Genomic DNA, 111,143 nt, shown 5'->3' with positions numbered 1-111,143 from the left:
AATTCCTTTCGCAAGTTCGCAAGGTTCATATTCAGACCGCTACCAGCACGATGGCGCCGATGACCAGCACGGAGCCGGCTGCCATCGATGCCGCGTACCAACGCAGTTGACCGGTTTCGGTACGACTCAGGGCGGTGTGACCGCCTTTGGCCATACGCGGGATCAGACCGATGGTCTGGTCGAGCGGGTCTCTGCGCAGTGCGTGGCTGAGCGCAAGGTATGGCTTGACGAACAGTTTGTCGTAGATCCAGTCGAAGCCCCAGGCAGCGAACCACCAGGCCGAAAGGAAGCGGCCGATGCCGCTGTTGGCGATAGCAGTGACGAAACGACGCTTGCCGAGGAACAGCAAGGCGGCCAGCAGGATACCGGCCAGGGCGATAGCGCCCGAGGCGATTTCCAGGCTGTGCTTGGCGTCGCCGCCGGCATGGCCGACGCTTTCTGGCAGCACACCGTGCAGCGGCGGAACGATCATCGCGCCAATGGCGGTCGACAATACGATCAGCACCGACAGCGGCAGCCAGTGAGCGATGCCGTGACCGGCGTGCGCTTCGGTCTTCAATTCACCGTGGAACGCGATGAAGATCAGGCGGAAGGTGTACAGCGAGGTCATGAACGCGCCGACCAGACCTGCATAGAGCAGACCGTTGTTGCCGCTGGCGAACGCTTCCCAGAGGATTTCGTCCTTGGAGTAGAAGCCCGCGGTCACCAGTGGCAACGCCGCCAGAGCCGCGCCGCCGACGATGAAGCTGGCGTAGGCCAGTGGCAGTTTCTTCCACAGGCCGCCCATCTTGAAGATGTTCTGCTCGTGGTGGCAGGCAACGATCACCGCACCGGACGCAAGGAACAGCAGCGCCTTGAAGAAGGCGTGGGTCATCAGGTGGAAGATCGCGCCATCCCAGGCACCAACGCCCAATGCCAGGAACATGTAGCCGATCTGGCTCATGGTCGAGTAGGCGAGGATACGTTTGATATCGGTCTGGACCAGTGCGGCAAAACCGGCGAGTACCAGGGTCACACCGCCGACAACGCCAACCAGGTGCAGGATCTCCGGCGCCAGGGTGAACAGGCCGTGAGTACGGGCGATCAGGTAGACACCGGCAGTTACCATGGTCGCGGCGTGGATCAGTGCCGAAACCGGAGTAGGACCGGCCATCGCATCCGCCAGCCAGGTTTGCAGCGGCAGTTGCGCCGATTTACCGACAGCGCCGCCCAGCAGCATCAGGGTCGCCATGACCATCCAGAAGTCGCCGGCCTGGAATTTCTGCGGTGCCAGCACCAGCAGTTCCTGGATGTTCAGGGTGCCCAGTTGCGCGAACAGGATGAACAGGCCGATGGCCATGAACACGTCGCCGATCCGGGTCACGATGAAGGCTTTGAGTGCCGCGTTACCGTTGTTGCGGTTGCTGTAGTAGAAACCGATCAACAGGTACGAGCACAGGCCCACACCTTCCCAGCCGAAGTACAGGAACAACAGGTTATCGCCCAGGACCAGGAACAGCATGCTGGCGATAAACAGGTTGGTGTAGGCGAAGAAGCGCGAGTAACCGGCTTCACCGCGCATGTACCAGGACGCGAACAGGTGGATCAGGAAGCCGACGCCGACCACCACACCCAGCATGGTCAGGGACAGACCATCCAGGTACAGCGCGAAGTTAGGCGTAAAGCCTTCCACCGCCATCCACTGCCACAACACCATGGTGTAGTGACCGCCTTCAGGTGGCGCGACGTTGAATTGCCAGATCACATAAGCCGTGACGATGGCCGACAAGCCGATGGAACCGACGCCGATCAGCGCCGACAGGTTTTCCGAAAAACGGCCGCGTGAGAACGCCAGCAGCAGGAAACCTATGAGAGGGAATACGAAAGTCAGATAGAGAAGATTCATCCGCGCATCTCGCTGGCAGCGTCGATATCGAGAGTGTGGAAGCGGCGATACAGCTGCAACAGAATCGCCAGGCCAATACTGGCCTCGGCGGCTGCCAGGCTGATCACCAGGATGAACATGATCTGTCCATCCGGCTGCGCCCAGCGGCTACCGGCAACGATGAAGGCCAGTGCGGAGGCATTCATCATGACCTCCAGGCTCATCAGCACGAAAAGAATGTTGCGCCGGACCATCAGGCCGACCAGACCGAGGCAGAACAGGATGCCGGCGACCGCCAGACCATGCTCCATAGGGATAGCAGGCATCGTCATTGCTCCTTGGCTTCGTTGCGGCCCAAGTGGAACGCCGTGACGGCTGCGGCGAGCAGCAGCATCGAGGCGAGTTCGACCACCAGCAGATAAGGACCGAACAGGCTGATGCCCACGGCCTTGGCGTCTACGGTGGTGTGGCCGATGGCCTGGCCGCTGGCGTCGCTGAACAGCACGTACAGCAGTTCAACCAGCAGCAGGGTGCCGAGCGCGACCGGGCCGAGCCAGATGCCGGGCTTGAGCCAGACGCGCTCTTGCTGAACCGAGGCCGGGCCCAGGTTCAGCATCATCACCACGAACACGAACAGCACCATGATGGCGCCAGCGTAGGCGATCACTTCGAGCACACCGGCAAACGGTGCGCCGAGGGCGAAAAACGTCATCGCCACGGCAATCAGCGAAATGATCAGGTAGAGCAGGGCGTGCACGGGGTTGGTGTTGGTGATCACGCGAAGCGTGGACACAACAGCGATACCCGATGCGAAATAGAAAGCGAATTCCATCTTTCTTCCTTAAGGCAGCAAGCTCTTCACGTTGATCGGTTCGGCTTCATTTTGCGCGGAGCCTTTTGGCTTACCGGCAATCGCCATACCTGCAACACGATAGAAGTTGTAATCAGGGTTTTTGCCGGGGCCGGAGATCAGCAGATCTTCTTTCTCGTACACCAGGTCCTGACGTTTGAACTCGGCCATCTCGAAATCCGGTGTCAGCTGGATCGCGGTGGTCGGGCAGGCTTCCTCGCAGAGGCCGCAGAAAATGCAGCGCGAGAAGTTGATACGGAAAAACTCCGGGTACCAGCGACCGTCATCGGTTTCAGCTTTCTGCAGCGAGATGCAGCCAACCGGGCACGCCACGGCGCACAGGTTGCAGGCTACACAGCGCTCTTCGCCGTCGGGGTCGCGGGTCAGCACGATGCGGCCACGGAAGCGCGGCGGCAGGTAAACCGCCTCTTCCGGGTATTGCAGCGTGTCGCGCTTGCGGAAGGCGTGGCCGAAGATCATCACCAGGCTGCGAAGCTGGGTGAAGAAGCCATGCACGATGTCAAATATGTACTTCATGATTCTCTATCCTCACTGAGCCGCGACAGCGGGCGTGTTGAGCAACACGATCGCAGCGGTCACCAGCATGTTGACGAGGGTCAGCGGCAGGCAGAACTTCCAGCTGAAATCCATCACTTGGTCATACCGTGGGCGCGGAATCGAAGCGCGCAGCAGGATGAAGAACATGATGAAGAACGCGGTTTTCAGTGCGAACCAGATGAACGGGATCTGCGGCAGAATGCCGAACGGACCGTGCCAGCCACCGAAGAACAGGGTCACCAGCAGCGCCGAAATCAGCACGATGCCGATGTACTCACCGACGAAGAACATGCCCCATTTCATGCCGGCGTATTCAATGTGGTAACCGTCGGCCAGTTCCTGCTCCGCTTCCGGCTGGTCGAACGGGTGACGGTGAGTCACGGCGACGCCGGCAATGAAGAAGGTCAGGAAACCGAAGATCTGCGGAATGATGAACCACATGTTCTGCGCCTGGTATTCAACGATGTCGCGCATGTTGAACGAGCCGACCTGGATCACGATGCCCATCAGCGACAGGCCCATGAACACTTCGTACGACACGGTTTGTGCCGAGGCCCGCAAGCTGCCCAACAGGGCGAACTTGTTGTTGCTCGACCAGCCGGCGAACAGCACCGCGTAGACCGACAGACCAGCCATGGCGAAGAAGAACAGGATGCCGATGTTGATGTCCGCCACACCCCAGGTCGGGGTGATCGGGATGATCGCGAAGGCAATCAGCAAGGCGCTCATGGCCACGACCGGCGCCAAGGTGAAGATCACCTTGTCGGCGAACGGCGGGGTCCAGTCTTCCTTGAAGAACATCTTGATCATGTCGGCCGCAATCTGGAACGCGCCGAACGGGCCGACGCGGTTCGGACCGTAACGGTCCTGCCAGAGGGCGAGCAGACGACGCTCGACCCAGCTCAGCAGCGCGCCGCACACCACCACGGCGAGCAGAATCACGATGGCCTTGAGGACCGCGATGATCACGTCAATCACTTCAGGCGTGAACCAGGTCATTGAGCTGCCTCCTGCAGACCGTCAACGGATTTGCCAAAGATCGCTGGCGGAATGCCGGCGATACCGGCCGGCAATGCGACCAGGCCGGCACCCAGCTCTTCGTTGATGCGCAGTGGCAGACGCAGGGTCTGGCCAGCAACGCTCAAGCTCAGCAAGGCACCGTCATTGACACCCAGGCGGTCGGCTTCGGATTTGGCCAGCGACACGTAAGCGGCCGGGATGCGTTCCTGAACCGGCGCGGCTTTGGAAGAGTTCTCTTCGCTGCCGAACAGGTGGAAGAACGGCACGACCTGCCAGGTGCCCGGCGCCGGGTTGAACGCGCGAGGAACACTGGCGAACCAGTTCAGCGAATCACCGGTGCTTTCGATCAGGCGGGTGCCCGGGTCGCCAGCGCGGATATGACCACCGACTTCGTCCTGGAACTTGTTCCAGGCTTGCGGCGAGTTCCAGCCCGGAGACCAGGCGAATGGCACTTGCTGACGCGGTTCGGCCGAGCCCGAGTAACCTTCCATGGAGAACGAGAACGCGGTGTCGTTATCTTGGGAAGTGCGCGGTTCGTGCACGCTGATATCGGCGCGCATGGCAGTACGACCGGAGTAACGCAGCGGTTCGCGAGCCAGTTTCAGGCCTTTGATACGGAACGCGGCGGACGGTGCGGCGCTGACGATGCCGGCCAGTTGCGGAGTGCTTGCGGCACAGGCAGCGGTGACGTGGTCCAGTTGGGTCCAGTCGATCGGCTGGCTCAACAGGGTAGCGCGCAGGGCATGCAGCCAGCGCCAGCCTTCGTGAACCATGATGCTTGCGTCGAGGTAAGTCGGGTCGAAGACCTGGAAGAAGCGCTGGGCGCGGCCTTCCTGGCTGACCAGCGTACCGTCGCCTTCAGCGAAGCTGGCCGCTGGCAGAACCAGGTGCGCACGATCGCTGGTAGCGGTCTTCTGATGGTCCGCCACGATTACCACTTTCGCGGCGTTCAGGGCAGCATCGACACGGGCTTTGTCGGTACGGGTGTACAGATCGTTTTCCAGCACGACGATGGCGTCGGCCTTGCCGTCGATCACTGCTTGCAGCGCGGCATCGACCGAGTCGCCACCGAGCATGGCCAGGCCGAGGCTGTTGGCCTCCGGCACGATCAGGCTGATGGAACCGTTCTTCTCACGCAGCTTCAGGGCCTTGGCGATGTTCGCCGCGGCTTCGATCAGCGCCTTGGAACCCAACGAGGTGCCGGCAATGATCAGCGGACGCTTGGCGGCGAGCAGGGCGTCGGCAATGCGCTTGGCCAACTCGAGAGCTTCAGCGTCCAGGCCTTCTACGGCAGGCGCGCTGGCATCGAGGGCGTGAGCCACGGCGAAACCGATGCGGGCCAGGTCGTCTGGCGCAGCGTGAACGCATTCTTCAGCGATGTCGTCGAGCTTGGTTTCAGCCAGGCTGGCGATGAACAGCGGGTTCAGCGCGTTCTGACCGATGTTCTTCACGGCAGCGTCGAGCCAAGGCTGAACGCGCATGGCGTCGGCCATGTCTTCGGCTTTGCCTTTGACCGATTGACGCAGGGACAGGGCCATGCGCGCAGCGGTCTGGGTCAGGTCTTCGCCGAGGACGAAGATCGCGTCGTGGTCTTCGATGTCGCGCATGTTCGGGATCGGCAGCGGGCTGTCTTTGAGCACCTGCATGACCAGACGAATGCGTTCCAGCTCGCCGGCTTCGATACCGGAGTAGAAGTGCTCGGCGCCGACCAGTTCGCGCAACGCGTAGTTGCTTTCGAGGCTGGCACGCGGCGAACCGATACCGACGATGTTGCGACCGCGCAGCAGATCGGCGGCTTTATCCAGCGCTTCATCGAGGGTCAGCTTGGCGCCGTTGGCCAGCTTTGGCTGACGCGGGCGGTCTTCGCGGTTGACGTAGCCGTAGCCGAAACGGCCACGGTCGCACAGGAAGTACTGGTTTACCGAACCGTTGAAACGGTTTTCGATACGACGCAGTTCACCGTAGCGCTCGCCCGGGGAAATGTTGCAACCGCTGGAGCAGCCATGACAGATGCTCGGCGAGAACTGCATGTCCCACTTGCGGTTGTAGCGTTCGGAGTGAGTCTTGTCGGTGAACACACCGGTCGGGCAGACCTCGGTGAGGTTGCCGGAGAACTCGCTTTCGAGGGTGCCGTCTTCAACGCGACCGAAGTACACGTTGTCGTGGGCGCCGAATACGCCGAGGTCGGTGCCGCCAGCGTAGTCTTTATAGAAGCGCACGCAGCGGTAGCAAGCGATGCAGCGGTTCATTTCGTGGGAAATGAACGGGCCCAGTTGCTGGTTCTGGTGAGTACGCTTGGTGAAGCGATAACGGCGTTCGTTGTGGCCGGTCATCACTGTCATGTCTTGCAGATGGCAGTGACCGCCTTCCTCACAGACCGGGCAGTCGTGAGGGTGGTTGGTCATCAGCCATTCAACGACGCTGGCGCGAAACACTTTCGCTTCTTCGTCATCGATGGAGATCCAGCTGCCGTCGGTGGCGGGGGTCATGCACGACATGACGATCCGACCACGCTTGTCGTTTTCGTCGGTGTACTGCTTGACCGCGCACTGGCGGCAAGCGCCAACGCTGCCAAGGGCTGGGTGCCAGCAGAAATAAGGGATATCGAGGCCTAGCGACAGACATGCCTGTAACAGGTTGTCTGCCCCATCGACTTCGAGCTCTTTGCCGTCTACGTGGATAGTGGCCATGGTTCAAAGTTCTTCGTTGGCCCGGTGTCAGCGGGCGTGGCTAATGGAATCTTGTTGTTCGCGTGAATCAACACAGCCGTTCAAGGCGTCATCACACGACAAAGCGAAGGGCACGGACCCTTCGCTTCTTTAAGCGTTTACGCGCCGACTACGATCGGCCTTGCCAGAGGCGGGACGACGGCGCTGGTAGGCGCGATGCCGGCTTCGAACTCATGGCGGAAGTATTTGATTGCGCTGCCCAACGGCTCCACGGCGCCCGGTGCGTGAGCACAGAAGGTCTTGCCTGGGCCGAGGAAACCGACCAGACCCAGCAGGGTCTCGATATCGCCGGCTTGCCCTTCACCGTTCTCGATCGCGCGCAGCAGCTTGACGCTCCACGGCAAACCGTCACGGCATGGGGTGCAGAAACCGCAGGATTCGCGGGAGAAGAACTCTTCCATGTTGCGCAGCAGGGAAACCATGTTGACGCTGTCGTCCACCGCCATGGCCAGGCCGGTACCCATACGGGTGCCCACTTTGGCGATGCCGCCGGCGTACATTTGCGCGTCCAGGTGTTCCGGCAACAGGAAACCGGTACCGGCGCCACCAGGCTGCCAGCACTTGAGCTTGTAACCGTCGCGCATGCCGCCGGCGTAGTCTTCGAACAACTCGCGACCGGTGACGCCGAACGGCAATTCCCACAGGCCCGGGTTCTTGACCTTGCCGGAGAAGCCCATGAGCTTGGTGCCCATGTCTTCACTGCCTTCGCGGGCCAACGATTTGTACCAGTCCACGCCGTCGGCAATGATCGCCGGCACGTTGCACAGGGTTTCAACGTTGTTCACGCAAGTCGGCTTGCCCCACACGCCCACGGCGGCAGGGAAGGGCGGCTTGGAGCGCGGGTTGGCGCGGCGGCCTTCGAGGGAGTTGATCAGTGCGGTTTCTTCACCGCAGATGTAACGCCCGGCGCCGGTGTGGACGAACAGCTCGAAATCGAAGCCGCTGCCCAGGATGTTCTTGCCCAGCAGGCCCGCTGCCTTGGCTTCTTCGACGGCACGGTTCAGGTGCTTGGCGGCGGTGGTGTATTCGCCACGCAGGAAGATGTAGCCACGGTAGGTTTTCAGCGCGCGAGCACTGATCAGCATGCCTTCGATCAGCAGATGGGGCAGTTGCTCCATCAGCATGCGGTCTTTCCAGGTGTTCGGTTCCATCTCGTCCGCGTTGCACAGCAGGTAGCGGATGTTGATGGATTCGTCCTTGGGCATCAGGCCCCACTTCACGCCTGTGGGGAAGCCTGCACCGCCGCGACCTTTAAGACCGGAGTCCTTCACGGTCTGGACGATGTCGTCCTGAGCCATGTCGGCGAAGGCCTTGCGCGCAGCCGCGTAACCGTTCTTGGCCTGGTACTCGTCGAGCCAAACGGCTTCGCCGTCGTCACGCAGACGCCAGGTGAGCGGGTGAGTCTCGGCCGACCGCTTGATGCGGTTGGCTGGACCGAAGGAAGTCAGGGTCATACGTAGCCCTCGAGCAATTTGGCAACGCCGGCAGGCTGCACATCACCGAATGTGTCGTCGTCGATCATCAACGCCGGCGCCTTGTCGCAGTTGCCGAGGCAGCAGACCGGCAGCAGGGTGAAACGACCGTCGGCGGTGGTCTGACCCAAGCCGATGCCCAGATTGCTCTGGATTTCGCTGACTACCGATTCATGGCCGCCGATGTAGCAGACCATGCTGTCGCAGACGCGAATGATGTGACGGCCGACCGGCTGACGGAAGATCTGGCTATAGAACGTCGCCACGCCTTCAACGTCGCTGGCCGGGATGCCGAGGATCTCGCCGATGGCGTAGAGCGCGCCATCAGGCACCCAGCCACGTTCCTTCTGGACGATCTTCAAGGCTTCGATCGACGCCGCGCGCGGGTCTTCGTAGTGATGCAGCTCGTGCTCGATGGCCGAGCGCTCGGTTTCGCTCAGGGCGAAACGGTCTGTCTGGATAAGCGTGCTGTTCATGCTTAGCGGTCCACGTCGGCCATAACGAAATCGATACTACCCAGGTACGCAATCAAGTCCGCGACCATGCTGCCTTTGATCACCGAAGGGATCTGCTGCAGGTGCGGGAAGCTTGGGGTGCGAATCCGGGTGCGGTAGCTCATGGTGCCGCCATCGCTCGTCAGGTAATAACTGTTGATGCCCTTGGTCGCTTCAATCATCTGGAAGGATTCGTTGGCCGGCATGACCGGGCCCCACGAAACTTGCAGGAAGTGCGTGATCAGGGTCTCGATGTGCTGCAGGGTGCGCTCTTTCGGTGGCGGCGTGGTCAGCGGGTGATCCGCCTTGTACGGGCCTTCCGGCATGTTGCGCATGCACTGCTCGATGATCTTCAGGCTCTGGCGCATTTCTTCGACACGCACGATGCAGCGGTCGTAGGCATCGCCATTGGCCGCCAGCGGCACTTCGAATTCGAAGTTCTCGTAACCGGAGTACGGGCGAGCCTTGCGCAGGTCGAAATCGCAACCGGTCGAACGCAGGCCGGAACCGGTGACGCCCCATTCCAGGGCTTCTTTGGTGTTGTAGGCGGCGACGCCGATGGTCCGGCCACGCAGGATGCTGTTGTCCAGTGCGGCTTTCTGGTATTCGTCCAGACGCTTTGGCATCCAGTCGATGAAGTCTTTCACCAGTTTTTCCCAGCCACGCGGCAGGTCGTGAGCGACGCCACCGATGCGGTACCAGGCCGGGTGCAGACGGAAACCGGTAATGGCTTCGATCACCGTGTACGCCTTCTGACGGTCGGTGAACGTGAAGAACACCGGGGTCATGGCGCCGACGTCCTGGATGTAAGTCCCCAGGAACAGCAGGTGGCTGGTGATCCGGAAGAACTCGGCCATCATGATGCGGATGACGTCGACCTTCTCGGGCACCTTGATGCCGGCCAGCTTCTCGACCGAGAGCACGTACGGCAGGTTGTTCATCACGCCGCCGAGGTAGTCGATACGGTCGGTGTACGGAATGAAGCTGTGCCAGGACTGACGCTCGGCCATCTTCTCGGCACCACGGTGGTGGTAACCGACGTCCGGCACGCAGTCGACGATCTCTTCACCGTCCAGCTGCAGAATGATGCGGAACGCACCGTGCGCGGAAGGGTGGTTAGGACCGAGGTTGAGGAACATGTAGTCCTCGTTCGCACCGGAACGCTTCATGCCCCAGTCTTCAGGCTTGAAGCGCGCAGCTTCTTCCTCAAGCTGTTGCTTGGCCAGGGTCAGGCTGAACGGGTCGAACTCGGTGGCGCGGGCCGGGAAGTCCTTGCGCAACGGGTGACCTTCCCAGGTCGGCGGCATCATGATGCGGGTCAGGTGCGGGTGACCGGCAAAGTTGATGCCGTACATGTCCCACACTTCACGCTCGTACCAGTTTGCGTTCGGCCAGATGCCGGTCACGGTCGGCACGCTGAGGTCGCTCTCGGACAAGGCGACCTTGATCATTACGTCACTATTACGTTCGATCGACATCAAGTGATAGAACACAGTGAAGTCGGCGCCGCTTGGCAGCCCTTGACGCTTGGTGCGCAGACGCTCGTCCACGCCGTGCAGGTCATAAAGCATGACGTACGGCTTGGGCAGGTTGCGCAGGAAGGTCAGGACTTCGACGAGTTTGGCGCGGGCAACCCAAAGCACCGGCATGCCGGTGCGAGTAGGCTGGGCGGTGAACGCCTCGGGGCCAAAACGGTTGTTCAGTTCGACGACCACATCCTGGTCGTCTGCCTTATAAGGCGGGATGTACAGAGCACTGCCTGTAGTCATGGTTATTTATCGCTTTCGGTCAACGTAAAGAATGAAGCCAGGTTCTCGTTCTATAAAAGAAGCAGGTCTGGATCAGACTTCGTCGGGGCTGCGCAGGTTGGTGACTGCGATTCGCTGTTCGCGGCGCTGTTCCTTTTGCGAAGGCATCTCGGCGCGGTACACGCCTTGATCGCCGACGACCCAGGAAAGCGGACGACGCTCCTGTCCAATCGACTCCTGCAAGAGCATCAAGCCTTGCAAAAAAGCTTCTGGGCGGGGCGGGCAGCCAGGCACGTAGACGTCCACGGGCAGGAACTTGTCCACCCCTTGAACGACGGAGTAGATGTCGTACATGCCACCGGAGTTGGCGCACGAACCCATGGAGATAACCCATTTAGGTTCGAGCATTTGCTCGTAGAGACGCTGGATGATCGGCGCCATCTTGATGAAGCAGGTACCGGCGATAACCATGAAATCCGCCTGACGCGGCGATGCCCGGATAACCTCGGCGCCAAAGCGCGCGATGTCGTGGGGCGCCGTGAAGGCGGTGGTCATTTCCACGTAGCAGCACGAAAGACCGAAGTTGTACGGCCACAGGGAGTTCTTGCGCCCCCAGTTGATCGTGCCGTTAAGCACGTCTTCGAGCTTGCCCATGAAAATGTTTTTGTGGACTTGATCTTCTAACGGATCGGAAACGGTTTCCCGTTCGCCAATCGGATACTGCTCGTTAGGAGCATCGGGGTCGATCCTGGTGAGATTGTATTGCATTGCCAAAGCCTCATTGTTTCAGCTTCGCTTGCCGCTTAAGACGAGCTGCCGGAGCCCAGTCAAGGGCGCCCACTCGAAATAGGTAGACAAGACCTGCCAACAGAATTGCTATGAAAACGAGAGCTTCGACGAATCCGGTCCAGCCGCTTTCGCGGACGGACACAGACCAGGCAAAGAGAAAAAGGGCTTCGATATCGAAGATCACGAAGAGCATCGCGACCAGATAGAATTTTGCAGAGAGCCGCAGACGGGCGCCACCTGTAGGCAGCATGCCGGATTCGAACGGTTCGTTTTTGCTGCGGCCCCAGGCTTTTGACCCGAGGAGGCTGGAAACGCCGAGCATGAAGGCACAAAGGCCGACAACGCCCAGAAGGAAAATGGCAAAGCCCCAGTTGTGGGCCATGAGTCCTGTCGCTTCGGGCATGCTGGTAATCCTTAACAGAGAGCAAAGGTCTCTGAGCTTGAAAAGAAATAAAGCAGTGACGATATGTCGCAGCAATCAATCCCGCTGATTTTATGGCACAACACCGTGCAAGTAAAATTCAGATAGCGAAATTATTTACAGGAATAAGGACATAGCGTACCTCCAAAGCTCCGCAGCCCATGCGGTTCGGGCATTAGCCGGAATTTCATCAATATTGTTTTGTTGGGAATGTAACGAATATAGCGACAGCTAAATGATAATCAATACTGTTTGTGCCGGTTTTCAAACTGTCTAATGGGGTGAGGGTCGGAAAGTTGTCTTATATGCGCGTTACTACAAGTAGTGGCCGGGGTCGTTTTACCTTCTTTTCCTGATCGAGAAAATGCTCCGGATCAAGGTTTTCCGCACCGTTTGCGGCTTCTCGCATTCCCTGTGGCAGCCGGCGGTGCGGCGATCAGCGTGCCCCGCGACTTTCCGGGTTCTTTATGTGCAGCTGTGTCCCCCATCGATTACCAGATCCGCACCGGTCATCCAAGATGACTCATCAGATGCCAGCAGGATGGCAGCGCCTGCCATATCTGCAGGCATTCCAGCACGCTGCATGGGAATCTCCTTTTTCCTGTTTTGCCAAATCTCTGGGGAGTCCCGCCACTGATTGGCGTTACCACTGGTCGCGGTCAGCCCCGGTGAAATCGTGTTGACTCTGATGCCATAGGGTGCCAGTTCTACCGCGCAGCTTCGAGTAAGCATCGACAGTGCTGCTTTGCTTGCCTGATAAGCTGACATTCGACTGACCGCCTTGAAGGCACTGACCGATGAAATGTTAATGATGCTGCCGCCCTGTTTGCGAGCGATGCAGTCTTTTGCAAAGCGTTGAGCCATAAAAAATGGAAAGCGGAGGTTGACCGCAAGGGTGCGTTCGTACTCGTCTTCGCTCAGCTCAAGAAACGGAGTACGGGTTATGAATGCCGGATTGTTGACGAGTATATCCAAGGGACCAACGGCTGCTTGCGCTTCTTCAAAGAGTGCATCAATGCTGGTGCTTGCGGCATCCATAAGGGTGAAGCCGGCCCGCTGGCCAACTTGTTCAGCTAATGCAATTACTGCACGAGCCCCAGCCTCGTCAGTGCGGGCGGTAATGAAAACATCGGCGCCCTGGGCAATGTAGGTTTCGGCTATAGCTCTTCCAATGCCTGCCGATGCACCTGTTATAAGCGCTCGCTTGCCTCTTAGTCTTCCATTCATGATGAGTTAATACTCCGCAGAGAGTTTGCTGGTCGTGTGCATAACGTATGAATATGGCGTGATACTTGAATGTAGACGGTGCGTCGCTTTTTGCTAGCGTGAATTCTAATAGTAGTGTCTTCGTTTGTTGCCTCGTGTTGCGGTTCTGGGTTGGGGTTTTTATTCCAAGTTTGTGGGGGTCGGACGCGGTTATCTGTTGTGTTTTGAATATGAGCGGAAATTCTCAGAAAATTCCTACGGATCATTCACTTTTCAATGAGCGAACTTTCCTAAGCATTGGTGGAATTTGATTTTATGAGATTGATAGTACGCTGCCATTAGGTAAATTAGATGGCTAGATAGATGGCATTGAAATCAGTATTAGTCTGACTCTTAAGTCCATAGAGAGAGGTCATGTATGTCTGAGCAAATAAATAAGTTTATAAACACCGCCAGGTCGGTAGAGATCGGTAATCCCTCTTGGGCGCTTGCGCAAAATTCGGGGCTGACCGATTTGAGTATCAAGCATGCTCAGCAGGGACGTATGCAGGACCAGAATGGTCATTTATTCATGAATATGTGCTCGTGTTCATATTTGGGTCTTGAAGTCGATGAGCGTCTGGCTCGACGTGCCGCAGATTATGTGTTGAGTTGCGGTACTGTGAATTTGCCCACCTCACGTATCAGAATAAGGCTGAAAGAACTCGATGAACTTGAAGAAGCCTTATCGGCACATTTTGCTTGTCGAGCGTTCACCGCGACTTCCTGCAGCGCGGGCATTGTCGCGTCTTTACCCTTACTGGCAGCCGGGATGTTTACTGATGGCCAGCGCCCTGTTTTGATTTTTGATAAGCATGCCCACTTTGCTCTGAATCAGGTAAAGGCCATCTGTGGTGATGAAACGCAAGTTGTCACTTGCAATCATAATGATGTCGACTTTATTGAGGATATGTGTAAGCGCCATCCTTTGGTCGCGTATGTTGCTGACGGTGCTTACAGTATGGGGGGAAGTGCGCCTGTTGAGCGACTGTTGGCTTTGCAGGACAAATATGGGCTATTTCTATACTTCGATGATTCTCATTCATTAAGTGCCTATGGCGAGAAGGGAGAGGGCTATATTCGTACTTTCATGCCTGAGCTTAATCCGCGAACCATACTGGTTTATTCATTGGCCAAGGCGTTTGGTGCCAATGGTGGCGGTATATATATGTCGGAAAAGTCCAATTATCACGAGGTTTTCCGCCGTTTTGGCGGGCCGATGTCCTATTCGCAATATGTAAACCCCGCCACTGTTGGCGCGGCCATGGCTTCCCTGGATATTCACAAGACCAGTGAACTGGCCGTTTTGCAGGAGAAACTCAATTCCAATATCCGCCTGTTCGACAGCTTGTTTGTGACGGAACACGCGGGATCGGGTTTGCCTATTCGGGTTATTCCCTTGGACAGTCCGGATATGGCGATTGGCGTTTCCGAGGGGGTATTCAAGCGTGGGTATTACACCTCGGCAGTCTTCTTCCCGATTGTGGCCAGGAATAAATCCGGTTTGCGCGTGATGATGCGTGCAGACATGTCCCAAGGCGATGTTCTGGGGTTCTGCTCCGCAGTTAAGGCGGAGATCGAAAGGGTTCGTCTGAGCTTGAAACCAGCCCAGTATTGAGAGGACATGATGATCAATCCCACACCAAGAAGCTTACTGTACTGCTCTGCTTTGTACCCCGGGCAATACGCTAAGAATAATCTGACTGATGTAATGGTGATTGACCTGGAGGATGGCGTGCCACTCCCACAGAAGGTTCAAGCACGGTTGTGTGTCGAGCAGTTCTACCGTGGCCATGTCTCGCAGCGCACGGCGCTGCGAATTAACCCTCTGCGCGATAATCAGGGATTGCTTGATCTGCTGCTGGTGCAATCGCTTGATCAGCGACCCGAGTTCATCGTCATGGCGATGACCGAGGCGGCTGCTGAAATAGATATTGTACGAGCCAATTTGAGCCGCGACGGAGAGAGTCCAAAGATTCTGGTTACGGTTGAGACGCCAGCCTGTCTACGTGATATTCACACCATCGCGTCCAGTGCTGATGGACTGATCTTCGGCTCCGCCGACTATGCGGCCAGCCTGGGTGTCACTATCGGAGGTTGGGCCAATATGCTGCATGCTCGCGCGAGCATCGTCTCGGCTGGCAGTGCGGCGAGGATCCCTGTGTTCGACACCGCCTACTTCAAACTCGATGATGAGATGGGACTTCTGCAAGAGTGCCGTGACGTCCGGGAGTTGGGTTTCAGTGGCAAGACGGCCATTCATCCAAAGCAAATATCCACTATCAATGAAGTCTTCACTCCGTCCGTTGCTGAATATGAGCATGCATTGGCAATTGTGCAGGCTTCGGAAAACAGCGGCGAAAAAATTACGAAATTGAAGAACCTGATGGTGGGCCCTCCGTTTGTAAAACAAGCAAGAAAATTGATCCAGCGCGCTCAAGAGTTGGGTCGGTGAGGAAAAGGCAATGGAACCGATGATTCTGGCCCACGAGCGGATCGGTGAAAATCGATATCGCGAGTCCTATGGCCTGCATTACGAACAGTTTGTGGTGGGTGATATTTTCGAGCACCGGCCCGGCCGTACCGTAACGGAGTTGGATAATATCTGGCAGTCATTAATCAATATGAATAACCATCCTGCGCATATCGATCTTGCGTATGCACAGCAAACCGAATTCAAGAAGTTGTTGGTCAACAGTTCGGTGACACTGTCCATTGTCAGCGGAATGACAGTGGCAACCATGAGTGCGCGTGCGATCGCAAATCTGGGCTGGGACGAGATTCGATTGCCGAACCCGGTCTATGTTGGTGACACCTTGTACGCTGAGAGTGAGGTGGTTTCCAAGCGCGAATCCCGGTCGCGTCCAGGGCAAGGCATCGTCACCATCAAGGTCATTGGACGCAAGCAGGGTGGAACACCGGTGATCACTTACTTGCGTACATTTCTAGTTCCCCGGAACGGTATGTCGCAGGACTACCCCGTCGGATAAGGCAGCGCCATTCCGAGATTCTGGTCGCAGACCTGGCTGGCGGTGATCAACCGCAGCTCCAGGAATGACAGGCCCTTTCGAACAGCATCAATGGAACAAGGAATTGCCATGCTGCTTCTGAACAGTGAAGACATTGAGCGCTGTATCAATTTTCCAAGGCTTGTCCAGGCACTGGAGGAGGCTCATAGAGGGTTTGCGTTGGCGTCCCCGGTGGTCCCACAACGTTTGATCATTACACATGAGCGACAAAGAGCTTTCTCACTGTTCATGCCGGCATTTATACCCCAGAGCCAGACACTGGGGATTAAGGTGTCGTCATTTCATCCAGGCAACGCAGAGCGGGGGTTATCGTCAGTCAATGGCGCGGTTTTGTTGATGGATATCGAAACCGGGCAGTTACTGGCGATACTCGACGGGGCGACCCTTACTGCCCTCCGTACCAGTGCCATGAGTGCCTTGGCGACGGACAAGCTTTGCCCGCATGAGCGGCTTAATTTGGCCGTCATCGGTGCCGGTACCCAAGCTGCGGCGCATATAAGAGCGATGACCACCATCCGGGAGTTGGGGTGGATCAAGGTGTTTTCGCGTCGATTTAATCAAAGTGTCGCTTTGGCCGAACGTCTTTCCAATGAACTGTCGCTGCCGATCACTGCGGTGCGAAGTATGGATGAGGCGCTGGCCGATGCTGACATCGTCTGCACGACAACGTCCCATGATCGTGCGCAACCGCTGATTATGGCGCACCAACTGAAACCATCCGCCCATGTAAACGCCATTGGCGGCAGTTCGCTGCTGGCGTGTGAGATCGACCCTGCAATGTTGGCTGATGCTCAGGTTCATGTTGACCATCTGGGTTGCGCTCGATGTGAGTCGGGAGAAATTTCTCAGGCTTTAGCGTTATCGATAATCGGCGAAAAGGACATCCGTGAGATGAGTGCATTGGTTGCCGATCATTCTCCGCCGGCAATGCTGAAGCGTGGTCTGAGTTACTTCCGCAGCGTCGGGCATGCCAGTCAAGATATGGTGACTGCTACCTGTATCTATGCCTTGGCCAAGGAAAAGCACATCGGCATGAACTGCAACTATCTAAGTACTTGAGGGTAGTTAACCGGGACGTTTGAAACAGCAATCAATGTTGCCGACAGGGAAAGAGGAGCATTCATGAATATTCTGATGATCGATTCGTTGCGAGTGAATTATGTCGAGCCGGGGGAGTACTGCTGTGGGCCAGAGCAGCAGCCGTATGCAGTTGAGGTGACGTCCAATCCATCGGATGAGCAACTCGCCCGGGCCGACGGCATTATTGCCTTTCATTCGGTCGTCATCGATGAGCCGTTAGTTGCCAAAATGCATCGTTGCCGGGCGTTGGTGAAGGCGACCATCGGTCTTGATGATGTCGATGTCGAGGCCTTGAGCACGAAGGGCATTCTGCTCTCCAATATTGGTTCGGTGGGGGTAGAGGAAGTCGCGGAGCACGCCATGGCGCTCATATTGTCCGCCCAGCGAAAGCTTCTCGATTACGCCGCGCATACCAGGCGAGGCGGTTGGAGTTGGAGAGCGCATTCCGGTGAAGTTAAAGCGTGCCGCGACACGGTTCTGGGGCTGATCGGCTATGGGGCAACGGGGCAGGCATTGGCGCGCAGGGCGGCTGCCATGGGTTATCAGATCTGCTATTACGATCCTTGCGTTGAGAAATGTGTTGAAGGCATTGCAGAGGGCGGGTCACTGGAGTCTTTGTTCGCTAGGGCAGATGTCATATCGCTGCATCTGCCCCTCACCCCCGATACGCGACACCTGCTGAACGACCGGTGTTTTTCACGCATGAAGCGGGGTGCAACTCTGGTCAATACTGCGCGGGGCGCAATTGTCGATACCGACGCGTTGCAGCGGGCCTTGCAGTCCGGGCTTGTGTCCATGGCATTCCTGGACGTGCTGCAGGAAGAACCGGCCCCCCCACAGGCGTTAATCGATCATGAACGTGTATTGCTGACACCCCATGCCGCGTTTTACAGCGAGCGATCGCTGGGTCAGTTGAAGGCCCGTGCTTTGGGAGCGATGCTGAGTTTGCTGCGAGGGGAAAGGGTGGACACCGTCATCAATCCTGATTGCGCACGGATGGAGGCGAAGGGATATGCCTGAGTTGAAACTTGCAGGTCCTGAGGCTTCGAAGCCTGGATTGCCGACCTGGTTCGACCTGGCGATCGGCAACAGTATTCTTCAATACGGTCAGCGGTTGGCGGCGCGGCAATTACTGGTCAATACCTTGGGTAATATTGCGATACGCAACCATTGCCCGTACTGGCGGCGAGAAGTGATCTACACCAAGCACCGAGGCGTGTCGCTGGAAGAGTGCGGTCTTGAGCATCTGGCGGTGCTGGATATGCAATCCAATGAGCTGCTGCATGGTCGTTTTCGCCCTAGTGCAGGACATCAAATGCACCGGGAAATCATGCGGTGTCGCTCTGACGTTAATGCCACCGTGCATCTTCATCCCAATGAAGTCATTTCTTTTTTTGCTGTCATGCAGTGGCGTGAGATGGCGTATGTGTCCAATGACACCGCGCTGGTGATGGGCAAGCCACCGTGCATTCTTCGCGAAGGTGTGAACATCGAACTGGACGTCAGCGCCATTGGACAATGCGCGCATGACACCAACTGTATTGTCATGCCCGGTCATGGCATCACCAGTTTCGGCCGTGACCTGTCTGAGGCGTTTCATCGTGCTGTGGCATTCACTGCGGAAATCAGTCGGCTGATCACCAGCCAGTGTTTGTCGGCAGCCACTGGCAAGTCGGTCGTGTACGCGAGCGATGAACAGGTGCAGCACATGTACGAATCGGGTGAGCAGGTGATCTACGGGGGTATGCACAGATGAAGGTTCATGAGCATATCAAGCGTTCCGGGTTATGGAAGGTACCTGAACGCGACCTCTCGTCGGTGTTGCTGGATTTGAACGAAAATCAGTTTTTAAACGATTTTCTGCTGAGATTCATTGCCACCGAGTTACAGGCCCGGGATCTGTTTACCTACCCTAACTATCAGCCGCTGCTGGCCGAGCTGGCAAACTACTGCAAGGTTTCGACCGACAGCCTGCTGCTGACCAATGGTGCGGATCAGGCAATCGACTTGGTAGTGCGCTTGCTGTTTTCACCAGGGGATCGGGTGGTCATTCCGTCTCCGGTATTTTCTTTCTATTACCAGATGCTCAGTGTGAATGGTGTAGAACCGGTGATTGTGGGATTCGAGAAGCAAACACAGCATTTCATTCTCCCGACCAAAGCCATCCTCGAAGCCTTGCAGGCGAGCCACGGGCTGATTCTGTGCAATCCCAATAATCCGTTGGGCGCGCGAATCGACGCTGAACAATTGAAGGTTCTGGTCGAGGCTTGTGTGAGACTGAACAAGCCAGTAATTGTTGATGAGAGCTACTTTGAATATTTGCAGCAGACCTGCCTGGACGCGTTCAGCTCAGTCAGGCAATTGTTCGTCATTCGCTCATTCTCCAAGTATTTCGGCCTTGCCGGATTGCGTTTGGGGTATGTCGTCACGCATCCGGAATCAATTCGCGAGTTGTTGAAGGTGCGAGGGCCTTGGGATATCAACCACGTAGCGGTGAAAGCTGCCCTGTTCTGTTTGAATAACCGTAAAGCACTAGAGCAAGCCCACCATGAACTGGCGCAGGTCAAAAACGAGATAATCGAGTTTTGCCGGGTTTACGGAATCGTCGTTTTCGATAGCGAAACGAACTTTCTACTATTGGAAGACCATAGCGACGGCCGTTTGGCCAAGGCGTTCGCACGGGCAAACATTCGCGTAAGCGACTGTTCCCAATATCCTCACAGTTTCGGGTTACTTGAAAACATTCTGCGTGTAGTCGTGCCGGCGTCTTCGGATCTGAAAACATTCCTGATGGCGGTAATGCAGGGAAGCGGCAATGAGGGCAGCAAGAGCGATGTGAAGGAAGCAGTTCAGTAGTGAAGCCATTGCTGATAATGAGCGGTTTGGGCACTGGGATGCGCAATATCGTGCTGCTCCGATTGCTGTTCGTCATGACGAATGCCTTGGGTCCCTTCGCCGCTTTGTTTTTCCAGCGTCATTACCGGCTCGATAGTGCCGGGGTGGCATTGGTGATTACGCTGATGTCGGCGTTTTTTCTCGTGGGTAACGTGTTGGGAGGAGCGTTGGTCGGACGCTATACGTTCAGGACACTGTTGGTCTGCTCTTCTGTATGTTCATTTGTATGCTTGTTGTTCGGGATTTTGTTCAGTGCGCCGGTCGCATCCATTGCCATGGTTTTGCTGTTCATGTTCTGCGCGGGGCTGGTCACACCTGTGTTCAGTATCTTGACGTCCTTGACGGCTAACGATAGTAACCGCGTCGCCTTTTTTGGCTATTTGCATCTGGCCAGCAATCTGGGAGCGGCTCTGTTGTTTGTCATTGGCGGATATTTACTGGCCCTCGATAGCGTCTACCTAATGTTTTTTGCGCTAGTCACCAGTGTGTTGTGCCTGTTCTCAAGTGCCTGTCTGTCTCTGCCGGAAAGCCACGGCAGCAAACCTGCAACAAGGGAAACTTCAATTGGCATGATGGCTGGCATACCGCATGTCGTGATTGCTGCGGGCGTCATGTTCTTTGCGTTGGCGGTGCTGGATGCACAGCGTGAGTACCATCTGCCGTTGTGGCTTGATGTGGTAACGGCAGGGAAGGCTGCCAGCCTGTTCGGTGCAGTAGGAATCGTCAATGCGCTGCTGGTGATACTGTTGACGCAGTCGCTGATTGCATTGACGTCGCGTTTCGAGCCGCTCACCAATTTGGCTTTTGCCGCGATTTTCTACAGTGTTGGATTCGGCGCCTATGCCTTTTTCGAACATACGGCGCTGATTCTGTTTTTTGTTTTTTTCTGGACGCTAGGTGAGATTCTCAGCGTTACCTACGTCACCGCGCTCATCTCGCAAAAAGCTCCATTGCAAACGCAACCTACGCTCTTTTCTCTTGTTCCTGTCGTACTGGCGGGGGCGAGGATGGTGTCCGTGGGGCTGGGAGCCTGGCTGATCGCTGGCGTTGGTTTCCCGTTGAGTTGGAGCCTCTATGGGGTTCTGGGCATCGCATTTGGAGGCATCTGTTTTTTTGTCGGACACAGGGCAGTTGTATTACCCCGCACCACATCGCTCGACTAAGGGCTGCATCCGAAACACCGATCGAGAACTAACAAAGGAATTGTGGGTTGATCGAGTCTTGTCGCTCAGCTCCAGCACAGGTGAGGAACACTCTATGCGAGCACAGTACGACGCGGCCTCTGTTGAAAGTACGGCTCAGGCCCAATGGCTTGAAAATGATGTATTCAGGGCGATTGAAGATACTTGCCGGCCTAAATTCTATGCCTGCTCGATGCTTCCCTATCCATCGGGAAAGTTGCACATGGGGCATGTACGCAACTATACGATCAACGACATGTTGGCTCGCCATATGCGCATGAAAGGATTCAATGTCCTGATGCCTATGGGATGGGATGCCTTTGGCTTGCCTGCAGAAAACGCAGCTATGAAATCGGGTGTTTCGCCAGCGCAGTGGACGCTATTGAATATCGCGGACATGAAATCGCAAATGCAGCCTTTGGGGCTTGCCTTCGATTGGTCCCGGGAGATTGCCACTTGCGACCCTGAATACTACAAGTGGAGTCAGTGGTTTTTCCTCAAATTGCTGGAAAAGGGCGTGGCCTACAAGAAAACCCAGGTAGTCAATTGGGACCCTGTCGATCAAACGGTGCTGGCCAATGAGCAAGTGATCGACGGTCGAGGTTGGCGTTCGGGGGCTCTCGTCGAAAGGCGGCAGATACCGGGTTACTACCTGCGTATAACCCAGTATGCCGAGGAATTGCTCTCGGCAATCGACACTCTGGATGGTTGGCCGGATAGGGTCCGCACCATGCAGCGCAACTGGATAGGGAAGGTCGCAGGAGTGCGTTTGGCATTTGCCCACCGAATTCAGGACGCTGCTGGACAAGTGATCGACGAAGGCAAACTCTGGGTATTTACCACCCGTATCGATACGCTCATGGGCGTCACCTTCTGTGCCATATCCCCTGAACATACACTGGCCAAGTATGCCCTGGAGCTCAACCCTGGGTTGGAGCCACAGGTGCAAACCTGCCGACAAACGGCGGATTCCGGCCCGTCCGGCAGTCAGAGCAAGTTTGGCGTCCACTGTGGCTTGCATGTGGAGCATCCGTTGACCGGTGAGCCTGTTGAGCTGTGGATAACCAATTATGTGCTCGGCGAGTATGGTGACGGAGCCCTGATGGGGGTGCCTGCGCACGATGAGCGCGACTTTGAATTTGCCAATCAATATGGCTTGGCCGTCCGCCCAGTCATCGCCTGGGACGATCACGTATTCGACCCGAAGTTCTGGTCCGACAACTGCACTCGTCGAGAGGGGCACCTCATCAACTCAGGTGTCTACGATGGCCTCTCTGTTGCAGAGGCGGCCCAAGCGATAACCGCTGCGCTGATTGATCGCCGAATGGGAGAGAAGACTACGACTTGGCGCCTGCGCGACTGGGGGATCTCACGGCAACGTTACTGGGGGACGCCGATTCCTGTCATCCAGTGTGAGCAATGTGGTGACGTGCCGGTGCCTTATTCGGACTTGCCGGTCGTATTGCCTACTGATTGCGTGCCGGATGGAAGCGGCAACCCGTTGCTGGCGCATAAGTCGTTTCGCCATGTGGATTGCCCACGCTGCGGAGCGGCAGCGCAGAGAGAAACAGACACCATGGATACCTTCGTCGATTCGAGCTGGTATTTCATGCGTTATTGCGATCCTGATAGCGATACCTCGATGGTTGGCTCCGGCAGTCGTTACTGGATGCCAATCGATCAATACATCGGTGGTATCGAGCATGCGGTGTTGCATTTGCTCTATGCGAGGTTCTGGGCACGAGCCATGCGTGACGAAGGGCTGGTGGATTTCAGCGAGCCGTTCAAGAACCTGTTTACCCAAGGCATGCTCTTGCGTGAAAGCTATTTCCGAAAAGCCGACGACGGTAGCCTGCAGTGGTTTTACCCCGCGCAGGTGGTGGTCGAATATGACGAAAAAAACCGTCCTTTGAGGGCTACGGCGCTTGAGGACGGTTTGCCCGTCATCATCGGTGGCGTGGAAAAAATGTCCAAATCGAAGAATAACGTCGTCGAGCCGAAAGACATCATTAACAAGTTCGGCGCTGACACCGCCCGACTTTTCACGATCTTTGCAGGGCCTCCTGATCAGGACACGATCTGGAGCGATAGCGGCGTTGAAGGAGCCTATCGCTTTCTGCGCCGGCTCTGGAGTTTCTTCCACGACGAGCAGTCTCGGTGCTGGGCAGATGATCGGGTTGAAGACACGGCTGAATCGAAACGCGTGCGCTTTGAGACGCATCGTTTGCTGCAGCAGATCAACAACGATTACGAACGATTGCAATACAACACCGTCGTTTCGGGCGCAATGAAAATGCTCAAGGTGCTGGAGGGGGACAGGGGGGCCAGTCAGCCGATTCGCCGCGAGGCCATGGTCTTCCTGTTACAGGTTTTGCACCCAGTGACGCCGCACATCACTCAGGTCCTTTGGACGGAGGTTGGGTTCGAGGGGGATATTTACGACAGTCCGTGGCCCATGCCGGACAGCGAAGCCTTGAAACAGGACGAAGTAAAAATGATGGTGCAGATAAATGGCAAGTTGCGCGGGCACATTATGATCGAGGCTGATGCCGAGCATGACGCCATTCGGTGCAGGGCGTCATCCGACGCAGGGTTGCGCAACCACCTGAAAGGGGCTGGCAGGATGATTGTGGTGCCCAACCGGCTGGTGAACTTCATCGTCTGAACTATTGAACTGGCGAACCGGAAACAAAGCGCGGTTACCGAGGAGGTGACGGTCGACAGCTTTCACGAGCGAGTCCGCTCGCTAGATCCGAGGCAAAAAAAACGCCCCGAACCAGTCGGGGCGTCAGATGTGCGACGTTGCAGTTAGCTTTCTATTCGGTCTGCAACGGCCGTTTGCTCAGGTGAAGCAGATCAGTGGAACTGTTCTTCTTCAGTCGAACCGGTCAGCGCGGTTACCGAAGACGAGCCACCTTGAATCACAGTGGTCATGTCGTCGAAGTAGCCGGTGCCCACTTCCTGCTGGTGAGCCACGAAGGTGTAACCCTTGGCAGCGTCAGCGAACTCTTGCTCTTGCAGCTTCACGTAGGCAGTCATGTCGTTACGGGCGTAGTCGTGCGCCAGGTTGAACATGCTGTGCCACATGTTGTGAATGCCGGCCAGGGTGATGAACTGATGCTTGTAACCCATGGCAGACAGTTCGCGCTGGAACTTGGCGATGGTCGCGTCGTCCAGGTTTTTCTTCCAGTTGAAGGAAGGCGAGCAGTTGTACGACAGCAGTTGGTCCGGGTATTCCTTTTTGATCGCTTCGGCAAAGCGACGAGCTTCGTCCAGATCCGGCTTGGCGGTTTCGCACCAGATCAGGTCGGCGTACGGAGCGTAAGCCAGGCCGCGAGCGATGGCCTGGTCGAGACCGGCGCGCACTTTGTAGAAGCCTTCCTGGGTACGTTCGCCAGTTACGAACGGCTGGTCGTACGGATCGCAGTCGGAAGTCAGCAGGTCAGCCGCGTTAGCGTCGGTACGAGCCAGGATGATGGTCGGAGTACCAGCAACGTCAGCCGCCAGACGGGCAGCGGTCAGCTTCTGTACAGCTTCCTGGGTAGGAACCAGTACCTTGCCGCCCATGTGGCCGCATTTTTTCACGGAAGCCAGTTGGTCTTCGAAGTGAACGCCAGCGGCGCCTGCTTCGATCATGCTCTTCATCAGCTCGTAAGCGTTCAGTACGCCGCCGAAACCGGCTTCAGCATCAGCCACGATCGGCGCGAAGTAGTCGATGTAGCCTTCGTCGCCCGGGCCTTTGCCGGCTTTCCACTGGATCTGGTCAGCACGACGGAACGAGTTGTTGATGCGCTTGACCACGGTTGGAACCGAATCCACCGGGTACAGCGACTGATCCGGGTACATCGATTCGGCGGAGTTGTTGTCCGCAGCGACTTGCCAGCCCGACAGGTAGATCGCCTGGATACCGGCTTTAACTTGTTGTACAGCCTGGCCGCCGGTCAGGGCGCCCATGCAGTTGACGAAATCTTTCTCAGGGCGGAAGGACGGCTTGGCGCCCTGGGTTACCAGGTTCCAAAGCTTCTCGGCGCCCAATTTTGCAAAGGTGTGCTCAGGTTGAACCGAGCCACGCAGGCGGACGACGTCAGCAGCGGAGTAAGCGCGTGTCACGCCTTTCCAGCGTGGGTTTTCAGCCCAATCTTTTTCGAGGGCTGCAATTTGCTGTTCGCGTGTCAGTGCCATGGAGATAAACCTCGTCGCATAGGTCTGGGTGGAAAATTCCTGCTCCTGCCAAGTACGCAATTAGAGGGGCGTAAAAGGCTGCTCGCTGACCAGAAGCTTAGGTATTCAAGTCGGATTCGGCGGGGATGGCGACGGGATGAACGATGGGCTCGAGGGGAAGTGAGCAGGTAAGGGCGAACTGGCGAGCGCATTCGGGCGTCGTGGGCCTTGGTGCGAACTTCAGTGTGGAGCCGGGTTACCTAATTACGCTTCCGTCCCTCGGGACAACTTCGTTCCAGTCGGCAACCTCGTCAAACACACCTTGTGGGCGGTACAGACACGAAGCGGCTCGCGGGGTAGGTGCGAACGGCGCTTCGAAGGCCCTTGCCAGGGCCCCTGATTAGCGGGAGCGAGGCCATCATGCCTTTGCTTTTTTGTATCGTCAAACGTTTTGTAGTGCTTTTTTTATGGCACTACATCTTTGGTCTAATACGACTAATCAGTCAGTTTTCGGTGAATTAGTCCAAAGTATCGACTTTCACCCGCAGGGTCATGTCATCCCGGCCCTGAGTCGAGTAGCTGCGGGTCTGACCCTGTTTATCGGCTTGAGTCTGGCGGTTCACACCGGCCAGGGTGATCCATTCACCTAGTCGTCCCGTGACAGTGGTGTCGGTACTTTGCACATTCACTACATCGGGACGTTCCTGGCTCATTCGGTCACGATTGGTGCTGATCGCCAGGTGAACGATGTCGCCGGTGACGCTGGCAGTGACATAGAAACCTTGAGTGACGTTGCGGTATTCGGTCTGGCTGCGCAGATCGCCGTAGGAATCGGTCTGTGTGCTGGTGAGCGGAACGCTCTGGCCGGCCTGGATCAGTGCCGGCGTCCCTTCGCTGGCCTGGACCTGCTGAATCCCGCCGTCACGGCTGTCGGTACTGTGATTGATGATGCGAGTCTGGCTCGGTTTGGCGCCATTGACCGAGTAACCCTGATCGCCCTGGAAGTTGTTTTCGTTGGTGTCGACAGTGATCAGCAGGCGCTTGGGTTGGGTGTCGAGTTGGGCGATAAGGGCTTTAAGTTCGTCGATCTTGCGCTGATCGGCATTGACGATCAGTTGGTTGCCGTAGGCGCTGACCTGGCCTTCCTTGCCAATGAAATCCTGGGCCATCGGCAGCATGTCGGCACTGGTGCGGTAGTTCAGTGGCACGATCTCGGTGGCCGCCATGGCCGAAAAACTGCAGGCCATCAGCAGCGTGGTGAGCAGGGTGCGTAGGGACATATCCGTTATCTCCGACATCTTGAAGTGGTGATATTGCCAGTTTGTCGGCCTGGAGTGGGGCAAGTTGAATCGTAGACAGCAAAACGCCCCGGCATCCGAGAATGACGGGGCGTGATCGTTCCCACGCGGAGCGTGGGAACGATCGGTGGCAGGGTGTCAGACCGAATGCCGCACCATGTCCACATGCGGAATCCCGGCTTCCAGGAATTCCTCACTGACCAGGCTGAAGCCCAGGCGCTCATAGAACGCCGTGGCCTGTACCTGTGCGCTCAACATTTGCTGCTTCAGTCCGCGCTTTTCGGCTTCACCGATCACCGCTTGCATCAGCGCATCGCCGACTTTCAAGCCGCGCCAGTCTTTCAGCACCGACACCCGGCCGACGTGGCCGTCAGGCAGGAGGCGGGCGGTGCCAATCGGGAAATCGCCTTCAAATGCCAGAAAATGCACAGCTGTTGCGTCATCAGCATCCCATTCCAGCTCGGGTGGAACGGATTGCTCGGCGATGAACACCGTCTCACGAATGCGCCGGATCTCGGCGTTGTCCTTTTGCCAGTCTGCGACACGTACGTGAATTTTATTCATCAGCAAACCCCAGGCTTCCTTGCTTGACCAGCTCGCACAGCAGGCCGCGGCCGTCTTCGTCGCTCAGCCAGTCACCGAGGTTATCGGTGTGCAGGGCGTCGGCAGCGCAGATCAATTTCAGCAGTTCGCGCAGTTTGCCCGGCAGGTAACGGCTCTGGCCGCTGGCGAACAGCAGCAGGTCGTCATCGACTTCGGACCAGGCCATGCGCGCGCTCGGGTTGCGGATCAGCACAGCGCCTTGTTCCAGGCTGGCGATAAAGTCTTCTTCTTCGACTTCTTCCGGGCCGACGATCAGTTCCGGGTAGCGCGGCTCGGTCATGTACTGGCCGAACCAGGTCAGCAGCAGGCGCTCGTCGCTCATGTGCTCGGCCAGCAAAGCTTTCAGGCGATCAAGGGCGTCGTGCTGAATCTGGTGTGGATCGACCGCCGGCAGGGCGTCGGCATCGGTGTAGCGCTCTTCATCGGTCAGGAACTGGCTGAGGAAGTCGGTGAAGTGAGTCAGCACTTCAGAGGCGCTCGGGGCGCGGAAGCCGACCGAGTAGGTCATGCAGTCATCCACCGCAACGCCGCAATGGGCCAGGCGCGGCGGCAGGTAGAGCATGTCGCCCGGCTCCAGAACCCACTCATCGGTGGCTTCGAAGTCGGCGAGGATGCGCAGGTCTGCGTGTGGCAGCAGCTTGCTCTCGGAGTCGCACATCTGGCCGATCTTCCAGTTGCGCTTGCCGTGACCTTGCAGCAGGAACACATCGTAGTTATCGAAATGCGGACCGACGCTGCCACCCGGGGCGGCGAAGCTGATCATCACGTCGTCGACGCGCCAGCTCGGCAGGAAGCGAAAGTTTTCCAGCAGCTCGCTGACTTCTGGCACGAATTGGTCGACTGCTTGCACCAGCAGGGTCCACTCGGTTTCCGGCAACTTGCTGAATTCGTCTTCGGCAAACGGGCCGCGACGCATTTCCCAAGGACGCTCGCCGTGTTCGATCACCAGGCGCGATTCAACTTCTTCTTCCAGCGCCAGGCCGGCCAGTTCGTCTGGGTCGATCGGGCTTTCGAAATCAGGGATCGCCTGGCGGATCAGCAGCGGTTTTTTCTGCCAGTAGTCGCGCAGGAATTCGCGCGCCGTGATGCCGCCCAGAAGTTGAAGAGGAATATCAGGATTCATGTGTAACCTATTGAAAAAATGCACTTTTCAGACGGGAATAAAAACGCCCGGCGCTGCCGGGCGTCTCAAAAGGGTAAAGCGGTCGATCAGATGCGTTTGGCTTGCTCTACAGCGTTGCCGATGTAGTTCGCCGGGGTGAGCAATTTCAGCTCGGCCTTGGCGGCGGCTGGCATGTCCAGGCCGTCGATGAAAGTTTGCAGTGCTTCAGGGCTGATGCCCTTGCCACGGGTCAACTCTTTCAGCTTTTCGTACGGGTTTTCGATGTTGTAGCGACGCATCACGGTCTGGATTGGCTCGGCCAATACTTCCCAGCACGCGTCCAGGTCGGCAGCAATCTTCTGAGCGTTGAGCTCGAGCTTGCTGATGCCCTTGAGGCTGGCTTCGTACGCGATCACGCTGTGGGCGAAGCCGACACCGAGGTTGCGCAGTACGGTGGAGTCGGTCAGGTCGCGCTGCCAGCGGGAGATCGGCAGCTTGCTCGCCAGGTGCTGGAACAGTGCGTTGGCGATGCCCAGGTTGCCTTCGGAGTTTTCGAAGTCGATCGGGTTGACCTTGTGCGGCATGGTCGACGAACCGATTTCGCCAGCGATGGTGCGCTGCTTGAAATAACCCAGGGAGATGTAGCCCCAGATGTCGCGGTCGAAGTCGATCAGGATGGTGTTGAAGCGCGCGATCGCGTCGAACAGCTCGGCAATGTAGTCGTGCGGTTCGATCTGCGTGGTGTACGGGTTGAATCCCAGGCCCAGCTCGTCTTCGATGAAGGCGCGGGCGTTCTCTTCCCAGTCGATCTCCGGGTAGGCCGACAGGTGAGCGTTGTAGTTGCCGACAGCGCCGTTGATCTTGCCCAGCAGCGGAACGGCCGCGACTTGAGCGATTTGACGCTCCAGGCGGTAAACCACGTTCGCCAGCTCTTTGCCCAGGGTGGTCGGCGAGGCCGGTTGACCGTGGGTGCGCGACAGCATTGGCACGTCAGCAAAACGGATCGCCAGTTCGCGGATGGCTTCGGCAGTCTGGCGCATCAGCGGCAGCATCACGTCATCACGGCCTTCGCGCAGCATCAGGGCGTGGGACAGGTTGTTGATGTCCTCGCTGGTGCAGGCAAAGTGGATGAATTCGCTGACCTTGGCCAGTTCCGGCAACTTGGCCGCTTGCTCTTTGAGCAGGTACTCAATGGCTTTGACGTCGTGGTTGGTGGTGCGCTCGATCTCTTTGACACGCTCGGCGTGCTCCAGAGCGAAGTTTTCCGCCAAGGTGTTCAGCACAGCGTTGGCTTCGGCGGAGAACGCCGGCACTTCGCTGATGCCTGGGTGAGCGGCCAGGCGCTGGAGCCAGCGCACTTCAACCAGAACGCGAGCACGGATCAGGCCGTATTCGCTGAAAATTGGGCGCAGGGCCTGGGTTTTGCCGGCGTAGCGGCCGTCAACAGGGGAAACCGCAGTGAGCGAAGAAAGCTGCATGGGGTGTTCTCGGACAGTCGGGCAACGAAATGGGGCGCGTATCATACATGAAAAAATCCGCCGGTCCGTTGCCAACTGACCAGCGTCTTACGCGTTACAAATTACAAAAGGTCTTGCGGGCGCGGTTCAGCTGTTGCGCATCAGCGGGTAAAGCTCTTTCAGCAACTTGCGACGGCTGATCACCAGCTGCCAGCGATGACCGCCCAACTGCCGCCACAGGCGCGCCGATCGAATCCCGGCCAGCAACAGGGCGCGGATTTTCGAAGCGTTGCTCGGTTGCTGCAGGTTACGCATGTCGCCGTGGACCTGAATGCGTTGGCGCAAGGTGCTCAGGGTGTCCTGATACAGGGCGCCGCACGCTGCGATGACGTTTTCGTGAGCCGGGCCGAAATGCTCGACCTGGGATTGAATCTGCGGCAGACGCTTGCCGATCTCGTCCAGCATGTCGTTGCGCTTGGCCAGCTGACGCTCCAGGCCGAGCATCGCCAGCGCATAGCGCAGCGGTTCGCGCTGAAGGGTGCTCGGGTCGCGTTCCAGCGCACCAATCAATGCGCGGTAACCTTCACGCAGATTGATGTCGTCGCCGCCATAGACTTCCAGGGTGTCCTTGGGGTCGCGAATCAGCAGGCTGCCGAGCATGCAGGTCAGGCCGGCTTCGGTGGTCTGGCCGGTCTTGGCGATCTTGTCGACCAGCACCGCAGCGAGGAACACGCCGCCCAGTGCCGTCAGTTGCTCCTGAGTCGGGCTCATTGCTGCTCGCCTTGAGGAGTGTCTTTGCTGGTCCACGGCTCCGCGATTTCGATCACGCCGCCGCCGAGGCAGATTTCACCGTCGTAGAACACCACGGACTGGCCTGGGGTGACCGCGCGTTGCGGGTCATCGAAGGTCGCGCGGTAGCCGGTGGCGGTTTTTTCCAGCGTGCACGGCTGGTCGCTTTGGCGATAGCGGACTTTGGCGGTCAAGCGGCGCGGTTCGCTCAGGTCGATCGGGTTGACCCAATAGATGTCCGAGGCGAGCAGGGCGCGGGAGAACAAGTACGGGTGATCATTGCCTTGGCCGACGATCAGCTCGTTGTGCTCCAGGTCTTTGATCAGCACGTACCACGGCTCGTCACTGGCGTCTTTCAAACCGCCAATGCCCAAGCCCTGACGCTGGCCGATGGTGTGGTACATCAAGCCGTGGTGACGGCCGATAACTTCACCTTCGGTGGTCTTGATCTCGCCCGGCTGGGCCGGCAGGTATTGCTTGAGGAAATCGCTGAAGCGACGTTCGCCGATAAAGCAGATCCCGGTGGAATCCTTTTTCTTCGCGGTGGCGAGTTCGTGCTTCTCGGCAATCGCGCGCACTTCGGGTTTTTCCAGCTCGCCGACCGGGAACAGGGTCTTGGCGATCTGTTCGCCGCCCACGGCGTGCAGGAAGTAGCTCTGGTCCTTGTTCGGGTCCAGGCCCTTGAGCAGCTCGGTACGGCCATCGATATCGCGGCGTCGCACGTAGTGACCGGTGGCGATCAGGTCGGCACCGAGCATCATGGCGTAGTCGAGGAACGCCTTGAACTTGATCTCGCGGTTGCACAGGATGTCCGGGTTCGGCGTGCGGCCGGCCTTGTATTCGGCCAGGAAGTGCTCGAACACGTTGTCCCAGTACTCGGCGGCGAAGTTGGCGGTGTGCAGCTTGATGCCAATCTTGTCGCACACGGCCTGAGCGTCCGCCAGGTCATCCATGGCGGTGCAGTATTCCGTTCCATCGTCTTCTTCCCAGTTCTTCATGAACAGGCCTTCCACCTCATAACCCTGCTCGATCAGCAGGAGAGCGGAAACGGAAGAGTCCACGCCGCCGGACATGCCGACAATGACGCGCTTCTTTTGTGTGTCAGAAGGGGCTGGATCACGCATAGGGATTCAATGAGTGTCTTGAAAAAGGACGCGATTCTAACAGGCCGAAGCCCGCAAGGCTAAAGAGAAGGGCGGATCAGTTCGAGACCGAAGTGTTGGCCGTCCAGATAATCATCGATACAGCGGATGATCAGCTCACTGCGCCAGTTTGCGCGCTGTGCCAGCAGTTCGTCACGCGTCAGCCATTTTGCACCGACGATTCCGTCGTCCAGCTGATAGTCGGGGTGATGTTTGAGCGGTTTTGCGGTGAAGCAGACCCGCTGATAAGTCACGCCGTTGCTCGGAGCGGTGTAGAGGTAAATGCCCACTACGCCAGTCGGCTCGACGTCCCAGCCGGTTTCCTCGAGGGTTTCGCGCACGGCGGCTTCGATCAGGGTTTCGTCCGGGTCGAGGTGGCCGGCGGGCTGGTTGAGCACCGTTCGTCCGTGCTTGGATTCTTCGACCATCAGGAAGCGGCCGTTGTCTTCGACGATGGTGGCGACGGTGATGTGGGGTAGCCAATCCATAAGACTTCCTCAATTTGAATGTTGAAACTCGATCCTGTGGGAGCTGGCTTGCCTGCGATGGCGGTGGGTCAGTCGACATCAATGTTGAATGATAAGCCGCTATCGCAGGCAAGCCAGCTCCCACAGGGGCGGGTTCTGACAGATAAATATGTATGAACGCCACAAACACAAACCCCGGCACGAGGCCGGGGTTTGTGATGTTCCCTTACAACCTTAAACCAGCGCAGCGATCGCGGCGTTGAAAGTGTTGCTCGGACGCATGGCCTTGCTGATCAGCTCGGCATTGGCGTGGTAGTAACCGCCGATGTCCACTGGCTTGCCCTGGACGGCGTTGAGCTCGGCAACGATGGTTGCTTCGTTCTCGGTCAGGGTCTTGGCCAATTCGCCGAACTGCGCTTGCAGTGCAGTGTCTTCGGTTTGGGCGGCCAGGGCTTGTGCCCAGTACAGCGCCAGGTAGAAGTGGCTGCCGCGGTTGTCGATGTTGCCGACTTTGCGCGATGGCGACTTGTTGTTGTCCAGGAACTGGCCGGTGGCCTGGTCCAGGGTCTTGGCCAGCACCAGCGCTTTAGGGTTGTTGTAGGTAACACCCAGGTGCTCAAGGGAAGCGGCCAGGGCCAGGAACTCACCCAGGGAATCCCAGCGCAGGAAGTTCTCTTCCAGCAGCTGCTGAACGTGCTTCGGTGCCGAACCGCCGGCGCCGGTTTCGAACAGGCCACCGCCGTTCATCAGCGGAACGATCGACAGCATCTTGGCGCTGGTGCCCAGTTCCATGATCGGGAACAGGTCAGTCAGGTAGTCGCGCAATACGTTGCCGGTCACCGAGATGGTGTCCTTGCCTTCGCGAGTGCGGTCCAGGGTGAACTTCATCGCGTCGACTGGCGACATGATGCGGATGTCCAGGCCCGAGGTGTCGTGATCCTTCAGGTAGGCCTGAACTTTCTCGATCACTACACCGTCGTGGGCGCGCATCGGGTCCAGCCAGAAGATCGCTGGAGTGGCGCTTGCGCGAGCACGGTTGACGGCCAGTTTGACCCAGTCCTGGATCGGCGCGTCTTTGGTCTGGCACATGCGGAAGATGTCGCCGGCTTCAACCGGTTGCTCCAGCAGCAGGCCACCTTTGCTGTCGGTCACGCGGACAACACCGTCGGCCTTGATCTGGAAAGTCTTGTCGTGCGAGCCGTACTCTTCGGCTTTTTTCGCCATCAGACCAACGTTTGGCACGCTGCCCATGGTGGTTGGATCGAAAGCGCCGTGCAGCTTGCAGTCTTCGATTACCGCCTGGTAGATGGTGGCGTAGCAGCGATCCGGGATCACAGCCTTGGTGTCGTGCAGTTGGCCGTCGGTGCCCCACATTTTGCCGGAGTCACGGATCATCGCTGGCATCGAGGCGTCGACGATCACGTCGCTCGGCACGTGCAAGTTGGTGATGCCTTTGTCGGAGTTGACCATGGCCAACGACGGACGAACGGCGTAGACCGCCTGGATGTCCGCTTCGATCTGCGCTTGTTGCTCGGCAGGCAAAGCCTTGATACGAGCGTACAGGTCGCCGATGCCGTTGTTCAGGTTGAAGCCGATCTGCGCCAGCACGTCAGCGTGCTTGGCCAGTGCGTCTTTATAGAACTCGGCAACGATCTGGCCGAACATGATTGGGTCGGAGACCTTCATCATGGTGGCTTTCAGGTGAGCCGACAGCAGCACGCCTTTGGCTTTGGCGTCTTCGATCTCGGCTGCGATGAAGCTGCGCAGCGCTTTTTTGCTCAGAACGGCACAATCGAGGATCTCACCGGCTTGCACGGTGGTTTTTTCTTTCAGGACGGTGGTGGTGCCGTCTTGAGCGATCAGTTCGATTTTGACGGCATCAGCGGCGTCGATCAGGGCAGCTTTTTCGCTACCGTAGAAATCGCCGGTGCTCATGTGCGCGACGTGGGACTTGGAGTCTTTGGCCCATGCGCCCATTTTGTGCGGGTGCTTGCGCGCGTAGTTCTTGACCGACAGCGGTGCACGACGATCGGAGTTGCCTTCGCGCAGAACCGGGTTCACGGCGCTGCCCTTGATCTTGTCGTAACGCGACTTGGCGAGCTTGTCGGCGTCGCTGGTCACGGTTTCCGGGTAGTCAGGCAGTGCGAAGCCCTGGGCTTGCAGTTCCTTGATCGCGGCTTGCAGTTGCGGAACCGAGGCGCTGATGTTCGGCAGCTTGATGATGTTGGCTTCAGGCGTAACGGCCAGGTCGCCCAGTTCGGCGAGGTGGTCGGCTACGGCTTTGTCACCCAGTTGCTCGGGGAAGCTGGCCAGGATGCGCCCTGCAAGAGAGATATCGCGGGTTTCCACGGCGATATCAGCGGAGGCGGTGAAGGCCTCTACGATAGGCAACAGTGAATAGGTGGCGAGGGCGGGAGCTTCGTCGGTGAAGGTATAGATGATCTTCGAGCGGGTGGGCATATTCGGATTAACTCTCTCTTCTTTGCTAAAGCGTGCGCAGAAAAACTCGAGGGGCGCCGGGTAAGCGCGTTCGTTCAAAGTCATCCATGAGCCGAATGTCGAGATTTCTTCGCGGTGATGTTGGGTGCATCAGTCGAGCGTCAAGCGGGTGGACTGCGGTAACAGTCCTGCTTTTTCGGGCCGTGGGTCTCGTCGTAGAGCAGTCGGCCGTCGTGACTCTGTGGTCAGCGGGCGGCATTATACATAGGTAGCTGGCAATCTGCCGATGGTTCATAGGTAACGATTATCGTCCATTGGTCTAAAGGTCGCAGGGGCGAGGGGGGCGTAGAGTCTCGCACCGTGCTTGAGTTTGGCGCTTTTCCCTTTGCTTTCAGACTTGTACGTCGCGAACTGTGCAGCTTTGCGGCAGATGGTTGGAACATAGGGTTTGCGTGCCGATTTAACTGGGGTACGCTCGAACGAAGCCAGATGTTCAATCCAAACAATGGAGTTCAGCATGGGATACAAGAAGATTCAGGTTCCAGCAGTCGGCGACAAAATCACCGTCAACGCAGACCATTCTCTCAATGTTCCTAACAACCCGATCATCCCCTTCATCGAAGGCGATGGTATTGGCGTTGATATCAGCCCGGTAATGATCAAGGTTGTCGATGCTGCTGTTAAGAAGGCTTACGGCGGCGAGCGCAAAATTTCCTGGATGGAAGTCTACGCCGGGGAGAAAGCGACTCAGGTTTACGATCAGGACACCTGGCTGCCCCAGGAAACCCTGGACGCAGTCAAAGATTACGTGGTTTCCATCAAGGGCCCTCTGACCACCCCGGTCGGTGGCGGCATCCGTTCCCTGAACGTGGCCCTGCGTCAGCAACTCGACCTTTATGTCTGCCTGCGCCCAGTGCGCTGGTTCGAAGGCGTGCCTAGCCCGGTCAAGAAGCCAGGCGACGTCGACATGACGATCTTCCGTGAGAACTCGGAAGACATCTACGCCGGTATCGAGTGGAAAGCCGGTTCGCCGGAAGCGACCAAAGTCATCAAGTTCCTTAAAGATGAAATGGGCGTCACCAAGATCCGTTTCGACGAAAACTGCGGTATCGGCATCAAGCCGGTCTCGCTGCAAGGCACCAAGCGTCTGGCACGCAAGGCCCTGCAGTATGTGGTCGACAATGACCGCGACTCGCTGACCATCGTGCACAAAGGCAACATCATGAAGTTCACCGAAGGTGCCTTCAAGGAATGGGCCTACGAAGTGGCGGCTGAAGAGTTCGGCGCGACCCTGCTCGATGGCGGTCCGTGGATGCAGTTCAAAAACCCGAAAACCGGCAAGAACGTCATCGTCAAGGATGCCATCGCCGACGCCATGCTCCAGCAGATCCTGCTGCGTCCGGCCGAATACGATGTGATCGCGACCCTGAACCTGAACGGCGACTACCTCTCCGACGCCCTGGCGGCGGAAGTGGGCGGTATCGGTATCGCACCGGGCGCCAACCTGTCTGACACCATTGCGATGTTCGAAGCGACCCACGGTACTGCGCCGAAGTACGCTGGCAAGGACCAGGTCAACCCGGGTTCCCTGATCCTGTCCGCAGAGATGATGCTGCGTCACATGGGCTGGACCGAAGCGGCTGATCTGATCATCAAGGGCACCAACGGCGCGATCTCTGCCAAGACCGTGACCTATGACTTCGAACGACTGATGGAAGGCGCGAAACTGCTGTCTTCGTCCGCGTTTGGTGATGCGCTGATTTCGCACATGTAAGCGAATAGGTATAAAAAAACCGCCTTCGGGCGGTTTTTTTTATGACTGGATGACGGTTTGTATTAACTCGATACAGTTTCTTGCTGGAGGGCAGGGGCGGCCTGCTCGTTCTCGGTCGTGACGGACATAATCTTCACGGCATGCAACCCTTTGGGGCCCTGGACAATCTCGAAACTTACAGCTTGCCCAGCCTTGAGCGTCTTGTACCCGTTCATCTCAATGGCCGAGTAGTGGGCAAAGAAATCAATAAGATGACCGTCTTCGTCACGACCTTCTCTGGCATCGGTGTTAATGAAACCGAACCCCTTGGCATTGTTGAACCATTTCACCTTGCCGACTGACATACCCATATCCCTCTGCAACAGACTCCATCACTGGAGTATCATCCAGTTCATCCGCAGTCATTTCCTGGAAATAAGATTGACTCCGCGGACCTTTTTTACCCACTGTGGGCTCTATTGGTTGTAACACCGTTTTGCCGATAGTCAAGGTGACCGGGCAGTCGGAGTTGAAATCGTCCATAGCCGCCCCCACCACTGTATTTGAACAACAGACGAACCTTTCTTTCCATGCATGCAATCAGCCAGATTCGACTAACATTCAATCAGGATCGCCCGGCTCTCCAAAAAGATCACCCGGGGACTCACGACGACGATTCCGCAGGCATTGCTGTTCAGGAGGCAAAGCCTGCTTTACAGGCGCCGCCGATGTACAAGGTGGTTTTGTTCAATGATGACTACACACCGATGGATTTCGTCGTCGAAGTGCTCGAGGTGTTTTTTAACCTGAATCGGGAGCTGGCGACCAAGGTCATGCTGGCCGTCCACACAGAAGGACGGGCAGTATGTGGAGTGTTTACCCGCGACATCGCCGAGACTAAGGCCATGCAGGTCAACCAGTACGCCAGGGAAAGCCAGCATCCGCTACTCTGTGAAATCGAGAAGGACGGTTAATCGCCGACCACTTGGGTATGAGGTGAAGCTATGTTAAACCGCGAGCTCGAAGTCACCCTCAATCTTGCCTTCAAGGAGGCACGTTCGAAGCGTCATGAATTCATGACCGTCGAACACCTCCTGCTGGCCCTATTGGACAATGAGGCTGCCGCCACCGTTTTGCGTGCCTGCGGCGCAAACCTCGACAAACTCAAGCACGATCTGCAGGAGTTCATCGACTCCACCACGCCATTGATCCCCGTTCATGACGAGGATCGTGAGACCCAGCCAACCCTGGGCTTCCAGCGTGTTCTGCAACGTGCTGTCTTTCACGTACAGAGCTCGGGCAAACGCGAAGTGACTGGCGCAAACGTACTGGTCGCGATCTTCAGTGAGCAAGAGAGTCAGGCAGTGTTCCTGCTGAAACAGCAGAGCGTTGCGCGCATCGATGTCGTCAACTACATCGCACACGGCATTTCCAAAGTGCCGGGGCATGGCGATCACTCTGAAGGTGAGCAAGATATGCAGGACGACGAGGGCGGTGAGTCTTCTTCTTCAGGCAATCCTCTGGATGCTTATGCCAGCAACCTCAACGAACTCGCGCGCCAGGGTCGAATCGATCCATTGGTAGGCCGCGAGCTGGAAGTCGAGCGCGTCGCGCAGATCCTGGCGCGTCGTCGCAAAAACAATCCGCTGCTGGTGGGCGAGGCGGGCGTGGGTAAAACCGCGATTGCCGAAGGCCTGGCCAAACGCATTGTCGACAACCAGGTGCCAGACCTGCTGGCCAACAGCGTGGTGTATTCCCTCGATCTGGGGGCCTTGCTGGCCGGCACCAAATACCGCGGCGATTTCGAGAAGCGCTTCAAGGCGTTGCTCAATGAGCTGAAAAAACGTCCTCAGGCGATCCTGTTCATCGACGAAATCCACACCATCATTGGTGCGGGTGCCGCGTCCGGTGGGGTCATGGATGCCTCGAACCTGCTCAAGCCGCTGCTGTCGTCGGGTGATATCCGTTGCATCGGCTCGACCACGTTCCAGGAATTCCGCGGGATCTTCGAGAAGGACCGTGCGTTGGCCCGGCGCTTCCAGAAGGTCGACGTGTCGGAACCTTCGGTGGAAGACACCATTGGTATCCTGCGCGGCCTGAAAGGTCGTTTCGAAGCGCATCACAACATCGAATACAGCGATGAAGCGTTGCGTGCGGCGGCGGAACTGGCCTCACGCTATATCAATGACCGGCACATGCCGGACAAGGCCATCGACGTCATCGACGAGGCGGGCGCCTACCAGCGCCTGCAGCCAATCGAGAAACGAGTGAAGCGCATCGAAGTGCCTCAGGTCGAGGACATCGTCGCGAAAATCGCGCGGATTCCGCCTAAGCACGTCACCAGCTCCGACAAAGAGCTGCTGCGTAACCTTGAGCGTGACCTGAAGCTGACCGTATTTGGCCAGGATGCCGCAATCGACTCACTGTCGACCGCGATCAAACTGTCCCGTGCCGGCCTCAAGTCGCCTGACAAGCCTGTCGGTTCGTTCCTGTTCGCAGGGCCTACCGGTGTCGGTAAAACCGAAGCGGCGCGTCAGTTGGCCAAGGCATTGGGCATCGAGTTGGTTCGCTTCGACATGTCCGAGTACATGGAACGCCACACCGTATCGCGTCTGATCGGTGCGCCTCCAGGCTATGTCGGGTTCGATCAGGGCGGTCTGTTGACTGAAGCCATCACCAAGCAGCCTCACTGTGTGCTGTTGCTCGATGAGATCGAGAAGGCGCATCCGGAAGTCTTCAACCTGCTGCTGCAGGTCATGGATCACGGTACGCTGACCGATAACAACGGGCGCAAGGCGGACTTCCGTAACGTGATCGTCATCATGACGACCAACGCCGGTGCCGAAACCGCGGCTCGCGCTTCGATCGGTTTCACCCATCAGGACCACTCGTCCGATGCGATGGAAGTGATCAAGAAGAGCTTCACGCCAGAGTTCCGTAACCGTCTGGACACCATTATCCAGTTTGGTCGCCTCAGCCATGAGGTCATCAAAAGCGTGGTGGACAAGTTCCTTACCGAGCTTCAGGCGCAGCTGGAAGACAAGCGCGTACAGCTGGAAGTGACGGACGCGGCGCGCAGCTGGCTGGCAGCGGGTGGCTACGACTCGGCAATGGGTGCTCGACCAATGGCGCGTTTGATTCAGGACAAGATCAAGCGTCCACTGGCGGAAGAGATCCTCTTTGGCGAACTGGCCGACCATGGTGGTGTGGTTCACATCGATCTCAAGGACGGCGAGCTGACCTTCGACTTCGAGACCACGGCTGAAATGGCCTGACGTTAACCGCAACAAAGCAAAAGGCGCCGAAAAGGCGCCTTTTTGCTGTCTGCTGATACTGCGCCACTCCCACATTGACTATGTGTGGGGCGTTAAATCGCAGGCACACAAAAACGCCCGGCATAAACCGGGCGTTTTGTATTGACTTGATTAGCGAGCGCGGTAAGTGATGCGCCCTTTGCTCAAGTCATAGGGCGTCAGCTCGACGCGCACTTTGTCGCCGGTAAGAATACGAATGTAATTCTTGCGCATCTTGCCGGAGATATGCGCGGTTACGACGTGCCCATTTTCCAACTCCACACGAAACATGGTGTTGGGCAGGGTGTCGACGACAGTGCCTTCCATTTCGAAGCTGTCTTCTTTCGACATGCAGTAAAGCCCTCGGTGTCCAATGAATGGCCCGGTGCAACTGCGCCAGGCAAAAGCGGCGTGCATTGTGCCCGAAAAATGGGGTTTACGCCAAGGGGTTTACGGCTTGCTCTAGTTCAGGATGACCCAGCGCTGATTAATCAGCAGTTCGATAGGGCGATATTGAGTCTTGTAGCTCATCTTTTTGCAGTTTTTGATCCAATAACCCAGGTAGACCGCTTCCAGCCCCAGTCGTCGGGCCTCGGCGATTTGCCAGAGAATCGCATAACGCCCCAGGCTGCGGCGTTCTTCGGCGGGCTCGTAGAAGGTGTAGACCGCCGAGAGACCATTCGGAAGCAAGTCGGTGACGGCCACCGCTACCAGTCGTCCTTCGAGGCGGAATTCGTAGAATCGCGAAAACGGCAGGTCTCGTACCAGGAACGTTGCAAACTGATCGCGACTCGGCGGGTACATATCGCCATCGGCGTGACGCTGCTCGATATACCGCTGATACAGGTCGAAATACTCTTCGCTGAACTGCGGCCTGGCAGGGCGCACCTGCAGGTCGACGTTGCGTTTGAAGATGCGTTTTTGCTGGCGGTTGGGCGAAAACTGCGCCACAGGGATGCGCGCCGGTACGCATGCATTGCAATTCTGGCAATGAGGCCGGTAAAGATGATCGCCGCTACGACGGAAACCCATTTCAGACAGGTCTGCATAGACATGCACATCCATGGGCTGACTAGGGTCGAGGAACAGAGTCGTGGCCTGCTCCTCGGGCAGATAACTGCAAGAGTGGGGCTGAGTGGCATAGAACTTCAAACGCGCCAACTCGGTCATGATCAACCCTCGGAATAAGGTTTTGAATTAAGTGTAAGCCACACGCGCAAAAGTCGCTCAGCAAACCCAGGTTGCGCGGCTGGGTTGGTCCAGGTGCCGCGCAAGGTAGTCGGCAAACTCGCGGCGGGGAATCGCTCGGGCGCCGAGGCTGTGCAGATGGTCGGTCGGCATCTGACAGTCGATCAGTACAAAGCCTGAGTCTTTCAGATGTCGGACCAGCGTGGCAAAGCCATATTTCGAGGCGTTGTCGGCACGGCTGAACATGGACTCGCCGAAAAACAGCTGACCCATCGCCAGGCCGTAGAGCCCGCCGACCAGTTCGTCCTGGTCCCAGACTTCCACCGAATGGGCGTAGCCGCGCCTGTGCAGCTCGAGGTAGGCGTTCTGCATGGCTTCTGTGATCCATGTTCCATCGGCGTAATCCCGAGGCGCGGCGCAAGCGCGGATCACTGCGGCAAAATCCTGATCAAAGGTCACTTGATAGCGTTGCTGGCGCAACAATTTATTCAGGCTGCGCGAGACATGCAGTTCGTCGGGAAACAGTACGGTGCGCGGATCCGGCGACCACCAGAGAATCGGCTGGCCTTCCGAGAACCACGGAAAACAGCCGTGGCGATAGGCCTGAATCAGACGATCGGCGGACAGATCCCCGCCCGCAGCCAATAGCCCGTTGGGATCGCGCATGGCTTTTTCCAGGGGCGGGAAGGTCAGGGTGTTGCGTTGTAACCAAGTCAGCATGGCATCCGGGCTTGCAGAAGGGGAGGGCAGTGGTGGGCGGGTGGGCCCACCGTCAAGTGTGCCGTCAAACGACTGGAATGTCGTCGAGATACTTCTCGGCGTCCAGCGCGGCCATGCAACCGGCCCCGGCAGACGTCACGGCCTGGCGGTAAACGTGATCGGCCACGTCACCGGCGGCAAATACCCCCGGAATTTCGGTGCTGGTAGCATCGCCTTCGCTGCCGCCCTTGACCAGCAGGTAGCCGTTACGCATTTTCAGCTGGCCTTCGAACAGGTCGGTGTTGGGTTTGTGGCCAATAGCGATGAACACGCCGGTCAGCGGTAATTCACTGGTTTCGTTAGTGTGGCTGTCCCGCAGGCGCGCGCCGGTCACCCCGCTGGCATCGCCCAGCACTTCATCCAGATTCTGGTTCCAGTGCAGACGGATGTTGCCTTTGGCGGCTTTTTCGAAGAGCTTGTCCTGAAGGATTTTCTCCGAGCGCAGCTTGTCGCGGCGGTGAATCAGGTGAACTTCCTTGGCGATGTTTGACAGGTACAGCGCTTCTTCAACTGCCGTGTTGCCGCCGCCAACGACTGCGACCACCTGATTGCGGTAGAAGAAACCGTCGCACGTCGCACAGGCCGAGACCCCTTTGCCGGCAAATGTCTCTTCAGATGGCAACCCCAGGTATTGCGCCGAGGCGCCGGTGGCGATAATCAGCGCGTCACAGGTGTAAGTGCCGCTGTCGCCGATGAGTTCGAACGGGCGCTGCTGCAACTTGGCCGTGTGGATGTGGTCGTAGACGATCTCTGTGTGAAAACGCTCGGCGTGTTTTTGCATGCGTTCCATCAGTACCGGGCCGGTGAGGCCTTCGACATCACCGGGCCAGTTGTCGACTTCGACGGTGGTGGTGAGCTGGCCACCTGCCTGTATGCCGGTAATGACAACGGGATTGAGGTTGGCGCGGGCGGCATAAACGGCAGCGCTGTAACCGGCGGGGCCCGAACCCAGAATGATCAGGCGGGAATGCTTCGCTTCGCTCATAAAAACACCTCATAAGCCTTTGTCACAAAAGAGAATGCATGCTCAAATTGAACCGCGCGATCTGTGCTGTTGGCTATGCTACACCTTGGGTTTCAAGCATGGCATCGGACGAACAAACCCGTACAATGCCGGCCTGTAACAGCGTTTGTAATAAAATATGCGTTGCGCGCCGTGTTTATAAAAACCGGAGCGTAGTGTTAAAAGTAGTCCCAGTTACGCCTGTTAACTTTTTTACCTGCCTGGATTGGGCAGTTTTTTATAGTCATTCAACAGATGGACGCGCCATAGGCGCAGGAAAAGAAGCGTTTTGAAGAAATCCACCGCAGCACCAAAAACAGTCGTTCCGCTCTGGCGCCAGCAATTGCACTACCGGCTCAAGGAAGGTGCATTGATCGCCATCGGCGGCTTGTGCCTGTTCCTGATGATGGCCTTGTTGACCTACGGCAAGGACGATCCGGGCTGGAGCCATAACAGCAAGATCGACGATGTGCAGAACTTCGGCGGGCCGGTCGGCTCCTACAGCGCCGACATCCTGTTCATGGTGTTGGGTTATTTCGCCTACATCTTCCCGCTGTTGCTGGCGATCAAGGCCTATCAAATCTTCCGTCAACGCCACGAGCAGTGGGAGTGGAGCGGCTGGCTGTTTTCCTGGCGCCTGATCGGCCTGGTGTTTCTGGTGCTCTCGGGTGCGGCCCTGGCCCATATCCATTTTCACGCCGCGACCGGTCTGCCGGCCGGCGCTGGCGGTGCTTTGGGCGAAAGCCTCGGTGATCTGGCCAGGAACGCCCTGAACATCCAGGGCAGTACGCTGTTGTTCATCGCATTGTTCCTGTTTGGCCTGACGGTGTTCACCGACCTGTCGTGGTTCAAAGTGATGGACCTCACCGGCAAGATTACCCTCGACCTGTTCGAACTGTTTCAGGGCGCGGCCAACCGCTGGTGGGCGGCCCGTGTCGAGCGCAAACAATTGGTTGCACAGCTGCGTGAAGTCGATGAGCGCGTGCATGACGTGGTCGCGCCGACCGTCACGGACAAACGCGAGCAAGCCAAGGTCAAGGAGCGCCTGATCGAACGTGAGCAGGCCCTGAGCAAACACATGTCCGACCGTGAGAAGCAGGTGCCGCCGGTGATTGCCCCTGCGCCGCCCAAGCCAGCGGCGCCGAGCAAACGCGTGGAAAAAGAGAAACAGGCGCATTTGTTCGTCGACAGTGCCGTCGAAGGCACCTTGCCGCCGATCTCGATTCTCGACCCGGCAGAAAAGAAACAACTCAATTATTCGCCTGAATCCCTGGCTGCGGTTGGCCACTTGCTGGAAATCAAGCTCAAGGAATTCGGCGTCGAAGTGTCGGTGGATTCGATTCACCCCGGCCCGGTGATTACCCGTTACGAAATCCAGCCGGCGGCCGGCGTCAAGGTCAGCCGCATCTCCAACCTGGCAAAAGACCTCGCGCGTTCTCTGGCCGTGACCAGCGTGCGTGTGGTGGAAGTGATTCCGGGCAAGACCACCGTCGGTATCGAGATTCCTAACGAAGACCGCCAGATCGTGCGTTTCTCCGAAGTGCTGTCGACCCCCGAGTACGACAACTTCAAGTCGCCGGTCACTTTGGCCCTGGGTCACGACATCGGTGGCAAACCGGTCATCACCGACCTGGCGAAAATGCCTCACTTGCTGGTAGCCGGTACCACCGGTTCCGGTAAATCGGTGGGCGTGAACGCGATGATCCTGTCGATCCTGTTCAAGTCCGGTCCGGAAGACGCCAAGCTGATCATGATCGACCCAAAAATGCTTGAGCTGTCGATCTACGAAGGCATCCCGCACCTGTTGTGCCCGGTCGTGACCGACATGAAGGACGCTGCCAACGCCCTGCGCTGGAGCGTGGCGGAGATGGAACGCCGCTACAAACTGATGGCGAAGATGGGCGTGCGCAACCTGTCGGGCTTCAATGCCAAGGTCAAGGAAGCCCAGGACGCCGGTGAGCCGTTGACCGATCCGTTGTACAAGCGCGAAAGCATTCACGACGAAGCGCCACTGCTGACCAAGCTGCCGACCATCGTCGTGGTGGTGGACGAATTCGCCGACATGATGATGATCGTCGGCAAGAAGGTTGAAGAACTGATCGCCCGTATCGCCCAGAAGGCCCGTGCCGCCGGTATCCACTTGATCCTCGCGACCCAGCGTCCGTCGGTTGACGTGATCACCGGTCTGATCAAGGCCAACATTCCGACCCGTATGGCGTTCCAGGTGTCGAGCAAGATCGATTCGCGCACCATCATCGACCAGGGCGGCGCCGAGCAACTGTTGGGTCACGGTGACATGCTCTACATGCCACCGGGCACCAGTCTGCCGATTCGTGTTCACGGCGCTTTCGTCTCCGATGACGAGGTTCACCGGGTGGTCGAAGCCTGGAAACTGCGCGGTGCGCCGGAATACAACGACGAGATTCTCGCCGGTGTCGAAGAGCCGGGTAGTGGCTTTGAAGGCAGCAGCGGTGGCGACGACGACAGTGAATCCGACGCGCTCTACGACGAAGCGGTGCAGTTCGTTCTGGAAAGCCGTCGTGCGTCCATCTCTGCGGTTCAGCGCAAGCTGAAAATCGGCTACAACCGCGCCGCGCGCATGATCGAAGCCATGGAAATGGCTGGGGTCGTGACGTCCATGAATACCAACGGTTCGCGTGAAGTCCTGGCCCCGGGCCCGGTACGCGACTGAATTGATTGAAACGCGGTGGCGTAATGACGCGCCATCGCACCCCCACGAATGTTATGAGGACTCCCATGCGTCTTATCCGCATGCTGTTGCTGCCGGTTTTGGCTTTGACCACGCTCTCGGCCCACGCCGATGACAAGGACGTGGCGCGTCTGACCCAATTGCTGGAAAAATCCCAGACCCTGACCGCGCGTTTCTCCCAGCTGACCCTCGACGGCAGCGGTACCCAATTGCAGGAAACCGCGGGTGAAATGTCCTTGCAGCGTCCGGGCTTGTTTTACTGGCACACCAACGCGCCGGCCGAACAGACCATGGTCTCCGACGGCAAGAAGGTGACGTTGTGGGATCCGGACCTGGAACAGGCCACCATCAAGAACCTCGATCAGCGCCTGACCCAGACCCCGGCGTTGCTGCTGTCCGGTGACGTGTCCAAGATCAGCCAGAGCTTCGACATCAGCGCCAAGGAAGCCGGTGGCGTGATCGACTTCACCTTGAAGCCGAAAACCAAGGACACCCTGTTCGACAGCCTGCGCCTGTCGTTCCGCAATGGCCTGGTCAATGACATGCAGATGATCGACAGCGTCGGTCAGCGCACCAACATCCTGTTCACCGGGGTGAAAGCCAACGAGCCGATCCCGGCGTCCAAATTCAAGTTCGACATCCCTAAAGGGGCGGACGTGATTCAAGAGTAAGACGCAAAACCTGTGGGAGCGAGCCTGCTCGCGATAGCGTCGGGTCAGTCAACTTTGATGTTGAATGTAATGCCGCCATCGCGAGCAGGCTCGCTCCCACAGGGGCCGGCGGCGTTCAAGTGATTGGCTGATAGTTAGTGAGGTTTCATAAGTAGTGATGGACCTGTTTCGCAGTGCCCCGATAGCTCAACCTTTGGCAGCACGCCTGCGTGCGGCCAATCTGGACGAGTACGTCGGTCAGGAACACCTGCTCGCTCGCGGCAAGCCTTTGCGCGAGGCGCTGGAGCAGGGTGCCTTGCACTCGATGATTTTCTGGGGCCCGCCGGGTGTGGGCAAGACCACCCTGGCGCGTCTGCTGGCGGAAGTCTCGGATGCGCACTTTGAAACGGTTTCGGCGGTACTGGCCGGCGTGAAGGAAATCCGTCAGGCGGTGGAAGTCGCCAAGCAGCAGGCTGGGCAGTACGGCAAGCGAACCATCCTGTTCGTCGATGAAGTGCACCGCTTCAACAAGTCCCAGCAGGACGCTTTCCTGCCGTACGTTGAAGACGGCACGCTGATTTTTATCGGCGCCACCACGGAAAACCCCTCATTCGAACTCAACAACGCGTTGCTCTCCCGGGCGCGCGTCTACGTGCTCAAAAGTCTCGACGAAGCGGCCCTGCGCAAGCTGGTGCATCGCGCGCTGACGGAAGAGCGTGGCCTGGGCAAGCGGCAACTGACCCTCAGCGATGAAGGCTTCCAGATGCTGCTGTCGGCCGCCGATGGCGATGGCCGGCGTCTGCTCAACCTGCTGGAAAACGCCTCGGACCTGGCTGAAGACAACAGCGAGATCGGTGTCGACCTGCTGCAAAGCCTGCTCGGTGATACCCGTCGACGTTTCGACAAGGGCGGTGAAGCGTTTTACGACCAGATTTCCGCGCTGCACAAATCAGTGCGCGGCTCCAATCCAGACGGTGCACTGTACTGGTTCGCCCGAATGATCGACGGCGGTTGCGATCCGCTGTACCTGGCCCGGCGCGTGGTGCGCATGGCCAGCGAAGACATCGGCAACGCCGATCCCCGCGCCCTGAGCCTGTGTCTGGCGGCGTGGGAAGTGCAGGAGCGCCTCGGCAGTCCCGAAGGCGAGTTGGCGGTGGCCCAGGCCATTACTTATCTGGCCTGTGCGCCGAAAAGCAACGCGGTGTACATGGGCTTCAAAGCCGCAATGCGCAGCGCCACCGAACACGGTTCGCTGGAAGTACCGCTGCACCTGCGCAACGCACCGACCAAGCTGATGAAACAACTGGGTTATGGCGACGAATACCGTTACGCCCACGATGAGCCGGACGCTTACGCCGCTGGCGAAGACTATTTCCCGGAAGAGCTCGAGCCGCAACCGTTCTATCAGCCAGTGCCGCGTGGCCTGGAGCTGAAGATCGGCGAGAAGCTCAATCACCTTGCGCAACTTGACCGTCTCAGCCCCCGGCAGCGGAGAAAATAGTGATCCCTTTGATCGTTGCTGTTTCTGTGGGCGGTATCGCCGGAACGCTTTTGCGCTTTGCCACGGGTAACTGGATCAACGCTAATTGGCCGCGGCACTTCTATACCGCGACGCTGGCCGTTAATATCGTCGGCTGTTTGCTGATCGGCGTTCTATACGGTCTGTTTTTAATACGCCCGGAGGTGCCGATTGAGGTGCGCGCCGGGTTGATGGTCGGCTTCCTCGGGGGGCTGACGACTTTTTCATCTTTTTCACTGGACACGGTGCGCCTGCTGGAAACCGGGCAAATGCCGCTCGCTATTGTCTATGCTGCCATCAGCGTATTCGGTGGGCTGCTCGCTACCTGGGCTGGCCTGTCCTTGACCAAACTTTGATAACGAGAGACCGACATGCTCGATTCCAAACTGTTACGTAGCAACCTTCAGGACGTAGCGGACCGCCTGGCATCCCGTGGTTACACGCTGGATGTTGCGCGCATCGAAGCGCTGGAAGAACAGCGCAAGACCGTCCAGACCCGCACCGAAGCACTGCAGGCTGACCGTAATGCGCGCTCCAAATCCATCGGCCAGGCCAAGCAGCGCGGCGAAGACATCGCGCCGCTGATGGCGGACGTCGAGCGCATGGCGAATGAATTGAGCGCCGGTAAAGTCGAGCTGGACGCGATCCAGACCGATCTGGATTCGATCCTGCTCGGCATCCCGAACCTGCCGCACGAATCCGTACCGATCGGTGATGACGAAGACGGCAACGTCGAAGTGCGCCGTTGGGGCACCCCGACCGCGTTCGATTTCCCGGTTCAGGACCACGTCGCCCTGGGCGAGAAATTCGGCTGGCTGGACTTCGAAACCGCCGCCAAGCTGTCCGGCGCCCGTTTCGCCCTGTTACGCGGCCCGATTGCGCGTATGCACCGCGCCCTGGCGCAGTTCATGATCAACCTGCACACCAGCGAACACGGTTACGAAGAGGCCTACACGCCTTATCTGGTTCAAGCGCCGGCGTTGCAAGGCACGGGTCAGTTGCCGAAGTTCGAAGAAGACCTGTTCAAGATCACTCGCGAAGGCGAAGCCGATCTGTACCTGATTCCGACCGCCGAAGTGTCGCTGACCAATATCGTCGCTGGCGAAATCGTCGATTCGAAACGGCTGCCGATCAAGTTCGTCGCCCACACCCCATGCTTTCGCAGTGAAGCCGGTGCCTCGGGTCGCGATACGCGCGGCATGATCCGTCAGCACCAGTTCGACAAGGTTGAAATGGTCCAGATCGTTGAGCCGTCGACCTCGATGGAAGCGCTGGAAGGCCTGACCGCCAACGCCGAAAAAGTCCTGCAATTGCTCGAACTGCCTTATCGCACTATTGCGCTGTGCACCGGCGACATGGGCTTCAGCGCGGTCAAGACCTACGACCTGGAAGTGTGGATCCCGAGCCAGGACAAATACCGCGAGATTTCGTCGTGCTCCAACTGCGGTGATTTCCAGGCCCGTCGCATGCAAGCGCGTTTCCGCAACCCGGAAACCGGCAAGCCTGAACTGGTTCACACCCTGAACGGTTCCGGCCTGGCGGTCGGTCGTACCCTGGTGGCGGTGCTGGAAAACTATCAGCAAGCCGACGGTTCGATCCGTGTGCCGGACGTGCTGAAACCGTACATGGGTGGCCTCGAGGTCATCGGCTAAATGGACTATCTGCCGCTGTTCCATAACCTTCGCGGCAGTCGTGTCTTGGTCGTCGGCGGGGGGGAGATTGCCTTGCGCAAGTCCCGTCTGCTGGCCGAAGCCGGTGCGCTGCTGCGGGTGGTCGCACCTGAAATCGAACCGCAACTGCGCGAACTGGTTGCCGGTAGCGGTGGCGAATGTCTGGTGCGAGGCTACGTTGAATCGGACCTGGACGGTTGCGGGCTGATCATCGCCGCCACCGACGACGAACCGCTGAACGCGCAAGTCTCCGCCGATGCCCATCGGCGTTGCGTGCCGGTCAACGTGGTGGACGCGCCAGCCTTGTGCAGCGTGATCTTCCCGGCGATCGTCGACCGGTCTCCTTTGATCGTAGCGGTCTCCAGCGGCGGCGATGCGCCGGTGCTGGCGCGGTTGATCCGCGCCAAACTGGAAACCTGGATTCCTTCCACCTACGGTCAACTGGCCGGCCTGGCCGCGCGTTTTCGCAGCCAGGTCAAACACCTGTTCCCGGATGTGCAGCAGCGTCGGGCGTTCTGGGAAGATGTGTTCCAGGGCCCGATTGCCGACCGGCAACTGGCCGGGCAGGGCGCCGAAGCCGAGCGCTTGATGCTGGCGAAAATTGCCGGTGAAGCACCGGATGCCACGGGCGAAGTCTATTTGGTGGGCGCCGGCCCGGGTGATCCCGACCTGCTGACCTTCCGTGCCTTGCGTCTGATGCAGCAAGCCGATGTGGTGCTGTATGACCGCTTGGTGGCGCCAGCGATTCTGGATTTGTGCCGTCGCGATGCCGAGCGGGTTTACGTCGGCAAGCGTCGCGCCGATCACGCCGTACCTCAGGATCAGATCAATCAGCAATTGGTGGATTTGGCCAAGCAAGGCAAGCGGGTGGTGAGGCTGAAGGGCGGTGATCCGTTCATCTTCGGTCGCGGCGGTGAAGAAATCGAAGAACTGGCGGCCCATGGCATCCCGTTCCAGGTGGTGCCGGGTATCACCGCGGCCAGCGGTTGCGCGGCGTATGCCGGAATTCCGCTGACGCACCGTGATTACGCGCAGTCTGTGCGTTTCGTCACCGGGCACCTGAAGGACGGTTCCACCGATTTGCCGTGGGCCGACCTGGTCGCGCCGGCGCAAACCCTGGTGTTTTACATGGGGTTGGTGGGGTTGCCGATCATTTGCGAACAGTTGATCAAGCATGGTCGCGCGGCGGATACGCCAGCGGCGTTGATCCAGCAGGGCACCACCGTTAATCAGCGGGTGTTTACCGGCACCTTGGCCGATTTGCCAAGTCTGGTGGCGGAGCATGAAGTGCATGCGCCGACGCTGGTGATCGTTGGGGAAGTGGTGCAGTTGCGCGAAAAACTGGCGTGGTTCGAGGGCGCTCAGGCGCAGGTCTGAACATCCTGTAACTGATCGTTCCCACGCTCTGCGTGGGAATGCATCCCGTGACGCTCTGCGTCACATCCGAAGCGGAACGCGGAGCGTCCCTGGCGGCATTCCCACGCGGAGCGTGGGAACGATCGTCTGTCAGGCTCTGCGCCAAACCCCTTTCCCGCTCAACCGCTCGCGATCATGCGTTGCTGTGAAATCCTGCGCCGGCCCTTTCGGCACGATCCCCGTCGGATTGATGGTCTTGTGGCTGCCGTAGTAGTGATTCTTGATGTGCTCGAAGTTCACCGTCTCGGCAATCCCCGGCCACTGATAAATCTCCCGCAGCCAGTTCGACAGATTCGGATAATCGGCAATCCGCCGCAGGTTGCACTTGAAGTGCCCGTAATACACCGCGTCAAAGCGAATCAACGTGGTGAACAGCCGAATATCCGCTTCGGTCAGGTACTCACCCGCCAAATAGCGATTGGCACCCAACAGCTGTTCCAGCCGATCAAGCTCCTCGAACAACCCGTCGAACGCTTCTTCATAAGCCTTCTGCGCTGTGGCAAATCCTGCGCGATACACGCCATTGTTCACCGTCGGATAAATCCGTTCGTTCAGCGCATCGATTTCGCCCCGCAGCGGCGCCGGGTAGAAATCCAGGTCATTACCCGTCAAATCATCGAAGGCGCCATTGAACATGCGGATGATCTCCGCCGATTCATTGTTGACGATGCGATTCTGCTGTTTGTCCCAGAGCACCGGCACGGTGACGCGGCCGGTGTAGTCGACGGTATCGGCGGTGTAGCGCTGGTGCATGAAATTGAAATGATCGAGCTTGTCCCCGGTCGATCCGAGGTTCTGGTCGAAGGTCCAGCCGTTTTCCAGCATCAACCAACTGACCACCGAGACGTCGATAAGGCTTTCGAGGCCTTTGAGTTTGCGCAGGATCAGCGTGCGGTGAGCCCATGGACAGGCGAGGGACACGTAGAGGTGATAACGACCGGCCTCGGCCGCAAAGCCACCAACACCTGTCGGGCCAGGTTTGCCATCGGTGGTCAGCCAGTTACGACGCTGCGCTTGTTCACGCTGGAACGCGCCATCCTTGCTGCTTTCGTACCACTGGTCGTGCCAGCGGCCTTCAACTAACAAACCCATGTCCAAGACTCCTCAACCAATAAGCGTTGGAGAGGAGTCTATTCGCATAGGTTCGATTAAAAAGCGCAAAGGTTGGGCGCTTATGATCGGTTATATCGATTTGTCCCGCGCATCCCAATACTGCTGGGCGGTTTCGAAGGCCTGCTCACGGGGTTGGCCGAGGCCGCGCAAGGCCAGAGCCATGGTCGAGATCAATGCCATTTGCGGATAGCTGTCGACTACGTCGCCACGCCACACGGCTTTCAAATGCTCGGGATCGAGGCTGGCCGGTTTGACGTGGCGTTGTGCCGACAACTGCGGCCATTCCTCGTCCCAGCTTTCGCCACCCGTGGTGCCGTACAAGTGACTATCGGCGTCCGGGTTGATCTCGATTTCGCCGCCGTCGCCTTTCACCACGATCGCGGTGTCGCCGAGCAAACCGCTGGCATCGCGATGCACCGCCTGGTAGCCGGGGTGGAAAATGCTTTGCAGGCCACAGCGGGCACTCAACGGGTTGAGAATCCGCGTCAGGGAATGGATCGGCGAGCGCAGGCCCAAGGTGTTGCGCAGGTCGATCATTCGTTGCAGCTGCGGTGCCCAATCCACCAGCGGCATGAAGGCCAGGCTGCCGTTATCCAGTGCGTCGCCGACCTGCTGCCAGTCGCGGCACAACGGGATCTTCAACTCATCCAGCAGTTGCTCGCTGTAGAGCCGACCGGCCGTGTGCGCGCCGCCGCCATGCATGAAAATCCGCACGCCATTCTGTGCCAGACACTTGGCGGCCAGCAGGTACCAAGGCAGATGGCGTTTCTTGCCGGCATATGTCGGCCAGTCCAGATCGACGGCCAGTGCCGGCGGATTCAACCGTTCACGCAAGGCTTCGGTAAACCCGGCCATTTCCTCGGCGCTTTCTTCCTTGTGCCGCAACAGCATCAGGAACGCGCCAAGCTGGGTGTCTTCGACCTTGTGGTCGAGCACCATGCCCATGGCTTCGCGGGCTTCCTCGCGGGTCAAGTCGCGGGCGCCGCGTTTGCCCTTGCCGAGAATGCGCACAAACTGGGCGAACGGGTGTTCGGCGGGTGTTTCGAGGGTCAGCGCAGGGTAGTCGGTCATAAGCAATTCGTCGGTTTGGGCAGGCCCGCCAGTTTCGCGGCGAGTTTGGCAGGGGTGCCTTTGAACAGTCGGTTCAGGTGCAGGCTGTTGCCCTTTTCCGGGCCCAGCTTCGTTGCTGTGTATTTGATCAGCGGACGGGTGGCCGGCGACAGCTGGAATTCGGCGTAGAAGCTGCGCAGCAGTTCGAGGATTTCCCAGTGTTCGGGGCTCAACTCGATGTCTTCGGCGGCGGCCAGGGCGCTTGCTACCTCGCAGGACCAGTCGCTCAGTTCGACCAGGAAACCGTCCTTGTCCAGCTCGATGGCGCGTGCGCCGACCGTCAGGGATTTCATAGCCAACTGTTGACCTTGTCGTAGTGAATCGACAGCTCGACGAAGGCCGGGTAATCGATGGCCTTGGCCGTGTCAGGAATCTCCAGCGCGCGAGCCTGGGCGTCTTCGGCCAGCACGAACAGTTTCGGGTGGCGGGCGTTCAGCGCTTTGAACGGCGCGGTGCCTGGTTGCAGCGCATAAACCGCGTCGCCAGTCAGCAGCAGCGCATCGTCAGCGCCCATCAAGCGCAGGCAACTGGTCAGGCGATCGTCGCCGAACGGGGAATGAGACAACACATGCAAAGTCGACATCAGAGGGTGATCACCTGGTCGTAACGGTCAATAAGTGCGGTGATTTCGTGGGCGGCCAGCACCTGCGCTTCTTCCAGCGCCAAACCAGTCGGGTTCAGACCCCGTTCCGCAACGCTGTCGGCACAGACAAACAGTTCGTCGACACCGAACATTGGCAAGGCTTGCAGATTGGCACTGAGGTCCTTCTGCTGGAGGGCCTTGGCGTCCTGTTTCGCGGCGAGCTGGAACACCCCGTCATCAAGAAACAGCAGGCCGATCGGCAGATCGAAGGCGCCGCCGGCCAGCACGATGTCCAGCGCTTCCCGCGCACTCGGCCCGGACCAGGGCGCCTGACGGCTGATAATCAGCAAGGACTTAGCCATCTCACGCGCCTCCGAAACAGATCAGGCGTTCAGCATCCTGCACCGCATCATGCAACTGGCCCAGGCCGGACAATTCCCACGGCGCGCCCACTGCAACGGCTTCACGCTGATAGCGCCCGGCTTCTTCTTCATTCAGCACGCCACGACGCAGGGCCGCCGCGATACACACGACGCCGTCCAGTTGATGCTCGGTGACGAAGTTGCGCCATTGCTTGGGCAAGTCCTGCTCATCCTGCGGCGTGACCACGCTGCCGGAGGCGTTGTAGACGCCGTCCTGGTAGAAAAACAGCCGGACAATCTCATGCCCACCGGCCAGCGCAGCCTGAGCAAACAGCAGGGCGCGGCGCGAGGAGGGCGCATGGGCGGCGGAAAACAGCGCGATGGCGAATTTCATGACGGACTCGATCAGCAAAACTGCGGCCATGATAAAGCTTTATCGCCGGGGCGGCGAAGGGCTTTGCCGCGAGATGGTGTGTCAGGTGCACCCAATTCGATCGTTCCCACGCTCTGCGTGGGAATGCCTCACCGGACGCTCCGCGTCCGCTTGGGACGCGGAGCGTCCCGGGCTGCATTCCCACGCAGAGCGTGGGAACGATCAACTGCCGATCAGCGCGGCATGTAACCCAACTGCCAGCGCTGCGGGATTTTCAGCGACAGCAACCCGACTGCGCCGGCCAGCAGACCACTGACAAACAAAGCCTTGAGCCCCAGGTGATGTTCCAGCACGGCGCCGATTACCGCGCCAGCAAACATCCCGGTCCAGGGAATCAGTTGCACGCGCCAGCCGTTACGCCGTTCGCCGAGCATCCAGCGCCCCAGACCACGGCCGAAGCGCGACAGGGCGCCGGTGACGTAGGTCAGGCCGACCGGCAGTCCATTCACTTCTTCCACGGCGGCATTGAGCATGCCCATGGCGATGATCGTCGCCAGAAGCGCCGGCAATTGTTCGTCGTAGGGCCAGGCAGCGGCGCCGCAGAGCAGCGTGGCGATGCACAGCAGCAAGGGCAGCGCCCGACGGCCGCCGAGGCGACTGACGACAATGCCCAAGGCGTTGCCGACGACGAAGGTGCCGACGAGGATCATCAGGCGCAACATGAGGCCCAGGTCGCCATCGCTGATGGCGACGGCGAGGCGGGTGGTGTTGCCGCTCATGAACGAGACGAAATCACCGCTGGCCATGAAGCCGATGGCGTCGGTCATACCCGCGAGTACCGAGAGGCTGGCCACCAGCGACATGCCAATGCGTCCACGCCATTTGCGGGTATGCAGGTGGCCCGGGCTGGCGCGGTCAGTTGAGAGGGATGGCAACATCAGCGAAGGTCGTCCTCAGGCAGCGACTGGAATAGTCACTTACTCAATCCATATAACTCGCAATACTCCCGCCAGTCCATGCCGGCCATCTCGGCCACTTCCTTGTGCACTTCCAGGCGCTGTGCCTGATAGTCCTCGGGCGTCGCGGCGGTCAGTTGCAGCGTCAGCTCCCAGGCAAACAATCCCAGACGCTCGGCCTCGGCTTCGAAGGCTTCATGCAAGCGTTCGTCGCGGTACTGCGCCGCGGTCTCGCCCTTGGCCTGAGCCATCAGCGGGTTGAGGTTGTCGAGTTCGACGCGCAGTTCAGGGCGCTCATCGAGAAACTTCTTCAGCGCTTGCTCGTGTTGCTGTTCGGTTGCCGCCATGGTCGCTCCTTGAGGCTGGATTACGAAGACTGCTTCTTGCTGGCCTTGGCCGCTGCTGCCAGGCACTCGAGGGCAAACTGCTCGGGGTACGTCATCTGGATTGGCGTGGTTTCACCCTTGACGGTTCTTTCGCCGTCGAGAATGTAACGAATTCGCTTGTCGGTAACGCCAATCCGCTTGGCAATCCAGGACGGCGTCTGACCGATCTGGCTGATCAGTTTGTCGGCATATTCAGCGGTCGGTTTGTAATATTCGGCGTTGGGTGTCATGACCTTTCCAGAAAATAAGCCCGGAAAAACGGGCGATGCGGTGTTTATGGCGCGACAGGGTGCGCGAATCGTCACTCGGTGTCGCGGTATAAATGAAGTAAAGCAGAACGATACGCCGTGCCGCGGTGATACAGTCCGCTTTTTCTTGATGAGCGAACGCAATGCGAATTCTGATGGTGGCGCTGGCCGTAACGTTGCTGGCCGGATGCGCGGGCTCGGCGATGAACGACGCCCGCACTGGAACCCCGTACAAAACCCTGACGTCGGACAAACCGGAAAAAATCGTCGCCCAATGTGTGCAGTTTTCCTGGCAGGACGAGGCGGTGTTCGGTGTCGATGCTGGCGCGTATTTGCAGCCTGGCGAGAAGGGCGGCACCACCGTTTACACGCGCTCGGCAGAGTCCTTTGTGGACGTGAAGACTGACGCTTCCGCCACCGTGCTGAATTATTACGCTCAGCGTGACGACTTTGTGGCCAAGCGCCGACTGGCGGCGTTGGCGACCTGCCTCTGATTCTTTGGATTGACGCATACCCCTGTGGGAGCGGGCTTGCTCGCGAAGAGGCCGGTACATTCAACATCTCTGTTGACTGACACACCGCCTTCGCGAGCAAGCCCGCTCCCACAGTTGTTCTGTGTTGATTATGAAAATGGGGTTTGCTCCCGCCGGGTCAGGTTTCGTTTTTCAGGCGCTTCTGGAAAAAGAAGCGCTTGTGGCCCGGCGGGTAGTCGGCGATCTGGCCGAGTTCGCTGTAGCCGAGCTTGCGGTAGAACTCCGGCGCCTGGAAGTCGAAGGTGTCGAGCCAGATTCCGATGCATTCCTTTTCCCGTGCCAGGTCTTCAGCCATTTGCATCAGCTGCGTGCCCATGCCCTGTCCGCGAGCCTGTTCAGGCACCGACAACAGGTCGATGTACAACCATTGGTAAAACACCCGACCGTGAAGCCCGCCGAGAATCTCGCCGCTTTCGTCACGCACCAGCAAGGCAACGGGCTCCTGAGTCGAGACACCGGCCTTTGCGGCGTTATAGGCGCGCAACGGCAGCAGGATTGCCTGGCGTTCTTCATCCGTGGGGTTTTGCGATCGTTCGATTCGCAGGGTCATCAGCTATTTCCTTATGGCCAGAGTGGTAAACATTTCCAAGACTATCGCGGCTCCTGGTCGTTGTTCCAGTCTTCAGGTGGAACCGTCGTTCGTGCGCAGGTGTCTAGGCTAAACAGCGTCATTCCTGAACGCGGCCCATGAGGACACTCCGTGAATATTTTCGAAGCCTTGCGCGAAAGCCACGACCGCCAACGTATCTACGCCGATGCGCTGATCCAGACCAGCGGCGACACCCCCGAACGGGTCGAGGCTTACAAGCAGCTCAAGTCCGAGCTTCAGGCCCACGAAACCGCTGAAGAGCGGCATTTCTACATCCCGCTGATGGAGTTCGATAACGGCGTCGACCTCAGCCGTCATGCCATTTCAGAACATCACGAGATGGACGAAATGATGGAAGCACTCGACGAAACCGAGATGTCCAGCCCGGCCTGGCTGGTCGCCGCGAAGAAGCTCGCCGAGAAGGTCAATCACCACCTGGAAGAGGAGGAGCAGAAGTTCTTCCAGATGGCCGGCAAGCTACTCGACGACAAACAGAAAGTGACGCTCGCGGGTCAGTATGAGAAGGAATACAAGGCTCAGCTGTCTTAGCGTCGGCCTTTCGTTTTCGCCTAAGATGTGCCTCTTCTGACGAAAAAAGGGATGCATTGTCATGTCGAACACAGCCGAGCGGGTCAACCTCATCGAGTCCCAGGTGTTGTCCCACGACTGGTACCTGCTCAAGAAAATTACCTTCGATTACCAGCGCAACAACGGTGAATGGCAACGCCAGACCCGCGAGGTCTACGACCGCGGCAATGGCGCGGCGATCCTGCTGTTCAACCGCGAAAAGAAAACCGTGGTGTTGGCCCGGCAATTCCGCTTGCCGGTGTTCGTCAACGGCCACGATGGGTTGCTGATCGAAGTGGCGGCGGGGCTGCTAGAAGGTGCGGCGCCTGAAGAGCGCATCCGCGAAGAAGCCGAGGAAGAAACCGGTTATCGCGTGCATCATGTGCACAAGGTGTTCGAGGCCTACATGAGCCCCGGGTCGGTGACTGAGAAACTGCACTTCTTCATCGCCGAGTACGACGCTGCTGCCAAGGTCAGCGAGGGCGGCGGGCTGGAGGAGGAGACCGAGGAACTGGAAGTGCTGGAGTGGAAATTCGACGACGCACTTGATGCGTTTTATCGCGGGGAAATCTGCGATGCGAAGACCATCATGCTGTTGCAGTATGCGGCGATGAAAAACATCTTCACCACCGCCTGATCAACGTAGCAGCTGCCGAGCCTGCGAGGCTGCGTCCGGCTGCGAAGCAGTCGTAAACTCAAGCGCCACGTTTTATCTGGAACAGCGCGGCGAATGGTTTTACGACTGCTTCGCAGCCGGACGCAGCCTGGCGGGCTCGGCAGCTGCTACAGGTTGCGTTTGGGCTGATCAGAACAAATCGCCTGTCCTGCCGGCCCCAGACCATTGGCAACCTTCCAGCGTCAGCAACTGCTCCTTCGCTTCAAGCCCTCCGGCAAACCCCGTCAACTTTCCCGAAGCGCCAATCACCCGATGACACGGCGCAACAATCGAAATCGGGTTCTTGCCGTTCGCGGCGCCCACTGCCCGAACTGCACTGGGATTGCCGATCTGCCGGGCTATCTCGCTATAGCTGCGGGTCTCGCCAAACGGAATGGTCAGCAGCGCTGCCCAGACCTTCTTCTGAAATTCCGTCCCGGCAAAATCCAGTTCCAGGTCGAAACGATTGCGCGTGCCTGCAAAGTATTCCCGCAGCTGCTGAGCCGTGCGCATCAGGATCGGGTTATCCGGCACCTCGCGCATCGGTCCAAGCCGCACCCGGTCGGGTTTGTCATTTTCCCAGAGGATGGCTGCCAGTCGTGAGCCGTTCGCGACCAGCTTCAACTCGCCCACCGGTGTGGCGAGGGTGATGAAGGTGTAACTCATGCCGGTGGACTCCGTAAAAGTGCTGAACCGAGGCCAAGCATACTGCCTCGACGGGGAGGCGCAATACGCAATCCCAGCCATACTTGCCTCTGCTCTTGAAGCCTTCCCCTCTGTTTTTTTACAGAGCCTAAAAACAAAAAGAGACCGACTCATGAAGTTCGAACCTTTTGCCAAATCGCTGATTGCGACCTCATTGGTGCTCAGCTGCCTCAGTGCTTACGCGGCTTCCGTGGCGCCGGTCGCGGCCGAAAACGGCATGGTCGTCACCGCCCAGCATCTGGCCAGTCACGTGGGCGTCGATGTGCTCAAGAACGGCGGTAACGCCGTCGACGCTGCGGTAGCGGTCGGCTATGCGCTGGCGGTGGTTTATCCCGCGGCGGGTAACCTGGGCGGCGGCGGTTTCATGACCATTCAGTTGGCGGACGGGCGCAAGACCTTCCTCGACTTCCGCGAAAAAGCCCCGCTGGCCGCCACCGCCGACATGTACCTCGACAAGGAGGGCAACGTTGTCCCCGACCTGAGCACCCGTGGACATCTGGCCGTTGGCGTGCCCGGCACCGTGTCGGGCATGGAACTGGCGCTGCAGAAATACGGCACCAAACCGCGCAAGGAAGTGATCGCCCCGGCCATCAAGCTCGCCGAAGACGGTTTTGTGCTGGAGCAGGGCGATGTCGAGTTGCTGGAATACGCCACTGACGTGTTCAAGAAGGACATCAAGGATTCCGGTGCGATTTTCCTGAGCAACGGCGAGCCGATGCAAGTCGGTCAGAAACTGGTGCAAAAAGACCTCGGCAAAACCCTGCGGGAAATCTCCGAGAACGGCGCCGACGGCTTCTATAAAGGCTGGGTGGCCGATGCCATCGTCACCTCCAGCCAGGCCAACAAAGGCATCATCACTCAGGCCGACCTCGACAAATACAAGACCCGCGAACTGGCCCCGATCGAATGCGATTACCGCGGCTACCATGTGGTCTCGGCACCGCCGCCCAGCTCTGGCGGCGTGGTGATTTGCGAGATCATGAACATTCTCGAAGGCTATCCGATGAAAGACCTGGGCTATCACTCGGCCCAGAGCATGCACTACCAGATCGAAGCGATGCGTCACGCTTATGTGGACCGCAACAGCTACCTGGGCGACCCGGACTTTGTGAAAAATCCGATCGCCCATCTGCTGGATAAAAACTACGCAACGAAAATCCGCGAAGCCATCAATCCGCAAAAGGCCGCGGTGTCCCGCGAGCTCAAACCCGGCGTAGCACCACACGAAGGCAGCAACACCACCCATTACTCCATCGTCGATAAATGGGGCAATGCGGTCTCGGTGACCTACACCTTGAACGACTGGTTCGGCGCCGGCGTCATGGCCAGCAAAACCGGGGTGATCCTCAACGACGAAATGGACGATTTCACCTCGAAAATCGGCGTGCCGAACATGTACGGTCTGGTGCAAGGGGAGGCCAACGCCATCGCACCCGGCAAGGCACCGCTGTCGTCCATGAGCCCGACCATCGTCACCAAGGACGGCAAAGTGGTGATGGTCGTCGGCACCCCCGGCGGCAGTCGCATCATCACTGCAACCTTGTTGACTATGCTCAACGTGATCGACTACGGCATGAACATCCAGGAGGCGGTCGATGCACCGCGTTTCCACCAGCAGTGGTTACCGGAAGAGACCAACCTTGAGACCTTCACCACCAGCCCTGATACGGTGAAGATGCTCGAAAGCTGGGGGCACAAGTTTGCCGGGCCGCAGGACGCCAACCATGTGGCGGCGATTCTGGTCGGCGCACCGTCGCTGGAAGGCAAGCCGGTGGGCAAAAACCGCTTTTATGGGGCGAACGATCCACGTCGTAACACCGGGTTGTCGCTCGGTTATTGAGGGGTGTTTTTCAAAGGGGGACGGATCTATTTTTCGTCCCCTGATCCACTGATTCTTTTCAAGGACGGGACCATGGCTACCGCACTGCTGATCATCGATGTCCAGCGCGCCCTGTGCACTGGCGAGTACGAATGTTTTGAGATCAAGCGTGTTATCGAGAACATCAACGACCTCAGTGCCAAGGCTCGCGGAGCAGGCATCCCGGTCATCCTCATCCAGCACGAAGAAAGGGGCGACCAGTTGCAATACGGTTCCGAAGGCTGGCAACTGGCCGAAAGCCTGAAGACTTCGCCGCAAGACATTCGCGTGCGAAAAACCAATCGAGACTCGTTCTACCGGACCCACTTGCAAGCGCAATTGCAGGATATGGACGCCGACCGCCTGATCGTCTGCGGACTGCAAACCGACTATTGCGTCAACGCCACTGTCCGCCAGGCCCTGAACCTGGGCTATGACGTAGTGCTCGCCGCCGATGCGCATTCCACCGTCGACAACGGCAACCTCGCCGCCGAAGACATCATCACCGAGCACAACGCAGACCTGGCGCACTTGACGGGGCCCGTGGCGCGGATCGACGTTATGCCGACCAGCGAAATCCGGATCTGAAAACGGGTGAGGGGCTTGCTCCTATTGACGTTTGCACGGCCCCGAAAATACCGATCAACTCAGTCAAAAAAGCACTGAGCACATCCCGCTGACGCGCCGAATGCCTGACCGCAGCATGAAAGCCGCCCTCATAGCACAACCACTCAGAATTCGGGTCGAACCATGGCTCTGGTCGCATAAATTTGAAATGCACGGCGTTGCTCGACAGAATCGCGTCCCGATCCGGCCAAAGGTGCCGGACATTCGTGGTGAAAAGGAACTGCAGTTGAACGAACAGACATTGTCCCAGCGCCTGGAGCGCGTGGCGGCGCATGTACCAGCAGACGCACGCCTGGCCGATATCGGCTCGGATCACGGCTACCTGCCGGTGGCGTTGATGCGCCGTGGCGCCATTGCGGCGGCGGTGGCCGGGGAGGTGGCGTTGACGCCGTTCCATTCGGCCGAACGCACCGTGCGCGAGAGCGGTCTGGACCAGCGGATCAGCGTGCGCCTGGCCAGTGGTCTGGCAGCGATCGGACCGGGTGACGGGATCACGGCGATCACAATCTGCGGCATGGGCGGCGAGACGATCCGCGACATCCTCGACAGCGGCAAGGCGCGTCTGAGTGGCCAGGAGCGCCTGATTCTGCAACCCAACGGCGGCGAGCAGCCACTGCGCCAGTGGCTGATGGAAAATGGCTACCGCATCCTCTGCGAGGAACTGCTGCGGGAAAATCGTTTCGACTACGAAATCATCGTCGCCGAGCGCGCCGGGCCGGTGATGTACACCGCCGAGGAGCTTTATTTTGGCCCACTGCAGATGCAGGCACGCAGCCCGGCGTTCCTGATCAAGTGGCAGCGCATCCTGCGCGAGAAGCAGAAGACCCTGACCCACTTCGCCCATGCGCGACAGGCCTTGCCCGAAGAAAAAGTGCAAGACATCGCCCGGCAGGCCCGGTGGATCACCGAGTTGCTGGCTTGAGGCCGGTCCAGGGTTTGTACGAAAAAGTCGATGCGCTCGGCTATCGGTTCAGCAGAGGCGCCAGCAGTGCATGCATGCTGCGCCAGTGCGAACCCTCCCAGTAAATCCGTTGGCAGGCATCGCAGCGCAAGAAGTGCGAATAGAGGGCACCAACCCGTGGCGGCACCTGCAGCCGGGCCAGTTCCGGGCTGATCTCGTGCAGCGGCAGGTTGCAATGAAGGCACAGGCTGAATGGCCGCGCGTTACGCGCCAGGTCGAGGCGTTCGTACATTTCGCGCAGCTGTAGCGACGGTTTGAGGGCATGCACGTAACAGCCGTGGCTGATGATCCGCCGCTTGAGCAGTTCGCGGTCACGGGTCAGCACGATGCGTCCTTGCTGCGCAGCGATCTCGGCGATCTCGCCATCCTCGAAGCCATTGTCGTAGAGGGTGTCGAAACCGCTCATGCGCAGCAGGTTGGCCAGCCCGCCAAGATGTGCATCAGCAATGAAGCGCAGCACCCGTAAAGGTTGCGCACGAACCTTGAGCAACGGGCTGATGTCCAGCGCTTCGAACTTGGGATACACCGCCAGCCGGTCACCGTCGAAGATCGTCCGCTCCAGGCCCACCGACTCGCCGTTGAGCAGCACCAACTCAACCTCCGTGTGCGGTATCCCGAGCGCCTCGATCATGTGCTTGACCGTCGCCCCTCGCGCGCACTCGCAGGTGAATGACTGCCGGCGCCGTTCGGCCGGCAGGAAATCGTTGAGCTCCTCGTAGAAGCGGAAAGTTGCACGAGTCATGTTGAACAGTATGGCAGGGCTGCGGGATGAGCGAGTCTGGTCCGCACGCCTGCTCTGGCAGGCCTAGCGACGATAGTAGCGGCGATCGTCCTCGTAGCGGTGCCGCATGGCCCGATCCTGGTGGCGCTCCCAATCACGACGATCAGCTTCTCGGCGGGCTTGCTCTCGACGCCACTTATCTCTACGCCAGTCGTCTCGGCGCCAATTGTCCCTGCGATCATGCCAACGGCCGTCATGCCAGTATCGGTCGTCATGGGCAAGCAACGCCCCCGGCTGCGTGGCGGCCATACTGGCCAGGGTCGGCCAAGGGTTGCCGGCGGCCTGGACAGGCGCCTGAACGGCGGTGACTTCAGTTGCGACAACAGGGGTTGGGGTCTTCATCGGTGTTGCGCAGGCCGAGCCCACTGCCGCGAACGCAAACAGGCCGAAGAGCACCATCCGTGGGTCATGGAATTTCATGAGAGAAGGCAACCTCTGATTGACAATCGGACGTATGGCCATCTTGCTGCGGGAAGCCTTGGGGGTTCGCGCTTACCGAGCGGATGTGCCTATCCACATAGACAGATTAATAGGGAAAAGTTCTAGGGGACCCCCTGCTTAAATAGCCAACGTTGTACGTCCAGAACTTTGCTACAGCAGCGCGCCCTTCGGTGATCGACGGGTGCGCTGTGCCGATGATCTGTTTGAGTATTCAGGCGCCGTAACAAGCGGCTATCACAATGAGTGCGAGAAAACAGACCAACTGCACGCAAAAGAAGGTAAACCGAACCGCCACGAACGTATCGGTTTGCACATGGGAGACGTGAACCAGCGACTGGCACACACGAGCGGTCAGGACGAATATGGACAGGTAGTTCACTGCGGGGCCGTCGATACCAAGGGCTGAAATCACGAACACGATGGCGCCAAAGACAGGCAGATTTTCCACACAGTTCGCGTGTGCCCTTGTCCCACGCCGATACCAATCCTCGCCTTCGAGCTGATCGCTTCGGAAAGAAGCAATCGGAATATTCGAGAACAGGATTCTGACCCAGCGATACACTCCGACGGTTGCCATCAACAACAGTAAAGTCCAGGTCGCAAATCCAAGCAGCATCCACATCGGAATCGTCATGGCTGCCATCCTCAATCAATCATTTTCGGCATGTCATCCCACCGTCGTGCGACCGACGCGCGGTCGGTCGCCCCTGTCGATCAATGGCTCATGATGGGTGCCAGTGCGGTCTGAATCCTGGACATCTGTGCTGGCGTTGTCATGCGCGTAAGCAGCCGGCCAAAGTGTGGATGTTGCACGCCCGAGATAATGTATTGCCAGCGGTAGGCGCTCAGCACGCAGGCGTTGATTTGCGCTGTCTGATCGACACTGAACGATCGTGAAGCATTTCGAATGAAGTAGTCGGCATCGGATGCCGATTGTGCCTGCAGGATTGCGTCGACAGCCGCCACCAGCGCAATCAGATCGTTCACTGCCTGGTCGCGCTTGGCCGGGGAGAGTTTTGCGTGCTCAGCCTCCCACTCCAATTCATCGAGTACGACGTGCCGACTTTCATCCTTCCAATGAAACTTGAAGACATCCTTGAAGAGCGGGCATATCTCCTCGCGCGGGGCGATGCTTTGCACGTAGTGCGTCTGAACAAACAGTTCGATATGACAGGTCAGCGCCAGTACCGACCAGGTACTGGCCGCCAGTACCGCGCGCGCTACATCGTTTGGGTCGGCAACCTGACGATACCCCGCTGGCAATTGCTTACCCATCATCGTCTCAATGCGTCGGAACAGCTCCTGATGCTTGATCTCGTCGTTGGAAAAGCGCACCAGCGCTTCCAGTGCGAGCTGATCGTCAAATACATGGGCCCGACCTTGATCGAGCATTTTGGCACTGATAAAACGCTCGACGAGGCCAAAGATATACGCATAGGTCCGGCCCTGAATCTGACTGAGCAGACGCGCCTCGTCCGCGGCGAGAAAGGTCAGGCAGTCGATCCGCGATAGCCCGTCCGGCAAAAATTTGCGCGAGAAGTCGAAGCTACGGTCCTGTAGCAAATCGCGATCGATTTGCCATTCCGCTTTCTTCGATGATTTGACGATTTGAGCAAAACGGGCGGCGTTGCCTGAATCTGAGCGGGGTAGGGTAGCTGCGGTGTTCATATCGATCTCCGGCTTGCGTGGTCGAGTTGGAGTGGGCCAATTACGGTCAACGCGGGAGTCAATGACCATCGGTGAAGCGTCCGGGGGAGCGCCTCGATCATTGAGTCCACGTTGGTGCTAATCTAGGCCTCGCAGTTCAGGCGGCGAATGACCAGTGCGCCTGATTACATGCTCCGGACTCCGGAAAGGAGGGCTGGCAATTGTTGGATGCTCTATCTGATGTCTTGCGTGTGATTCGGCTGTCTGGTGGGGTCTTTCTCGAGGCGGAGCTCAGTGCGCCCTGGTGCATCAGCGGAAGAATCTCTGCAGACGACTGCAAACCGTTCCTGGCGGCACCTCGACATATCATTGCGTCGCATTTTGTCGCGGCGGGGCACATGCAATTACGTATCGACGATGGCGCCACCCTCGACGTGCGGGCAGGCGAACTCATTCTGCTTCCTCGCAATGACGTTCATACCTTTGGCAGTGATCTAAGCATTGCGCCCATGTCGGCGCGCGAAGTTATCCAGCCGCCGGAAATCGGTGGAATTTCACGAATCAAGTACGGCGGGGGCGGCGAGGCCACACAGTTATTGTGCGGATTCCTCGGCTCTGAAACACCGTTCAGCCCGTTGCTTTCGTCGCTGCCATCCTTATTGAAACTAGACGTCCGCGCGACGGCTTCGGGAGCCTGGATTGAAAGCTCATTCCGTTTCGCTGTCAGTGAGATCGCGACGGGGCGCGTCGGCTCGACAACAGTCATCGCCAAGCTATCCGAATTGCTGTTCGTCGAAGCCGTCAGCCAGTATGTCGCCAACCTCCCCACTGAGCGGCGCGGGTGGCTGGCGGGTTTGCGAGATCCGCATATCGGGCGCGCACTGGCGCTGCTCCATGCTCGTCCAACCGAGGGCTGGACGGCAGAAGCCCTGGCGCTTGAGGTGGGCATGTCGCGCTCGGTATTCGCGGAGCGATTCACGGCATTGGTCGGACAGCCACCGATGCAATACCTGACGCTCTGGCGAATGCACGTGGCGGCTCAACACCTGCGCGAAGGGCGCGGGAATGTGGCGCAAATCGGCTTTGCAGTGGGCTACGAGTCCGAAGCAGCGTTCAGTCGCGCATTCAAACGCCAGTTCGGCACATCACCCGGCACTTGGCGCAGACAATCCGCATGAGAAGGTCTGGTGCCGATGGCCTGTTGCAGCGGGAACTTCAGGGTACTGGCCAGGTCAACAGGGGCCCTGTATCGGCGATGCCGAGCAGCGCTGGTGGCCTGTTTTACGACAGTGCCGTCCTCGATCAGCCGAGTCCGCCCCCTGATGCCAACCAAGAGTTTTCTGCCGGGTCTCATCCTGGCGTTCTGCGCTGTCGCGTCGCTTTGTTCGGTTGCTGCCGAACGAAGACCGCTCTCGCAAAGTAACAGCGCATCAACCACGCTAATCGAAACCGCCTCGCGGCAATATGAAAATGGCCAGTTGGACCAAGCCGCTGCCACGCTGGAGCGTGCCCTGCATATCCAGCCGAACAATCCCGCGACGCTGCATTACCTTGGTGTGTTGCGTCTTCAGCAGGGGCAGTACCAGCAGGCAGAAACGTTGGCGGCGCGCTCGAACATGCGGGTTGGTCGCAACGTCGAGTTACGCAACCGCAACTTCCAATTGATCCAGGCGGCGCAGCAGGCCAAGGCTTCGAGTACCTCACCCAACGCCAAAGAGGACCAGGTCGCAGTACAGCAGGGGCTCAAAGAGGAGGTCCAAAAGCGTCGCGAAGCAGAAATGGCCGCTGTTGAACAAGCCAACGCTGGCAACTTCGCTAACGCACAGGCAGAGAGGGTATCGGATTCGCCGACGGCTGGCAGGCCTCGGCGCGAAGGAGAAGTGCCCGTGGCTTTCGTCGAGCCACAGCGGCCTGCGTACGATGAGGTTGAGATCCCCAGCGGCCATTGGCCGCCTCCGGGTAAGTGCCGAATCTGGTTTCCTGATCGCCCGCCCGGGCATCAGCCCAAACCCGGAAAATGCAAGAAGCTGCGAGATCGGGTTCCGTCAGGAGCCTACCTGGTGCGCGGTTGAGTTTCTGCGTGTCCTTTTGGCCGGTTAAGTCAAAGGCTCGGAGCGTGCTGTAGATAGCCAAGTGCGACTACGCAGTGCGGGTGGCATCTGTCTATGCCAAACAAATGCAGATGCGCTACAACTCATAGAACTCCGGGGTCCTCACAGAAGCGAGCGAAAGTGGATGAAACACAATCTCTGTGTCATCAGGCTGGTTCGTTTCGCATCCGCTTCGGTCATCATGCTCGCCACCGGCGCAGTGGCAGAAGATCTCGAACCCAGGTCCTACGCTAATACACCGGTCGGTATCAATTTCCTGCTCATCGGCTACAGCGATCTCCATGGCAATGTGACGGCCAACCCCTCGATCCCACTCGAAGATGCCAGGCTCAATATCAAGACGGTCGTGTTTGCCTTTGCCAGATCCCTGGACGTCTGGGGCCGCTCGGGGAAGTTCGATATCGTCGTGCCCGAGGCAAAACTGACCGGCTCAGCCCTGCTTGCCGGCGAACCCAGGGAGCGTCATGTCTCTGGGCTGATCGACCCAAGATTTCGCTTCTCGGTCAACTTGTATGGCGCCCCGGCGATGTCCCTGGCCGAGTTCCCCAGCTACCAACAGGATGTGATTATCGGCGCCAGCCTGGCGATCACGGCGCCACTGGGCCAATACGACGACAGCAGGCTGATCAATCTGGGCAATAATCGCTGGTCATTCAAGCCTGAACTCGGGGTTTCCAAACGTGTGGGGCCAGTGACCCTGGAATTATCCGGCGCAGGAACCTTTTTCACCGACAATGACGAGTTACTCGGCGACCACGTGCTTTCCCAGGATCCGATTTACCAAATACAGGGGCATCTTATCTACGCCTTCAACTATGGGGTCTGGGGTTCGCTGGATGCGACCTACTTCGCTGGCGGCAGCAGCTCAGTGGATGGGGTCAGTAACCGTGATTTTCAGGAAAGCACCCGCTACGGCTGCACCCTTTCGCTGCCGTTGAACCGCAACCATTCGATAAAGCTGAATGCGAGCTATGGCGGACATTCCCGCACGGGCAGCGAATACGATGCTGTCGGCATGGTCTGGCAGTATCGTTTCGGTGCAGGACTTTGAAAGACAGGATTTACGCTACGTCCCATTCACGCGTTGGTGGGACATTTGTCCGACCCTGCTTGCTTACCCCCCGGAGGTGGCTCAGGCAAATCGACAGTTACCTGACCTGATTCGACGGATAAAGACCGGCAAGCCGCGCAATCACAACACCAACGTAAAAGACGCCGGAAAATTCTTCGACCATCACAAGTGAGCGGGCGTGGTTGGTCAGCGGGATAACGTCACCGTAGCCGGTGGTGGTGAGCGTCGTGAGGCTGAAATAGATCAGTTTGAAGAAGGTCCCGGGCTGTGCGAAGTCGAGTTGGCCAGGGCCGAATGAGCCTGCGGCGGATATCTCGACCAGGGCAAAGATGAAGGACCAAACGAAGGCCAGCATGATGTAACCCGCCAGCGCGCCATGCAGTTTGTCAGCTGTAATTGGCCCGCGCATGAGGATATAGCGAAGCACTCCGCTAAACGAAACCGCAAGAGACGCCGCATAGGAAATCCCGGCAAGCTTAAGAATCGCGATACTCCCAGCCCCCAAGGCCGCCCATTGAAGGCCAACCCCAAGCAGCGCCAGACACAGCTTGAGGATGAACCCTCGCCGAGTCTGCCTGGTGGCGAAAGCGCCCACGAGCAGCACCGTTGAAAACAGAATGCCGAGCGACAAGCGAGGCATTAAACCCTCCTCAAGGAAGGGAAACAGAAGGATCAATCCTAGTAAGAGCAGCAATAGATAGGTGCAGGGCCCTCGTCCTATCACCATCTGAGCTAAATCCGCGTCGGACTCGGCTTTATCTTGCGGATTTGTCATACCGGTTTCCCTGAGGACGAAGTCACCTGACGTTGCACGCCTGAATTCTGATCTTGTTTCAGGATAGTTGGCAGTGAAACTCTAGACGCGAATACTTGTAAGAGGATTCAAACTGACAGGCAGCGATGGCTCGTATAGCGACCATCACTTGTTGTGACTGGTCGTTGTGGCAGATTTCATTGAAAAAAGTCGGTCTTTCCAGACGGCCCGCATACTGACCGCTGAAAACGCCTCCTTAGCGCGCAGCTAAGCGAAATCAGAGCCCGACATCCTCTGTTCAAAGTAAATATTTCAATCTCAAGCGCCTATTTTCTGCCGTGGGCCCCATGGCCGACTTCAAATTTTTTGAACCACGGTTAATCTTCTCTCCTTCGACTATGACGCAAGGACAGCTGATGACCCTCACCAGTAAAATCTCGCCCTATGATCCTCAATGGCCGCTACTTTTTACTACCGAAAAACGACGAATAGCGAAGGGCTTTGGAGCTGAGCTGATCGAAACTCATCATGTCGGTAGTACCGCTGTTCCTGGGCTTTGCGCCAAACCAGAAATCGACATTTTGGTTGTGGTGTCGGAGCACGTAAATGAAGCGGCTCGTGGCGAGTTCATGCATACATTGGGCTATGTACGGGGAACAGATCTTTCGATCGACCATCACTTTTACCGTCGCGATGTCGATGGGGTGAGAACTCATAAAATACACGTGTGCATCGCTGGTCATGGACAGATTGCGCGAATGCTACGCTTCCGAGACCTTTTGAGAGAAAACGGCAGCATCCGGCAGCAGTATCAGGATTTGAAGCTACGGCTCGAAGCCAACAACCGGGAAGGCATTGCCGAATATCTCGCGCACAAGGCACCCTACATCGATGCTTTGATGGATACGCAACTAGAGGAATAAATACGTCTCCCCCTGTTAATCGCTGCTAGCTGCCGGATTGCGTGCCATGACGATCCACGCCGCGCCGTCGATCATCACCGACCGCTCGCCGGGGAGGCCCGCCAAGGCGGCACGAACCGCGGCCCAGGCGTGGGCGCGGATGTCGTCGGGCTGATCCGCGAGCACAAGCGACAGCGGGCCGCCCTCGAACGCCATCTTCACCGCGTCGTCGATCGCCGCGTCCCGCGTCCCGCCCTCGCCGAACGGGATGGAAGCATCGAAGGGCGTGATAGTGACATCGGTGAAACCGGCTGCTGTCAGGATGCGCATCACCCGCCCCCGGTCGCCGAACGAGAAGGGGCCGGGCGCTTCGGGATCGGGCGGTGCGGTCGGCGGGACGATGCCCTTGATCGCGCCCATCGGCAGGCGCACCCAATCGTTCTCGGCCACGCCGCGCCAGCAGACGAAAGCGACCCGCCCGCCCGGCCGGAGCGCGCGTCGCATATGGGCGAACGCCCCTGTCGGATCGTCGAAGAACATCACTCCGAAACGCGAGAACAGGATGTCGAACGCGCGCTCGGGCAGCTCGGCGCTGCTGGCGTCGGCTACCCGGAACTGGGCCGGCGTATCCTGTGGCGCAAGCGCGCACGCTCGGCCGATCAGCGGTTCGGATATGTCCACGCCCAGCACATGGCCGCCCGCGCCGACGCGGGCGGCCAGAGCCAGACTCGACGCGCCCGCGCCGCAGCCGACGTCCAGCACGTGCTCACCCGTTGCGGGCGCGGCGGCTTCTATCGCGGCCTGGCCGAACACCGCAAACATGGCGTCGAGCCGGGCCTGGTTGGCGACCCAGTACTCTCCGCTTTGGCCATTCCAGTCGGCGACCTGATAGGCATTTTGCTCGGTCATGACATTTCCTCGTTTTGATTCGCTCTAACTAGGCCGTGCAAAAGCCGGGGACGGCGACCTTCTGGAACAGGTGCGGGCGTGAAGAGGTTGATGAGCACGACTGGCGCGGCCGCGATGCCGAGTTGGCGCTGAAGCGGGAATTTATCGTCTAGCGGTTTGAATTTATGGTCTAGCGGCTTTAGGTCGGTCATGGTGGCGCTCCCGTCTATTGTGAAATTGAAACTGGCGTGATCGATGCTGCTTCGAAGCAACCTTCAGAAGCCTGCGACAACCGAAGAAGGGAATCTGTGCTCTCAAACCAGCATCGACTGCTGGGCGGAGATACCCGCCGTCGCGCCTTGCCATGATGCCGTGGTGACCGAGGGCATGAGGAGATTGGCGAGGTCGCCGGCGGCGTAGACGCCGGGCATGCTGGTTTCGCGGCGCTCGTCGACCTTGAGGGCGATGCCCAGGGGCGTATCGACCGTGGCGAGGCCCAGCGATTCATGCAGGCTTGCGGACGGCTTGTTGCGCGGATGCGCGAACAGAATGTCGACCGCGACAGGGGGGCCGGCGTCTAGCTTGACGGTGGTGTTATGGCTCTCGTCATGGTCGATTTCGGTGATCCTGCCATCGACGACAGGGATGCCGCGGCGCGCCAGATCGGCCCGGATGTCGGGTGGAATGTCGTGACCATTGGCGAAGACCGTCAATGTGTCGGTCCAGTCGTGGTATAGCCTGACGTAGTTGTGCGACGGCGGGCCGGACCAGACGAGGCCCCAATGCCGGCCGGCAACTTCAAAGCCGTCGCAATAGGGGCAGGGAACGATGGAGGTGCCCCAGCCTTCGGCAAAGCCGGGAACTTCAGGCATCTGGTCGGCGACGCCATAGCTCAGGATCAGGCGGCGCGCCTTGAGGCTTTCGCCATCGCCAGTGAGTACGGAGAAATCGTCGATGGCGCCGGAGATACTCTCGGCCCGCGCAGTGACGAGCCTGACCGTGGGATAGCGCGCCAACTGCTGCCGCGCCTCGGCCAGGATCTCCAGCGGTGGCTTGTGGTCGTGGCCGAGCAGGCCATGCGAGTGGTCGGCGAAGCGATTGCGCGGCAGGCCGGTATCGAGAACGGTGACCTTTCGGCGGGCACGCCCGAGCTGCAGGGCTGCAGCAAGACCGGCAAAGCTGCCGCCGATGATGATGACGTCATTCATGGTGATGGGCTCCGTATTGGGGATGAAGGGAGATTGGCTTGCACGTTTAAGATACTTTGAAGTACCCTAATTCAGGAATTAGAATACTGTCAAGTACTGGAATTTTTATGACCGAAAACAACCAGGGCCGGCGCGGCCGGCCCGCCAACGAGGCGCTTGGCCAAACGATAGTCGACGCCGCGTGCGAACTTTTTGTGGAGTTGGGTTTTCAAGCGACGACCATGGACAAGGTCGCCCAGCGGGCGAAGATATCCAAGCTAAGCATCTATCGGCACTTCGAGAACAAGGAGGCGCTGTTCAGCGCGGCTATCGCGGCCCACTGCCAGCAGTTTGCACCACAGGCCCTTATTGAAGGCGTCGACGGTTCGGCGGCAGATCAGCTCATGGCGGTGGGAATATTCCTGCTTCGCACGTTGTTGAGCCCGGACGTGCGCAGTGTCGAAGCCATGATCATGGTCGACAAGACGAATCAAAAGTCGTTAAGCAAGCTCCATTACGAAGCCGGCCCCGCCTATGTCATCGCCCAAATCGAGGCCCTGTTGCGTCAGTTGCACGCGAAGGCGGTTCTGAACGTGCCCGATCCTCTCCAGTCCGCCCGCTTGTTTGCCGCGCTTTTCAAAGGGGCCGATCTCCTGATGATCGCCCGCTTCGATGAGGCGAAAGCAGAGGACGACAATGAAGTCGAATCCTATTGCCGGTCGGCCGTCGCCATGTTCATCGCCGCGCACGGTGGCAACGACCACGCGGGCGAATAAGCATTTGATTGCTCGGGTAGCTTGGCCGGGGCCGTCGTCCAGGCGACTCGTCATATTGGACTGGCGCGCGCCAATATGGCGACAGTATCGAAACGCTGCTTTGGTGGATCACCTTCAGCATTTCACGAACTAGCAACTCCGTGACTGTGGTTCACCTTTATGCCGCCTGAATCGCCCCAGTCTAGTAGATGATTTGAACGCCTCATTTTGGTCGATAGCTGGTCATTTCAAATGGCAGCATTTGGCCGATTTCTGACTGTCGATTGATCCATATGCGTGCGACCCAATCACCTACCCAGTCTCGTAAAGCCAAGAGCCGGACTTGTAGGGACGCATGACCTCCCGGTACTAAAGGAGGTACCAATGAACGCTAAAGGACCATTCCTGTCTGGCGTCATAGGTTTAGGCTCGATTCCAAGAGCAAAAGTTACTGGCTGCGATGGCCCATCCACCTCTGCGTCTTAAAAGCTGTTCGCCTGAATACTTGATGCAGCACGTCTCCCGCTGAACTCGTTGATGACGATATTCAGACCCGCCTCACAGCCTGCGATTTGAGTACAAGACCTCACCTGATTTCCGGGTTTCCAGAATAAAAGAGGAATTACCATGAGCAGCACCTTCTTCATTCCATCCGTGAACATGATGGGCATTGGCAGTCTCGACGAAGCGATGCTCGCCATCCGTAAATATGGTTTTCGCAAAGCCTTGATCGTCACTGATGCAGGCCTGGCCAAAGCCGGCGTGGCCGCCAAGGTCGCCAGTCTTCTGGCGCAGCAGGACATCGATTCCACTTTGTTTGATGGCGCCAAGCCGAATCCGACGGTCAGCAATGTCGAGAAAGGTCTTGAGCTGCTGGGTCGCAGCGACTGTGATTTCATTATTTCCCTGGGCGGCGGTTCTCCCCATGACTGCGCCAAGGGCATTGCCCTGTGCGCCACCAACGGCGGGCACATCAGTGATTACGAAGGCGTGGATCAATCCGCCAAGCCACAGATGCCGTTGATCGCGATCAATACCACCGCCGGCACGGCGAGTGAAATGACCCGTTTCTGCATCATTACCGACGAAGTCCGGCACGTGAAAATGGCCATCGTCGACCGTAACGTCACGCCACTGTTGTCGGTCAACGATCCTTCGCTGATGGCAGGCATGCCTAAAGGCCTGACCGCCGCCACCGGCATGGACGCGCTGACCCACGCTATCGAAGCCTACGTGTCGACTGCGGCAACGCCGATCACCGATGCCTGTGCACTCAAGGCCGTGGAGTTGATCTCGGCCAACCTGCGCACTGCCGTTGCCCAGGGTGACGACATGACTGCCCGGGAAAATATGGCCTACGCGCAATTTCTTGCCGGCATGGCCTTCAACAATGCTTCGCTGGGTTATGTCCACGCCATGGCGCACCAACTGGGTGGTTTCTACGACCTGCCTCACGGCGTCTGTAATGCGATCCTGCTGCCCCATGTCGCCAGCTTCAACGCCAGCGTATGTCCGGCCCGGTTTAAAGACATCGCCCATGCAATGGGGGTCGACACCCAGCAGCTGAATGCGGAAAAAGGCGCCGCCGCGGCCATCACCGCCATCCGTAAACTGTCTTTGGATGTCGGTATTCCGAGCGGCCTCGCCGAACTGGGCGCCAAAGCCGACGACATCCCGATCCTGGCCACCAATGCCATGAAGGATGCCTGCGGCTTCACTAATCCGCGTCCTGCCAACCAGGACGAGATCGAGCAGATTTTCCTTACCGCGATGTAACCGATGTGAAGTGACGCCAGCCAGATCAAAAGCCCCGCCTTCGGTTGAAGTGCGGGGCTTTTTTGGGGTTCTTCGCAGGTGTTCGAGTCTGTATCTCATAAACGCGTGGCATCTGTGTCTATCGGAAGCAGGACTGGGTGAGTACGGTCCGCAGACACTCCTTCAATGACGAGGCAACGATGGATCTAACGGCTGTTCCCTTTGGTACGACCGATTGGTCGACCGTCGAACCTGTACAGCATGCTGGACAGACCGGTACCGCCTATTGGCGAACCTGTCAGTTTGGTTCAACCCGTGTGCGGATGGTTGAGTACAGCGCCGGGTATCTGGCCGATCACTGGTGCTGGAGAGGTCATATCCTGTTGTGCCTGGAAGGCGAGTTGCACACGGAGCTGGAGGATGGTCGTCAGTTCACGCTCACCGCCGGGATGAGCTATCAGGTGGGCAGCAACGCTGAGGGGCATCGATCTTTCAGCACCACCGGTGCCAAGTTGTTCGTCGTGGATTAACGCTGGGGCGCCTGGTTCGGGGCTACGCTAAAGCCATGCAGATCGTCGATCAATCGGGACCCACTGTTCGCGCTGCGTCCGTCCCTGGAGCGCCCAATGCTGTCCATCATTACGCGCCTGGTGGCGCTGTTTGTTCTTTGCCTGACGCTTGAAGTTCCAGCCCAGACCAACGCCTGCCCGGCTGGCGAGACACAAGTGTGCCTGGACGGCTGCATCTGCCTGCCAGACGTGGGACCGCTGCTTGGTCCCCTGGCTGATGATATCCACCAGATCGCGGCACCGGCCCTGGCGATGTGGCTGACTCAAGCCCGCGCTGACGCCGCCAGCGCCGGCATCCAGCCCATTCCTTCGCACATCCGCGAGCGACTGCTGCGCTGGTACGACCCCAGCGTCCTCGACGCTGCGCGCTACAAAGTGAGCGACAACGGCCAATTCAACGCCGCCACGGCCATGCTGCAAAACCCCGATGTCGGTGCCGTGACGCTGATCGACATCATCCTTTTCCGGGACGCTCAAAACGCCGAGCAGGACATTGCGCTCTGGGCGCACGAACTAAAGCATGTGCAGCAATATCAGGAATGGGGGGTAGAAGGATTTGCCCAGCGGTATACACAGGATTTCAATGCTGTGGAGGCGCCGGCTTATGCCATACAGGCTGAGGTCAGGCAGTTGTTGCGGGAAGGGAATGACTGAAAAGCCCGAGTTGATCGATTGCACTTACCTCTGCGGTTCGGCCACCAGCAGCAATGACTGCGGCGCAGGACTTTGCGGGTGCTGCGGCTCTTGCAGGGCGGCCAGCCGAAAACCGGCCATGTCCAGCGCATTGAACCAACTGGACAAGGTGCGCAAGTACCACGGCATGGGTTGCCATTGGCCCTTGAACCCGGCGAAGGTCTCTTCCCGCCAGCCATCCTGATAGTCGCCCGCTGCCGCGGTCCATGGATGCAACGTCTGGATCACCAGCGCGCCGCCAGGGGCGAGCAGGGCGTTCATGGCGGTGAGCAGCGGGATGATGTCCTGGTGCAGCAGGGCGAAGTTGGCGCAGATCAGGTCGTAGTCGCGGCCAATGTCCACCTTCGCCTCCACCAATTCTTCATAGCTCGCCGGATGCACCGACGAAGAGCCCGCCGCCCGCGCCGCCTCGACCAGCGTCGCATCGCCATCCACACCGACCGCCTCGATGCCCCGTTCAGCCAGCGCGCGCAACAACCAGCCCTCGCCGCAGCCCAGGTCAAGCACACGCTCGGGCTGGCGACTCAGCACCGCCAGCAGGATGGCCTGGTCGGTGACTTTGAGGCGGCTTTCGATGGCACCAGTGCGGATGGCGTCGATCCAGGATTGGGCGTTGTGGTGCCAGCTGTCGAGGAGGGTGGATTCGGGGGTGGGCATGTCGGTGACCAGCGTTGTGGGTTGGATAAAAGGCCAGGACAAGTTCGGGCTGATCGAAAAAAATCCTTACCAGCCTTTCACCCCGCTCATATCGGGCAGCTTGTGAGCGATGCCCTTGTGGCAGTCGATGCACGTGGCTTCACCGTTGGCCAGTGAAGTTGAGTGCATGGAGGAAGCGCGCTTGCTCTGGCGGGTAAAGTCCATGAACTCGAAGTTGTGGCAGTTGCGGCATTCACGCGAGTCATTGGCCTTGAGCCGTGCCCATTCATGTTCGGCCAGTTCGCGACGCAGCATGAGAAATTTGTCGCGCGTATCGATGGTGCCGAAAATCTTGCCCCACACCTCCTTTGAAGCCTGCATCTTGCGCGCGATCTTGTGGGTCCATTCGTGGGGCACGTGGCAATCCGGGCAACTGGCGCGCACGCCGGAGCGGTTCGTGTAATGAATGGTGTCCTTCAGTTCGACGAACACGTTGTCGCGCATTTCATGACAGGAGATGCAGAATTTCTCGGTATTGCTCAGCTCCAGAGCGGTGTTGAAGCCACCCCAGAAAATGATCCCGGCGATAAAGCCCCCCAACGTCAGAAAGCCCAAGCTGTAGTAGAGGCTCGGACGACGCAGAATGCCCCAGTAATCCTTAAGCAGGGCGAACAGTTTTTTCATGTTGCCTCCTCAGGGTTTCTGCGTGGCGTTGGCTTCGTCTTGCAGTATTTTGTCGATCGTCTCGAAGCTGTTGCCCACCAGGGGCAGTACTTCTGTTTGCGGCACGTGGCATTGGTTGCAGAAGTACCGGCGCGGTGACACCGCCGCCAGCGCCTGGCCGTCGCGGTCCATGTAGTGGGTGATGCTGATCATCGTCGCCTGGGTCCGCGCGCTGTTGGCACGGCTGTGACAGGACAGGCACTTGTTGCCGTTCTTGTCGATCTGATAACCGAGGATGGTGTGGGGGATGGTGGGTGGCTGGTCCGGGTAATTGCGTTCGCGTTTCAGGTCCTTGTTTTCTTCATTGGCAATGGGCGGGGCCGGCATACTCTGGGTCAAGGTGCCACCGGGTCGGCGTCCATCTGGCCCCGAGGCATCGAGGGGGTAATTGACTTCTGCAGCCATCACCACGCCAATCGCAGCGAGCAGGAGCAACGGCAGGGTTCGCAAAGGCATGACGGTTCTCCTCAGGCCACGCTGATCAACTCGATTCGTATCGCGCATTTTTTGTAGTCGGTCTGCTTGGAGATCGGATCGGTGGCATCGAGCGTGACTTTGTTGATCAGCTTGTTGGCATCGAAAAACGGCACGAACACCAGTCCTTGAGGCGGTTTGTTGCGCCCACGGGTTTCTATGCGTGCACGGATTTCACCGCGTCGGCTGATCAACTTCACTTCACTGCCACGCCGCGCCTTCAAGGCCTTGGCATCTTCGGGGTGCATGTAGACCAATGCGTCCGGCACCGCTTTGTACAGTTCCTCGACGCGCTGGGTCATGGTGCCGGTGTGCCAGTGTTCGAGGACGCGTCCGGTGCTCAGCCAGAATGGATAATCGGCATCCGGGGCTTCGGCTGGCGGCTCGTAGGGGAGGGCGAAGATAATCGCCTTCTTGTCCGGGTAACCGTAGAACTGCACCTCGCTGCCTTTCTCCACATAGGGGTCGAGCCCTTCGCGGTAACGCCAGCGGGTTTCCTTGCCATCCACCACCGGCCAGCGCAGGCCTCGTTCGCTGTGATAGCGGTCGAACGTGGCAAGGTCATGCCCGTGGCCGCGACCGAACTGGGCGTACTCCTCGAACAATCCTTTTTGCAGGTAGAAGCCAAACGCTTTGGCCTCATCATTTTTGTATCCGGCTTCCATTTGCTCGACCGGAAACTGGTCAACCTGGCCATTCTTGTAAAGCACTTCAAACAGGGTTTTGCCCTTGAGATCAGGAGACTTGGCGAGTAACTCGGCGGGCCAGGTTTCATCGGTGGTGAAGCGTTTGGAAAACTCCAGCAACTGCCACAGGTCCGACTTGGCGTCCCCCGGTGCGGTCACCAATTGATGCCAGAACTGCGTACGCCGCTCGGCGTTGCCAAAGGCACCTTCCTTTTCTACCCACATGGCGCTGGGCAGGATCAGGTCGGCGGCTTGCGCGGACACGGTGGGGTAGACATCCGAGACAATCACGAAATTATCCGGGTTGCGCCAGCCCGGCAGGACTTCCTGCATGATGTTCGGCCCGGCGTGCATGTTGTTGCTGGCCTGGGTCCAGTAAACGTTGAGCACGCCGTCCTTGAGCATGCGGCTCTGTTCCACCGCGTGAAACCCAGGTTTCTCCTGAATGGTACCGGCGGGCAGCTTCCAGATTTTTTCGGCGATGGCGCGGTGCTTGGGGTTGGTCACCACCAGATCGGCGGGCAAACGGTGGGAGAAAGTCCCGACTTCGCGCGCCGTACCACAGGCCGACGGCTGGCCGGTCAACGAGAAGGGGCTGTTGCCCGGCTCGCTGATTTTGCCGGTGAGCAAATGGATGTTGTAGATCAGGTTGTTGGCCCAGACGCCGCGAGTGTGCTGGTTGAAACCCATGGTCCAGAACGACACGACCTTGCGCTTGGGATCGGCATACAACTCGGCCAGCGCCTTGAGCCTTTCAGTCGGAACGCCTGTCTCCTTGGCGGTTCGCTCCAGTGTGTAAGGTTTGACGAAGGCTGCGTATTGGTCGAAGGAAATATCCGTCCAGGTGTTGGCCTTGGCGGCATTTTTCGCCTTCATTTCCCGTGGATCATCAGGGCGCAGGCCGTACCCGATGTCGTCGGCACCTTGGGCAAATCGGGTGTGCTTGGTAATGAAGTCCTGGTTCACCGCGCCGTTTTCAATGATGTGGTTGGCGATGTAGTTCAGGATCATCAGGTCGGTTTGCGGCTTGAACACCATGGGGATGTCGGCCAGCTCGAAACTGCGATGTTCGAAGGTCGACAGCACGGCCACTTTCACGTGAGGCTGGCTCAAACGGCGGTCGGTGACCCGGCTCCAGAGCACCGGGTGCATCTCGGCCATGTTCGAGCCCCAGAGCACGAAGGCATCGGTGGCTTCGATGTCGTCGTAGCACCCCATCGGCTCATCCATGCCAAAGGTGCGCATAAAACCCATCACCGCCGAGGCCATGCAATGGCGAGCGTTGGGGTCGATGTTGTTGCTGCGAAAGCCAGCCTTCATCAGCTTGTTGGCGGCATAGCCTTCCCACACGGTCCATTGCCCGGAGCCGAACATGCCGACCGACCCGGGACCTTTGCTCTTCAAGGCTTCCTTGAATTTCAGCTCCATGATGTCGAAGGCCTTCTCCCAACTGATCGGCTGGAATTCGCCTTGCTTGTCGTACTGGCCGTTAGTCATGCGCAAAAGCGGTTGGGTCAGGCGATCGACGCCATACATGATCTTCGAAAGGAAATAGCCCTTTACGCAGTTCAGTCCGCGGTTGACCTCGGCCTTGACGTCGCCGTGGGTGGCGACCACCCGGTTGTCCTTGGTCGCGACCATCACGCTGCATCCGGTGCCGCAGAAACGGCAGGGCGCCTTGTTCCAGTCCAGGGTGACCATGTCTGCTTCTGTGACCAGATTACTGGCGTCGGTAATAATCGGCAGGCCAGCGGCAGCGGCTGCAATGGCGGCGGCCTGGGCCTTGACGAATGTTCGGCGCGACATGCTCATTCGATGTCTCCTTCGGGTTCGAGGAGTTCGTGATAGATCAACGCCGCGTTGAGTACGCCCGGCAAGTTGTTGATCTGTTCGATGCGTTGAAGGATCTGGCTTTCGTGTACGGCCTCAAGGACCACCACCAGTTTTCCCGCCGCACTTTCCTGATGCAGTTCCAGGCCGTCCAACAGGCGCAGGTTGGCTTTGACGGCATCGAACAATTCAGGCCTGGCAAGTACTACAAGACTGGCAATATGCAAAGCTTCGTCCATGCGCTGGCTCCAATAGGCTTTCAGAAAAGGCTATTAGTTAGTTGGGTGGTCCTGGGGGGCCGTACAGCATCTGGAAAAACCAGACGATAAAACCGTAGCCGCCGACGATAGCGACTGACAGCAGCGGGAAGAGGCAGATGACAAGAAAGAGAAACAGCCGGGTTTCTTTGCGGCGCTGAGGTTTTCGTTCTTCAGCCAATGACATGCGTAATCTCCTGCCGAACGTGCAGTCAGACTAGATCACGAAGTTTTCGCAGGTTTTCTACCAGGGGGTTTACAGACGAACGGTTGATAACCCGTGCTCTTGGGTCGCAACGGGTTATAACGTTTTCAATCATTACTTCGTTTAGTTCGCAAAATTTCAACTTTTAGTCGCAGGCTTTCAAATCGAGCGTCGAGCGCTCGCGCACACCGGGCCTTTTGCTGCCTGTCGCGACAGTTGTCTCGCGGTCGGTATCAGCCTGTGACGGATTGCTCATCTTGAAAATGCAATTGCAAATTTGTATCATTCGTTTTCAATTCAGCGAAGCAGGGAACGCAGCGCCAAAACAATAATAAGGTCCAGGCAATGCTCAAAATGCTTCTCGTATACGGTCATCTGCTCGCTACGTGTATTGCCCTGGGGAGGGTGTTGCAGGCGGATCACAAGCTTTGGAGTTGGCGCAAGGAAATACTTGACCAGGCCAGGCTTGAGTACCTTGATGAAACTCAGAGGATTGTCAGCCTCGCACTGCTTGCCCTTTGGGCAAGCGGATTGTTGCTGGTGCTTGAGGGTTATCTCAATGAAGGCGACGCGTATCTGCTCAATCAGAAACTCTGGGCCAAGGTAACTGTCGTCGCGCTGCTCAGCCTCAACGGTGCATTACTGCATCGAGTCGGCTTCCCGTTGCTGCAAAAGGCTCCATTCGTCGCACTGCGCAGTGCAGGCCGCACGCGGCTCGCCTTGTTGGGTGCGCTTTCCATGAGCGGTTGGCTATTCGCCGCTTTCCTGGGGGGGCTCGGGCCTGGAATCACGTGTTGCCTTATCTACATGTGATGGGCGCATTCGCCGCCTTCTCGTTATTGGCGTGTTGCGTGGCACTTGCAGTCGCCGGTAAGGCGGGCAGTGTCGGTGTGCCAAAATCCTCGGTACCGGGGTAGTTCAAATGACCGACTGGCGTTCGGTCACGCGGTTGACCGCGAACCGAACGGCCCGCGTCACCGCCGCTCTCTTAATTTTTGCACTCGGCCAATACCACTTTGCAGGTGTCGGGCGTGCCACCGGATCGTCCGGCATAGCGTATGCAATTATTCAGGGATTTTTTGCGAGCCATGTTCAAGGTGGAGCCCCAGGCCAGGCCGCCTTCGCCGACAGTGGGGAGCGCTTTTGCATAGCAGCTGTCGCCCAGGCTTGAGGCCGCATAGCGAGCCGTCGCCGCTTTGCCTGAGCATCCCGCTGTCAGCGCGAGGCTGATCGCGAGGAGGGAGAGCAGGCCCCATGACGAGCATCGGCGCGCTGTTGTTCCGGTCATCCGGTCTCCCCCTTTATCAAGAGGCTAGAGGCTTGTTTGGGGTCGTGCTCTATTCAGGTTAGATGGTGTTGTGCCGGCTCTTGGGCCGGTTTAATGGAATTAGCGCATTTGAGTCATTCTTGCTGACAGCCGGCGTCGCGAGCGCTCGCTGGACGCCATGACCGCGGCTATGGCATCGTCGAAAAATACGCCATGTAGTAAACAGGATAAAAACAATGGAGGAGGGTGATGAGGTCGGCGCCAACACGTCGCTGGCCACGCTAAAGGCGTTCAATCGTTGCGTGTTGCACCTGGGTCGGCTTGCTCGAGATCGCGGCGCCTCCCAATTTATCGCCGACGGCTTGCAGGCCTTCGGTCAACTGGTGCCCTTCGCTTCGGCATGGTGGGGCGAGATGTCGACATCAGACGCCAGTACGCCTCAAAGCTGGATGCACGGGCGGATCAATCTGCCTGAATCGTTTGCCGTCGAATGGCACAAAGTAGCGATCAACGACCGATTTTCCCAGGAGACCTTAAGTCAGCCCGGGGAAGTGTTACGCGACAGTGGGTTCAACGATCCCTGCGAGCAGGTGAATGACTTCGCACGCCGTCACGATCTCTATTACCTGATGAGCATCACGTTCGAGCTCCCGGAAAGCGGCTTGATGTTCTTCGTTTGTCTCTACCGTGGCCTTCATGCGCAGGCTTTCAACGCCAGCGAGGACGGATTGTTTTCGGCGTTCTGCGACCATCTGTTGCAGCTGTGGCGCTTTCAGGTGCAGGACATGATTCGCTGTGACACGGGCAACGGGGCGAGTGACTTCGGGGTCGCCCGGATGGATGGCAGTCTGCTGTATGTGGGCGCAAGCCTGTGCGCCGCCATTCAGCGCGAATTGCCTGGGTGGAGTGGTTCAATGCTTCCCGTTGATGTCATCGCACACCTGGAAAAAGCGCCCTGCGTGATTCGCCTGGGGCGTACTGCAATGACGCTTAGCCCCAACGCCGAGCACGTCATCCTGTCACTCGAAACACAGTCGCGCGGGGCGGTGCTGGCACCTCGCGAGCGCACGGCGGCGATGCTGTTCGCCGCCGGCCATTCCTATAAGGAAATTGCCAAAATGCTTGCACTGAGTCCGGCCACAGTGCGCACCTATCTGCGCAACTGCTACGTGCAGCTCGGCGTGAAGAGCAAAGTGGAGCTGGGTTCTGTCCTGCGCTCATCGACTTCGCCTACGGAAACTGCACGTCGTAATTAAGCGCAGCGCCTTCAGCCATAACGCAGACCTTGTAGCAGCTGCCGAAGGCTGCGTCCGGCTGCGCAGCAGTCGTAAACCCTGAGTGCGCGGTGAGTCTGGTGCACCGCATAGTCTGACTTCACGACTGCTGCGCAGCCGGACGCAGCCTTCGGCAGCTGCTACAAGGACTGTGTTGCTGCTTAGCTGACGGTATTTGCCTTACCCCTCCTCATTTGTGGAGGTCCATCCGACCGCCGCGCTCTATAGGGTATGCCCTGTATATCAGGGGCTTGCGACCGTCCGTTCGGGCCACTTCCACAACATCTGCCTCCCAGTCCAATAAAAACAAGAGAGTGTTCCGATGCAGCGATTTATTCCAAACCTGTTGGCCGCAGCCCTGGCTTTTTCTTCGGCGCAAGCCATAGCCGCCGCTGACCTTGTGTTGTTCAACGGCAAGGTCTTCACCGCCGAGCCCGGTCAGGGACTGGTCCAGGCAGTGGCCGTGCAAGACGGCAAGATTCTCAAAGTGGGCAGTAATGCCGAAATCAACGCCCTGGCCGATACCCGCACGCAACGGATCGATCTGGCGGGCAAGGTGCTCATGCCGGGAATGATTGATACCCACAGTCACCCGGTGGTCGGGGCCTTCGACAGCATGGGCGCCAACCTGCTGGATGAAGTCAAACCGCTGCCCGAGCTTGAACAGTGGATCATTGAACAGGATCAGGCGGGCATCGCGCGGGCCGGTGACGTGATCAGCATCGCCGGGGCCAGTTCGGCGTATTGGGACAAGAGCCGGGAGCTGGGCCAGCGCTTCAATCAGGGACGCTGGGCCGATCAACCGGTGGTCCTCAGCGGGATCGACGGGCACACCGGCTGGGCCAACAACGCCATGCTCAAGCGCCTGAAAATCGACGCTGCGCTGGTAAAAGGCCTGTCGGAACAGGATCGCAGCTATGTGGGCCACGAAGCGGACTTCACCCCCAATGGTTATTTTGCCGAGTCGCGCTGGGACCAGGTACGCAGCCAGATCCCCGCGCCCAGCGGCGAGATCATGTTGAAAGCCGCCCGCGAGGCGGTGAAGGTCAACAATCAATACGGCATCACCGCCTGGATGGACGCGGCGGCGAATGCCGGCAGTGGCGATTCGTTGTTCGATTTCAAGGCAACCGAGCAGAGTTACGGCGTGCTGCCGCTTTACCGCGAACTGGCAGAGAAGGGCGAGCTCAATGCCCACGTCGCCGCGCTGCTGTTGGCCAACCCGAAAAGCCGACCGGCCGATCTGGAAGTGCTGGCCAAGGTGATGAAGAAATTCGAGGGTGTGCCTAACCTGAGTTTTCCCGGGATCAAGGTATTCGCCGATGGCGTTCTGGAGTTTCCGGGGCAAACCGCCGCGGTCATCGTTCCGTTCAAGAACAGCCAAAAAAACGGTCAACTGCTGATCGACCCCGCGCACTTCGGTGAGTTGGTGGTGGCAGCGGAGAAGCGCGACTGGATTGTGCACATGCATGCGGTCGGCGACCGTGCGGTGCGTGAGTCACTCGATGGTTTTGCCTATGCGCGCACACTCAATCCGACACCGGTGGCCCATAGCATCAGCCACCTGCAACTGGTCAACCCGAAAGAGTTTCCGCGCTTCAAGCAACTTGGCGTGATCGCTTCCATGCAATTGCTGTGGGCTACGGGCGAGACGTACACCGTCGAGCTCGTCAAACCCTATATCAGCGCGTTTGCTTACGGTTATCAGTACCCGGCCAAGTCCCTGCATAACGCCGGTGCGGTCATCGCCGGTGGCAGCGACTGGCCGGTGTCCAGCCCCAATCCATGGAACGCCATCGCTCAGGCCAGCACGCGCAAAGGGCCGCTGGGCGTGTTGAATGCCAAGGAAAGCATCGATCGCCAGACCATGTTCTATGCCTACACCCTCAATGCCGCCAAGGCCCTGCGTCTTGAGCAGCAGATTGGTTCGTTGACGCCCGGCAAACAGGCCGACCTGATCATCCTCGACCGCGATGTCTTCAAGGTCAGCGATGACGAACTGTTCGACACCAAAGTCCTGAAGACCTTCTTCGCCGGCAAAGAGGTGTACGCGCCCGCGTCCTGACACGCCGTTCACCCGCACCCCGCAACAGACGCCTGGCTCCTCCCATGACGAGGGGCTCGGCACCGCCATGCCTGAAATAACCCGCAGCTCCATAACAATAAGAGACTTGTATGAACGCACGCTCAGTATTGACCCTTGCCATTCTTGCACTGGCACCCCTGACCACCCACGCACTGACACTTAACGATAACTTCAACCTGGACATGACCCTGGGAGTCTTCAGCGACTACCGCACCCGTGGCATTTCGCAAACCCTGGGTGATCCGGCGGCTCAGGCCAGCGCCACGCTGGTGCACAGCAGCGGCCTGTACGTGGGCGCCTGGACCTCGAATGTCGATTTCGGCGGCCAGTTCAAGACGCGCCAGGAACTCGAGTATTACGCGGGCTACTACTGGCAGGCGACCGAGGCCATCAGCCTCGACCTGGGGTACATCAAGTACGACTATCCAAAGGAAGGCCAATTCAACATGAGCGAGGTCTACGCCATCCTTGACGTTTATGGCGTGAAGCTCGGCACCAACTACTCAAACGATACGCCTAACTTTTTTGGCGAAGACCAGGACACCCTTTACACCTACCTTAGCTACAAAATCGAGTTGCCGGCCGACATCGGCCTGGACCTGCGCGTGGGACGCAACGATTTCAAAGACCCGGCGTTCTGGTCTGCCAGCGGCGACAGCCGTGATGCCTACACCGAGTGGGAAGCCAAGTTGACCCGTGACTTCGTGGGCGTGACCTGGGGCCTTAGCTACATTGATACCAACCTGTCGAAAAGCGAGTGCACGAGCTGGTACGGCTATGGTGATTTGTGCTCCGCCACTGTGGTTGCCAGCGCCAGCAAGGCGTTCTAAGCGTTAAAAGCCCTGCCAGTGAGTTAACAGGAACCCAGGGTTGTCAGCCTCCTGGCAGATCGCTTTTGGCCCCTTATGTGGCGCGTTACCTGCCGAGCAAGACCTCGTCGCCCTTGTAGGCGCTGGCGCAGGCTGCGATTTTTTAATCTACCTTTCCCTTTTCCCGCTCATCAATTCAATCCGCAAGGAAACGATCAACATGGACATCCAGGCCCTGCGCGCCGACGCAACCCACCTCGATAAAATCGCCAGCCTGTTCGACGCCTATCGGGGCTTCTATGGCCAGCCGTCGAACCTGCCGCAGTCTCGCGACTTCATTGCCGAGCGCATTGCCCGGGACGAATCGGCGATTTTCTTCGCCCAGGCCCCCGGCGGTGACGCGTTGGGTTTCGTCCAGTTGTTCCCGACGTTCTCCTCCATCGACGCGCACCGCACCTGGCTGCTTGGCGACCTCTTCACAACACCTGCCGCCCGAGGGCAGGGCGTAGGCACGTTGCTGATGAACACAGCGCGAGCCTTCGCATTGTTGACCGGTGCAAAAGGCATGGTGCTGGAAACCGCCACGGACAATGTCGGCGCGCAACGGTTGTATGAATCCCTGGGCTATGTGCGCGATACGGGTTACTACACCTACTGCCTCGATTTGAAACAAGGTTGAGCCCACCGCTGTCGGTTACACCAACGCGTGCAGGAATTCAGCTTGGGCCTTGGGGCACGTGAGGATGCGGTAACGGGTGCTGCGGGAAACATCACGGTCGCGAAAACGTTCATACACCGCCTGGAAAACGTCGCGGTTCAATGCTGGGTGCTGATGCGTGAGGTAGCGTTCGCAGCACGCGTTGTAGTCTTCAACCGATATGAACCTGTTGAACCAGAAGCGATAGAAGTAACCCAGCAGAAAACCCAGGCTGAAGTCGTGTTCCAGCACCGAATGCGCGCAGCATTCGAAATCGATCAAGCGCAGCCTGCCCTCGGGGCCAATCAGGATGTTCTTGGGGTGCGGGTCCATGTGCACAAACCCTTCGACCAGCGTCTGCCCGAACAGGTGGAAAATGTCCGACAGCAGCGCTTGCGCCTGTTCGGGGTGGCTGATCAGTCGATCATCGACGCTGCAATGATTGTCAAAAAAACTGACCAGCAAATACTCTTCCTTGAGAAAAGGAAAACGCCCGACGTAGCCGAATGCAGCCACTCGGGGCGATGACTCCGACTTGGCAGACACAACGGACAGGTTGATGAATTCGTTGGTCAGGTCATGCAGCCCGAACACACGCTTGAGGCCCAGGAAATTCTGCAGCTGCTTTTTCCAGTGAATCAGGCGATTGTGTTTCAACACCCATTTACGCTCGCCTTCGAGCAGGAACACACTGCGGGTTTCCTCGGGAATATCCAGCAATGCATGTTGATCCGGCTCGGCAAAAAAACGCTGCAGCACGGTCACCAGTTCGTTCTGATCAGACGGATCGAAATGGAAGGTGACGCCGGCAATTTTTTGCTGATTCAGAGGGGCAGTAAGGTGTCTGAGGTGGCGCATGCAAAGTCCCTGCTAATGCTTTGGGTCCATAAAATGCCGGCAATCGAGCGCGACGCTTTGTCGTTATCGGCAGGACGCTGCGGACCCTTACTCACCAGGTTGGTTTTTTATCGCCGGGACTGACTTCAAGCGTGTGTCAGATTTTTAAACATCGGCACAGGATGCGTGTTTAAACGCGTTCAAGGTTACTTCCTGAAAGCCACAAGACCTTGCGCCGTTGCCTACGGCTGCGCCAGAATCCGCCGGCTTGTGTGCCTTGGGGCCGCTCGGTAACTTGATTCGTGTCACTGCCCATCAGTGACCGGGTTTCGCAGCCCGGGCAAACTCTAGACGCACAACGTCTACCGTCCGTGAGCAGACGCTTCATTAGGTCTGTCATTAGTGTCATGGCGGCTGTGCGTGGGAGACCTTAGGGTCTGCCGGGTTCCTAGAGTCCTGGTCTGCGAACCCGCGTACAGTTGCCACCTTTTTTTCGTTTCGCAGCGAATGGTGGCAGCTCCATTTCTCTAGGAGTTTCACTATGTTCAAGGTCACACCCAACCCGCCGGACACCGATCCGGTCTCCCCGTACGAATCCGATTCAAAAAAACTCAACGAGGCCGCCGAGCGCGCCCTCAACTTCCACTTCCCGTCGATTGCCGACATCAAAGCCACCCCGCGAACCTGCAGCACCCTGTTTTCCGTGGACCCAGAGGCCACGACCGAAACCCTGGCGGTTTTTCTGGTCGAAACCCTGGCCTCGATCGATGTGATGGTCCACGAGTTGGTGGACCTCCTGGAGGGTTGTTCGCGCTATTCCCTGTTGGGCATTTCCAACAGCGTCATGGTGGCTGAAATCACGGCAAACCGATTGCTGGATAAAATTGAGCCGCCTGCGTAACGGCGGCCTGCTGTGGTGAGGTAGCAAGCTCCCTCGCCACAGCTTTCGTGGTTGTCATTGCTGACCGGTGATTGGGTTTGGTGTCAGGCCTGGGCTACCGCGTCATCGTTTATCGCGAGCAAGCTTTGCTCCTACAGGGGTGTGTTTTAGGCAGTGTGTTGGATTAGGTCTTTCTGCCATTTGGCAAGCGAAAGAAGGCCAGGCGCGACCAAGCTGTGCCGCGCGATGCGGGGCACAGCCTTGCCATTAGGAGACGGTTTAAGGTTCTATGCAAACCCGAGAAACGACAGGATAACCACGACTACCACAACTAGCCCGACGATGTAGATGATGTTGTTCATGAGTTTCCACCTCTCAACCTGAATGGATTGCGAAATGTGGCGTTACAACCACACGGTACTGCACCTTTACTGGCAATTCCATTGCGCAACACACAGAGCTCCGTTGCTCATTCGCCACCGCGCGACTCGACTTACAGCCAGTATTCCCAGAGCCGTCCCATCTGCTCCTTGGCTCTCAAGGCGAGCGAGCGGCGCTGCCACTTTTCCAGCGTGATTTCGTTGGACTTGGCCAGGTCAGCCATGAAGGCCGCCTGCATCTTTTTTCCAAATTCGGTGCCCAGCACAACGACGTTGACTTCATCGTTGTGCACGAAGCTGCGCCAGTCGAGGTTGGTGGAGCCGACAGTCGACCACACGCCATCGATGACGGCTGTCTTGACGTGGAGTAGCGCGTCACGGCGTTCGTAAAGCTTGATATTGGCCTCCAGCAGCTCGGTGTAGTTCGCGCGTCCGGCATGGAACACCAGCCAGGAATCAGTGCTGCCGGGCAGCACCAGCTTGACGTCGACGCCACGAGCTGCCGCCTCCTTGAGTGTCGCCAACAACTGCGGATCGGGCACAAAGTAGGCGTTGGTCAGCCATATCTCGGTCTGCGCGCTACGCAGCGCCGAAATCAACGTCGCATAGATCTGGCTGAACGGTTCATCCGGCGAACTGCCGATGGCACGAATCACTTCGCTGCCTTTGCGCTCCAGTGGTGGAAAGTAGTCGCGAGCCGCGAGTGGTTCACCTTTCTGCGCAGTCCAGGTTGCGATGAACAGTTTCTGCAGTTCTGCAACCACCGGCCCCTCGACGCGCAAGTCGGTATCGCGCCAGGGCAAATCACCACTGGGACGCGTCTTCGAGCTCGCGCTGAGTGAGCCCCCCGAATAAACGCTGCTGATATTGATCCCGCCGAGAAAGGCAATACGACCGTCCACGATCAGCAGCTTTCGGTGGTCGCGCTGGTTCACGTCCCAGCCTGCTTTGGCCGTCAACGGATTGATTGGGTTGTACTCCAGAACCTTGATGCCCGCTTCGGTCAATCGAGTGAAAAACGCTGCGGGTGTCCTAAGGGTTCCGACGCTGTCACGGATCAGATTGACCTGTACGCCTTTGTTTTGTTGAGCGATCAGTGCGGCGGCGAAACGCTGACCGACTTCATCATCTTCGAGGATGTAGGTTTCCATGTTGATGTGGTCACGCGCCGCTTCAATGGCTTTGATCATCGACTGGTAGGTGCTGGGACCGTCCTGCAGCAAGTCGACTTTGTTGTCTTCCGTCAGCGGGCTACCGGAGATGGATTCTTCGATGGCGAGGTGCACATCGAAGATGTTGGTCTCGGCGCCGGTGGACTTGAGTCGGTCGATGATGGCTTTGCTGCGTTCCGCTGACAGAGGTCCGTTTATCCCGTCGAGTTGCACGGGCGCAGAGGGCGCGAGGGCCATGTCCGGCACTATCCTCGGCAAAACACTGGAGCCGATCACAAAGGTCAGGAGCACAACCAGGCCTAGCACTAGAGCAATGCATGCACCCTTGCATCGGGTTGGAAGATTCATCAGGGCCCCTCTTGGCGAGGACGGTGATAGCGCGCTGAATAGCAAAGCTTCGCTTTTGAACGAACCAGGCCCCAAGGCCTGTGATCAGTTGCGATGCCATCAGTTGGTTGGACCACTGCGCAAGAGCCGGGTTCGTTGTCAGAAACTGCTTTTGGCCGAGCGTTGCCCGTGCTTCGGGAGCGAAGGTCGACCGTTCACTCACGCAGCTTGGTCGAAAGCCACTGCGGAATAGCGGCGGTAGAAGATACCAATTGGCCATCGCGTCCGTTAAAGTGTGCGCCGCCCGAGAGATGGATCCCGGGCTACATCTCAAGGAGTTTTTCAGTGAAGTACCTCAGTAAAGTTGTCGCTGTTGCCCTGTTCGGTCTGGTTCTGGCGGGTTGCACCGGCACGCCGATGAACACCCAGCATTATGAAAGCAGCCAATACACCGTCCTGGGCCACAGCGAAGCGAGCGCCACTGGCCTGCTGCTGTTCGGCGTGATCCCGATCCAGCAGAACAACCGTTTTGTTCGCGCTCAGAACGCGGCGATCAAAGCCAAGGGCGGTGACGCGATGATCAACACCCAGGTGCAGGAAAACTGGTTCTGGGCGTGGGTCCTGACCGGTTACACCACTAAAATCTCTGGTGATGTGGTCAAGCTGAAGAACGTTCAGTAAGCGCAGAGCTCTGCCTGTTGACGCGAAAAAGCCCGGTTTAGCCGGGCTTTTTCGTTACTGGAGTATGGATGATCACGACGCTCATCGAGAAGTTTGGAATTCTGTACGGGAGCTGGTGAGCACGAAATAGTCCAATGAGGCAGCAGTGACCATCGTCTCCGCTGCCTAAACTCAACACCTCAGTTTTCGATATTCTCTTGCATCAAGCGCAAAAACCTCGACCTCATTTACCTCGCTTCGGAACCCGATTTTTTCGCGCTTAGCATCACCTCCTACCGGACAAACTCAAACACCCCAGCCCTCGCGCACAGCCCTTCGAATGCCCTCCAGCAACATCGCAAATGCGGGGTTGTCATTGTTCTCGCGCCAGATCAAATGCAGCTCGCTCTGCACACCTTCGCCCAAATCGATGTCGCGAAACACCACGTTCTTGAACACCACGCTGGTGGCGCAGCGAGGCACCAGGGCCAGGCCCATGCCGGCATTGACCAAGGCCAGGATGGTCAAGGATGAACCGAGCCATTGCACGTATTCCGGGGCGACGCGGGCAGAGCGGAGCATGCCGGTCAGCAGTTCGTTGAACGGCGGGTAGGCGGCGTGGGAGTACATCAGGAACGGTTGCGCATCGAGGTCTTTGACCGACACGGTTGCTGCACTCGCCAGCCGATGACTGCTCGGCACCGCCAATACAAACGGTTCACGCACCAGACATTCGGTGGCGTATCCCGGCTCCAGCAACGGCGCGCGAACGATGCCCAGATCGATACGCCGCGCACGCAGCGCTTCATGCTGCTGGTAGGTGTTCATCTCCGTCAGGTCGATTTTCACCTGCGGCTGTTTGAGCCGCGCTTCGGCGATGACCTTGGGCAGGAATTCATACACCGCGCTGCCGACGAAACTGATGTTGACCGAGCCGATGTCGCCCTCGGCAAAACGGCGGGCGGTGACGGCGGCTTGCTGGGCGCGCTCCAGCAGGTTCTGCGCTTCGATGAAGAAGGCGCGGCCGGCGGCGGTCAGGGCGACGCTGCGGGTGGTGCGGGTGAACAGCTCGACACCCAGGTGATGTTCCAGCAGTTGAATCTGTCGACTGAGGGGCGGTTGAGTCATGTTCAACCGTTCGGCGGCGCGGCGGAAATTCAGTTCGGTCGCCACCGTGGTGAAACAGCGCAGTTGAGTCAGTTCGAACATTGATCTAATCCAGGTATCAATCGAATGCCAAGTTAGATTAGACGGGATCAATGTGCGCGTCCATGATCGGCTCGTCCCTAAAAAAACAATGAACGGGAGTTGCCCCTTGAATACCCTCCAGAGTCCTCCGGACCCGAACGTGCTCGCCCGCGCCGCAGCCAAGGTCAAGCGCCATGTGCTGCCGCTGTTCGTGGTGATGTTCATCGTCAACTACATCGACCGGGTCAACATCGGCTTCGTGCGCAGCCACTTGGAAACCGACCTCGGCATTGGCGCGGCAGCCTACGGCCTGGGCGCCGGGTTGTTCTTTATCGGTTACGCGATCTTCGAAGTCCCCTCCAACTTGTTGTTGCAGCGTTACGGCGCTCGCGCCTGGCTGACGCGCATCATGTTCACCTGGGGCGCGGCGGCGATGGCCATGGCGTTTGTGCGTGGCGAAACCAGCTTCTATGTCCTGCGTTTTGTCCTCGGTGCAGCCGAAGCGGGCTTCTTCCCCGGCATCATTTATTACTTCACCCAATGGTTGCCGTCGACCGAACGTGGCAAGGCCATGGCGATTTTCCTCAGCGGTTCGGCCATTGCCTCGGTGATCTCCGGTCCCGTCTCCGGCGCGCTGTTGAACGTCAGCGGTTTTAGCCTGCATGGCTGGCAATGGATGTTCCTGATTGAAGGCTTTGCCTCGATCGTGCTCTGTGGATTTGTCTGGTTCTGGCTGCAATCCCATCCGCGCGAGGCGAAATGGCTGAGCGCCGAGGAAAAGGACGCACTGGTTGACGCTATCGCCCTGGAACAACAGGCCCGCGAAGCCACACAAACCGTCAAGCCGTCGATGTTCAAGCTGCTGGCCGACAAGCAGATCGCGCTGTTCTGCTTCATCTACTTTTCCATCGCCCTGACCATCTACGGCGCCACGTTCTGGCTGCCGAGCATGATCAAGAAAATGGGCAACCTCGGCGACTTCCAGGTCGGCCTGTTCAACTCGATTCCGTGGATCATTTCGATCATCGCGATGTATGGCTTCGCCGCCATGGCCAGCAAATGGAAACACCAGCAAGCCTGGGTGGCCTTGACTCTGGTGATCGCCGCGTTCGGCATGTTCATGTCCACCACCGGCGGGCCGATCTTCGCCTTCGTCGCCATCTGTTTTGCCGCCATTGGTTTCAAGGCCGCCTCGGCATTGTTCTGGCCGATCCCGCAAGGCTATCTGGACGCTCGCATCGCCGCGGCGGTAATCGCCTTGATCAACTCCATCGGCAACCTCGGCGGTTTCGTCGCCCCGACGGCGTTCGGTTTCCTGGAGCAGAAAACCGGCTCCATCGAAGGCGGCCTCTACGGTTTGGCGGCCACGTCACTGGTCGCGGCCGTGGTGATCTTTTTCGCTCGCACCGCACCGCGTGGCGACGTTGCAACGCCTGAAAAATCCATCCGTCATCAAGCCTTGAGTTCAGGTTCAAAGGGAGCAGCCTCTTGAAAATCAAACGAGTCACCGTCACCCCAATCGCCTTCCGTGATCCGCCGCTGCTCAACGCCAGTGGTATCCACGAACCTTTTGCGCTGCGCTCGATCATCGAGATTGAAAGTGACAACGGCTACATTGGCCTCGGTGAAAGCTACGGCGACGCCCCGGCGCTGTTGATCCAGCAGCAACTGCAAGACCAGTTGATCGGCCTCGATCCGTTCAACCTCAATCACCTGCGCCGCATCGTGCAGGCCACCGTGGCGGCGAACAAACCGGCGAGCATTGCCGGTGCGGAACTGGCGCCGGGCTCCCATGCCAGCAAAGCGGTGAGCAACGCCTATTCAGCGTTCGAAGTGGCGTTCCTGGATTTGCAGGCGCACTCGTTGAACGTGCCGTTGGTGGATTTGCTGGGCGGTGCGATTCGCGACGAGATTCCGTTCAGCGCCTACCTGTTCTTCAAGTACGCCCAGCACGTCGACTCACCCTACAAACCCGACAGTTGGGGCGAGGCGCTGAACGAAGAACAGATCGTCGCCCAGGCGCGGCGCATGATCGAGGCCAACGGTTTCAAGAGCATCAAGCTCAAGGCCGGCACGTTGCCGCCGGAACACGAAGTGTCGTGCATCAAGGCGCTGAAAAAGGCGTTCCCCGGTTACCCGTTGCGCATTGATCCGAACGGCAACTGGTCGCTGGAAACTTCGATTCGCATGGCCGAACTGCTGGGCGATGACCTGCAATATTACGAAGACCCGACGCCGGGCCTAGATGGCATGTCCGAACTGCACAAGCGCACTGGCCTGCCGCTGGCGACCAACATGGTGGTCACCGACTTCGATGAGTTCCGCCGCAGCGTGGCGTTGAACAGTGTGCAGATCGTCCTCGCCGACCACCACTACTGGGGCGGTCTGCGCGACACTCAGGCGCTGGCGAAAATGTGCGAGACCTTTGGCTTGGGCGTATCGATGCATTCCAACTCGCACTTGGGCATCAGCCTGATGGCGATGGCGCATGTCGCCGCCGCGGTACCCAATCTGGATTACGCCTGCGACACGCATTACCCGTGGCAGGAGCCGGATGAAGAAGTGATCAAGGGCGGCAAAATCCCCATCGTCGATGGCTGCGTGAAGATCACCCGTGCGCCCGGGTTGGGCCTGGAGCTGGATCACGATCAACTGGGCAAGCTGCACGACCAGTACCTGACGTGCGGCATTCGCCAGCGTGATGACGTGAAACAGATGCAGCGTTACAAGCCGGAGTGGAAGGCGCTCAAACCGCGTTTTTGAGTTCACTCAGCAAACGCTCGATCTGCGCCAGCTCCCAGGTACTGAGCAAACTGACCGGGCCAGTGCCGTAACGTTGCCAACGGTCGAGCGCGCTCTGGTGACCGTCAGTAATACTGGTCACTTAAGACATTCTTCAGTCGAGCTAGACCTGTGGACGCCGCGCTTAAGTGAACAGCATTACGCGACGGTCTGCGGGCGCCGGGCAGGCTGACCTTCTTCCTCTCGAAGCTCACGGCTCATGTCGTTGCAGCTTTGCGACCAGTCTGTCAGCCATGTCGGCATCGGCGGCGATTGTTCAGACAAGCCCAGTTCCCGGGCGTACTCGCCAGGGGGCACCGTGCCTTTGGCAGAGCGGAACAGCCCCCGCATCACCACGACACCGACCACGCGTCCCTTGCTCACGAAGCGGTGCTCCATAAAGCTCCACTTGTTGTCCCAGCCAAGCATCCTGGTGTGAATCTCGAACGCTTCGAACAGTTTCAGCTCACGCCGAAACTTGCCCCAGGTGTCTCCGACGATGGGTACAGCCTTATTGCGCAGCGCCACCCGGAATGCGCCGCTGCGCAACACGTAATCCATGCGTCCAATATCGGCCAAGGTGAAATACCGGCCATTGGTAACGTGTCGATTGAGGTCCAGATCAAGCGGCCAGACGCGCATGTGGACGACAGTGGTGGCCAAAGCGTCAACGGGCTTGCGCCACGGACGACGGAACAGCATGAGGAAAAGTCGGAACCAGAGATTCATAAGTACGCCGAGGATTGAATGACCGGTGCACTTTAGGGAGGAAAGATCGGCTAAGGTAGGTGCGCAAATGACATTTTCCATGCGAAAAGCGCATTAGGATCATTTATGCACGTCACGCTTTTACTGGCGGATCAATGTTCCGCCGCCAGCGCCACCATGGCCCTGGAAATACTCAGCGCCGCCAACCTGTTTGCAGATACTGCCGGCGCGCCTTTTGACGTAGTCATCGCCTCGCTTGAGGGGGGGGATGTCGCCGCGTGGGGAGGGCAGACCTTGCGCGTGGACCGCTCCACCGTCGAGATCCCGCGAACCGATCTGGTGCTGATCCCCGGATTCCTCTTCACCCTGAAAGACGCCTTGCCGGCCTTTTCAGCTTATGGGCCGTGGCTGCGTCAACAACATGCGCAGGGTGCCGTGGTGGCGTCGATGTGCACGGCGGCGTTCATGCTGGCTGAAACGGGCCTTCTGGACGGCGTTCGTGCCACCACGCACTGGGCCTTTGCAGACCTGTTTCGTCGTCGGTATGCCGAGGTCTGTCTGGAGGAAGCGCAAATCCTCTGCGAGGACAATCGCGTGATCACGTGCGGGGGCGCGAGTGCCTCCATGGATCTTTTGCTGCACCTTGTGCGCCGGTTCGCTTCACTGGAACTGGCGCAAAAGTGCAGCAAATACTTGCTGGTCGATGCTGTGCGCAGCGAGCAATCGGTGTACGTCATGTGGTCATTGCCGAAGAACCATGGGGACGGCGATATCCTGCGGGTTCAACACTGGCTGGAGGAGCACTTCGAACAGCCGCTGCTGATTGATGACGTCGCCCAGCAGTTCGGGTTCGGCGTCAGGAATTTCAAAAGACGTTTCAAGGAAGCCACCGGTTACACGCCCATTACCTACCTGCAAACCCTGCGTCTGGAGAAGGCCAAGCAGCTTCTGGAATCCACCCGCATGACACTCGACAGCATCACTTACGCGGTGGGCTACGAAGACGGCAATTCGTTCCGTAGACTGTTCCGCCAGCGAGTGGGGTTGCTGCCGGCGGCTTACAGGAAGAAGTTTCAAGCGGGTGCGAGTTGATTCACTGGCGCCAAGCCACAGATGATCGGGAGCAGAACATGCAGAAAACCGCCGTACTCACCTTCGCGCTGATGCTCAACGCAGGGGGGCTCAGCGTGCAGGCACAAGCGGCCGGCGATGCTGAGGCGGGTGCAACATTGTTCAAGCGGATATGCGGTGGCTGCCATCAGGTTGGGGAGTCGGCGCGGGGTTCATTCGGGCCGCAGCTCAATGGCGTTTTTGGACGCCCTTCGGGCAGCACCACGGATTACCAATATTCCGATGCGATGAAATCAGCCGGTATTGTCTGGACCCGCGAAACGCTGACCGCGTACCTTGAAGCGCCAAAAAAAGTGGTGCCCGGCACCCGCATGATTTTCTGGGGCCTCAGCGACCCGGAAAAGATCGACGACCTGTTGGCGTATCTTCAGACGTTTCAGCCGCAATAGGGCTTTCGCCAGGCGCGGAACACCCGCTGATTGCGATCTGATTTACAATTTTTCTCTTTTGGCGCTGGGGCAGCCGTTCATGGATTTACTCGCGTTTCTGTATGACAGCCTGTTGAAGTGGGTGATCGAGCCAGTCACGAATCAGTTTCTTGGCATTTTCGATCTGAACGGCCGCTTCAGCATCGTGTTTCTTTGCGTGTCCTACGGCATCGCCTACAACCTGTACCGCTTCAGAAAATATCGCGGGCTGACCGACTCACGTACTTTCTGGCAGTTCATCGGCGGGCACCGGGTTCATTTTCATCCCTCGGCGTTGCTGGATTACCGGTACTACTTCGTGCGGGGCATCCTGAAGATCGCGCTGGTGCTGCCCATTGTTGGCCTGGTCGATCCATACGTCCTGCGCTCCGGCGACTACATCTCGTTTTTCAACAATCTTTGGGGCGCGCGCGCGCAGGTGGGGGAGAACCTCTCACTTTCCTTGCTCTACGGGCTCGGCGTGTTTCTGGTGCAAGACTTCATCCATTACTGGTGCCATCGCGCCTTTCATTCCCGGTATCTGTGGGCGTTTCACAAAGTCCATCATTCCGCGTCCGTCCTGGTGCCGGCGACGGCAAGCCGGATTCACTTCGTGGAAAAAATGGTCGAAAAACTGGCTGACATCGTCTGCCTCGGCGCTTTTGCCGGTGTCTTCTGGTACGCCTGCGGCGGGGAGATCAGCCGGTACACCTTGTTCGGCGTGACCTATATGGTCCTGATCTTCAATGCCTTGGCGGCCAATTTGCGTCACAGCCATGTCTGGCTGTCTTTCGGGCCCGTGGTCGAGCATGTGCTGAACAGCCCGGCGCAGCACCAGATTCACCACAGTGACGCGCCCCGACACTTCAACAAGAACTTCGGTATCAACCTGTCACTCTGGGACTGGATGTTCGGTACGCTCTACGTCACGCACTCGACGCCCGAGCCTATCCAGTTCGGCACCGGCAAACAGGACCAAGACCGTTACCTGACGCTCTATAGCCTGATCGTCACGCCCTTTGTCGACATCGCCCGCAAGATTCCCGTCAGACGTTCAACCATTGGACGGGATTGGGGCGTGTAACACTCCAATCCCGCCCTTTCTATTGTTGGCCAACCGGCAAGGGAGGGGTGCGAGGCGGAATCATTCGTTTTGAACCGATCGACTCGAACGCCGAAGCCAGGCGCAGCAGCGTCGAATCGTCATAGGCGCGACCGGCAAACGTGAGCCCGACGGGCATGCCGATGTCCGGCATGACGCCCATCGGCACGGTGACCGTGGGGACGCCCAAATGCCGGATGGCGAGGTTGCCGTTGGCGACCCAGACGCCGTTGCTCCACGCGATATCCGCAGATTTCGGATCGACATCGGCATTCGCCGGCCCCACGTCGGCCACCGTCGGAAACAGCACCGCATCGAGCCTCAACCGATCCATCCAGATCTCAAGATCGATCCGACGCGTCTGTTCAAGTCCGCGCAGCCCATCCGGCAGCGTGGTGATCTGGTCCCACGGGGTGATGCCGCGTTCGGCCATCTTCACGTACTCGTCCATGCCTGCGGCAAGGTCGTCCTCTCGGTTGGGGAGCGTGCCCGGATCGTGGGGAAAAATCAGCGGTCCGTCGACATCGGCCAGGCGGTTCAACTTGGGATCGCCATTGGCTCGCAGAAAATCATCGAACGCCCAGGCCGACAGGTCCCACAATTCATGATGCAGGAACTCTTTGGACACCAGGCCCCGGGTAAACACGGTCGGCGCACCCGGGCGATCACCTTCGCAATTGGAGACCAGCGGGAAATCGACTTCGATGACTTCGGCGCCAGCGGCTTCGAGTGCCTTGCGGGCCTCTTCCCAGAGCCCGATCACGGAAGGGCGGGTGATGATTCGCTGCCCCGTCGGACCACCGATGCCAGGCGCATCGCTCGTGCCCGCTTCGGGATCCGCGTTGATGTACATGCGCGGCACGCCGAAGCGCTTTCCTGCCAGAGCATCGGGCTTCACCGCCAATTCGGCATAGGACGCGGGGCGCACCGAGGCGACACTCGGAATCGGCACCCAGGGTTGCATCCGCCACAGATCGCCACGGGTGTCGGGATCATCGGCCACCACCACGTCGAGCACTTCGAGCAGGTCGGCCATGGTTCTGGCAAACGGCACGACAACGTCCATCGTCGGCGTCAACGGCCAGTTGCCGCGCACCGAAATCACCCCGCGCGAAGGCGTGTAGGCGCACAGACCATTGTTCGAGGCAGGGCCGCGTCCGCTCGACCAGGTTTCTTCCGCGAGACCGAATGCCGCGAAGCTGGCGGCCGTTGCCGTACCGGCGCCGTTCGATGAACCCGAGGCGAAGGGAGCGGTGAGATAGTCAGCGTTGTACGGGCTTTCCGCACGACCGTAGACCCCGCGCTGCATGCCGCCGTTTGCCATGGGCGGCATGTTGGTTTTGCCTAGGCAGATTGCGCCAGCAGCGCGAAGCCGTTCGATGGTGAACGCATCGCGATAGGCGATCAGGTTCGCGAAGGCGGGACTGCCGGAGGCGGCGGTGAGCCCCTTCACCAGGTAACTGTCCTTGGCCGTATAAGGAATGCCATCGAGCGGACCCAGCGTCTTGCCCTTGGCCCGACGAGCATCGGACGCCTGCGCCTCGTTCAGCGCCTCGGGGTTTCGAACCACCACCGCGTTGAGGGCGGTGGGCGTGTCGGGACCGTCGTAGGCATCGATCCTGGCGAGATAGGCCTGGACCAGCTCAACCGCAGTGGTTCGACCCGATTCGAGCGCAGCCCGCAGTTCGGCAATGGAAACTTCGGTGACCTCGATCATGCTGTTACCACCGTCTGCTGATGGGCGACACGATGAATGTTGGGCTCAGGGACATCATTAATCTCAAAATGGGTAATCATCGGTGTTCTCGTTGCGCTGCTTTTCGCGCTCTATTTAACACCAAGCCGGGAACAGAGGCATCGTCCACGGCGATGCAACGTCTTCAGGCTTTGCTGGCCGCCAGGTAAGCGCCAAGGCGTTGCCCCATTTGCTCGCCCAAGGCTTGCAGGCCACTCAAGGGCGGACCATCACCTCAAACTCAACGATTTTTCCTTGTTCGTTGAACCGGATCATGTCGATGCCCTTTAACGCTTTTCCGCTAACGTTGGCGCTGAACTCCAGGACGACGCTCAACCCGTCTGCGGTCGCCAGTTCCCGGTGGTAGACAAAATCCTCGAATACCTCGAGCACCGTGTTGAGAATCATCGAGACTACGGCTGCACCCGGGTAAGGCGTGTGAGCCATCGGGGAACGGAAAATCGCCTGTGGGTCCAGCAAATCGGACAAGGCGCTCAAGTCTCTCTTGCTGATCATGTCGTGCCATTGGTTCAGGGATTCTGCGGCTTTGGGATGCAGGTTCAGTTCAGACATTTCAACTCCGATGGTTGGCCATGTGAGATTCAATAGTGCCGCCAAGGCCGACTTGCGACCCTGCGGATGCACTAAAAGTAGCTCACAAAAAAGAAGAAGCCCGGCTGATCAGGCCGGGCTTCTTTTTAAAGACCATATTTAAAGTCACTGAGCAGCGACACACAGTTCACCGGTGGCGCGTATCAGTGCCTGACCATGCAGACCGTCGTTGACCAGGCGGGATCGTTCTTTGGCTAGCCAGTTCACGCATTGCGGGTCTTTGCGATAGGGCGCGAAGGCAGCGTATTGCTGCAACAGGCGGTTTTGCAGTTCATCGAGCTGTGGCCGGATTTGATTGGCGAGGTCTGGCCGCGGCGTGTCTGGCGCCTTGCCGGCCGCTCGCCATTGAGCCACCAGCCCGTACTGCACCAGCTTGTTGGCTTCAATTTGTGCGGCGATCAACTCGGCTACTTCGTCCGGGTCCAGTTTGCGCTCGACGGCCAGCTTCCTGGCGTTGGCGATGACCTGCGCTTCCCGGGCACTGTCCTGGATCGGTTTGCCACTGTCCCACTTGGTCAGCGCCACAAGATCAGCAATGCTCAGGCGCTCGTTCAACGTCACCAGCAGCGGTTGCAAGCTATCGGGCGCCGGGGAGGGCGCACTGGCCTGTGCGCTGTTGGCAAGTAAACCGAGGACAGCGCAGATCAGCAGTTGCGGTAAATGTGGGGAACGGGGCATCGGCAAACCTCATTGGGTACAGGACTCACAATCAGGTGTTATGTATCACAGGTGCGGCGGAGGCATTAAGCAGGGATCGATTTATTTTGTGCACGAAAAAGCCCGGCTTGTCAGGCCGGGCTTTTCGTTGAGTGCTTCGGTAAAACTATTCATTTATGCCGCGCGGTTTTCGATCAGACGGTCGGAGCCACCTTCAGCGACGCGGTTCTCGATCAAGCGATCCGAACCACCTTCAGCAACGCGGTTTTCGATCAGGCGATCCGAGCCACCTTCAGCGACGCGACTTTCAATCAGACGATCCGAACCACCTTCAGCAACGCGGTTTTCGATCAGACGATCCGAACCACCTTCAGCAACGCGGTTTTCGATCAGACGATCCGAACCACCTTCAGCAACGCGATTCTCGATCAGACGATCCGAACCACCTTCAGCGACGCGATTTTCGATCAGACGATCCGAACCACCCTCGGCCACACGGCTTTCGATCAGACGATCCGAGCCGCCTTCAGCGACAACCGGGTGAGCAGAGGTAGCGGCGAAAGCGTTAACTGCAAAAACCGAGAAAGCGATGCTGAGGAGGATTTGGCGTTTCATGATGGTGTGCTCCGGGGTGTAGTTGTTGGGTCTGGGGCTGATGTTACGCCGCGGATTTTTTATGAGAACTTCATTGAATTGATGGTGACTATCGATGCCGGCAATGATCCTCCTGTCGTCGGCTCTGCCGCTCAGCCAGAACCGCGGGGGTATGCTGGACCTCTTGAACTGTCGAGGCTCGTCAGGTCCGCAAGGATTGCCTGCGAGGTTCCCTGCTCTGGTCGAGAGGATAAAGCGATGCACGACTATTACGATTTGGGCACCTACAGCCGCCCGGTGACGACCCACTCGCCGCAGGCCCAGCGCTGGTTCGATCGTGGCTTGGTTTGGTGCTACGGCTACAACCACGACGAATCCATACGCTGTTTCCACAAGGCGCTCGAACACGATCGCGATTGTGCGATGGCCTACTGGGGCATCGCTTACGCTTCGGGCCCCAACTACAACAAGCGTTGGGATGCCTTCATCGAACAGGAATTGAATGAGGCCGTGGCTCAGGCGCGACGGGCGACGCAAACCGCGCTGGCGCATATCGACGGCGCAACCCCGGTGGAACAGGCGCTGATCCGCACGCTGGAACAACGCTACCAGGCCGATCAGGCCAGCAGCCTCGACCAACTCTTCGCCTGGAACGATGCCTACGCCGCGTCCATGCGTGAGGTCTACAAAGCCTTTCCCGAAGATCCCGATGTGGTTGCGCTGTTTGCCGAGGCGATGATCGACCGCACACCCTGGCAATTGTGGGACCTGAAAACCGGTAAACCGGCACCGGGCGCCGACACGCTTGAAACGGTAGACGTGCTGGAACGGGCGCTACGGCGGATGGAACAGCACGGCAATGCGCCGCACCCCGGCGTGCTGCACATGTACGTCCACACCCTGGAAATGTCGCCCTACCCGGAACGGGCATTGCGCGCCGGCGATGTCCTGCGTGACCTGGTGCCGGATGCGGGGCATTTGCGCCATATGCCGTCGCACATCGACGTACTCTGCGGTGATTACCGTGGGGCCATGGTCACCAACAGCCGGGCGATTCTGGCCGACAGCAAATACCTCGAACAGGAAGGGCCACTGAACTTCTACACCTTGTATCGATGCCACAACTACCACTTCAAACTCTATTCGGCGATGTTCCTCGGGCAATACCAACCGGCCCTGGAAGCCGCCGATCAGTTGATGTCGACCATCAGGGAAGAACTGCTGCGCGTGGAGCAGCCGCCCATGGCCGATTGGCTGGAAGGCTTCGTGTCGATGAAGGTCCACGTGCAGATCCGCTTCGGCAAATGGCAGGACATCCTCGCCACGCCGCTGCCGAACGATCAGGCGCTGTACTGCGTGACCACGGCGATGCTGCATTACGCCAGAGGCGTGGCGCATGCGGCCACCGGGTATATCGCCGCCGCAGAAGCCGAACAGCGTCTATTCCTCGACGCCTGGACCCGAGTGCCGGACACACGCTACGTCTTCAACAATAAATGCACCGACATTCTGGCGGTTGCCGCAGGCATGCTGCGGGGGGAAATCGAGTACCGTAAGGGCAATTACGACGACGCCTTCGCCCACTTGCGCCAGGCACTGTCTCTGGATGACAACCTGCCTTACGACGAACCATGGGGCTGGATGCAACCGGTCAGGCATGCACTGGGCGCGTTGCTTCTGGAGCAGGGCCGGGTAGAAGAAGCGTTGCAGGCCTATCGAGCCGATCTGGGCCTGGACAACACACTTAGCCGTGCGTCCTGGCATCTGGACAATGTGTGGAGCCTGCACGGTTATGTGGAATGCCTGAAACGGCTGGGCCAGGATGCCGAAGCGGCTGCCGCCCAGACGCGCCTTGCTCTGGCCATGGCCCGGGCGGATGTGGAAATCAAAGCCTCGTGTTTTTGTCGGGTTGGGGCGGGGTGTTGTCAGTGATGCTCGAAAGCGCCGGAGGTTGCCTATGGATCGTTTGTCTACGTTGTTGTCGCAGTTCGGCGTGCGCGCGAACCTGTTCTACAACGGCAATCTTTGCGGCATGGCGTCATACGATGGCGCTGACCAGCGCGGTCATATTCACCTGCTGCAGGCAGGTAGCGTCACGTTGCAGGGGATCGACCCGAAAGACTTGCTGCTTACCCGGCCCAGTCTGATTTCTCTGTTACGCCCATCCCGGTCATTCATGGCAGACAAACATTGGCCAAAACTTGCCCATTTTTAGGTCCGAACACAAGATAGACAATTAGCGCATCCAGGCACGAAGAGCTTCGAACTCGATGGCGTCTGGATGGTGCAGCCTGGCAGCTAACGCTTCCTCTTCTTCTTGAGAAATGAAGGCTTTGACAATTTTCGGGATACTTTTTGGCCCAGCCTTGTAGCTCTTGTCAACGCATTGCCGGCTGAACAAATCCTTAAGAAGTTCATAGTCTGAGGGTAGTAACGCTGCCTGGATCAATGCCACTTCACCTATCAGTGCTGCACTGAAGTCCGCTTGAGGTGATAGCCAGGACAGATTTGTGGCAATGCGCACGTATTCCCTGGCCACGAATGACGAGATATCGGCATGGGCGAGTGAAGATGGCTGTGCAAAATGAACTATCCGGGCAATCCCCGAAGCGCCGTTTTCCAAACGTACCACGCAGTAAGGCTCTCCACCGCCAGTAGTCGCAAAGGGAAGAAAGGTTCGACCTTGTTGATCATCATGATTGAGCCACTCATTGATTTCTCGCTCGGCCTCCTCGGCATCAAGCCATAGAAAATCTTCAAGGCTACTGAGTGCTGCCGTTGCTGGAGGCGTATGTGCTATCCCCATGAGCGTGGCGAGGCGTTCTGGAAACTCAATGTCAATACTGCGTGCAAGCTTTTGAAAGGCTTCTACAACAGTGACGTCTTGTCCGTAATTCAAAGCGACAGGCTCTCCATATCAGATTGCAGGAATTAAATGGGGACAGATCAATTTTGCTGCGTACGTTTTATGGCACTGGCGAGCGCTGCGGCTTCGCTGCGTAACGCATCAAATCTTGTGTTCAACTCGACATGCCCGGGCTTCCAGGCCCAAACACCATCGACGTGGTGTTGCCCAAGGATCAGGTCATTGAACGAGCCCATTCCGCCAAAGGCTGACAACAAGTATTCAACCCCGTAGTAATCAGAGTTCATCAAGTGTGCCTTGGCTTTGCTCATCCACTGGCTCCAGTCAGTGGCTCCATCGCTTTCAAGTACGATGGCGAGCTGATCCAGAACGTCGATCAATTGTTCAGTCATTTGTCCCATTTTGAGTTCATCCAAACTGTGGAACGATGGATTTTCGGCCATTGAGCAGTTGACCGTGCGATAACCTCCGCTTCTGCCATTTGCGCACACAATCCTTGATTTCGCTCGGAGCTAGCAAGTCTGATCAAATGCCGGCGCACCTCTTTGTTTGCGGACACAAAAAACGGGCGCCGTCATGACGCCCGTTTTCGTTTATCCCGCTGCTTGAGCCCGCAAGCGTCGGCCGATCACGTCCATCAAGTCACAGCCGTCGCGTAACGGAATGGCCAGCAGTTTGGAGAAGTCCGACAGCACTACCGTGTCACAACCGAGTTCGGCGCGGTAGGCGATGTTTTCCAGTACCTGAGTGACCGTTCGGATGCGGTAATCGGCCATGGCTTGCAGGACGTCGAGTGGGGCTTGGGTATCGATGAGCAGGGAGGCCGGGATCAGGTCGATTCCGGTGAGGGGCATGTATCTTTCCATAGGGGGAGATCTCATTCAGTTTGTTGAGACCGCCAACAGATCGTCGCCAAACGATGGGGTGGCAGTTGCGCGCAGGTTGGCGAACCGGGAATGAGTAACCGGCAGACCCGAAGGTCTCCCGCGCACAACCGCCATAGTACAGTGGTTTTGCGGCTGCGACGACGCCTGCAAATGAGCAGACGGCCCTCGCACTCATATCTCGGGTCGCCAAACCCGAAATCGCCATTTTGGGCGACGAGATGGACTATAGGCCTCATCAGAACGGTGGGAAAGGTGAGGGATTCCGAGGTTTGTGTAGGAATTTTTATGGTCTTCCTAGGACCGTTACGCCCCTTTTGCGTGAGACTGCTATCGGCCAGTAAAGGCCGTTGGCGGAAAGCTCACATGACTGAATGACAAAACGCTCAGGTTTGCCATCTCTCATGACGTCGTCAAACAGGCCAAGCACGATTTCGCAGGCCTGCTCGGCGGTTAGCACGACTTTGATCTTTGTCACGCTTTGCCAAAGCCGAACAATGAACGCAGCCAGCCTGCCGACTTCCGTTCATAGAAGGGTGCGGTTTGCTTGAGGAAGTAATCGCTAAGGCCTGATTCCCCTTCGTGAACGCGATAGAGGTCAACGGGTTCGCCATCCGGAGCGGTATCCCCGGCAACGTTACCGGCTTCGCGCATGACCAGTTCAATATCTCCGTCCGCTTCAATACCAATGATCAGATAAGGCTTTTGATCAGACGATGCGTCATGCATCAACGCCAGAAATGCACGCTTTACGTTGCGATGTTTGGCGAGTAATTGTGTGAGCGAGTTGACCATCTTCGACGGATATTGCGACGGCTGTCCGAGCAGCACTTTGGTGTCTTTTTCGACCGTGCGCTGCACCGGCTTTTGGCCGATCTCGTCGGAGAGCAGATGGCGCACTTCCTCCGGGAAAAACTCTTTCCCATAAGGAGACTTTGGATTGAGGAAAAGAGGGGTACCCAGTGTGATTTCAAACAGCGATCTGGCCGGGATCTCTACGTAGGACTCTTCGCTATCTATGGATCTTTGTAGTGTTTGCAACGAAGAAAAAAACGGGATGACAGCGGAGCCGTCAGGCTTTTGCCAATGCGCGATGCTGATGTTGCTACCAGCCTCGAGGTTGACTTGACCTTCGCCAGTACCGGCAGTGCCAAGGACATAGATAGTGGAATTCAACAGAGTCTTGAAAAAGTCAGGTCGATGGGCCGGTTCATCCGCCGCCAGCCTGAGTGATTTTTCGAGGGTGTTTTCTTGCTTGGTATCCATGATGTCCATCGGCAGTTCCATCAAAACAGACAAAAAGTGAGCGGCAAAGAGCGCGCAGTTTTTCACGCGACGGTGAAAACAGGAAGAACAGCAGACTAATAAATCTGGAGCATACGGAGAGTCACCCTGAACGGTTTTCCAAGAATAGCTCCTCCATATCAGTGGTGGACGAAGAGCCAAATGCGGTTAGCCTCGAAGGGCTGCTTCTGGCCGATTCCAGCCCTTCAGGAAGAGAGACTATTTGATCTGAAACAGGCGTGAAGTCGTGACCAAGGCTTTCTTCCCGTCAGCCGCATAGAGGCCAAACAAGGACGTTTGGTCGGTGAGGCGATGCTGGCGGAAATAGTTAAAGAGGGCTTGTCCCAGGCGCTGCTTCTCGAACATTCCCCGATTCCAAAGGCCGAAAAATTCGTTACAGGTGGCCACCTCGATTCCCAGCCCCGGTGTGCTGTCCGTTTGAACCATAACTTGATGGTGAAACCGCCAATGGCTGGTGCCTGGATGCAAGCAACTACCGACTATGAGCAACCGCAGCCAGTTGCTCGGTATCTACACGAACAAAAACGGAATCACCAATAGCCGTCAGCACATCCCCCGCATAAACCTCGCAGATAACGCGAGTTTTGCGGCCGACTTCACCTTCGACTTTCGCACGCAGGTTCAGCGGGACACCCATTGGTGTCGGCTTGATGAACTTGATGCCAAGGTTGCCAGTGACGCAATTGATGCGGGGGAGGCTCCCGACTTCGCGGTGTTCCGTGCGGTAGTGGTAAGCCATCGCGGTCCAGTTTGAATGGCAGTCAACCAGCATCGCTATCAGCCCGCCGTAAACCAGGTCCGGCCAGCCGCAATACTTGGCATCAGGCAAGTGCTCGGCGATGACATGCACGCCGTCCTCATGCCAGACGCTCTTGATGTGAAGCCCGTGCGGATTGCTGCTGCCGCAGCCGTAACAAACGCCTTCCGGTGCGGCGGTGTCTTGCAGGGAGGTATCGAGCCTGGACATACCGAGGTCATCCTTAAAAATGTGAATCAAACGTGTCGGATTTTAACGCTGCAATCGGCCGCGGTCACTCGGGCAAACCGGCCAGTCGCAGTCCGTCCGCGAAGCGCGATAGGTCCTCGGGCCGTTGGATGGGCAGCCAGTCCTTCAGGTTGGAGACGCGCAACGAGGGTTCCAGCTCGTGCAGGCGCTGTATCGCCTGCTTCGCTTTGTCCATTCGTCCGCTGAGCGCATGACTGGCCGCCATCAGGGCAACGGAGGGCAGGAGGGTGGGCAGGTTCCCCAGCGCTTTCTCCGCCCAGGCCGAGGCGGCATCGAAGTGCCCTGCGAAGAAATTAGCGAGGGCCATTCCCACCTGCATCCGGAACATTTCCGGATCCAGCGGACTCAAGCGAACGGCATGGGTCAAATTCTCAATCGCTTCGTCTGTTTCACCGCGCAGTGCGCGCAGGATACCGCCCAGGTACCAGGCGGGGGCGAGGTTGGGATTGAGCAGGCGCGCCCTGTCGAGCAGGGCAATGCCGCCATCGACATCGCCGGCGAGATGGGCCAGCGCATGTCCGCCTCGCGTCAGCGCCACTGCATCATCCCGGCCGAGTGTCACCGCCAGGCGCGCAAGCCGTATGCCTTCGGCGATCTCTCGAGTCCGATCGCTCATCCAGCCATTCAACTTGCGCCAGAAATGACACCAGGCTGCCATGCCATAGGCCGACGCAAATTCCGGGTCGAGCTCGATGGCCTTGTAGAACATCGGCAGCGCTACCTCGACGGCTTCCCGGGTGCCGCTGTGCAGTTTTGCCATGCCGCGCAGGTAATAATCGTAGGCGTCCAGGCTATCCGTCGGTTTACGCTTGGCGCGTTCGATTTCCGCCCGTTCCAGCTGCGGCGAGATGGCGCCGACGACGCTTTCGGCGATTTGATCCTGCAGCTCGAAGATGTCGTCGAGCAGGCCTTCAAAGCGCTCTGCCCAGATGTGCGTCCCGTTTGTGGCGTCGATGAGCTGCCCGGTGATGCGTACCTTGTTTCCGGATTTGCGCACGCTGCCTTCCAGCACGTAGCGCACGCCGAGTTCCTGGCCGACGCCTTTGACGTCCACCGCGCGGCCCTTGTAGGTGAAGCTCGAATTGCGGGCGATGACGAACAGCCAGCGGATACGCGACAGGGCGGCGATGATGTCCTCGACCATGCCGTCGGCGAAATACTCCTGCTCCGGGTCGCCGCTCAGGTTGTGGAAGGGCAGGACGGTAATGGAGGGTTTGTCCGGGAGGACGAGCGAGGAGGGCGGTGCTTGCTTCGACTCCACGGACGCGATTTCGCCGGTGCCAGGCCCGTCAGGCTGTCGTGCTCCGTCGATCTCGCCGACCGTGATCTCGCCGACGAAGCGGTAGCCTTTGCGGGCGACCGTGCGCACCAATCGCTGTTCCTCGCCGCTATCGCCGATGGCCTTGCGCACCGCATTGATGTGGCTGGTGATCGTCGATTCCGAGACGATCCGGCCGTTCCACACCGCCTTGAGCAGGTCGTCCTTGCTGACGACGCGATCGCGGTTGTTGACGAGCTGCAGCAATAGATCGAAGGCCTGTGGACCGACGGCCACGACTTGCCCGCGCAAGGTCAGTTCCCGGCGCTCCTGATCGAGCACGTAGTTTTCAAACACGAATGGCAAGGCGTGTATCCCCTGGTCGAGCGCCCTCGACTCCGTGTCAGAGCTAGCGATAAGTACGAGGTGTCGATAATACGGCAGCGTTTGATCCGCTGCACCGTCCGCAGGCGATGCCCGTCCATTGGACAAAAAACCAAGCTTGCCTGAAGGCAAACTCAAGGCCGGCACAAGGACTTCCCTCACGCGCGCGCGCACTCTCTTTCTACGTCGACAGCAATGGTTGCCGTCGAGAAGCGAAGGAAGAGAACCCATGAAGATCGTCGTCATCGGAGGCACCGGCCTCATTGGATCGAAACTTGTGCAGAACCTGCGCGAGCGCGGTCATGACGTGCTCGCCGCCGCGCCCAGTACGGGCGTGAACAGCATCACTCGCGAAGGTCTGGCCCAAGCAATGGATGGCGCTGAGGTTGTCGTCGACGTGGCGAACGCGCCGTCGTGGGAAGACCAGGCGGTCCTCGATTTCTTCGAAACGTCGAGCCGTAACTTGCTGGCTGCGGAAGCTGCCGCCGGTGTTCGTCATCACGTTGCCCTGTCGATCGTCGGTAGCGAACGGCTTCCCGAGAACGGCTATTTCCGGGCCAAGGTCGCGCAGGAAAACCTGATCAAGGCGTCCGGCATTCCTTACACCCTCCTGCGTGCCACGCAGTTCTTCGAGTTTGTCGGCGGCATCGCGCAGTCGGCCACCGTCGGCGAGGAGATTTGCCTGTCGCCGGCGCTGATCCAGCCGATGGCGTCCGACGACGTGGTGGCGGCGTTAACCGATGTCGCGCTGGCAGCGCCAATCAATGGCACGGTCGAAGTCGCCGGGCCCGAGGCCATGCCGCTCGACGAGCTGGTCAGGCGTTTTCTGCGGGCCACTCAAGACACCCGCAAGGTCGTACCGGACGTGCATGCGCGCTACTACGGCGCTGTGCTCGATGATCAATCGCTGACCGCCGGCAAGAACGCGCGCCTGGGCACAATCCGCTTCGAAGACTGGCTCGCTCAGTCGACGGCCCGGTAACGATTCGCGCCATCACCGCCCAACCCACGAAGGAGCAATGTCATGGTGACTCGATTTTTATTAGCCGCTGCCTTCGCAGCGCTCTCGATCAGCGCAGTGTCAGCCGCTGAGCCGCCCGCCGGCAAGGTGACGGTCGTGTTTGACCGTCCCATTCCCAACATCCCTGGCAAGAGCATGAAGGGCGTCGTCGTCGAGTATGGGCCGGGCGCCGCGTCGCCGTCCCACACCCACCCGAAAACGGCCTTCATTTATGCAACGGTCCTGGAAGGCTCATTTCGCATCAAAATCAAAGGCGAGCCGGAAAAGATCTACAAGGTCGGCGAAAACTTCGTAGAGGAGCCGGGCTCCGTGCACGAAGTCAGCGCCAA

At 58.4% G+C, this 111,143-nt stretch carries 114 protein-coding genes and 4 pseudogenes (1 of these 118 running past the window's edge); 49 read left to right on the top strand and 69 right to left on the bottom strand.

Annotated features, from left to right (window positions below):
- Positions 1-31 precede the first annotated feature (31 nt).
- From nuoL to BLW70_RS23900, 12 genes are all read right to left on the bottom strand, one after another.
- Positions 32-1,885, bottom strand: coding sequence for an NADH-quinone oxidoreductase subunit L (gene nuoL, locus BLW70_RS23955; RefSeq protein ID WP_074878221.1), 1,854 nt, complete (start codon positions 1,883-1,885; stop codon positions 32-34).
- On the bottom strand, positions 1,882-2,190 hold the full coding sequence (gene nuoK, locus BLW70_RS23950; RefSeq protein WP_007946416.1) for an NADH-quinone oxidoreductase subunit NuoK: 309 nt from the start codon (positions 2,188-2,190) through the stop codon (positions 1,882-1,884). Before nuoK ends, nuoL begins: the two co-directional genes overlap by 4 nt.
- 2 nt (positions 2,191-2,192) lie before the next feature.
- Complete coding sequence (gene nuoJ / locus BLW70_RS23945; protein WP_007905076.1) at positions 2,193-2,696, bottom strand: NADH-quinone oxidoreductase subunit J; 504 nt, start codon at positions 2,694-2,696, stop codon at positions 2,193-2,195.
- A gap of 9 nt (positions 2,697-2,705) precedes the next feature.
- The gene (gene nuoI, locus BLW70_RS23940; protein WP_200889382.1) at positions 2,706-3,251 is read right to left on the bottom strand and encodes an NADH-quinone oxidoreductase subunit NuoI; all 546 of its coding nucleotides are present in this window, start codon (positions 3,249-3,251) and stop codon (positions 2,706-2,708) included.
- A 12-nt stretch (positions 3,252-3,263) separates the two neighbouring features.
- Positions 3,264-4,271, bottom strand: coding sequence for an NADH-quinone oxidoreductase subunit NuoH (gene nuoH / locus BLW70_RS23935; protein ID WP_074878218.1), 1,008 nt, complete (start codon positions 4,269-4,271; stop codon positions 3,264-3,266).
- On the bottom strand, positions 4,268-6,982 hold the full coding sequence (gene nuoG / locus BLW70_RS23930; RefSeq protein WP_074878216.1) for an NADH-quinone oxidoreductase subunit NuoG: 2,715 nt from the start codon (positions 6,980-6,982) through the stop codon (positions 4,268-4,270). The genes nuoH and nuoG overlap by 4 nt, the downstream gene beginning before the upstream one ends.
- A gap of 137 nt (positions 6,983-7,119) precedes the next feature.
- On the bottom strand, positions 7,120-8,475 hold the full coding sequence (gene nuoF / locus BLW70_RS23925; RefSeq protein WP_008146041.1) for an NADH-quinone oxidoreductase subunit NuoF: 1,356 nt from the start codon (positions 8,473-8,475) through the stop codon (positions 7,120-7,122).
- Positions 8,472-8,969 (bottom strand): NADH-quinone oxidoreductase subunit NuoE, encoded by a 498-nt coding sequence (gene nuoE / locus BLW70_RS23920; RefSeq protein ID WP_008146039.1) that lies wholly within the window; start codon positions 8,967-8,969, stop codon positions 8,472-8,474. The genes nuoF and nuoE overlap by 4 nt, the downstream gene beginning before the upstream one ends.
- Positions 8,970-8,971: 2 nt before the next feature.
- Positions 8,972-10,756 (bottom strand): NADH-quinone oxidoreductase subunit C/D, encoded by a 1,785-nt coding sequence (gene nuoC / locus BLW70_RS23915; RefSeq protein ID WP_074878214.1) that lies wholly within the window; start codon positions 10,754-10,756, stop codon positions 8,972-8,974.
- Between the two features lie 72 nt (positions 10,757-10,828).
- Entirely contained in the window at positions 10,829-11,503 is a 675-nt protein-coding gene (locus BLW70_RS23910; protein WP_008146035.1) for a NuoB/complex I 20 kDa subunit family protein, read from the bottom strand.
- A 10-nt stretch (positions 11,504-11,513) separates the two neighbouring features.
- Entirely contained in the window at positions 11,514-11,927 is a 414-nt protein-coding gene (locus tag BLW70_RS23905; protein ID WP_008146033.1) for an NADH-quinone oxidoreductase subunit A, read from the bottom strand.
- Positions 11,928-12,410: 483 nt separating this feature from the next.
- The gene (locus tag BLW70_RS23900) at positions 12,411-13,172 is read right to left on the bottom strand and encodes an SDR family NAD(P)-dependent oxidoreductase (protein WP_074878212.1); all 762 of its coding nucleotides are present in this window, start codon (positions 13,170-13,172) and stop codon (positions 12,411-12,413) included.
- A 397-nt stretch (positions 13,173-13,569) separates the two neighbouring features.
- On the opposite strand from BLW70_RS23900, the gene BLW70_RS23895 reads away from it, so the two are divergent.
- The 9 genes from BLW70_RS23895 to leuS all read left to right on the top strand — a co-directional run bounded on the left by BLW70_RS23895 (position 13,570) and on the right by leuS (position 24,040).
- The gene (locus BLW70_RS23895; RefSeq protein ID WP_074878210.1) at positions 13,570-14,808 is read left to right on the top strand and encodes an aminotransferase class I/II-fold pyridoxal phosphate-dependent enzyme; all 1,239 of its coding nucleotides are present in this window, start codon (positions 13,570-13,572) and stop codon (positions 14,806-14,808) included.
- 6 nt (positions 14,809-14,814) lie between these two features.
- Positions 14,815-15,645: an HpcH/HpaI aldolase/citrate lyase family protein gene (locus BLW70_RS23890; RefSeq protein WP_232252196.1), complete on the top strand. Its 831-nt coding sequence runs from the start codon at positions 14,815-14,817 to the stop codon at positions 15,643-15,645.
- A gap of 10 nt (positions 15,646-15,655) precedes the next feature.
- The gene (locus tag BLW70_RS23885) at positions 15,656-16,180 is read left to right on the top strand and encodes a MaoC family dehydratase (RefSeq protein WP_074878207.1); all 525 of its coding nucleotides are present in this window, start codon (positions 15,656-15,658) and stop codon (positions 16,178-16,180) included.
- Between the two features lie 108 nt (positions 16,181-16,288).
- Complete coding sequence (locus BLW70_RS23880; protein WP_074878205.1) at positions 16,289-17,278, top strand: ornithine cyclodeaminase family protein; 990 nt, start codon at positions 16,289-16,291, stop codon at positions 17,276-17,278.
- 63 nt (positions 17,279-17,341) lie between these two features.
- Entirely contained in the window at positions 17,342-18,319 is a 978-nt protein-coding gene (locus tag BLW70_RS23875; RefSeq protein WP_074878203.1) for a C-terminal binding protein, read from the top strand.
- Positions 18,312-19,055 carry a class II aldolase/adducin family protein gene (locus BLW70_RS23870; RefSeq protein WP_074878201.1) on the top strand — a complete coding sequence of 248 codons (744 nt, stop codon included), beginning with the start codon at positions 18,312-18,314 and terminating at the stop codon, positions 19,053-19,055. Before BLW70_RS23875 ends, BLW70_RS23870 begins: the two co-directional genes overlap by 8 nt.
- Positions 19,052-20,155, top strand: a complete 1,104-nt coding sequence (locus BLW70_RS23865; RefSeq protein WP_074878199.1) for a pyridoxal phosphate-dependent aminotransferase — start codon at positions 19,052-19,054, stop codon at positions 20,153-20,155. Before BLW70_RS23870 ends, BLW70_RS23865 begins: the two co-directional genes overlap by 4 nt.
- Positions 20,155-21,357: an MFS transporter gene (locus BLW70_RS23860; protein WP_235865022.1), complete on the top strand. Its 1,203-nt coding sequence runs from the start codon at positions 20,155-20,157 to the stop codon at positions 21,355-21,357. The genes BLW70_RS23865 and BLW70_RS23860 overlap by 1 nt, the downstream gene beginning before the upstream one ends.
- Positions 21,358-21,451: 94 nt before the next feature.
- The gene (gene leuS / locus BLW70_RS23855; RefSeq protein WP_074878197.1) at positions 21,452-24,040 is read left to right on the top strand and encodes a leucine--tRNA ligase; all 2,589 of its coding nucleotides are present in this window, start codon (positions 21,452-21,454) and stop codon (positions 24,038-24,040) included.
- A gap of 191 nt (positions 24,041-24,231) precedes the next feature.
- Here leuS and aceA read toward each other — a convergent pair whose 3' ends face one another.
- The 9 genes from aceA to BLW70_RS23810 all read right to left on the bottom strand — a co-directional run bounded on the left by aceA (position 24,232) and on the right by BLW70_RS23810 (position 34,854).
- Positions 24,232-25,557 (bottom strand): isocitrate lyase, encoded by a 1,326-nt coding sequence (gene aceA, locus BLW70_RS23850; RefSeq protein WP_008032724.1) that lies wholly within the window; start codon positions 25,555-25,557, stop codon positions 24,232-24,234.
- Positions 25,558-26,054: 497 nt separating this feature from the next.
- Positions 26,055-26,816, bottom strand: coding sequence for a secretin N-terminal domain-containing protein (locus BLW70_RS23845; RefSeq protein WP_074878195.1), 762 nt, complete (start codon positions 26,814-26,816; stop codon positions 26,055-26,057).
- A 156-nt stretch (positions 26,817-26,972) separates the two neighbouring features.
- Entirely contained in the window at positions 26,973-27,398 is a 426-nt protein-coding gene (locus BLW70_RS23840) for a GNAT family N-acetyltransferase (RefSeq protein ID WP_074878193.1), read from the bottom strand.
- Positions 27,391-28,560 (bottom strand): ribosomal protein uL16 3-hydroxylase, encoded by a 1,170-nt coding sequence (locus BLW70_RS23835; protein ID WP_074878191.1) that lies wholly within the window; start codon positions 28,558-28,560, stop codon positions 27,391-27,393. The genes BLW70_RS23840 and BLW70_RS23835 overlap by 8 nt, the downstream gene beginning before the upstream one ends.
- Positions 28,561-28,646: 86 nt before the next feature.
- Complete coding sequence (gene purB / locus BLW70_RS23830; protein ID WP_074878189.1) at positions 28,647-30,017, bottom strand: adenylosuccinate lyase; 1,371 nt, start codon at positions 30,015-30,017, stop codon at positions 28,647-28,649.
- Positions 30,018-30,143: 126 nt separating this feature from the next.
- Positions 30,144-30,767: a high frequency lysogenization protein HflD gene (hflD, locus tag BLW70_RS23825; RefSeq protein ID WP_074878188.1), complete on the bottom strand. Its 624-nt coding sequence runs from the start codon at positions 30,765-30,767 to the stop codon at positions 30,144-30,146.
- Positions 30,764-31,909 (bottom strand): tRNA 2-thiouridine(34) synthase MnmA, encoded by a 1,146-nt coding sequence (gene mnmA / locus BLW70_RS23820; protein WP_074878186.1) that lies wholly within the window; start codon positions 31,907-31,909, stop codon positions 30,764-30,766. The genes hflD and mnmA overlap by 4 nt, the downstream gene beginning before the upstream one ends.
- Positions 31,910-31,968: 59 nt before the next feature.
- Positions 31,969-32,415: an NUDIX hydrolase gene (locus BLW70_RS23815; RefSeq protein ID WP_074878184.1), complete on the bottom strand. Its 447-nt coding sequence runs from the start codon at positions 32,413-32,415 to the stop codon at positions 31,969-31,971.
- 213 nt (positions 32,416-32,628) lie between these two features.
- On the bottom strand, positions 32,629-34,854 hold the full coding sequence (locus BLW70_RS23810; protein ID WP_074878182.1) for an NADP-dependent isocitrate dehydrogenase: 2,226 nt from the start codon (positions 34,852-34,854) through the stop codon (positions 32,629-32,631).
- Positions 34,855-35,350: 496 nt separating this feature from the next.
- On the opposite strand from BLW70_RS23810, the gene icd reads away from it, so the two are divergent.
- Positions 35,351-36,607 carry an NADP-dependent isocitrate dehydrogenase gene (icd, locus tag BLW70_RS23800; protein ID WP_008146904.1) on the top strand — a complete coding sequence of 419 codons (1,257 nt, stop codon included), beginning with the start codon at positions 35,351-35,353 and terminating at the stop codon, positions 36,605-36,607.
- A 62-nt stretch (positions 36,608-36,669) separates the two neighbouring features.
- Here the strand turns inward: icd and BLW70_RS23795 are convergent, their stop codons facing one another.
- On the bottom strand, positions 36,670-36,951 hold the full coding sequence (locus BLW70_RS23795) for a cold shock domain-containing protein (RefSeq protein WP_074880797.1): 282 nt from the start codon (positions 36,949-36,951) through the stop codon (positions 36,670-36,672).
- A 225-nt stretch (positions 36,952-37,176) separates the two neighbouring features.
- Here BLW70_RS23795 and clpS point away from each other — a divergent pair, with 225 nt between their 5' ends.
- Positions 37,177-37,560: an ATP-dependent Clp protease adapter ClpS gene (gene clpS / locus BLW70_RS23790; protein WP_074878178.1), complete on the top strand. Its 384-nt coding sequence runs from the start codon at positions 37,177-37,179 to the stop codon at positions 37,558-37,560.
- Between the two features lie 30 nt (positions 37,561-37,590).
- Positions 37,591-39,861, top strand: coding sequence for an ATP-dependent Clp protease ATP-binding subunit ClpA (clpA, locus tag BLW70_RS23785; RefSeq protein WP_008146900.1), 2,271 nt, complete (start codon positions 37,591-37,593; stop codon positions 39,859-39,861).
- 150 nt (positions 39,862-40,011) lie between these two features.
- Here clpA and infA read toward each other — a convergent pair whose 3' ends face one another.
- The 4 genes from infA to trxB all read right to left on the bottom strand — a co-directional run bounded on the left by infA (position 40,012) and on the right by trxB (position 42,811).
- A complete protein-coding gene (gene infA / locus BLW70_RS23780) occupies positions 40,012-40,230 on the bottom strand; it encodes a translation initiation factor IF-1 (protein WP_002553999.1) in 219 nt (72 codons plus the stop codon).
- A gap of 111 nt (positions 40,231-40,341) precedes the next feature.
- Entirely contained in the window at positions 40,342-41,049 is a 708-nt protein-coding gene (locus tag BLW70_RS23775) for an arginyltransferase (protein WP_074878177.1), read from the bottom strand.
- A 57-nt stretch (positions 41,050-41,106) separates the two neighbouring features.
- Entirely contained in the window at positions 41,107-41,787 is a 681-nt protein-coding gene (gene aat, locus BLW70_RS23770) for a leucyl/phenylalanyl-tRNA--protein transferase (protein WP_074878175.1), read from the bottom strand.
- 64 nt (positions 41,788-41,851) lie between these two features.
- Positions 41,852-42,811: a thioredoxin-disulfide reductase gene (gene trxB, locus BLW70_RS23765; protein ID WP_074878173.1), complete on the bottom strand. Its 960-nt coding sequence runs from the start codon at positions 42,809-42,811 to the stop codon at positions 41,852-41,854.
- Between the two features lie 38 nt (positions 42,812-42,849).
- Here trxB and BLW70_RS30505 point away from each other — a divergent pair, with 38 nt between their 5' ends.
- The 7 genes from BLW70_RS30505 (at position 42,850) to cysG (ending at position 50,755) form a co-directional block, all read left to right on the top strand.
- Positions 42,850-43,122, top strand: a complete 273-nt coding sequence (locus BLW70_RS30505; protein ID WP_139273420.1) for a hypothetical protein — start codon at positions 42,850-42,852, stop codon at positions 43,120-43,122.
- Positions 43,119-45,521 (top strand): DNA translocase FtsK, encoded by a 2,403-nt coding sequence (locus tag BLW70_RS23760; protein WP_074878171.1) that lies wholly within the window; start codon positions 43,119-43,121, stop codon positions 45,519-45,521. The genes BLW70_RS30505 and BLW70_RS23760 overlap by 4 nt, the downstream gene beginning before the upstream one ends.
- 65 nt (positions 45,522-45,586) lie before the next feature.
- Positions 45,587-46,210: an outer membrane lipoprotein periplasmic chaperone LolA gene (lolA, locus tag BLW70_RS23755; protein WP_008154853.1), complete on the top strand. Its 624-nt coding sequence runs from the start codon at positions 45,587-45,589 to the stop codon at positions 46,208-46,210.
- Between the two features lie 157 nt (positions 46,211-46,367).
- The gene (locus BLW70_RS23745) at positions 46,368-47,690 is read left to right on the top strand and encodes a replication-associated recombination protein A (protein ID WP_074878169.1); all 1,323 of its coding nucleotides are present in this window, start codon (positions 46,368-46,370) and stop codon (positions 47,688-47,690) included.
- Positions 47,690-48,064: a fluoride efflux transporter CrcB gene (crcB, locus tag BLW70_RS23740; protein WP_074878168.1), complete on the top strand. Its 375-nt coding sequence runs from the start codon at positions 47,690-47,692 to the stop codon at positions 48,062-48,064. Before BLW70_RS23745 ends, crcB begins: the two co-directional genes overlap by 1 nt.
- Before the next feature lie 15 nt (positions 48,065-48,079).
- A complete protein-coding gene (gene serS / locus BLW70_RS23735; protein WP_074878166.1) occupies positions 48,080-49,360 on the top strand; it encodes a serine--tRNA ligase in 1,281 nt (426 codons plus the stop codon).
- Positions 49,361-50,755: a siroheme synthase CysG gene (gene cysG, locus BLW70_RS23730; RefSeq protein WP_074878164.1), complete on the top strand. Its 1,395-nt coding sequence runs from the start codon at positions 49,361-49,363 to the stop codon at positions 50,753-50,755.
- A 129-nt stretch (positions 50,756-50,884) separates the two neighbouring features.
- On the opposite strand, the gene BLW70_RS23725 is transcribed toward cysG, so the two are convergent.
- The 9 genes from BLW70_RS23725 to BLW70_RS23685 form a co-directional block, all read right to left on the bottom strand.
- Complete coding sequence (locus tag BLW70_RS23725; protein ID WP_074878162.1) at positions 50,885-51,886, bottom strand: glutathione S-transferase family protein; 1,002 nt, start codon at positions 51,884-51,886, stop codon at positions 50,885-50,887.
- A gap of 90 nt (positions 51,887-51,976) precedes the next feature.
- Entirely contained in the window at positions 51,977-52,978 is a 1,002-nt protein-coding gene (locus BLW70_RS23720) for a glycosyl transferase family protein (protein ID WP_074878160.1), read from the bottom strand.
- Complete coding sequence (locus tag BLW70_RS23715) at positions 52,975-53,310, bottom strand: TusE/DsrC/DsvC family sulfur relay protein (protein ID WP_074878158.1); 336 nt, start codon at positions 53,308-53,310, stop codon at positions 52,975-52,977. Before BLW70_RS23715 ends, BLW70_RS23720 begins: the two co-directional genes overlap by 4 nt.
- A complete protein-coding gene (gene tusB / locus BLW70_RS23710) occupies positions 53,307-53,600 on the bottom strand; it encodes a sulfurtransferase complex subunit TusB (protein ID WP_074878156.1) in 294 nt (97 codons plus the stop codon). The genes BLW70_RS23715 and tusB overlap by 4 nt, the downstream gene beginning before the upstream one ends.
- Positions 53,600-53,962 carry a sulfurtransferase complex subunit TusC gene (gene tusC, locus BLW70_RS23705; RefSeq protein ID WP_074878155.1) on the bottom strand — a complete coding sequence of 121 codons (363 nt, stop codon included), beginning with the start codon at positions 53,960-53,962 and terminating at the stop codon, positions 53,600-53,602. Before tusC ends, tusB begins: the two co-directional genes overlap by 1 nt.
- Before the next feature lies 1 nt (position 53,963).
- Positions 53,964-54,356: a sulfurtransferase complex subunit TusD gene (gene tusD, locus BLW70_RS23700; protein ID WP_074880794.1), complete on the bottom strand. Its 393-nt coding sequence runs from the start codon at positions 54,354-54,356 to the stop codon at positions 53,964-53,966.
- Between the two features lie 212 nt (positions 54,357-54,568).
- Positions 54,569-55,273, bottom strand: coding sequence for a YoaK family protein (locus BLW70_RS23695; RefSeq protein WP_074878154.1), 705 nt, complete (start codon positions 55,271-55,273; stop codon positions 54,569-54,571).
- Positions 55,274-55,308: 35 nt separating this feature from the next.
- Complete coding sequence (locus BLW70_RS23690; protein ID WP_074878153.1) at positions 55,309-55,638, bottom strand: DUF6388 family protein; 330 nt, start codon at positions 55,636-55,638, stop codon at positions 55,309-55,311.
- A gap of 20 nt (positions 55,639-55,658) precedes the next feature.
- Entirely contained in the window at positions 55,659-55,907 is a 249-nt protein-coding gene (locus tag BLW70_RS23685; protein WP_008154823.1) for a hypothetical protein, read from the bottom strand.
- A gap of 161 nt (positions 55,908-56,068) precedes the next feature.
- On the opposite strand from BLW70_RS23685, the gene BLW70_RS23675 reads away from it, so the two are divergent.
- Positions 56,069-56,419, top strand: coding sequence for a hypothetical protein (locus tag BLW70_RS23675; RefSeq protein ID WP_074878151.1), 351 nt, complete (start codon positions 56,069-56,071; stop codon positions 56,417-56,419).
- Positions 56,420-56,576: 157 nt separating this feature from the next.
- Here BLW70_RS23675 and BLW70_RS23670 read toward each other — a convergent pair whose 3' ends face one another.
- On the bottom strand, positions 56,577-57,008 hold the full coding sequence (locus BLW70_RS23670) for a GNAT family N-acetyltransferase (RefSeq protein ID WP_074878149.1): 432 nt from the start codon (positions 57,006-57,008) through the stop codon (positions 56,577-56,579).
- A gap of 150 nt (positions 57,009-57,158) precedes the next feature.
- Here BLW70_RS23670 and BLW70_RS23665 point away from each other — a divergent pair, with 150 nt between their 5' ends.
- Complete coding sequence (locus BLW70_RS23665; RefSeq protein WP_074878147.1) at positions 57,159-57,596, top strand: hemerythrin domain-containing protein; 438 nt, start codon at positions 57,159-57,161, stop codon at positions 57,594-57,596.
- A 61-nt stretch (positions 57,597-57,657) separates the two neighbouring features.
- Positions 57,658-58,251 (top strand): NUDIX domain-containing protein, encoded by a 594-nt coding sequence (locus BLW70_RS23660; protein WP_074878145.1) that lies wholly within the window; start codon positions 57,658-57,660, stop codon positions 58,249-58,251.
- A gap of 168 nt (positions 58,252-58,419) precedes the next feature.
- Here the strand turns inward: BLW70_RS23660 and BLW70_RS23655 are convergent, their stop codons facing one another.
- Positions 58,420-58,935, bottom strand: a complete 516-nt coding sequence (locus BLW70_RS23655) for a methylated-DNA--[protein]-cysteine S-methyltransferase (RefSeq protein ID WP_074878143.1) — start codon at positions 58,933-58,935, stop codon at positions 58,420-58,422.
- A 151-nt stretch (positions 58,936-59,086) separates the two neighbouring features.
- Between BLW70_RS23655 and ggt the strand changes: the two genes are divergently transcribed.
- Both ggt and BLW70_RS23645 read left to right on the top strand, forming a co-directional pair.
- Positions 59,087-60,814, top strand: coding sequence for a gamma-glutamyltransferase (gene ggt, locus BLW70_RS23650; RefSeq protein WP_074878141.1), 1,728 nt, complete (start codon positions 59,087-59,089; stop codon positions 60,812-60,814).
- Between the two features lie 72 nt (positions 60,815-60,886).
- On the top strand, positions 60,887-61,420 hold the full coding sequence (locus BLW70_RS23645) for a cysteine hydrolase family protein (protein WP_074878139.1): 534 nt from the start codon (positions 60,887-60,889) through the stop codon (positions 61,418-61,420).
- Here the strand turns inward: BLW70_RS23645 and BLW70_RS31210 are convergent.
- Positions 61,392-61,571: pseudogene (locus BLW70_RS31210) on the bottom strand (hypothetical protein); the annotation flags it as partial. The gene BLW70_RS23645 and the pseudogene BLW70_RS31210 sit on opposite strands and share 29 nt — an antisense overlap.
- Positions 61,572-61,685: 114 nt before the next feature.
- On the opposite strand from BLW70_RS31210, the gene BLW70_RS23635 reads away from it, so the two are divergent.
- Positions 61,686-62,381, top strand: coding sequence for a tRNA (adenine(22)-N(1))-methyltransferase (locus BLW70_RS23635; protein ID WP_328586409.1), 696 nt, complete (start codon positions 61,686-61,688; stop codon positions 62,379-62,381).
- Positions 62,382-62,421: 40 nt separating this feature from the next.
- Here the strand turns inward: BLW70_RS23635 and BLW70_RS23630 are convergent, their stop codons facing one another.
- The 4 genes from BLW70_RS23630 to BLW70_RS23615 all read right to left on the bottom strand — a co-directional run bounded on the left by BLW70_RS23630 (position 62,422) and on the right by BLW70_RS23615 (position 65,310).
- The gene (locus BLW70_RS23630; RefSeq protein ID WP_074878132.1) at positions 62,422-63,162 is read right to left on the bottom strand and encodes a Mut7-C RNAse domain-containing protein; all 741 of its coding nucleotides are present in this window, start codon (positions 63,160-63,162) and stop codon (positions 62,422-62,424) included.
- Between the two features lie 63 nt (positions 63,163-63,225).
- Positions 63,226-63,621 (bottom strand): hypothetical protein, encoded by a 396-nt coding sequence (locus BLW70_RS23625; protein WP_074878130.1) that lies wholly within the window; start codon positions 63,619-63,621, stop codon positions 63,226-63,228.
- Positions 63,622-63,853: 232 nt separating this feature from the next.
- Positions 63,854-64,276, bottom strand: a complete 423-nt coding sequence (locus BLW70_RS23620; protein WP_074880789.1) for an MAPEG family protein — start codon at positions 64,274-64,276, stop codon at positions 63,854-63,856.
- A gap of 80 nt (positions 64,277-64,356) precedes the next feature.
- Positions 64,357-65,310: a diiron oxygenase gene (locus BLW70_RS23615; protein WP_074878128.1), complete on the bottom strand. Its 954-nt coding sequence runs from the start codon at positions 65,308-65,310 to the stop codon at positions 64,357-64,359.
- A 200-nt stretch (positions 65,311-65,510) separates the two neighbouring features.
- Here BLW70_RS23615 and BLW70_RS23610 point away from each other — a divergent pair, with 200 nt between their 5' ends.
- From BLW70_RS23610 to BLW70_RS23600, 3 genes are all read left to right on the top strand, one after another.
- Positions 65,511-66,467 (top strand): AraC family transcriptional regulator, encoded by a 957-nt coding sequence (locus tag BLW70_RS23610; protein WP_074878126.1) that lies wholly within the window; start codon positions 65,511-65,513, stop codon positions 66,465-66,467.
- Positions 66,468-66,611: 144 nt separating this feature from the next.
- Positions 66,612-67,361: a tetratricopeptide repeat protein gene (locus tag BLW70_RS23605; protein WP_074878123.1), complete on the top strand. Its 750-nt coding sequence runs from the start codon at positions 66,612-66,614 to the stop codon at positions 67,359-67,361.
- Between the two features lie 163 nt (positions 67,362-67,524).
- Positions 67,525-68,451: a transporter gene (locus BLW70_RS23600; RefSeq protein WP_074878120.1), complete on the top strand. Its 927-nt coding sequence runs from the start codon at positions 67,525-67,527 to the stop codon at positions 68,449-68,451.
- Between the two features lie 97 nt (positions 68,452-68,548).
- On the opposite strand, the gene BLW70_RS23595 is transcribed toward BLW70_RS23600, so the two are convergent.
- A complete protein-coding gene (locus BLW70_RS23595) occupies positions 68,549-69,247 on the bottom strand; it encodes an ion channel (protein WP_074878119.1) in 699 nt (232 codons plus the stop codon).
- Positions 69,248-69,642: 395 nt separating this feature from the next.
- On the opposite strand from BLW70_RS23595, the gene BLW70_RS23590 reads away from it, so the two are divergent.
- A complete protein-coding gene (locus tag BLW70_RS23590) occupies positions 69,643-70,149 on the top strand; it encodes a GrpB family protein (protein WP_074878117.1) in 507 nt (168 codons plus the stop codon).
- Positions 70,150-70,164: 15 nt separating this feature from the next.
- Here the strand turns inward: BLW70_RS23590 and BLW70_RS23585 are convergent, their stop codons facing one another.
- The 3 genes from BLW70_RS23585 to BLW70_RS23575 form a co-directional block, all read right to left on the bottom strand.
- A complete protein-coding gene (locus BLW70_RS23585; protein ID WP_074878116.1) occupies positions 70,165-71,037 on the bottom strand; it encodes a class I SAM-dependent methyltransferase in 873 nt (290 codons plus the stop codon).
- Positions 71,034-71,228 carry a hypothetical protein gene (locus tag BLW70_RS30755; protein WP_162493951.1) on the bottom strand — a complete coding sequence of 65 codons (195 nt, stop codon included), beginning with the start codon at positions 71,226-71,228 and terminating at the stop codon, positions 71,034-71,036. The genes BLW70_RS23585 and BLW70_RS30755 overlap by 4 nt, the downstream gene beginning before the upstream one ends.
- Before the next feature lie 102 nt (positions 71,229-71,330).
- On the bottom strand, positions 71,331-72,224 hold the full coding sequence (locus BLW70_RS23575) for an NAD(P)/FAD-dependent oxidoreductase (RefSeq protein WP_074878114.1): 894 nt from the start codon (positions 72,222-72,224) through the stop codon (positions 71,331-71,333).
- A 107-nt stretch (positions 72,225-72,331) separates the two neighbouring features.
- On the opposite strand from BLW70_RS23575, the gene BLW70_RS23570 reads away from it, so the two are divergent.
- The 4 genes from BLW70_RS23570 (at position 72,332) to BLW70_RS23555 (ending at position 75,936) form a co-directional block, all read left to right on the top strand.
- A complete protein-coding gene (locus BLW70_RS23570) occupies positions 72,332-72,979 on the top strand; it encodes a TetR/AcrR family transcriptional regulator (protein WP_074878112.1) in 648 nt (215 codons plus the stop codon).
- 606 nt (positions 72,980-73,585) lie between these two features.
- Positions 73,586-74,734, top strand: coding sequence for an L-threonine dehydrogenase (gene yiaY, locus BLW70_RS23565; RefSeq protein ID WP_074878110.1), 1,149 nt, complete (start codon positions 73,586-73,588; stop codon positions 74,732-74,734).
- A 179-nt stretch (positions 74,735-74,913) separates the two neighbouring features.
- Positions 74,914-75,243 carry a DHCW motif cupin fold protein gene (locus BLW70_RS23560; RefSeq protein WP_074878108.1) on the top strand — a complete coding sequence of 110 codons (330 nt, stop codon included), beginning with the start codon at positions 74,914-74,916 and terminating at the stop codon, positions 75,241-75,243.
- Positions 75,244-75,339: 96 nt separating this feature from the next.
- A complete protein-coding gene (locus BLW70_RS23555) occupies positions 75,340-75,936 on the top strand; it encodes an eCIS core domain-containing protein (protein WP_074878106.1) in 597 nt (198 codons plus the stop codon).
- A 24-nt stretch (positions 75,937-75,960) separates the two neighbouring features.
- On the opposite strand, the gene BLW70_RS23550 is transcribed toward BLW70_RS23555, so the two are convergent.
- From BLW70_RS23550 to napE, 6 genes are all read right to left on the bottom strand, one after another.
- Positions 75,961-76,632: a class I SAM-dependent methyltransferase gene (locus BLW70_RS23550; protein ID WP_074878103.1), complete on the bottom strand. Its 672-nt coding sequence runs from the start codon at positions 76,630-76,632 to the stop codon at positions 75,961-75,963.
- A 66-nt stretch (positions 76,633-76,698) separates the two neighbouring features.
- Complete coding sequence (locus BLW70_RS23545; RefSeq protein ID WP_074878101.1) at positions 76,699-77,295, bottom strand: cytochrome c3 family protein; 597 nt, start codon at positions 77,293-77,295, stop codon at positions 76,699-76,701.
- A gap of 9 nt (positions 77,296-77,304) precedes the next feature.
- Positions 77,305-77,790, bottom strand: a complete 486-nt coding sequence (locus tag BLW70_RS23540; RefSeq protein ID WP_074878098.1) for a nitrate reductase cytochrome c-type subunit — start codon at positions 77,788-77,790, stop codon at positions 77,305-77,307.
- 11 nt (positions 77,791-77,801) lie between these two features.
- Positions 77,802-80,306: a nitrate reductase catalytic subunit NapA gene (napA, locus tag BLW70_RS23535; RefSeq protein ID WP_074878096.1), complete on the bottom strand. Its 2,505-nt coding sequence runs from the start codon at positions 80,304-80,306 to the stop codon at positions 77,802-77,804.
- Entirely contained in the window at positions 80,303-80,563 is a 261-nt protein-coding gene (locus BLW70_RS23530) for a chaperone NapD (RefSeq protein WP_033059994.1), read from the bottom strand. Before BLW70_RS23530 ends, napA begins: the two co-directional genes overlap by 4 nt.
- 37 nt (positions 80,564-80,600) lie before the next feature.
- On the bottom strand, positions 80,601-80,768 hold the full coding sequence (napE, locus tag BLW70_RS23525; RefSeq protein ID WP_008154754.1) for a periplasmic nitrate reductase, NapE protein: 168 nt from the start codon (positions 80,766-80,768) through the stop codon (positions 80,601-80,603).
- A 363-nt stretch (positions 80,769-81,131) separates the two neighbouring features.
- On the opposite strand from napE, the pseudogene BLW70_RS23520 reads away from it, so the two are divergent.
- A pseudogene (locus BLW70_RS23520) lies at positions 81,132-81,703 on the top strand (hypothetical protein).
- Between the two features lie 71 nt (positions 81,704-81,774).
- Here BLW70_RS23520 and BLW70_RS31205 read toward each other — a convergent pair.
- Positions 81,775-82,074: a hypothetical protein gene (locus BLW70_RS31205; RefSeq protein ID WP_074878094.1), complete on the bottom strand. Its 300-nt coding sequence runs from the start codon at positions 82,072-82,074 to the stop codon at positions 81,775-81,777.
- Between the two features lie 215 nt (positions 82,075-82,289).
- Here BLW70_RS31205 and BLW70_RS23510 point away from each other — a divergent pair, with 215 nt between their 5' ends.
- From BLW70_RS23510 to BLW70_RS23495, 4 genes are all read left to right on the top strand, one after another.
- Positions 82,290-83,309, top strand: coding sequence for a helix-turn-helix transcriptional regulator (locus BLW70_RS23510; protein ID WP_074878091.1), 1,020 nt, complete (start codon positions 82,290-82,292; stop codon positions 83,307-83,309).
- Between the two features lie 340 nt (positions 83,310-83,649).
- Complete coding sequence (locus BLW70_RS23505; RefSeq protein ID WP_074878089.1) at positions 83,650-85,392, top strand: amidohydrolase; 1,743 nt, start codon at positions 83,650-83,652, stop codon at positions 85,390-85,392.
- Between the two features lie 110 nt (positions 85,393-85,502).
- Positions 85,503-86,243, top strand: a complete 741-nt coding sequence (locus BLW70_RS23500) for a TorF family putative porin (RefSeq protein WP_074878087.1) — start codon at positions 85,503-85,505, stop codon at positions 86,241-86,243.
- Between the two features lie 199 nt (positions 86,244-86,442).
- Positions 86,443-86,901, top strand: coding sequence for a GNAT family N-acetyltransferase (locus BLW70_RS23495; protein ID WP_074878085.1), 459 nt, complete (start codon positions 86,443-86,445; stop codon positions 86,899-86,901).
- Positions 86,902-86,916: 15 nt separating this feature from the next.
- On the opposite strand, the gene BLW70_RS23490 is transcribed toward BLW70_RS23495, so the two are convergent.
- Complete coding sequence (locus BLW70_RS23490) at positions 86,917-87,777, bottom strand: phosphotransferase (RefSeq protein WP_074878083.1); 861 nt, start codon at positions 87,775-87,777, stop codon at positions 86,917-86,919.
- Positions 87,778-88,297: 520 nt separating this feature from the next.
- Between BLW70_RS23490 and BLW70_RS23485 the strand changes: the two genes are divergently transcribed.
- Positions 88,298-88,657, top strand: coding sequence for a DUF6124 family protein (locus BLW70_RS23485; protein WP_074878081.1), 360 nt, complete (start codon positions 88,298-88,300; stop codon positions 88,655-88,657).
- Positions 88,658-89,129: 472 nt separating this feature from the next.
- On the opposite strand, the gene cls is transcribed toward BLW70_RS23485, so the two are convergent.
- Positions 89,130-90,425 (bottom strand): cardiolipin synthase, encoded by a 1,296-nt coding sequence (gene cls, locus BLW70_RS23480; RefSeq protein WP_235865021.1) that lies wholly within the window; start codon positions 90,423-90,425, stop codon positions 89,130-89,132.
- A gap of 435 nt (positions 90,426-90,860) precedes the next feature.
- Between cls and BLW70_RS23475 the strand changes: the two genes are divergently transcribed.
- Positions 90,861-91,196 (top strand): hypothetical protein, encoded by a 336-nt coding sequence (locus BLW70_RS23475; RefSeq protein ID WP_074878077.1) that lies wholly within the window; start codon positions 90,861-90,863, stop codon positions 91,194-91,196.
- 285 nt (positions 91,197-91,481) lie between these two features.
- Here BLW70_RS23475 and BLW70_RS23470 read toward each other — a convergent pair whose 3' ends face one another.
- Positions 91,482-92,384, bottom strand: coding sequence for a LysR family transcriptional regulator (locus BLW70_RS23470; RefSeq protein WP_074878075.1), 903 nt, complete (start codon positions 92,382-92,384; stop codon positions 91,482-91,484).
- 106 nt (positions 92,385-92,490) lie between these two features.
- On the opposite strand from BLW70_RS23470, the gene BLW70_RS23465 reads away from it, so the two are divergent.
- A complete protein-coding gene (locus BLW70_RS23465) occupies positions 92,491-93,855 on the top strand; it encodes an MFS transporter (protein ID WP_074878073.1) in 1,365 nt (454 codons plus the stop codon).
- Complete coding sequence (locus BLW70_RS23460; protein WP_074878071.1) at positions 93,852-95,126, top strand: glucarate dehydratase family protein; 1,275 nt, start codon at positions 93,852-93,854, stop codon at positions 95,124-95,126. The genes BLW70_RS23465 and BLW70_RS23460 overlap by 4 nt, the downstream gene beginning before the upstream one ends.
- Here the strand turns inward: BLW70_RS23460 and BLW70_RS30735 are convergent.
- Both BLW70_RS30735 and BLW70_RS23455 read right to left on the bottom strand, forming a co-directional pair.
- Positions 95,110-95,229, bottom strand: a pseudogene (locus tag BLW70_RS30735) (DUF7693 family protein); the annotation flags it as partial. The gene BLW70_RS23460 and the pseudogene BLW70_RS30735 overlap by 17 nt on opposite strands.
- 74 nt (positions 95,230-95,303) lie before the next feature.
- Positions 95,304-95,873 carry an acyl-CoA thioesterase gene (locus BLW70_RS23455; RefSeq protein ID WP_074878069.1) on the bottom strand — a complete coding sequence of 190 codons (570 nt, stop codon included), beginning with the start codon at positions 95,871-95,873 and terminating at the stop codon, positions 95,304-95,306.
- 105 nt (positions 95,874-95,978) lie between these two features.
- On the opposite strand from BLW70_RS23455, the gene BLW70_RS23450 reads away from it, so the two are divergent.
- The 3 genes from BLW70_RS23450 to BLW70_RS23440 all read left to right on the top strand — a co-directional run bounded on the left by BLW70_RS23450 (position 95,979) and on the right by BLW70_RS23440 (position 98,474).
- Positions 95,979-96,944 (top strand): GlxA family transcriptional regulator, encoded by a 966-nt coding sequence (locus BLW70_RS23450; RefSeq protein WP_074878068.1) that lies wholly within the window; start codon positions 95,979-95,981, stop codon positions 96,942-96,944.
- 38 nt (positions 96,945-96,982) lie between these two features.
- Positions 96,983-97,372 (top strand): c-type cytochrome, encoded by a 390-nt coding sequence (locus BLW70_RS23445; RefSeq protein ID WP_074878066.1) that lies wholly within the window; start codon positions 96,983-96,985, stop codon positions 97,370-97,372.
- Positions 97,373-97,451: 79 nt separating this feature from the next.
- Complete coding sequence (locus BLW70_RS23440; protein WP_074878064.1) at positions 97,452-98,474, top strand: sterol desaturase family protein; 1,023 nt, start codon at positions 97,452-97,454, stop codon at positions 98,472-98,474.
- Between the two features lie 19 nt (positions 98,475-98,493).
- Here the strand turns inward: BLW70_RS23440 and BLW70_RS23435 are convergent, their stop codons facing one another.
- The 4 genes and pseudogenes from BLW70_RS23435 to BLW70_RS23420 form a co-directional block, all read right to left on the bottom strand.
- Positions 98,494-100,209, bottom strand: coding sequence for an amidase (locus BLW70_RS23435; RefSeq protein WP_074878062.1), 1,716 nt, complete (start codon positions 100,207-100,209; stop codon positions 98,494-98,496).
- Positions 100,210-100,372: 163 nt separating this feature from the next.
- Positions 100,373-100,800: pseudogene (locus BLW70_RS23430) on the bottom strand (nuclear transport factor 2 family protein).
- Positions 100,801-100,944: 144 nt separating this feature from the next.
- A complete protein-coding gene (locus tag BLW70_RS23425) occupies positions 100,945-101,517 on the bottom strand; it encodes a chorismate mutase (protein ID WP_074878060.1) in 573 nt (190 codons plus the stop codon).
- A 153-nt stretch (positions 101,518-101,670) separates the two neighbouring features.
- On the bottom strand, positions 101,671-102,111 hold the full coding sequence (locus BLW70_RS23420) for a phage infection protein (protein ID WP_074878058.1): 441 nt from the start codon (positions 102,109-102,111) through the stop codon (positions 101,671-101,673).
- 237 nt (positions 102,112-102,348) lie between these two features.
- Here BLW70_RS23420 and BLW70_RS23415 point away from each other — a divergent pair, with 237 nt between their 5' ends.
- On the top strand, positions 102,349-104,022 hold the full coding sequence (locus tag BLW70_RS23415) for a tetratricopeptide repeat protein (protein ID WP_074878056.1): 1,674 nt from the start codon (positions 102,349-102,351) through the stop codon (positions 104,020-104,022).
- A gap of 25 nt (positions 104,023-104,047) precedes the next feature.
- Positions 104,048-104,305, top strand: coding sequence for a cupin domain-containing protein (locus tag BLW70_RS23410; RefSeq protein WP_328586408.1), 258 nt, complete (start codon positions 104,048-104,050; stop codon positions 104,303-104,305).
- Positions 104,306-104,326: 21 nt separating this feature from the next.
- Here BLW70_RS23410 and BLW70_RS23405 read toward each other — a convergent pair whose 3' ends face one another.
- From BLW70_RS23405 to BLW70_RS23375, 7 genes are all read right to left on the bottom strand, one after another.
- Positions 104,327-104,989: a hypothetical protein gene (locus BLW70_RS23405; RefSeq protein WP_074878054.1), complete on the bottom strand. Its 663-nt coding sequence runs from the start codon at positions 104,987-104,989 to the stop codon at positions 104,327-104,329.
- Positions 104,990-105,036: 47 nt separating this feature from the next.
- Complete coding sequence (locus BLW70_RS23400; RefSeq protein WP_328586407.1) at positions 105,037-105,399, bottom strand: DUF6966 domain-containing protein; 363 nt, start codon at positions 105,397-105,399, stop codon at positions 105,037-105,039.
- 150 nt (positions 105,400-105,549) lie between these two features.
- Positions 105,550-105,822, bottom strand: a complete 273-nt coding sequence (locus tag BLW70_RS23395) for a hypothetical protein (protein WP_074878050.1) — start codon at positions 105,820-105,822, stop codon at positions 105,550-105,552.
- Positions 105,823-106,314: 492 nt separating this feature from the next.
- Entirely contained in the window at positions 106,315-107,115 is an 801-nt protein-coding gene (gene sseB / locus BLW70_RS23390) for an enhanced serine sensitivity protein SseB (RefSeq protein ID WP_083383389.1), read from the bottom strand.
- Positions 107,116-107,343: 228 nt separating this feature from the next.
- Complete coding sequence (locus tag BLW70_RS31200; RefSeq protein WP_235865020.1) at positions 107,344-107,490, bottom strand: hypothetical protein; 147 nt, start codon at positions 107,488-107,490, stop codon at positions 107,344-107,346.
- Between the two features lie 127 nt (positions 107,491-107,617).
- Positions 107,618-108,112 carry a PaaI family thioesterase gene (locus tag BLW70_RS23380; protein WP_074878046.1) on the bottom strand — a complete coding sequence of 165 codons (495 nt, stop codon included), beginning with the start codon at positions 108,110-108,112 and terminating at the stop codon, positions 107,618-107,620.
- Positions 108,113-108,176: 64 nt separating this feature from the next.
- Positions 108,177-109,775: a winged helix-turn-helix domain-containing tetratricopeptide repeat protein gene (locus tag BLW70_RS23375; protein WP_074878044.1), complete on the bottom strand. Its 1,599-nt coding sequence runs from the start codon at positions 109,773-109,775 to the stop codon at positions 108,177-108,179.
- A 247-nt stretch (positions 109,776-110,022) separates the two neighbouring features.
- On the opposite strand from BLW70_RS23375, the gene BLW70_RS23370 reads away from it, so the two are divergent.
- Positions 110,023-110,775 carry an SDR family oxidoreductase gene (locus BLW70_RS23370; RefSeq protein ID WP_074878042.1) on the top strand — a complete coding sequence of 251 codons (753 nt, stop codon included), beginning with the start codon at positions 110,023-110,025 and terminating at the stop codon, positions 110,773-110,775.
- Positions 110,776-110,817: 42 nt separating this feature from the next.
- Positions 110,818-111,143, top strand: the 5' portion of a protein-coding gene (locus tag BLW70_RS23365; protein WP_074878040.1) for a cupin domain-containing protein. 88 nt of this gene lie beyond the right edge of the window; the window shows 326 of its 414 coding nt (coding positions 1-326); its start codon is at positions 110,818-110,820; its stop codon lies beyond the right edge, outside the window.

It is taken from the genome of Pseudomonas frederiksbergensis, from assembly GCF_900105495.1.
Taxonomy (GTDB): Bacteria; Pseudomonadota; Gammaproteobacteria; order Pseudomonadales; family Pseudomonadaceae; genus Aquipseudomonas; species Aquipseudomonas frederiksbergensis.
The sequence above is the reverse complement of the archived record's forward strand: the minus strand, read 5'-3'. Positions and strand labels throughout refer to the sequence as shown.

What these genes read in the sequence shown, in the direction of transcription:
- nuoL (WP_074878221.1), bottom strand. Translation starts at nt 1,885, where the DNA reads ATGAATCTTCTCTATCTGACTTTCGTATTCCCTCTCATAGGTTTCCTG.
- nuoK (WP_007946416.1), bottom strand. Translation starts at nt 2,190, where the DNA reads ATGCCTGCTATCCCTATGGAGCATGGTCTGGCGGTCGCCGGCATCCTG.
- nuoJ (WP_007905076.1), bottom strand. Translation starts at nt 2,696, where the DNA reads ATGGAATTCGCTTTCTATTTCGCATCGGGTATCGCTGTTGTGTCCACG.
- nuoI (WP_200889382.1), bottom strand. Translation starts at nt 3,251, where the DNA reads ATGAAGTACATATTTGACATCGTGCATGGCTTCTTCACCCAGCTTCGC.
- nuoH (WP_074878218.1), bottom strand. Translation starts at nt 4,271, where the DNA reads ATGACCTGGTTCACGCCTGAAGTGATTGACGTGATCATCGCGGTCCTC.
- nuoG (WP_074878216.1), bottom strand. Translation starts at nt 6,982, where the DNA reads ATGGCCACTATCCACGTAGACGGCAAAGAGCTCGAAGTCGATGGGGCA.
- nuoF (WP_008146041.1), bottom strand. Translation starts at nt 8,475, where the DNA reads ATGACCCTGACTTCCTTCGGTCCAGCCAACCGCATCAAGCGGTCGGCC.
- nuoE (WP_008146039.1), bottom strand. Translation starts at nt 8,969, where the DNA reads ATGAACAGCACGCTTATCCAGACAGACCGTTTCGCCCTGAGCGAAACC.
- nuoC (WP_074878214.1), bottom strand. Translation starts at nt 10,756, where the DNA reads ATGACTACAGGCAGTGCTCTGTACATCCCGCCTTATAAGGCAGACGAC.
- BLW70_RS23910 (WP_008146035.1), bottom strand. Translation starts at nt 11,503, where the DNA reads ATGCAATACAATCTCACCAGGATCGACCCCGATGCTCCTAACGAGCAG.
- BLW70_RS23905 (WP_008146033.1), bottom strand. Translation starts at nt 11,927, where the DNA reads ATGCCCGAAGCGACAGGACTCATGGCCCACAACTGGGGCTTTGCCATT.
- BLW70_RS23900 (WP_074878212.1), bottom strand. Translation starts at nt 13,172, where the DNA reads ATGAATGGAAGACTAAGAGGCAAGCGAGCGCTTATAACAGGTGCATCG.
- BLW70_RS23895 (WP_074878210.1), top strand. Translation starts at nt 13,570, where the DNA reads ATGTCTGAGCAAATAAATAAGTTTATAAACACCGCCAGGTCGGTAGAG.
- BLW70_RS23890 (WP_232252196.1), top strand. Translation starts at nt 14,815, where the DNA reads ATGATGATCAATCCCACACCAAGAAGCTTACTGTACTGCTCTGCTTTG.
- BLW70_RS23885 (WP_074878207.1), top strand. Translation starts at nt 15,656, where the DNA reads ATGGAACCGATGATTCTGGCCCACGAGCGGATCGGTGAAAATCGATAT.
- BLW70_RS23880 (WP_074878205.1), top strand. Translation starts at nt 16,289, where the DNA reads ATGCTGCTTCTGAACAGTGAAGACATTGAGCGCTGTATCAATTTTCCA.
- BLW70_RS23875 (WP_074878203.1), top strand. Translation starts at nt 17,342, where the DNA reads ATGAATATTCTGATGATCGATTCGTTGCGAGTGAATTATGTCGAGCCG.
- BLW70_RS23870 (WP_074878201.1), top strand. Translation starts at nt 18,312, where the DNA reads ATGCCTGAGTTGAAACTTGCAGGTCCTGAGGCTTCGAAGCCTGGATTG.
- BLW70_RS23865 (WP_074878199.1), top strand. Translation starts at nt 19,052, where the DNA reads ATGAAGGTTCATGAGCATATCAAGCGTTCCGGGTTATGGAAGGTACCT.
- leuS (WP_074878197.1), top strand. Translation starts at nt 21,452, where the DNA reads ATGCGAGCACAGTACGACGCGGCCTCTGTTGAAAGTACGGCTCAGGCC.
- aceA (WP_008032724.1), bottom strand. Translation starts at nt 25,557, where the DNA reads ATGGCACTGACACGCGAACAGCAAATTGCAGCCCTCGAAAAAGATTGG.
- BLW70_RS23845 (WP_074878195.1), bottom strand. Translation starts at nt 26,816, where the DNA reads ATGTCCCTACGCACCCTGCTCACCACGCTGCTGATGGCCTGCAGTTTT.
- BLW70_RS23840 (WP_074878193.1), bottom strand. Translation starts at nt 27,398, where the DNA reads ATGAATAAAATTCACGTACGTGTCGCAGACTGGCAAAAGGACAACGCC.
- BLW70_RS23835 (WP_074878191.1), bottom strand. Translation starts at nt 28,560, where the DNA reads ATGAATCCTGATATTCCTCTTCAACTTCTGGGCGGCATCACGGCGCGC.
- purB (WP_074878189.1), bottom strand. Translation starts at nt 30,017, where the DNA reads ATGCAGCTTTCTTCGCTCACTGCGGTTTCCCCTGTTGACGGCCGCTAC.
- hflD (WP_074878188.1), bottom strand. Translation starts at nt 30,767, where the DNA reads ATGAGCCCGACTCAGGAGCAACTGACGGCACTGGGCGGCGTGTTCCTC.
- mnmA (WP_074878186.1), bottom strand. Translation starts at nt 31,909, where the DNA reads ATGCGTGATCCAGCCCCTTCTGACACACAAAAGAAGCGCGTCATTGTC.
- BLW70_RS23815 (WP_074878184.1), bottom strand. Translation starts at nt 32,415, where the DNA reads ATGGATTGGCTACCCCACATCACCGTCGCCACCATCGTCGAAGACAAC.
- BLW70_RS23810 (WP_074878182.1), bottom strand. Translation starts at nt 34,854, where the DNA reads ATGCCCACCCGCTCGAAGATCATCTATACCTTCACCGACGAAGCTCCC.
- icd (WP_008146904.1), top strand. Translation starts at nt 35,351, where the DNA reads ATGGGATACAAGAAGATTCAGGTTCCAGCAGTCGGCGACAAAATCACC.
- BLW70_RS23795 (WP_074880797.1), bottom strand. Translation starts at nt 36,951, where the DNA reads ATGTCAGTCGGCAAGGTGAAATGGTTCAACAATGCCAAGGGGTTCGGT.
- clpS (WP_074878178.1), top strand. Translation starts at nt 37,177, where the DNA reads ATGCATGCAATCAGCCAGATTCGACTAACATTCAATCAGGATCGCCCG.
- clpA (WP_008146900.1), top strand. Translation starts at nt 37,591, where the DNA reads ATGTTAAACCGCGAGCTCGAAGTCACCCTCAATCTTGCCTTCAAGGAG.
- infA (WP_002553999.1), bottom strand. Translation starts at nt 40,230, where the DNA reads ATGTCGAAAGAAGACAGCTTCGAAATGGAAGGCACTGTCGTCGACACC.
- BLW70_RS23775 (WP_074878177.1), bottom strand. Translation starts at nt 41,049, where the DNA reads ATGACCGAGTTGGCGCGTTTGAAGTTCTATGCCACTCAGCCCCACTCT.
- aat (WP_074878175.1), bottom strand. Translation starts at nt 41,787, where the DNA reads ATGCTGACTTGGTTACAACGCAACACCCTGACCTTCCCGCCCCTGGAA.
- trxB (WP_074878173.1), bottom strand. Translation starts at nt 42,811, where the DNA reads ATGAGCGAAGCGAAGCATTCCCGCCTGATCATTCTGGGTTCGGGCCCC.
- BLW70_RS30505 (WP_139273420.1), top strand. Translation starts at nt 42,850, where the DNA reads ATGCTCAAATTGAACCGCGCGATCTGTGCTGTTGGCTATGCTACACCT.
- lolA (WP_008154853.1), top strand. Translation starts at nt 45,587, where the DNA reads ATGCGTCTTATCCGCATGCTGTTGCTGCCGGTTTTGGCTTTGACCACG.
- BLW70_RS23745 (WP_074878169.1), top strand. Translation starts at nt 46,368, where the DNA reads ATGGACCTGTTTCGCAGTGCCCCGATAGCTCAACCTTTGGCAGCACGC.
- serS (WP_074878166.1), top strand. Translation starts at nt 48,080, where the DNA reads ATGCTCGATTCCAAACTGTTACGTAGCAACCTTCAGGACGTAGCGGAC.
- cysG (WP_074878164.1), top strand. Translation starts at nt 49,361, where the DNA reads ATGGACTATCTGCCGCTGTTCCATAACCTTCGCGGCAGTCGTGTCTTG.
- BLW70_RS23725 (WP_074878162.1), bottom strand. Translation starts at nt 51,886, where the DNA reads ATGGGTTTGTTAGTTGAAGGCCGCTGGCACGACCAGTGGTACGAAAGC.
- BLW70_RS23720 (WP_074878160.1), bottom strand. Translation starts at nt 52,978, where the DNA reads ATGACCGACTACCCTGCGCTGACCCTCGAAACACCCGCCGAACACCCG.
- BLW70_RS23715 (WP_074878158.1), bottom strand. Translation starts at nt 53,310, where the DNA reads ATGAAATCCCTGACGGTCGGCGCACGCGCCATCGAGCTGGACAAGGAC.
- tusB (WP_074878156.1), bottom strand. Translation starts at nt 53,600, where the DNA reads ATGTCGACTTTGCATGTGTTGTCTCATTCCCCGTTCGGCGACGATCGC.
- tusC (WP_074878155.1), bottom strand. Translation starts at nt 53,962, where the DNA reads ATGGCTAAGTCCTTGCTGATTATCAGCCGTCAGGCGCCCTGGTCCGGG.
- tusD (WP_074880794.1), bottom strand. Translation starts at nt 54,356, where the DNA reads ATGAAATTCGCCATCGCGCTGTTTTCCGCCGCCCATGCGCCCTCCTCG.
- BLW70_RS23695 (WP_074878154.1), bottom strand. Translation starts at nt 55,273, where the DNA reads ATGTTGCCATCCCTCTCAACTGACCGCGCCAGCCCGGGCCACCTGCAT.
- BLW70_RS23690 (WP_074878153.1), bottom strand. Translation starts at nt 55,638, where the DNA reads ATGGCGGCAACCGAACAGCAACACGAGCAAGCGCTGAAGAAGTTTCTC.
- BLW70_RS23685 (WP_008154823.1), bottom strand. Translation starts at nt 55,907, where the DNA reads ATGACACCCAACGCCGAATATTACAAACCGACCGCTGAATATGCCGAC.
- BLW70_RS23675 (WP_074878151.1), top strand. Translation starts at nt 56,069, where the DNA reads ATGCGAATTCTGATGGTGGCGCTGGCCGTAACGTTGCTGGCCGGATGC.
- BLW70_RS23670 (WP_074878149.1), bottom strand. Translation starts at nt 57,008, where the DNA reads ATGACCCTGCGAATCGAACGATCGCAAAACCCCACGGATGAAGAACGC.
- BLW70_RS23660 (WP_074878145.1), top strand. Translation starts at nt 57,658, where the DNA reads ATGTCGAACACAGCCGAGCGGGTCAACCTCATCGAGTCCCAGGTGTTG.
- BLW70_RS23655 (WP_074878143.1), bottom strand. Translation starts at nt 58,935, where the DNA reads ATGAGTTACACCTTCATCACCCTCGCCACACCGGTGGGCGAGTTGAAG.
- ggt (WP_074878141.1), top strand. Translation starts at nt 59,087, where the DNA reads ATGAAGTTCGAACCTTTTGCCAAATCGCTGATTGCGACCTCATTGGTG.
- BLW70_RS23645 (WP_074878139.1), top strand. Translation starts at nt 60,887, where the DNA reads ATGGCTACCGCACTGCTGATCATCGATGTCCAGCGCGCCCTGTGCACT.
- BLW70_RS23630 (WP_074878132.1), bottom strand. Translation starts at nt 63,162, where the DNA reads ATGACTCGTGCAACTTTCCGCTTCTACGAGGAGCTCAACGATTTCCTG.
- BLW70_RS23625 (WP_074878130.1), bottom strand. Translation starts at nt 63,621, where the DNA reads ATGAAATTCCATGACCCACGGATGGTGCTCTTCGGCCTGTTTGCGTTC.
- BLW70_RS23620 (WP_074880789.1), bottom strand. Translation starts at nt 64,276, where the DNA reads ATGACGATTCCGATGTGGATGCTGCTTGGATTTGCGACCTGGACTTTA.
- BLW70_RS23615 (WP_074878128.1), bottom strand. Translation starts at nt 65,310, where the DNA reads ATGAACACCGCAGCTACCCTACCCCGCTCAGATTCAGGCAACGCCGCC.
- BLW70_RS23605 (WP_074878123.1), top strand. Translation starts at nt 66,612, where the DNA reads ATGCCAACCAAGAGTTTTCTGCCGGGTCTCATCCTGGCGTTCTGCGCT.
- BLW70_RS23600 (WP_074878120.1), top strand. Translation starts at nt 67,525, where the DNA reads ATGAAACACAATCTCTGTGTCATCAGGCTGGTTCGTTTCGCATCCGCT.
- BLW70_RS23595 (WP_074878119.1), bottom strand. Translation starts at nt 69,247, where the DNA reads ATGACAAATCCGCAAGATAAAGCCGAGTCCGACGCGGATTTAGCTCAG.
- BLW70_RS23590 (WP_074878117.1), top strand. Translation starts at nt 69,643, where the DNA reads ATGACCCTCACCAGTAAAATCTCGCCCTATGATCCTCAATGGCCGCTA.
- BLW70_RS23585 (WP_074878116.1), bottom strand. Translation starts at nt 71,037, where the DNA reads ATGACCGAGCAAAATGCCTATCAGGTCGCCGACTGGAATGGCCAAAGC.
- BLW70_RS30755 (WP_162493951.1), bottom strand. Translation starts at nt 71,228, where the DNA reads ATGACCGACCTAAAGCCGCTAGACCATAAATTCAAACCGCTAGACGAT.
- BLW70_RS23575 (WP_074878114.1), bottom strand. Translation starts at nt 72,224, where the DNA reads ATGAATGACGTCATCATCATCGGCGGCAGCTTTGCCGGTCTTGCTGCA.
- BLW70_RS23570 (WP_074878112.1), top strand. Translation starts at nt 72,332, where the DNA reads ATGACCGAAAACAACCAGGGCCGGCGCGGCCGGCCCGCCAACGAGGCG.
- yiaY (WP_074878110.1), top strand. Translation starts at nt 73,586, where the DNA reads ATGAGCAGCACCTTCTTCATTCCATCCGTGAACATGATGGGCATTGGC.
- BLW70_RS23560 (WP_074878108.1), top strand. Translation starts at nt 74,914, where the DNA reads ATGGATCTAACGGCTGTTCCCTTTGGTACGACCGATTGGTCGACCGTC.
- BLW70_RS23555 (WP_074878106.1), top strand. Translation starts at nt 75,340, where the DNA reads ATGCTGTCCATCATTACGCGCCTGGTGGCGCTGTTTGTTCTTTGCCTG.
- BLW70_RS23550 (WP_074878103.1), bottom strand. Translation starts at nt 76,632, where the DNA reads ATGCCCACCCCCGAATCCACCCTCCTCGACAGCTGGCACCACAACGCC.
- BLW70_RS23545 (WP_074878101.1), bottom strand. Translation starts at nt 77,295, where the DNA reads ATGAAAAAACTGTTCGCCCTGCTTAAGGATTACTGGGGCATTCTGCGT.
- BLW70_RS23540 (WP_074878098.1), bottom strand. Translation starts at nt 77,790, where the DNA reads ATGCCTTTGCGAACCCTGCCGTTGCTCCTGCTCGCTGCGATTGGCGTG.
- napA (WP_074878096.1), bottom strand. Translation starts at nt 80,306, where the DNA reads ATGAGCATGTCGCGCCGAACATTCGTCAAGGCCCAGGCCGCCGCCATT.
- BLW70_RS23530 (WP_033059994.1), bottom strand. Translation starts at nt 80,563, where the DNA reads ATGGACGAAGCTTTGCATATTGCCAGTCTTGTAGTACTTGCCAGGCCT.
- napE (WP_008154754.1), bottom strand. Translation starts at nt 80,768, where the DNA reads ATGTCATTGGCTGAAGAACGAAAACCTCAGCGCCGCAAAGAAACCCGG.
- BLW70_RS31205 (WP_074878094.1), bottom strand. Translation starts at nt 82,074, where the DNA reads ATGACCGGAACAACAGCGCGCCGATGCTCGTCATGGGGCCTGCTCTCC.
- BLW70_RS23510 (WP_074878091.1), top strand. Translation starts at nt 82,290, where the DNA reads ATGGAGGAGGGTGATGAGGTCGGCGCCAACACGTCGCTGGCCACGCTA.
- BLW70_RS23505 (WP_074878089.1), top strand. Translation starts at nt 83,650, where the DNA reads ATGCAGCGATTTATTCCAAACCTGTTGGCCGCAGCCCTGGCTTTTTCT.
- BLW70_RS23500 (WP_074878087.1), top strand. Translation starts at nt 85,503, where the DNA reads ATGAACGCACGCTCAGTATTGACCCTTGCCATTCTTGCACTGGCACCC.
- BLW70_RS23495 (WP_074878085.1), top strand. Translation starts at nt 86,443, where the DNA reads ATGGACATCCAGGCCCTGCGCGCCGACGCAACCCACCTCGATAAAATC.
- BLW70_RS23490 (WP_074878083.1), bottom strand. Translation starts at nt 87,777, where the DNA reads ATGCGCCACCTCAGACACCTTACTGCCCCTCTGAATCAGCAAAAAATT.
- BLW70_RS23485 (WP_074878081.1), top strand. Translation starts at nt 88,298, where the DNA reads ATGTTCAAGGTCACACCCAACCCGCCGGACACCGATCCGGTCTCCCCG.
- cls (WP_235865021.1), bottom strand. Translation starts at nt 90,425, where the DNA reads ATGGCCCTCGCGCCCTCTGCGCCCGTGCAACTCGACGGGATAAACGGA.
- BLW70_RS23470 (WP_074878075.1), bottom strand. Translation starts at nt 92,384, where the DNA reads ATGTTCGAACTGACTCAACTGCGCTGTTTCACCACGGTGGCGACCGAA.
- BLW70_RS23455 (WP_074878069.1), bottom strand. Translation starts at nt 95,873, where the DNA reads ATGAATCTCTGGTTCCGACTTTTCCTCATGCTGTTCCGTCGTCCGTGG.
- BLW70_RS23450 (WP_074878068.1), top strand. Translation starts at nt 95,979, where the DNA reads ATGCACGTCACGCTTTTACTGGCGGATCAATGTTCCGCCGCCAGCGCC.
- BLW70_RS23445 (WP_074878066.1), top strand. Translation starts at nt 96,983, where the DNA reads ATGCAGAAAACCGCCGTACTCACCTTCGCGCTGATGCTCAACGCAGGG.
- BLW70_RS23440 (WP_074878064.1), top strand. Translation starts at nt 97,452, where the DNA reads ATGGATTTACTCGCGTTTCTGTATGACAGCCTGTTGAAGTGGGTGATC.
- BLW70_RS23435 (WP_074878062.1), bottom strand. Translation starts at nt 100,209, where the DNA reads ATGATCGAGGTCACCGAAGTTTCCATTGCCGAACTGCGGGCTGCGCTC.
- BLW70_RS23425 (WP_074878060.1), bottom strand. Translation starts at nt 101,517, where the DNA reads ATGCCCCGTTCCCCACATTTACCGCAACTGCTGATCTGCGCTGTCCTC.
- BLW70_RS23420 (WP_074878058.1), bottom strand. Translation starts at nt 102,111, where the DNA reads ATGAAACGCCAAATCCTCCTCAGCATCGCTTTCTCGGTTTTTGCAGTT.
- BLW70_RS23415 (WP_074878056.1), top strand. Translation starts at nt 102,349, where the DNA reads ATGCACGACTATTACGATTTGGGCACCTACAGCCGCCCGGTGACGACC.
- BLW70_RS23410 (WP_328586408.1), top strand. Translation starts at nt 104,048, where the DNA reads ATGGATCGTTTGTCTACGTTGTTGTCGCAGTTCGGCGTGCGCGCGAAC.
- BLW70_RS23400 (WP_328586407.1), bottom strand. Translation starts at nt 105,399, where the DNA reads ATGGCCGAAAATCCATCGTTCCACAGTTTGGATGAACTCAAAATGGGA.
- BLW70_RS23395 (WP_074878050.1), bottom strand. Translation starts at nt 105,822, where the DNA reads ATGGAAAGATACATGCCCCTCACCGGAATCGACCTGATCCCGGCCTCC.
- sseB (WP_083383389.1), bottom strand. Translation starts at nt 107,115, where the DNA reads ATGGACATCATGGATACCAAGCAAGAAAACACCCTCGAAAAATCACTC.
- BLW70_RS31200 (WP_235865020.1), bottom strand. Translation starts at nt 107,490, where the DNA reads ATGTTCGAGAAGCAGCGCCTGGGACAAGCCCTCTTTAACTATTTCCGC.
- BLW70_RS23380 (WP_074878046.1), bottom strand. Translation starts at nt 108,112, where the DNA reads ATGTCCAGGCTCGATACCTCCCTGCAAGACACCGCCGCACCGGAAGGC.
- BLW70_RS23370 (WP_074878042.1), top strand. Translation starts at nt 110,023, where the DNA reads ATGAAGATCGTCGTCATCGGAGGCACCGGCCTCATTGGATCGAAACTT.